This window comes from Amycolatopsis sp. NPDC003676 (assembly GCF_053587275.1).
Genome location: NZ_JBSFNS010000013.1, coordinates 55,522 through 155,985, shown reverse-complemented (window position 1 = coordinate 155,985; position 100,464 = coordinate 55,522). Strand labels below are relative to the sequence as shown.

At 68.4% G+C, this 100,464-nt stretch carries 95 protein-coding genes (1 of these 95 only partly in view); 45 read left to right on the top strand and 50 right to left on the bottom strand.

Translation table 11 applies throughout. From position 1 onward, the window contains the following. Window positions 1–392: 392 nt before the first annotated feature. The gene (locus ACWDNU_RS11670) at window positions 393–1,028 is read right to left on the bottom strand and encodes an FMN-dependent NADH-azoreductase (RefSeq protein ID WP_449668744.1); all 636 of its coding nucleotides are present in this window, start codon (window positions 1,026–1,028) and stop codon (window positions 393–395) included. Between the two features lie 84 nt (window positions 1,029–1,112). Between ACWDNU_RS11670 and ACWDNU_RS11665 the strand changes: the two genes are divergently transcribed. Both ACWDNU_RS11665 and ligD read left to right on the top strand, forming a co-directional pair. Continuing rightward, window positions 1,113–1,589 (top strand): MarR family winged helix-turn-helix transcriptional regulator, encoded by a 477-nt coding sequence (locus tag ACWDNU_RS11665; protein WP_354748503.1) that lies wholly within the window; start codon window positions 1,113–1,115, stop codon window positions 1,587–1,589. A gap of 18 nt (window positions 1,590–1,607) precedes the next feature. Beyond that, window positions 1,608–3,197 (top strand): non-homologous end-joining DNA ligase LigD, encoded by a 1,590-nt coding sequence (gene ligD, locus ACWDNU_RS11660; RefSeq protein ID WP_449668743.1) that lies wholly within the window; start codon window positions 1,608–1,610, stop codon window positions 3,195–3,197. Here the strand turns inward: ligD and ACWDNU_RS11655 are convergent. Together ACWDNU_RS11655 and ACWDNU_RS11650 are read right to left on the bottom strand one after the other, a co-directional pair. Further along, window positions 3,088–4,488 (bottom strand): MFS transporter, encoded by a 1,401-nt coding sequence (locus ACWDNU_RS11655; RefSeq protein ID WP_449668742.1) that lies wholly within the window; start codon window positions 4,486–4,488, stop codon window positions 3,088–3,090. The genes ligD and ACWDNU_RS11655 overlap by 110 nt on opposite strands. A gap of 92 nt (window positions 4,489–4,580) precedes the next feature. Continuing rightward, entirely contained in the window at window positions 4,581–5,138 is a 558-nt protein-coding gene (locus ACWDNU_RS11650) for a helix-turn-helix domain-containing protein (RefSeq protein WP_449668741.1), read from the bottom strand. Between the two features lie 42 nt (window positions 5,139–5,180). On the opposite strand from ACWDNU_RS11650, the gene ACWDNU_RS11645 reads away from it, so the two are divergent. Then, a complete protein-coding gene (locus ACWDNU_RS11645; RefSeq protein ID WP_449668740.1) occupies window positions 5,181–5,702 on the top strand; it encodes an arsinothricin resistance N-acetyltransferase ArsN1 family B in 522 nt (173 codons plus the stop codon). Here the strand turns inward: ACWDNU_RS11645 and ACWDNU_RS11640 are convergent. The 4 genes from ACWDNU_RS11640 to ACWDNU_RS11625 form a co-directional block, all read right to left on the bottom strand. Next, window positions 5,699–6,688, bottom strand: coding sequence for a hypothetical protein (locus ACWDNU_RS11640; RefSeq protein ID WP_449668739.1), 990 nt, complete (start codon window positions 6,686–6,688; stop codon window positions 5,699–5,701). The genes ACWDNU_RS11645 and ACWDNU_RS11640 overlap by 4 nt on opposite strands. Next, on the bottom strand, window positions 6,685–7,248 hold the full coding sequence (locus ACWDNU_RS11635) for a hypothetical protein (RefSeq protein WP_370939980.1): 564 nt from the start codon (window positions 7,246–7,248) through the stop codon (window positions 6,685–6,687). Before ACWDNU_RS11635 ends, ACWDNU_RS11640 begins: the two co-directional genes overlap by 4 nt. Window positions 7,249–7,311: 63 nt before the next feature. Then, a complete protein-coding gene (locus ACWDNU_RS11630) occupies window positions 7,312–8,151 on the bottom strand; it encodes an MBL fold metallo-hydrolase (protein WP_449668738.1) in 840 nt (279 codons plus the stop codon). After that, on the bottom strand, window positions 8,148–9,518 hold the full coding sequence (locus ACWDNU_RS11625) for an APC family permease (protein ID WP_449668737.1): 1,371 nt from the start codon (window positions 9,516–9,518) through the stop codon (window positions 8,148–8,150). The genes ACWDNU_RS11630 and ACWDNU_RS11625 overlap by 4 nt, the downstream gene beginning before the upstream one ends. Window positions 9,519–9,694: 176 nt before the next feature. Between ACWDNU_RS11625 and kynU the strand changes: the two genes are divergently transcribed. After that, the gene (gene kynU / locus ACWDNU_RS11620) at window positions 9,695–10,981 is read left to right on the top strand and encodes a kynureninase (RefSeq protein WP_449668736.1); all 1,287 of its coding nucleotides are present in this window, start codon (window positions 9,695–9,697) and stop codon (window positions 10,979–10,981) included. On the opposite strand, the gene ACWDNU_RS11615 is transcribed toward kynU, so the two are convergent. Together ACWDNU_RS11615 and ACWDNU_RS11610 are read right to left on the bottom strand one after the other, a co-directional pair. Further along, a complete protein-coding gene (locus ACWDNU_RS11615) occupies window positions 10,956–11,252 on the bottom strand; it encodes a DUF6204 family protein (protein ID WP_449668735.1) in 297 nt (98 codons plus the stop codon). The genes kynU and ACWDNU_RS11615 overlap by 26 nt on opposite strands. A gap of 1 nt (window position 11,253) precedes the next feature. After that, a complete protein-coding gene (locus ACWDNU_RS11610) occupies window positions 11,254–11,889 on the bottom strand; it encodes a TetR/AcrR family transcriptional regulator (protein ID WP_449668734.1) in 636 nt (211 codons plus the stop codon). A gap of 118 nt (window positions 11,890–12,007) precedes the next feature. Here ACWDNU_RS11610 and ACWDNU_RS11605 point away from each other — a divergent pair, with 118 nt between their 5' ends. Next, a complete protein-coding gene (locus ACWDNU_RS11605) occupies window positions 12,008–15,070 on the top strand; it encodes a BTAD domain-containing putative transcriptional regulator (RefSeq protein WP_449668733.1) in 3,063 nt (1,020 codons plus the stop codon). Here the strand turns inward: ACWDNU_RS11605 and ACWDNU_RS11600 are convergent. Continuing rightward, complete coding sequence (locus ACWDNU_RS11600; protein ID WP_449668732.1) at window positions 15,020–16,450, bottom strand: MFS transporter; 1,431 nt, start codon at window positions 16,448–16,450, stop codon at window positions 15,020–15,022. The genes ACWDNU_RS11605 and ACWDNU_RS11600 overlap by 51 nt on opposite strands. Before the next feature lie 103 nt (window positions 16,451–16,553). Here ACWDNU_RS11600 and ACWDNU_RS11595 point away from each other — a divergent pair, with 103 nt between their 5' ends. The 3 genes from ACWDNU_RS11595 (at window position 16,554) to ACWDNU_RS11585 (ending at window position 20,438) form a co-directional block, all read left to right on the top strand. Further along, window positions 16,554–17,399, top strand: coding sequence for a helix-turn-helix domain-containing protein (locus tag ACWDNU_RS11595; RefSeq protein ID WP_449668731.1), 846 nt, complete (start codon window positions 16,554–16,556; stop codon window positions 17,397–17,399). Between the two features lie 39 nt (window positions 17,400–17,438). Continuing rightward, a complete protein-coding gene (locus ACWDNU_RS11590) occupies window positions 17,439–19,700 on the top strand; it encodes a hypothetical protein (RefSeq protein WP_449668730.1) in 2,262 nt (753 codons plus the stop codon). Window positions 19,701–19,769: 69 nt separating this feature from the next. Then, entirely contained in the window at window positions 19,770–20,438 is a 669-nt protein-coding gene (locus tag ACWDNU_RS11585; RefSeq protein WP_449668729.1) for an alpha/beta fold hydrolase, read from the top strand. 42 nt (window positions 20,439–20,480) lie between these two features. On the opposite strand, the gene ACWDNU_RS11580 is transcribed toward ACWDNU_RS11585, so the two are convergent. Then, a complete protein-coding gene (locus ACWDNU_RS11580) occupies window positions 20,481–21,470 on the bottom strand; it encodes a glutathione S-transferase family protein (RefSeq protein WP_449668728.1) in 990 nt (329 codons plus the stop codon). A gap of 25 nt (window positions 21,471–21,495) precedes the next feature. Further along, window positions 21,496–21,978: a MarR family winged helix-turn-helix transcriptional regulator gene (locus tag ACWDNU_RS11575; RefSeq protein WP_449668727.1), complete on the bottom strand. Its 483-nt coding sequence runs from the start codon at window positions 21,976–21,978 to the stop codon at window positions 21,496–21,498. Window positions 21,979–22,075: 97 nt separating this feature from the next. Here ACWDNU_RS11575 and ACWDNU_RS11570 point away from each other — a divergent pair, with 97 nt between their 5' ends. After that, complete coding sequence (locus tag ACWDNU_RS11570; protein ID WP_449668726.1) at window positions 22,076–22,633, top strand: YceI family protein; 558 nt, start codon at window positions 22,076–22,078, stop codon at window positions 22,631–22,633. A 57-nt stretch (window positions 22,634–22,690) separates the two neighbouring features. Here ACWDNU_RS11570 and ACWDNU_RS11565 read toward each other — a convergent pair whose 3' ends face one another. The 5 genes from ACWDNU_RS11565 to ACWDNU_RS11545 form a co-directional block, all read right to left on the bottom strand. Further along, window positions 22,691–23,143 carry a pyridoxamine 5'-phosphate oxidase family protein gene (locus tag ACWDNU_RS11565; RefSeq protein WP_449668725.1) on the bottom strand — a complete coding sequence of 151 codons (453 nt, stop codon included), beginning with the start codon at window positions 23,141–23,143 and terminating at the stop codon, window positions 22,691–22,693. A gap of 53 nt (window positions 23,144–23,196) precedes the next feature. Beyond that, window positions 23,197–23,781, bottom strand: coding sequence for a TetR/AcrR family transcriptional regulator (locus tag ACWDNU_RS11560; protein WP_370939994.1), 585 nt, complete (start codon window positions 23,779–23,781; stop codon window positions 23,197–23,199). A gap of 33 nt (window positions 23,782–23,814) precedes the next feature. Continuing rightward, complete coding sequence (locus tag ACWDNU_RS11555; RefSeq protein ID WP_449668724.1) at window positions 23,815–24,351, bottom strand: hypothetical protein; 537 nt, start codon at window positions 24,349–24,351, stop codon at window positions 23,815–23,817. A gap of 71 nt (window positions 24,352–24,422) precedes the next feature. Then, complete coding sequence (locus ACWDNU_RS11550) at window positions 24,423–25,922, bottom strand: alpha/beta hydrolase (RefSeq protein WP_449668723.1); 1,500 nt, start codon at window positions 25,920–25,922, stop codon at window positions 24,423–24,425. Further along, complete coding sequence (locus tag ACWDNU_RS11545) at window positions 25,919–26,212, bottom strand: hypothetical protein (protein WP_370939997.1); 294 nt, start codon at window positions 26,210–26,212, stop codon at window positions 25,919–25,921. Before ACWDNU_RS11545 ends, ACWDNU_RS11550 begins: the two co-directional genes overlap by 4 nt. Window positions 26,213–26,641: 429 nt before the next feature. Here ACWDNU_RS11545 and ACWDNU_RS11540 point away from each other — a divergent pair, with 429 nt between their 5' ends. Further along, window positions 26,642–28,033 carry a sugar porter family MFS transporter gene (locus tag ACWDNU_RS11540; RefSeq protein ID WP_449668722.1) on the top strand — a complete coding sequence of 464 codons (1,392 nt, stop codon included), beginning with the start codon at window positions 26,642–26,644 and terminating at the stop codon, window positions 28,031–28,033. 58 nt (window positions 28,034–28,091) lie between these two features. Here ACWDNU_RS11540 and ACWDNU_RS11535 read toward each other — a convergent pair whose 3' ends face one another. Beyond that, window positions 28,092–28,892, bottom strand: coding sequence for an ABC transporter permease (locus tag ACWDNU_RS11535; protein WP_449668721.1), 801 nt, complete (start codon window positions 28,890–28,892; stop codon window positions 28,092–28,094). After that, the gene (locus ACWDNU_RS11530; protein WP_449668720.1) at window positions 28,889–29,722 is read right to left on the bottom strand and encodes an ABC transporter ATP-binding protein; all 834 of its coding nucleotides are present in this window, start codon (window positions 29,720–29,722) and stop codon (window positions 28,889–28,891) included. The genes ACWDNU_RS11535 and ACWDNU_RS11530 overlap by 4 nt, the downstream gene beginning before the upstream one ends. A 61-nt stretch (window positions 29,723–29,783) precedes the next feature. On the opposite strand from ACWDNU_RS11530, the gene ACWDNU_RS11525 reads away from it, so the two are divergent. Next, window positions 29,784–30,554, top strand: a complete 771-nt coding sequence (locus ACWDNU_RS11525) for a TetR/AcrR family transcriptional regulator (protein WP_449668719.1) — start codon at window positions 29,784–29,786, stop codon at window positions 30,552–30,554. Here ACWDNU_RS11525 and ACWDNU_RS11520 read toward each other — a convergent pair. Further along, complete coding sequence (locus tag ACWDNU_RS11520) at window positions 30,535–31,386, bottom strand: EamA family transporter (RefSeq protein WP_449668718.1); 852 nt, start codon at window positions 31,384–31,386, stop codon at window positions 30,535–30,537. The two genes, ACWDNU_RS11525 and ACWDNU_RS11520, sit on opposite strands and share 20 nt — an antisense overlap. A gap of 74 nt (window positions 31,387–31,460) precedes the next feature. Between ACWDNU_RS11520 and ACWDNU_RS11515 the strand changes: the two genes are divergently transcribed. Together ACWDNU_RS11515 and ACWDNU_RS11510 are read left to right on the top strand one after the other, a co-directional pair. Then, on the top strand, window positions 31,461–32,357 hold the full coding sequence (locus tag ACWDNU_RS11515) for a LysR family transcriptional regulator (RefSeq protein WP_449668717.1): 897 nt from the start codon (window positions 31,461–31,463) through the stop codon (window positions 32,355–32,357). 45 nt (window positions 32,358–32,402) lie between these two features. Continuing rightward, window positions 32,403–33,035: a hypothetical protein gene (locus ACWDNU_RS11510; protein ID WP_449668716.1), complete on the top strand. Its 633-nt coding sequence runs from the start codon at window positions 32,403–32,405 to the stop codon at window positions 33,033–33,035. A gap of 808 nt (window positions 33,036–33,843) precedes the next feature. Here ACWDNU_RS11510 and dinB read toward each other — a convergent pair. Then, the gene (dinB, locus tag ACWDNU_RS11505; protein WP_449668715.1) at window positions 33,844–35,061 is read right to left on the bottom strand and encodes a DNA polymerase IV; all 1,218 of its coding nucleotides are present in this window, start codon (window positions 35,059–35,061) and stop codon (window positions 33,844–33,846) included. A gap of 87 nt (window positions 35,062–35,148) precedes the next feature. Here dinB and ACWDNU_RS11500 point away from each other — a divergent pair, with 87 nt between their 5' ends. Then, complete coding sequence (locus tag ACWDNU_RS11500; RefSeq protein WP_449668714.1) at window positions 35,149–35,739, top strand: HAD family hydrolase; 591 nt, start codon at window positions 35,149–35,151, stop codon at window positions 35,737–35,739. Here the strand turns inward: ACWDNU_RS11500 and ACWDNU_RS11495 are convergent. Further along, on the bottom strand, window positions 35,736–37,244 hold the full coding sequence (locus ACWDNU_RS11495; protein ID WP_449668713.1) for a serine/threonine-protein kinase: 1,509 nt from the start codon (window positions 37,242–37,244) through the stop codon (window positions 35,736–35,738). The genes ACWDNU_RS11500 and ACWDNU_RS11495 overlap by 4 nt on opposite strands. Before the next feature lie 136 nt (window positions 37,245–37,380). Between ACWDNU_RS11495 and ACWDNU_RS11490 the strand changes: the two genes are divergently transcribed. From ACWDNU_RS11490 to ACWDNU_RS11480, 3 genes are all read left to right on the top strand, one after another. Further along, the gene (locus tag ACWDNU_RS11490) at window positions 37,381–38,631 is read left to right on the top strand and encodes an MFS transporter (protein ID WP_449668712.1); all 1,251 of its coding nucleotides are present in this window, start codon (window positions 37,381–37,383) and stop codon (window positions 38,629–38,631) included. Window positions 38,632–40,081: 1,450 nt separating this feature from the next. Further along, the gene (locus tag ACWDNU_RS11485; protein ID WP_449668711.1) at window positions 40,082–41,368 is read left to right on the top strand and encodes a diguanylate cyclase; all 1,287 of its coding nucleotides are present in this window, start codon (window positions 40,082–40,084) and stop codon (window positions 41,366–41,368) included. Window positions 41,369–41,401: 33 nt separating this feature from the next. Next, window positions 41,402–41,818, top strand: coding sequence for a VOC family protein (locus ACWDNU_RS11480; protein WP_449668710.1), 417 nt, complete (start codon window positions 41,402–41,404; stop codon window positions 41,816–41,818). Window positions 41,819–42,007: 189 nt separating this feature from the next. Here ACWDNU_RS11480 and ACWDNU_RS11475 read toward each other — a convergent pair whose 3' ends face one another. From ACWDNU_RS11475 to ACWDNU_RS11455, 5 genes are all read right to left on the bottom strand, one after another. Further along, entirely contained in the window at window positions 42,008–42,763 is a 756-nt protein-coding gene (locus ACWDNU_RS11475) for an SDR family NAD(P)-dependent oxidoreductase (protein ID WP_449668709.1), read from the bottom strand. A 69-nt stretch (window positions 42,764–42,832) separates the two neighbouring features. Continuing rightward, window positions 42,833–43,675 (bottom strand): SCO6745 family protein, encoded by an 843-nt coding sequence (locus ACWDNU_RS11470; RefSeq protein WP_449668708.1) that lies wholly within the window; start codon window positions 43,673–43,675, stop codon window positions 42,833–42,835. A gap of 92 nt (window positions 43,676–43,767) precedes the next feature. After that, window positions 43,768–44,784 carry a S1 family peptidase gene (locus ACWDNU_RS11465; RefSeq protein WP_370940013.1) on the bottom strand — a complete coding sequence of 339 codons (1,017 nt, stop codon included), beginning with the start codon at window positions 44,782–44,784 and terminating at the stop codon, window positions 43,768–43,770. A gap of 335 nt (window positions 44,785–45,119) precedes the next feature. Further along, window positions 45,120–45,440, bottom strand: coding sequence for a GNAT family N-acetyltransferase (locus tag ACWDNU_RS11460; RefSeq protein WP_449668707.1), 321 nt, complete (start codon window positions 45,438–45,440; stop codon window positions 45,120–45,122). A 22-nt stretch (window positions 45,441–45,462) separates the two neighbouring features. Next, on the bottom strand, window positions 45,463–46,470 hold the full coding sequence (locus ACWDNU_RS11455; RefSeq protein ID WP_449668706.1) for a LacI family DNA-binding transcriptional regulator: 1,008 nt from the start codon (window positions 46,468–46,470) through the stop codon (window positions 45,463–45,465). Window positions 46,471–46,606: 136 nt separating this feature from the next. Here ACWDNU_RS11455 and ACWDNU_RS11450 point away from each other — a divergent pair, with 136 nt between their 5' ends. From ACWDNU_RS11450 to ACWDNU_RS11435, 4 genes are read left to right on the top strand one after another with little or no spacing between them, the layout of a single operon-like run. Next, on the top strand, window positions 46,607–47,992 hold the full coding sequence (locus ACWDNU_RS11450; protein WP_449668705.1) for an ABC transporter substrate-binding protein: 1,386 nt from the start codon (window positions 46,607–46,609) through the stop codon (window positions 47,990–47,992). Next, entirely contained in the window at window positions 47,989–48,939 is a 951-nt protein-coding gene (locus ACWDNU_RS11445; RefSeq protein WP_449668704.1) for a carbohydrate ABC transporter permease, read from the top strand. Before ACWDNU_RS11450 ends, ACWDNU_RS11445 begins: the two co-directional genes overlap by 4 nt. A gap of 1 nt (window position 48,940) precedes the next feature. Continuing rightward, window positions 48,941–49,810, top strand: a complete 870-nt coding sequence (locus ACWDNU_RS11440) for a carbohydrate ABC transporter permease (protein WP_449668703.1) — start codon at window positions 48,941–48,943, stop codon at window positions 49,808–49,810. A gap of 3 nt (window positions 49,811–49,813) precedes the next feature. Continuing rightward, on the top strand, window positions 49,814–51,868 hold the full coding sequence (locus tag ACWDNU_RS11435) for a glycoside hydrolase family 2 protein (protein WP_449668702.1): 2,055 nt from the start codon (window positions 49,814–49,816) through the stop codon (window positions 51,866–51,868). Window positions 51,869–51,907: 39 nt separating this feature from the next. On the opposite strand, the gene ACWDNU_RS11430 is transcribed toward ACWDNU_RS11435, so the two are convergent. Further along, entirely contained in the window at window positions 51,908–53,575 is a 1,668-nt protein-coding gene (locus ACWDNU_RS11430; protein ID WP_449668701.1) for a ricin-type beta-trefoil lectin domain protein, read from the bottom strand. Window positions 53,576–53,968: 393 nt separating this feature from the next. Here ACWDNU_RS11430 and ACWDNU_RS11425 point away from each other — a divergent pair, with 393 nt between their 5' ends. The 7 genes from ACWDNU_RS11425 to ACWDNU_RS11395 all read left to right on the top strand — a co-directional run bounded on the left by ACWDNU_RS11425 (window position 53,969) and on the right by ACWDNU_RS11395 (window position 61,452). Next, window positions 53,969–56,290 carry a terpene synthase family protein gene (locus tag ACWDNU_RS11425; RefSeq protein WP_449668748.1) on the top strand — a complete coding sequence of 774 codons (2,322 nt, stop codon included), beginning with the start codon at window positions 53,969–53,971 and terminating at the stop codon, window positions 56,288–56,290. A 443-nt stretch (window positions 56,291–56,733) separates the two neighbouring features. Beyond that, complete coding sequence (locus ACWDNU_RS11420; protein WP_449668700.1) at window positions 56,734–57,525, top strand: MBL fold metallo-hydrolase; 792 nt, start codon at window positions 56,734–56,736, stop codon at window positions 57,523–57,525. Next, window positions 57,522–58,109: a DedA family protein gene (locus ACWDNU_RS11415; RefSeq protein ID WP_449668699.1), complete on the top strand. Its 588-nt coding sequence runs from the start codon at window positions 57,522–57,524 to the stop codon at window positions 58,107–58,109. Before ACWDNU_RS11420 ends, ACWDNU_RS11415 begins: the two co-directional genes overlap by 4 nt. Next, a complete protein-coding gene (locus tag ACWDNU_RS11410) occupies window positions 58,106–60,226 on the top strand; it encodes a phage holin family protein (RefSeq protein ID WP_370940024.1) in 2,121 nt (706 codons plus the stop codon). The genes ACWDNU_RS11415 and ACWDNU_RS11410 overlap by 4 nt, the downstream gene beginning before the upstream one ends. Continuing rightward, window positions 60,223–60,462 (top strand): glutaredoxin family protein, encoded by a 240-nt coding sequence (locus ACWDNU_RS11405; protein WP_009073409.1) that lies wholly within the window; start codon window positions 60,223–60,225, stop codon window positions 60,460–60,462. Before ACWDNU_RS11410 ends, ACWDNU_RS11405 begins: the two co-directional genes overlap by 4 nt. Continuing rightward, a complete protein-coding gene (locus tag ACWDNU_RS11400) occupies window positions 60,459–60,689 on the top strand; it encodes a putative acetyltransferase (RefSeq protein ID WP_449668698.1) in 231 nt (76 codons plus the stop codon). Before ACWDNU_RS11405 ends, ACWDNU_RS11400 begins: the two co-directional genes overlap by 4 nt. A gap of 10 nt (window positions 60,690–60,699) precedes the next feature. Continuing rightward, window positions 60,700–61,452 carry a class I SAM-dependent methyltransferase gene (locus ACWDNU_RS11395; protein ID WP_449668697.1) on the top strand — a complete coding sequence of 251 codons (753 nt, stop codon included), beginning with the start codon at window positions 60,700–60,702 and terminating at the stop codon, window positions 61,450–61,452. Here ACWDNU_RS11395 and ACWDNU_RS11390 read toward each other — a convergent pair. From ACWDNU_RS11390 to ACWDNU_RS11375, 4 genes are all read right to left on the bottom strand, one after another. Then, window positions 61,418–62,218 (bottom strand): TetR/AcrR family transcriptional regulator, encoded by an 801-nt coding sequence (locus ACWDNU_RS11390; RefSeq protein WP_449668696.1) that lies wholly within the window; start codon window positions 62,216–62,218, stop codon window positions 61,418–61,420. The two genes, ACWDNU_RS11395 and ACWDNU_RS11390, sit on opposite strands and share 35 nt — an antisense overlap. Window positions 62,219–62,267: 49 nt before the next feature. Continuing rightward, window positions 62,268–62,462: a ferredoxin gene (locus tag ACWDNU_RS11385; protein WP_449668695.1), complete on the bottom strand. Its 195-nt coding sequence runs from the start codon at window positions 62,460–62,462 to the stop codon at window positions 62,268–62,270. A 13-nt stretch (window positions 62,463–62,475) separates the two neighbouring features. Beyond that, entirely contained in the window at window positions 62,476–63,684 is a 1,209-nt protein-coding gene (locus tag ACWDNU_RS11380; protein ID WP_449668694.1) for a cytochrome P450, read from the bottom strand. Window positions 63,685–63,838: 154 nt separating this feature from the next. Continuing rightward, window positions 63,839–64,456: a TetR/AcrR family transcriptional regulator gene (locus ACWDNU_RS11375; protein WP_449668693.1), complete on the bottom strand. Its 618-nt coding sequence runs from the start codon at window positions 64,454–64,456 to the stop codon at window positions 63,839–63,841. 125 nt (window positions 64,457–64,581) lie between these two features. Here ACWDNU_RS11375 and ACWDNU_RS11370 point away from each other — a divergent pair, with 125 nt between their 5' ends. The 3 genes from ACWDNU_RS11370 to ACWDNU_RS11360 all read left to right on the top strand — a co-directional run bounded on the left by ACWDNU_RS11370 (window position 64,582) and on the right by ACWDNU_RS11360 (window position 66,769). Then, a complete protein-coding gene (locus ACWDNU_RS11370) occupies window positions 64,582–65,196 on the top strand; it encodes a YbaB/EbfC family nucleoid-associated protein (protein ID WP_449668692.1) in 615 nt (204 codons plus the stop codon). Between the two features lie 144 nt (window positions 65,197–65,340). Continuing rightward, window positions 65,341–65,907: a snapalysin family zinc-dependent metalloprotease gene (locus tag ACWDNU_RS11365; RefSeq protein WP_370940032.1), complete on the top strand. Its 567-nt coding sequence runs from the start codon at window positions 65,341–65,343 to the stop codon at window positions 65,905–65,907. A 178-nt stretch (window positions 65,908–66,085) separates the two neighbouring features. After that, window positions 66,086–66,769: an alpha/beta fold hydrolase gene (locus ACWDNU_RS11360; RefSeq protein WP_449668691.1), complete on the top strand. Its 684-nt coding sequence runs from the start codon at window positions 66,086–66,088 to the stop codon at window positions 66,767–66,769. Between the two features lie 3 nt (window positions 66,770–66,772). Here ACWDNU_RS11360 and ACWDNU_RS11355 read toward each other — a convergent pair whose 3' ends face one another. Further along, window positions 66,773–67,102: a ParB N-terminal domain-containing protein gene (locus ACWDNU_RS11355; protein WP_370940034.1), complete on the bottom strand. Its 330-nt coding sequence runs from the start codon at window positions 67,100–67,102 to the stop codon at window positions 66,773–66,775. Window positions 67,103–67,263: 161 nt separating this feature from the next. On the opposite strand from ACWDNU_RS11355, the gene ACWDNU_RS11350 reads away from it, so the two are divergent. After that, window positions 67,264–67,860, top strand: coding sequence for a LysE family transporter (locus ACWDNU_RS11350; protein WP_449668690.1), 597 nt, complete (start codon window positions 67,264–67,266; stop codon window positions 67,858–67,860). Here ACWDNU_RS11350 and ACWDNU_RS11345 read toward each other — a convergent pair. Then, a complete protein-coding gene (locus ACWDNU_RS11345) occupies window positions 67,857–68,861 on the bottom strand; it encodes a LacI family DNA-binding transcriptional regulator (protein ID WP_449668689.1) in 1,005 nt (334 codons plus the stop codon). The two genes, ACWDNU_RS11350 and ACWDNU_RS11345, sit on opposite strands and share 4 nt — an antisense overlap. Before the next feature lie 203 nt (window positions 68,862–69,064). Between ACWDNU_RS11345 and ACWDNU_RS11340 the strand changes: the two genes are divergently transcribed. The 5 genes from ACWDNU_RS11340 to ACWDNU_RS11320 are packed head-to-tail and all read left to right on the top strand — an operon-like array spanning window position 69,065 to window position 76,170. Beyond that, window positions 69,065–70,141 (top strand): ABC transporter substrate-binding protein, encoded by a 1,077-nt coding sequence (locus ACWDNU_RS11340; RefSeq protein WP_449668688.1) that lies wholly within the window; start codon window positions 69,065–69,067, stop codon window positions 70,139–70,141. Continuing rightward, on the top strand, window positions 70,141–71,718 hold the full coding sequence (locus tag ACWDNU_RS11335; protein ID WP_449668687.1) for a sugar ABC transporter ATP-binding protein: 1,578 nt from the start codon (window positions 70,141–70,143) through the stop codon (window positions 71,716–71,718). The genes ACWDNU_RS11340 and ACWDNU_RS11335 overlap by 1 nt, the downstream gene beginning before the upstream one ends. Beyond that, a complete protein-coding gene (locus ACWDNU_RS11330; RefSeq protein ID WP_037712597.1) occupies window positions 71,690–72,649 on the top strand; it encodes an ABC transporter permease in 960 nt (319 codons plus the stop codon). Before ACWDNU_RS11335 ends, ACWDNU_RS11330 begins: the two co-directional genes overlap by 29 nt. Next, window positions 72,646–73,629, top strand: coding sequence for an ABC transporter permease (locus ACWDNU_RS11325; protein ID WP_370940039.1), 984 nt, complete (start codon window positions 72,646–72,648; stop codon window positions 73,627–73,629). The genes ACWDNU_RS11330 and ACWDNU_RS11325 overlap by 4 nt, the downstream gene beginning before the upstream one ends. Window positions 73,630–73,680: 51 nt before the next feature. Continuing rightward, window positions 73,681–76,170: a LamG-like jellyroll fold domain-containing protein gene (locus ACWDNU_RS11320; protein ID WP_449668686.1), complete on the top strand. Its 2,490-nt coding sequence runs from the start codon at window positions 73,681–73,683 to the stop codon at window positions 76,168–76,170. 98 nt (window positions 76,171–76,268) lie between these two features. Here ACWDNU_RS11320 and ACWDNU_RS11315 read toward each other — a convergent pair whose 3' ends face one another. Then, window positions 76,269–76,694, bottom strand: coding sequence for a PGPGW domain-containing protein (locus tag ACWDNU_RS11315; RefSeq protein ID WP_449668685.1), 426 nt, complete (start codon window positions 76,692–76,694; stop codon window positions 76,269–76,271). 136 nt (window positions 76,695–76,830) lie between these two features. Here ACWDNU_RS11315 and ACWDNU_RS11310 point away from each other — a divergent pair, with 136 nt between their 5' ends. Both ACWDNU_RS11310 and ACWDNU_RS11305 read left to right on the top strand, forming a co-directional pair. Next, complete coding sequence (locus ACWDNU_RS11310) at window positions 76,831–77,487, top strand: GNAT family N-acetyltransferase (protein ID WP_449668684.1); 657 nt, start codon at window positions 76,831–76,833, stop codon at window positions 77,485–77,487. Window position 77,488: 1 nt separating this feature from the next. Continuing rightward, entirely contained in the window at window positions 77,489–78,112 is a 624-nt protein-coding gene (locus ACWDNU_RS11305; protein WP_449668683.1) for a class I SAM-dependent methyltransferase, read from the top strand. Here the strand turns inward: ACWDNU_RS11305 and ACWDNU_RS11300 are convergent. Further along, complete coding sequence (locus ACWDNU_RS11300) at window positions 78,106–78,711, bottom strand: FMN reductase (RefSeq protein WP_116205165.1); 606 nt, start codon at window positions 78,709–78,711, stop codon at window positions 78,106–78,108. The two genes, ACWDNU_RS11305 and ACWDNU_RS11300, sit on opposite strands and share 7 nt — an antisense overlap. Before the next feature lie 30 nt (window positions 78,712–78,741). Beyond that, window positions 78,742–79,827, bottom strand: coding sequence for an LLM class flavin-dependent oxidoreductase (locus tag ACWDNU_RS11295; RefSeq protein WP_370940044.1), 1,086 nt, complete (start codon window positions 79,825–79,827; stop codon window positions 78,742–78,744). A gap of 241 nt (window positions 79,828–80,068) precedes the next feature. Between ACWDNU_RS11295 and ACWDNU_RS11290 the strand changes: the two genes are divergently transcribed. Together ACWDNU_RS11290 and ACWDNU_RS11285 are read left to right on the top strand one after the other, a co-directional pair. Beyond that, entirely contained in the window at window positions 80,069–82,120 is a 2,052-nt protein-coding gene (locus ACWDNU_RS11290) for a DNA gyrase/topoisomerase IV subunit B (RefSeq protein ID WP_449668682.1), read from the top strand. A 32-nt stretch (window positions 82,121–82,152) separates the two neighbouring features. Next, a complete protein-coding gene (locus ACWDNU_RS11285; RefSeq protein ID WP_370940046.1) occupies window positions 82,153–84,642 on the top strand; it encodes a DNA gyrase/topoisomerase IV subunit A in 2,490 nt (829 codons plus the stop codon). Window positions 84,643–85,564: 922 nt separating this feature from the next. Here ACWDNU_RS11285 and ACWDNU_RS11280 read toward each other — a convergent pair. From ACWDNU_RS11280 to nth, 5 genes are all read right to left on the bottom strand, one after another. Then, a protein-coding gene (locus tag ACWDNU_RS11280) for an IS3 family transposase (RefSeq protein WP_449668681.1) occupies window positions 85,565–86,730 on the bottom strand; the annotation gives its coding sequence in 2 pieces (ribosomal slippage) (window positions 85,565–86,461 and window positions 86,464–86,730; 1,164 coding nt in all). Between the two features lie 130 nt (window positions 86,731–86,860). Then, window positions 86,861–88,045, bottom strand: coding sequence for a MarP family serine protease (locus tag ACWDNU_RS11275; protein ID WP_370933490.1), 1,185 nt, complete (start codon window positions 88,043–88,045; stop codon window positions 86,861–86,863). A 7-nt stretch (window positions 88,046–88,052) separates the two neighbouring features. Further along, a complete protein-coding gene (locus ACWDNU_RS11270) occupies window positions 88,053–88,766 on the bottom strand; it encodes an NUDIX hydrolase (RefSeq protein ID WP_449668680.1) in 714 nt (237 codons plus the stop codon). Then, window positions 88,763–89,365, bottom strand: coding sequence for a TlpA family protein disulfide reductase (locus tag ACWDNU_RS11265; RefSeq protein ID WP_449668679.1), 603 nt, complete (start codon window positions 89,363–89,365; stop codon window positions 88,763–88,765). The genes ACWDNU_RS11270 and ACWDNU_RS11265 overlap by 4 nt, the downstream gene beginning before the upstream one ends. Then, on the bottom strand, window positions 89,362–90,045 hold the full coding sequence (gene nth, locus ACWDNU_RS11260) for an endonuclease III (protein WP_449668747.1): 684 nt from the start codon (window positions 90,043–90,045) through the stop codon (window positions 89,362–89,364). Before nth ends, ACWDNU_RS11265 begins: the two co-directional genes overlap by 4 nt. Window positions 90,046–90,282: 237 nt before the next feature. Between nth and ACWDNU_RS11255 the strand changes: the two genes are divergently transcribed. Beyond that, window positions 90,283–90,534, top strand: a complete 252-nt coding sequence (locus ACWDNU_RS11255) for a hypothetical protein (protein WP_037369289.1) — start codon at window positions 90,283–90,285, stop codon at window positions 90,532–90,534. 159 nt (window positions 90,535–90,693) lie between these two features. Then, window positions 90,694–91,368 (top strand): Crp/Fnr family transcriptional regulator, encoded by a 675-nt coding sequence (locus tag ACWDNU_RS11250; RefSeq protein WP_009084463.1) that lies wholly within the window; start codon window positions 90,694–90,696, stop codon window positions 91,366–91,368. Window positions 91,369–91,780: 412 nt separating this feature from the next. Here the strand turns inward: ACWDNU_RS11250 and ACWDNU_RS11245 are convergent, their stop codons facing one another. Beyond that, window positions 91,781–92,938: a glycosyltransferase gene (locus tag ACWDNU_RS11245; protein ID WP_449668678.1), complete on the bottom strand. Its 1,158-nt coding sequence runs from the start codon at window positions 92,936–92,938 to the stop codon at window positions 91,781–91,783. Window positions 92,939–93,030: 92 nt separating this feature from the next. On the opposite strand from ACWDNU_RS11245, the gene ACWDNU_RS11240 reads away from it, so the two are divergent. Both ACWDNU_RS11240 and dnaN read left to right on the top strand, forming a co-directional pair. Beyond that, the gene (locus ACWDNU_RS11240) at window positions 93,031–94,290 is read left to right on the top strand and encodes an MFS transporter (protein ID WP_449668677.1); all 1,260 of its coding nucleotides are present in this window, start codon (window positions 93,031–93,033) and stop codon (window positions 94,288–94,290) included. 84 nt (window positions 94,291–94,374) lie between these two features. Then, window positions 94,375–95,448, top strand: a complete 1,074-nt coding sequence (gene dnaN, locus ACWDNU_RS11235; RefSeq protein ID WP_370933481.1) for a DNA polymerase III subunit beta — start codon at window positions 94,375–94,377, stop codon at window positions 95,446–95,448. A 586-nt stretch (window positions 95,449–96,034) separates the two neighbouring features. Here dnaN and ACWDNU_RS11230 read toward each other — a convergent pair. The 7 genes from ACWDNU_RS11230 to ACWDNU_RS11200 form a co-directional block, all read right to left on the bottom strand. Beyond that, the gene (locus ACWDNU_RS11230) at window positions 96,035–96,289 is read right to left on the bottom strand and encodes a glutaredoxin domain-containing protein (protein ID WP_043827085.1); all 255 of its coding nucleotides are present in this window, start codon (window positions 96,287–96,289) and stop codon (window positions 96,035–96,037) included. Then, a complete protein-coding gene (locus tag ACWDNU_RS11225; RefSeq protein ID WP_449668676.1) occupies window positions 96,286–97,062 on the bottom strand; it encodes an MBL fold metallo-hydrolase in 777 nt (258 codons plus the stop codon). Before ACWDNU_RS11225 ends, ACWDNU_RS11230 begins: the two co-directional genes overlap by 4 nt. After that, complete coding sequence (locus tag ACWDNU_RS11220) at window positions 97,063–97,887, bottom strand: NUDIX hydrolase (protein ID WP_370933477.1); 825 nt, start codon at window positions 97,885–97,887, stop codon at window positions 97,063–97,065. Window positions 97,888–98,062: 175 nt separating this feature from the next. Beyond that, window positions 98,063–99,250 (bottom strand): hypothetical protein, encoded by a 1,188-nt coding sequence (locus ACWDNU_RS11215; RefSeq protein ID WP_449668675.1) that lies wholly within the window; start codon window positions 99,248–99,250, stop codon window positions 98,063–98,065. Between the two features lie 38 nt (window positions 99,251–99,288). Then, window positions 99,289–99,918, bottom strand: coding sequence for a hypothetical protein (locus ACWDNU_RS11210; protein WP_037808399.1), 630 nt, complete (start codon window positions 99,916–99,918; stop codon window positions 99,289–99,291). Further along, the gene (locus tag ACWDNU_RS11205) at window positions 99,918–100,373 is read right to left on the bottom strand and encodes a RidA family protein (protein WP_116205785.1); all 456 of its coding nucleotides are present in this window, start codon (window positions 100,371–100,373) and stop codon (window positions 99,918–99,920) included. The genes ACWDNU_RS11210 and ACWDNU_RS11205 overlap by 1 nt, the downstream gene beginning before the upstream one ends. 10 nt (window positions 100,374–100,383) lie before the next feature. After that, on the bottom strand, window positions 100,384–100,464 hold the end of the coding sequence (locus ACWDNU_RS11200; protein ID WP_020664158.1) for a DUF4177 domain-containing protein. It continues 81 nt past the right edge of the window; the window shows 81 of its 162 coding nt (coding positions 82–162); the start codon falls outside the window, past its right edge; the stop codon is at window positions 100,384–100,386.

Below are 100,464 nucleotides of genomic sequence, written 5' to 3'. Positions count from 1 at the left end.
TTGTTGTCTGAGTCTCGGCTCGTCGCCTGGCGGCGACATTGCCGTCCTCGGGTGCGTGGGGCACCCCGAAGCTTGATTGTGATGACGGTCTGAGGGTGGTTGTCAAGGCTGGAAAGATGCCTTGACAACCACCCTCAGACCGCATTTTGGCTTCGTATCGGGGTGCGGGGGTGGTGTGGGTGCACCTCGAGTTGGGTGCATTGGCTGCGGTTCGTGACTGGGGCTGGCGCCCCAGCCCAGCGACGGCGAGCGGAGCGGTCCGGGAAGGGGTCCCTCACGGCGCGCGGAAGGTCGTGAGGGGAACCCTGAGGGAATCAGATTCCCTCAGGGTGGCCCTCACGTACAACTACCCGCCGACAGAAAGCCGTGAAGGGCTCATTGCATTCGGGCATTCAGCGGGTGGCGGTGGCGGGGGTCCAGAGGGCGTCGATTTCTCGTTCCGCCGCGGCCAGGCTTTCCTCGGCGTGCGGGCGGAAGTCGGCCAGGGCGGGGTTGACGTCCGCCATGGTGAATTCCGCGGTGATGAAGCGCGGTTCCAATCCGGTCAGGGAGAGGCCGTGCGGGAGCCAGCCTTCTGCGTGGTCCCAGCCGTACCGGGGCGTGCCTTCTCCGTAGCCGCCGCCTCGGCTGGCCAACACCAGGAGTTCCCGGCCGGTTCCCAGCACTGACGGGTCGTCGCCGGCGGAGGCGATGAGGCGGTCTACCCAGGCTTTCACCGAGCTGGGTGCGCCGTAGTTGTAGAGCGGCAGGCCCAGCAGGACGGTGTCCGCGGCCAGGACCTCAGCCGCCAATTCCGCGCCGATTCGGGCGGCTTCGCGGTGGGCTTCGGTGTGCTCGGACGACGGGGTGATGCGGGCTTCCCAGGCCAGCGGGTCCAGGTGCGGGACCGGGTTCGCGCCGAGATCTCGGTAGGTCACCGTCCCCTCCGGATGGGCTGCTCGCCAGGCCTGAGCAGCACGGGCGCTGAGTTTGCGGCTTACCGAGCGGTCGCCGTTGATGCTGGAGTCGAGGTGCAGCAGGTGTGCCATGTCGATGACCGTCCGTAGATAGTTTGTGTTGGACAAACCATTTATAGCACGGCAGCTACCCCGGCCGTCTCGTAGACTGGACACATGGCTCCGCTGCCGCTCGTCGCCCAGGCTCCGCGCAGGTCTGGTGCGTTGCTCGAGCACTTCGCGCGACGGATCCGGCTGCGCGCGGAAAGCGTGCTGGCTCCGTTCGGGCTGCGGCCTCGGCACTTGATCGCGCTGACTGTCCTGCAGACTCGCGGATCCAGCACCCAGCAGTCCCTCGCGCAGATCCTCGAGATGGACAGCACCAACGTCGTCGGCCTGCTCAACGACCTCGAAAACGACCAGTTGATCGAGCGGCGGCGGTCGCCGGAGGACCGCAGACGGCACGTTGTCGTGCTGACCGAGCGCGGGGCGAAGGAGTTGGCCCGGGCCGAGGCGGCGCTCGCGGCGGTCGAGGACGAGGTTTTCGCGGCGCTTGACCCTGACCAGCGCGAACAGCTCTACAACTTGCTGTTGCAGGCGGCTTCGGGAACGGTCGACAGCAGCTCTTGCACGGAGGAACCTCCGGCCTGCTGAACGGGGAGGGGCAGCGAAGTGGACGGTGCCGCCGAGCGGCTCGCGAAGTACCGCGCGATGCGCAACTTCGCGAAGACCGACGAGCCGTCTGGTGCGAACGCCCCCAAGGAACCTGGTTACCGGTTCGTCGTGCAGCGGCATCGGGCGCGGCGGAAGCATTACGATTTCCGGCTCGAACTCGGTGGCGTGCTGGTCAGCTGGGCGGTGCCGAAGGGGCCGACGCTTGATCCGAAGGCGCGGCGGATGGCTGTGCACGTGGAGGACCATCCGCTGGAGTACGCCGATTTCGAGGGCGTGATCCCGCACGGCGAGTACGGCGGCGGGGACGTGATCGTGTGGGATCGCGGGCGCTGGGAGCCGGTCGACACCGACGATCCCGAGCAGGCGCTCGCGGACGGGAACCTGCACTTCGATCTGTTCGGCGAGAAGCTGGCCGGGCGCTTCGTGTTGATTCATCCCAAGCGCGACGGCGACGGGAAGCAGTGGTTTCTGCTGCACAAGCAGGACGACCACGCCACGGCCGGCTGGGACGCGGAGGATCATCCGAAGTCGGTGAAGAGCGGGCTCACCAATGACGAGATCGCGGCCGCGCCACCGGCGTTGTGGCGCGGCGATCTGCCTGCCACCGAGGCGGAAGTTCCGCTACACCCGGTGTTCGAGCCTGCGTCGGAGGACGAACTCAAAGCGTTGCGAGACCTTGGCAAGCAAGGCACGTGGACGGTCGCCGGGCGGCAGCTGAAGGTCACCAATCTCGACAAGACGTTGATTCCCGGCCGCGACGACGAAGCGCCGATCACCAAACGCGAGCTGATCGAGTACTACACCCGGATCGCGCCGACGATGCTCCCCTACCTCGCCGGCCGCGCGCTCAACACCAACCGGTTTCCGGGCGGCGTCGGCAAACCCGGTTTCTGGCACAAGGAAGTGCCCGACCACGCGCCGGAGTGGCTGCATCGCTGGCATTACGAGGCAGCCGACCCCGGCGACGTGCAGCAGTACCTCGTGCCCTCCGGCGTCGCGGATCTGGCCTGGCTGGCCAATTTCGCCGCGCTGGAGCTGCACGCCTGGACGTCGCGCACGTCCGACGTCGAGCATCCGACCTGGCTGCTGTTCGACATCGACCCCGGTTCCGAGACGTCCTTCGACGACGTGCTCGCGCTCGCCCGGCTGCACCGCACCGCGCTCGACCACTTCGGGCTCGTCGGACGGCCGAAGACGACCGGGCAGCGCGGCATTCAGATCTGGGTGCCGGTCGAGCCGCGGTATACGTACGCCGAGACGCGAGCGTGGGCGGAAACCGTGTCGAAGTCGATCGGCAAGATCGTGCCGGACCTGGTGAGCTGGGCGTGGCACAAGGACCGCCGCGGCGGGCTGGCGCGGCTCGACTACACGCAGAACGTGCTGAACAAAACCCTCGTCGCGCCGTACAGCGTGCGGCCGAAGCCGGGGGCGCCGGTCTCCGTCCCGCTGGAGTGGGACGAACTCGACGACCCCGACCTCACTCCGGATCGGTGGACGATCCGGACGGTGCTCGATCGCGTGGCGAAGACGGGAGATCCGTTCGCTCAGTTACTCGACGTGCACCAACACCTGCCGCAGCTGTCGTGAAAATCCCCGCCGCGGCAACGACGGCGAAGCCGATCAGCAGGTAGCGCGCCGACGTCACCATCGACGGTGCGCCCACGTTCACCAGCAGCCCGGCGATCGACGCCCCGAACGCGGTCGCCATCGTGAGCACGGTCGCGATCGCGGCCGCCGCTTGCTGACCGCTGGCCATCGCGGCGACCGACAGGTGTGGCATGGCGATGCCGATCCCGGTGCCACCGGCCAGCAGCACGATCAGCCATGCCAAGACTGAAGCGTTTTCCTTCTGCAGCAAGGCAAGTACGACGAACGCGAGAGCCAGCAGTGTCGGTCCGGCCAGGCAGAGCAGCCGGACCCGGCGGGTTGACGAGCTGACTATCTGACTCGCCGACCAGCCGAACGACAGCGCGGCGGAGAAGAATCCCGCTGCGGCAGGCGGCAATCCGCCGAGGTGCTGGCCGAACAACGGCAGGAACGACTCCACCGACACTCCGGCCGCCAGGCACATGATGGTCAGGTAGATCCACCTCAGCGACGAGCCGGACTCGTACGTGGCAGCGGGCAGCACGCGGATCGCGGCGCGCTTCTCGACGAGCAGAAATGCCAGCACGAAGCCAAATCCCAGCACGATGAACGCGGCCATTGCGACGACGTTCGTCAAGATTCCGGCAACACTCACCGCCCCGACCGCACCCACGACGGCGACCAGCGCGAAGGTCGGCACCGGGGCCTCCTCGCCGCTTCGTTCGCTACGCGGAAGCGCCCGCGGAACCAACGCCGCGATCACGACCGCCGCAACCGCCAGCACGACGAACGCCACCCGCCACGAACCGAATTGCGCGAACAGTCCGCCGAGCGCCGGGCCGACGAGGTTGCCGACGCCGAACATCGCCGAGATCAACGCACTCCCCCGAGCCCACAACTGCTGCGGCAGCGCCGAATGAATCACCGCGAACCCAAGTCCGGTCAGCAATCCCGCGCCCAGTCCCTGCATCCCGCGACCGGCCAGCAGCACCGGCATCGCCGGGCTCACCGCGCACACCACCGAGCCCGCCGCGAAAACGCCGAACCCGAGGTAGTACGCCGCCGCGTTGCCGAGCCGGGCGAGCGCCCTGCTGACGAACATCGTCGCGACGACCTGCGCGACCAGGAATGCCGTCATGTTCCACGCGTAGAGCCGTTCCCCGCCGATGTCGGCGACTGCGGTCGGCAAAAGGCTTGCCGCCACATAGATGTTGACCGCGCCGACGAGCACGCCGCCGGCCAGCACGACCGCTGTGCTGAAGTGCGCTCCCAATTCGCGCCACGAACCCACTCGCTTCTCCTCCCGGATGCCTTATGCGGTCGCATCATCTCCGGGCGGGAGACCCCGGTAATCAGACAAAACAGGCGTGAACTGAGTCACATTCAGCGTTTGGTGAGCACCACCAGATAGCGGCACGGCTGGGTTCCGGGGTTCTCGTACGCGCAGTCGACCGGGCGGCCCAGCTGAAGGCAATCCCTCGCGGAGAGTTCGTGCACCACTTCGCCTTCGCGGAAGCGCAATTGGCCGGACAGCACCCAGACTTGGTGATCCGCGACGACATAGGAACTCGCCGGGAACCCGGCTATCGCGCCGGGCGGCAGGTCGATTTCCACCAGCTCGGTCGCGCCGTGCCCGGGCGGCGAGACCGCGCGGCGCACGTAGCCGGTGACCGGGTCTTGCCAGGTCGGCTGGTCCTCGCGCCGGACGAGGCGGCGGTCGTCCCCCTCCGCGCGGGCGATGAGTTCGGACAGCGTGAGCCCGAGCGCGGTGGCGAGCCTGCTCAGCAACACGGCCGTCGGCTGCGCCTCGCCGCGTTCGATTTTCCCGATCATGGCGCGGGAAACTCCGGAGCGTTCGGCGAGCACGCCAGCGGACAGCGCACGGTCCTGGCGGGCTTCGCGCACCGCCGCGGCGAGCGAAGCGGAGAGGGGATCGGTCACAGTGGTCGACTATAGCAGCGGCTTGTGTCTACTATCGTGCACATGCTGATCCGACCTGCCGAAGAACGGGACGCCGAAGCCTGCGCGGCGATCTACGCGCCGTACGTCCGGGAAACCGCGATCACCTTCGAGACCGAACCGCCGACGCCGACGGAAATGGCCGCACGGATCGCGAAAGCGACGAAGTCGTACGCATGGCTGGTGCTAGAAATCGACGGCGCGGTGGTCGGGTATGCGTATGGCAGCCCGTACAAGGAACGTGCTGCTTACCGTTGGTCGTGCGAAGTGAGCGTGTACCTAGCGCAGGACCGACGACGCGCAGGTGGAGGGAAAGCCTTGTACGAAGCCCTTTTCGCCCGCCTAGCCGAACGCGGCTTCCGGACCGCAGTCGCCGGGATGACGCAGCCGAACGAACCCAGCGTCGGGCTGCACAAAGCGATGGGCTTCGAACTCATCGGAACCTGGCGCAAGATCGGCTGGAAACACGGTGCCTGGCGCGACGTCACTTGGATGCAACGCGAACTCGCCCCCACGACCGACGCCGCACCAGAGGAACTGCGTTAGTCCACCCCGAGGTCGAGTTCCTCGATGTCGTGCTCCAACCGAGCCCGCCAGGACCACTTCGGTTCCGTCCAGTTGGTGTCCGACGGTGGTGGCTCCCCCAGCGGCAGCGCGGGATCGACCACGCCGTGCGTCACCCGGTAGGCCAGCGCTGACGTCGCCGCGCGGATCCACTTGTCGCCCGCGGCGCCGGACGGCGGCGCGACTCCGAACGCGTGCGTGAACCACACCGGCAACAACGCGCTCGACCCGATCGCCTCGGTGATCCGTTCGCGCAGCCGGGAATGCAGCTCTTCCCAATCCCGCTCGCACTTCTCGATCTGCGGCAGCACCCGGGTCCGCGTCACCTCGTCCGCGGCCAGAAGTTGTTGCGCCGCTTCGGCATCCTCCCGCGCGGCAGGAAGCTGACGGTCCAGCACACCGCGCCGGCGAGCGACCACTTCGGACAGTCGCGACTCCGCGTCGTCCCGTTCTGGCGTGCCGCGCTCGGCTGTCGCCAGCACCTCCAGCACACCGATCAACGCGACTTCGCACTCCGCCAACGCTTTCTGCGCCTGAGGCAGCCGCGCGAGGTCCTCTTCGTGCGGTCGGCGCTGGCTCGGCGTGAGCAGCTGCGCGGCGAGGCTGTGCCGCCGTTCCGCTTCGGCGGCGAGCTGTCGCAGCCGCGGGCCGACGTTGTCCAGGTCGACCACCGGAACCTTCTCCGACACTCGCACCGCGCGTTCGAGCACCAGCAGCCGCTGCCGGAGCCGTTCGAGCTGCCGGGCGGTGTGGTCGAGGCGGGTTTCGTGCCGGGAATGCGTTTCGGTGAACGACTCGACGGTCTCGCGCAGTTCGGAAAGGTCGCGGACGGTGCGGCTTTCCAGATCGTCGACGGTCTCTTGCATACCGCCGACAGTGTCGGTGAGAGCAACCAGTTCCGGATCGGCCTCCGTGCCTTCCTCGACCGGGTAGTACTCGGTGTCGCGGTAGTACTCGGAATAGGTCACCGCGCCTCCTGCACCAGAAACGCCACAGTCGCGACCGTGGCGAGCGCCGCCAGAATGACCATGATCGGCTGGGCAGTCGGCCCGGGCCCGATGAGCGCGACCGCGGTGAAGATCGCCGCCAGCGCTCCGCTGTACGCAGCCCGCTGCCGCCGGTTGACCATCAGCGGCGTCGGCCCGAGCGGCCCGAACGCGATCCGCAAGCCAGCGCCCAGCAACGGCAACGCGAGCAGCAACCAGACCGCGTTCAGTGCACCGAACAGCATCATCGCGCCGCTCACCATCCCGACCGCGACGGGCGCGACCGCCAGGTACAACGTCGTCCGCTGGACCTTGCCGCGCTTCGCCTCCAGCCGGGCGAGCCGCACCTGCTCGACGGCGGCGTCGACTTCCTTCTCGGTGCTCAGCAGGGCCTCCGCCCGCTCGACCAGGGTGTCGAGCGTCTGCGTGCGTTCGTCGTCCGCCTGGTCCGGCAGCTGCGCCAGACCCGCGCGAATCTCACGGCGGAGCGCGGACGCGCGCGCCATCACGTGGTCGCGCTGGTCCTCTGCGGGCGTAGTCACCTCGCCACTGTAGGTACCAAACGCACCGAAGCCGGGGAACGACGCGACTTCCGCCGGATCCAGTCAAAGCCGCAGAAGGTCCCGGCCGACGACGACCTCCCCGTCGAACCCGGCGGCGGCGTGCTTATGCCAGACCTCGTCGGGAATGTCCGCATCAGTCGGGACGAAATGCGACAGTACGAGCGTCCCGACGCCCGCTTCCTTGGCAAGCGCACCAACTCGGTCGACGCTCGTATGGCTCGCCAGCAGATGGTCCCGCAGCGTCGTGCCGTTGAACTGGCGCACCATTTCGTCGACCGCCGGGACGTACATGACCTCGTGCACCAGCACATCCGCGCCCGCAGCGAGCCGCACCAGGTTTTCGCACGGCGCGGTGTCGCCGGAAATCACGATGGACCGGTCCGCGGTGTCGACGCGGTAGGCGAAGGCGTCGACGATCGGCGGATGATCCACGCGGGCCGCGGTGATCCGCACGTTCTCGTCCTCGAAGACCACGCCGTCCGCCGCGATCTCACGCGGGTCGAGCAGCTGGTCCAGCGGACGCAGGCCCTCGTCGCCGACCCGGGTATCGATGTCGAAGCGGTTCAGCGCCAGGAAATGCCGGGTCATCTCCGCGAGCGGCGGCGGGCCGAACGCGGGGACCCGACGTTCCAGGTTCGCCGCCCAGGCCAGCAGGTAGAGGTTGCCGTAGTCGGCGTTGTGGTCGGAGTGGTGATGCGTGATGCCGACCGCGCGCAGCGAATCCAGATTGACTCCCGCGTGCACCAACTGCCGGGCGACGCCGTTGCCGCAGTCGATCACGTAGGTCGCGCCGTTGACGACGATCGCCTGCGCCGGAGCGCTCCGCGTGCGTTTCGGCGCGGGACCGCCCGCCGTGCCGAGGAGGATCAGTTGCGTGGTCATACGCGCTCGCTTTCGAGGTTGAAGGAATCAGTTCGCGACCGGCGCGCCAGCCACACGCCGAACCCCAGCACACTCCAGGCTGCAAGCGCGAGAAGCGCGGGCGGCGTGATCTGCTTGAGCAGCAACCAAGTCTGCCCGCCGAGGATCGCGACGCCGAGTACGGACAAAACGGCGTGCGACGTCCGGCGCATCCGGAACGGGGCCGCCGCGTGCAGTTCCGGTCGCAGCCGGCGCACCCGCCACGACGCGATGATCAGCAAGGTCAGCAACGGCCCGGTGACGATCGACGTCATGGCCGCGATGTTCGCGACGCTGAACCCGGCGAGCACCGGGACCACGCCGATCAGGTAGAGGATCGCCAGCAGCCAGTGCGGGGTGCCGAACCGGCGGTTCACCGCGCCGAGCCCGGCGGGCAGCCAGCCGTCGCCGGTCGCGGCGAGCACAGGTTTCGTGGCGGCCAGCAGCAGCGAATTGATGTGCCCGATCACCGATGCCATCGCCCCGCCGAGGATGAAGAAGGCGAACCCGCCCGGGGACAGGATGTGGCGGGCGACGTCGGACATCGGCTTGCCCGCGGACGCCTCCGCGCCGAGCACTCCGACCGACGGGATCGCCACGATCACGTAGATCACCGCCGCGACGAGGGTTCCGCCGACGACGGACAGCGGAATGTCGCGTCCCGGACGCTTCATCTCGCCGCCGATGTCGGCGATGAGGAACGCACCCGTGGTGGCGAAGGTGAGCATGGCCGCGGCGTTGAGCAAGCCGCCAATCCCGTGCGGGGTCAGGTTTCCGAACTCGCTCCACCGCACCTGTCCGGCTCCGGCGATCCCGTACAGCAGGAAGGCGGCGAGCATGACGACCGCGAGCACGAGGCCGACCCGGCTGGAGAACGTCGCGCCCGCCAGGTTCGTCAGGAAGAACACCGTGATCAGGGCGATCGCCAGCGGCCGGACCGGAACGCCCGGCACGAGCGCGCTGACGTAGTTCGCCCCGGCCAGCGCCATCAGGCTGAGCTGGATCACCGACACGGCGGACAGCCACATCGAAGCGAACCCGGCACCGGGCGAGACCAGCCGCGCGGCGTAGGTGTAACGGCCGCCGGTCACCGGCATCGCACTGCCGAGGGACGCGATCGGCAGCGAATAAACGATCACCGCGAGCGCCGCGAGGGCGAAGGCGATCGGTGCGCCGGCCCCGGTCAGCGCGATGGCGGTGCCCATCAAGGCGACGACCCCGCCGCCGACTACCTGGTGAAACGAGACTCCGACGGCTTGGAAGAGGGAGATGCTTCGCTTGAGGTTCGCGTCTACGGGTTCGGTCGGCATCGTGATCACTGCCTTCTGCTGGCCGTTGTCGATCGGCACAGCGTGACCCACTCCGCGCGGTCGCGGAAATACCGAATGTCCGCGGTGGCATAGCCGTTCGGGAATACCGGCGGGATAGCCGGGCGGGCATGGGAACGAGCGAATCAGGCATTGGACGGGCATGGCGTCCGGCAAGAACGATGAGGAGCCCGCGTTTTCCGATTTGGGGAGTTCCCATGACTGAGGCCGCTGCCCGCGATCTCGACGCCCAGGACCCGTTGCCGACGTCGCGGGCGCAGTTCCACGTCCCGCCCGCGACCGGCGGCGGCTACGCCGAAACGGCCTACTTCGCCGGGAACTCCCTTGGCCTGCAGCCCATCGCGACCCGCGCCGCGTTGGACGCAGAGCTGAGTGACTGGGCGCGGCTGGGCGTCGAAGGACACGTCGAGGCCGAGCGTCCGTGGGTCTCCTACCACCAGCAGTTGCGCGATCCGGCGGCGCGGCTCGTCGGTGCGCGGCCGGGCGAGGTCGTGATGATGAACTCGCTGACGGTCAATCTGCACCTGATGATGGTCAGCTTCTACCGGCCGACCCCGGAACGGCACGCGATCGTCATCGAGGACACCGCTTTCCCGTCCGACAGCTACGCGGTCCGCAGCCAGGTCGCGTTCCATGGCTACGACCCGGACGAAGCGGTCATCCGGCTTTCGCCGCGTCCTGGGGAATCGACGTTGCGCAGTGAGGACGTCGTCGGTTGGCTGGCCGAGCAGGGGCACCGGGTCGCACTCGTCCTGTTGGGCGGGGTCAACTACTACAGCGGGGAATTCCTCGACATCCCGGCGATCACCCGCGCCGGGCACGCCGCCGGAGCGGTCGTGGGCTGGGATCTCGCGCACGCGGCGGGCAATGTGCCGCTGCGGCTGCACGACTGGGGCGTCGATTGGGCCGCTTGGTGCACCTACAAATATCTCAACAGCGGGCCGGGGGCGATCGCCGGAGCGTTCGTGCACGAACGGCATCTCGCGGATCGGTCGCTGCCAAAGCTGGCGGGTTGGTGGAGCACTGACCCGGACGTGCGGTTCCGCATGCATCCGACGGTGACCCCGGTCGACACCGCCGACTCGTGGCAGCTGTCGAACCCGCCGATCCTCGCCATGGCCCCGGTGCGGGCTTCGCTGGAGATGTTCGCCGCCGTGGGCATGGATGCCTTGCGCGCCAAGAGCATCCGCCTCACCGGGTACCTAGAGACACTGCTCGACGAAGCCTGTGCGGGGCGTCCGATGGAGGTCCTCACGCCCCGCGATCCGGACCGTCGGGGAGCGCAGCTTTCCGTCCGGCTACGCGGTTTGGACGCCGACGTGATCAGCGCCGCGCTGCGCACCCGGCACGGAGTCATCGCCGACGCACGCCGTCCCGACGTCATCCGCCTCGCGCCCGTACCGATGTACTCCACCTTCCACGACTGCTGGCGCGCGGCGACCGCGCTGGCGAAGGTCGTCAGCGGTTCTTGCGCCGGATCTTGATCGCGCGCAAGTCGGTGACCGCGTAGTTCAGGTCCCGGTACGGCAATCCATGCGCGGCCAACGCGACGGTCGCGCCGTCTTTAGCCGCGCGTTCGTCGTCGTCCGGACCAGCTGGGACCTGGCAGCGGAAGGTGAACGCCGTCGCGTTGACGTCGTAGCTGAACGTGCCTTCCGCGGTGAAGGCGACGTCGGTCTTGGCTTCCAGCACCGCGCGGGCACTCTCGTCGAGAGCGCCGAATTTGCCGCGGATGATCACGCGGAACGCGTCCATGTCAGGCGTCCTTCCGGGTCGCATAAGTTAGTACTTGGTCGCTGAGCAGGCCTTCTACCGCGTCGAGAAGCGTCAACGCCGCCTCCGCGATGTCGTCCGGCCGCTCTCCGGCGACGGTGCGGTTGCCGATCTCGCCATACAGCAGGCTGTGCACCCACCCGATCTGCGCGGCGACCAGCCTGGGCACCGGATCGTCCTGTGCCGCACCGGTTTCCGCGACCAGCAGGTCGGCGAGTTCGGCGACCATCTGCTGACCGAGGTCCTGCAGCCGGGCGGCGAGCGTGGGCGCGGCCAGCATCATCGGCAGCACCCGGCCGAACCCCGGGCTGAGCCCGATCGTCCGCGAGCGCTGCCGGATCTCGTCGCGCAGGCGGTCCAGCACCGCGCGCGCCGCGGATACTCCGGGCCCACGTTCCCGCACGATCTCGGCCAGCCGTCCCGCCGATGCTTCCGACGGCGGCAGGACCAGGTCTTCCTTGACGCGGAAGTGGTTGTAGACCGTGTTGACCGCGACGTCGGAGGCCTCCGCGACCTCGGCGATCGTCACCGCGTCGAATCCGCGCTCAACGAACATCCGCAGCGCGGTTTCCGCGATGCGCCGCACTGTCTCCTGCTTCTTCCGCTCCCGAAGTCCCACGCCGAAGAGTGAAGCAGACTCCAAATTTGGTGTCGACTCCATTTTTATGCTCGAAGCTCCTGGATATCGGGGAGATCCCGGAGGACGGGACGGCCGCCGACCCGGCATCATCGACCAGGTGCGGATCGGCTTGCTGGGCCCGCTGGAGGTCCGGAACGACGACGGTGCCGCGGTCGAGATCACCGGCGCCCGATTGCGGACGCTGCTGAGCGCCCTCGCGCTGGAGCCCGGCCGGGTCGTCTCGGCCGGGCGGCTCGTCGACGCCGTCTGGGGGACGCGTCCGCCGGCCACGGCCAACGCGCTGCAGGCGCTGGTCTCGCGACTTCGCCGGGCCGGGACGCGGCTCGATTCCACGCCGTCCGGCTACCGGCTGCCCGAGGCGACCGTGGACGCGGCGCGGTTCGAGGAGCTGGTCACTGCGGCCAGGACGGCACCCGACGAGAAGCGAGTGGTGCTGCTGCGCGAGGCGCTCAACCTGTGGCGCGGCCCGGCACTCGGCGACGTCTCCGACGCGCAGTTCTTCCAGGGCCACATCGTGCGGCTGAACGAGCTGCGGCTTTCCGCCACCGAGGAGTACGCCGAAGCCGTGCTCCGCTTGGGGCACGGCGCGGATCTCGCCGAGGAGCTGTCGAAACAACTGGCCGAACATCCGCTGCGCGAACGGCTGGCCGCGGCATTGATGCTCTCGCTGCAAGCCGCCGGACGACCAGCCGAAGCGCTGCAGGTGTTCGCACGGATCCGAATGGCGCTGGCAGATGAACTCGGCGCTGACCCGGCACCCGAATTGTCCGCCGCGCACACCAAGATCCTCCGCGAAACAGCGGCCGACGAGGACGAAGCGCGCACGAACCTACGGGCCGGGCTGACGAGTTTCGTCGGCCGGAACACCGAGGTCGCGCGCGTGGCCAAGCTGGTCGGCGAGTACCGGCTGACCACGCTGACCGGGCCCGGCGGGGCCGGAAAGACCCGATTGGCCACGGAAACCGGACGGCATCTGCTGTCCGAACGCAATGGCGTGTGGTTCGTCGAACTGGCTCCGCTCACCGATGGCGCGGACGTCCCGCAGGCCGTGCTCGACGCGCTGGGCCTGCGCGAACAGATGTACCCCGGGACGCTCGCCATCGGCACCCCACGCGAGCGGGCGACGAGAGCGCTGCGCGATCGGGACGCGGTGCTGGTGCTCGACAATTGCGAGCACGTCATCGAAGCCGCCGCGGAACTGGCCGACCATCTGCTCGGCGAATGCCCCCGGCTGCGCATTCTCGCGACCAGCCGGGAACCGTTGGCAGTGCCCGGCGAAGCGCTCTGGCCAGTCGAACCGCTGACGCTGCCAGCGGAAAACGCGACGTCCGTCGAAGCGATGTCGTGCGCCTCGGTGCGGCTGCTGGCCGACCGCGCCGCTGCCGTCCGGCCGGGATTCACCGTCGACGAGTCCACTGTGGACGACGTGGTGCGGATTTGCCGGGCGCTCGACGGAATGCCGCTCGCAGTCGAACTCGCCGCGGCCCGGTTGCGGTCTCTGACCGTGTCACAGCTGGCCGCCCGGCTCGATGACCGGTTCCGCCTGCTCACCGCGGGCAGCCGGACCGCGCTGCCGCGGCATCGCACGCTGCGCGCGGTGGTCGACTGGAGCTGGGACCTGCTGGAACCGAACGAACGGCAATTGCTGCGCCGGTTGTCGGTGTTCTCCGGCGGCACGACCGCCGAGGCAGCGGAAGCGGTCTGCGGCGGTACACCGGAGCTGCTCAGCGCGTTAGTCGACAAATCGCTAATCACCGTTTCCGGGGACGCCGAGCCGCGCTACCGGATGCTCGAGACGATCAAGGCGTACGGCCTGGAACAGCTGACAGTGGCCGACGAACGCGAGGAACTGCGCCGGGCGCACGCCGAGTGGTTCGCCCGCTTCGCCGAAACCGGCGACAAGTACCTGCGCCGCGCCGAACAGATCGAATGGCTGGCCCGCTTCGCCGCCGAACACGGCAACCTGATCTCCGCGGCGCGCGGCGCGATTGCCGCTGGCGAGGCCACGACGGCGCTTCGGCTGGCGACGTCGTGCGCGTGGTTCTGGATGCTGACCGGCCACAAAACCGAGGCGCAGGAACTGATCGAGGCGGCCTTGGCGTTGCCCGGCGAGGTGGATCGCGAACTGCGCGCGATGGGGTACGCGATGGCCGCGTTGCTGCTGACCATCGGCATGACCTCCGAAACCTCCGCCGACGCCTTGGGCCGCAAAGCGCTCGAACTCAGCCGCGACAGCAAGAATTCCTTGCTGCGATCGATCATCCCGGTGTTCACGCAGACCGCGGACAGCAGCACGCTTAAGTCCACTTTGGACGAATTGCTGGCCGACGATGACCCCTGGCTGCGCGCGCATGCCCGGCTGCACCGGGCGCGGACGCAGCTGAACCTCTGGCACGACCCGGCCGCGCAGGAAGCCGACATCCGCGAGGCCGTCCGGCTGTTCCGGCTGTGCGGGGAACGCTGGGGAATGTCGCTGGCGCTGAACAGCCTCGCCGATGTCGTCGGCCGTCGCGGCGAACTGGAGGAAGCCGTTTCGTGCTATGAGGAATCGATCCAAGTCGTCTCGGAAATCGGTTCGGCGGAGGATGTTCTCTTCGCCCGCGGACGGCAAGCACACCTCTTCTGGCAACTAGGCGACAAGGCAGCGGCAGCGGCCGCGGTAACCGCCGCCGAACGCGACGCGCGGAGTGTGCCGTTCCCTGATGCGCTCGCGTTCCTGGCCCAGACGAAAGCGGACCTGGCCCGCTGGCGCGGCGATCTGGCGGAAGCGCGGCTGGAACTGAACCGCGCCGAAGCGCTGTTGAGCGAATCCGAGCCGCATCCGTTGTTCCGCGCGATGATCCAGCATTCGCACGCCTACCTGGACGCCCAAACCGGCGACCTGCCCACGGCCCGGGATCGCCGCCGCGAAGCACTCGCCTTGGCCGCGGAAGCCGGTGAGGTGTTGTATCTGGCGATCATCCTCCTGGGCGTCGCCGACCACGCGCTGCGCGTCAACCGCCCGGTCGCCGCCGCCGACCTTTTGGCCGCCGCACACGACCTCCTCGGCGGCCCGCACCTGGCTCTACCGGACGCGACCGCCATCGAAGCCGCCGTTCATGCCGAACCCTCAGGCACAGTCGACGACCCGATCGCCCTCGCTTACGACGTCCTCAGCTGATTCGGGAAGCCACCGCAACGCGAGCGCTCCCAGCCCCACACAAAGCACCGCCGCCACCCCCATCGCGACATGCAACCCACTCACCACCGCCCCCTTCGCAGCGGCAGCCCCCTCCGGTGCCAGCAACCGAAAAACGAACGCCGCCGCCGACCCCAGCAACGCGATTCCCAGCGCATGACCGATCTCGTTGGCCGTCTCGCTGATCGCCCCCGCCGAACCGGCCCGATCCGCCGGAACCGCGCCGACCGCCGTGTCCGCGACTAGCGAGAACGAGATTCCGTAACCGAAACCGGCGACCACCGTCGAGGCGACGAACCACGCGGCCCCGCCGGTGACCGTGGTCGCCAGCAGCAAAGCCAGCCCGAGCGCGATCGCGAAATGGCAGGTCACCAAGGCCGCCCGGCTCCCGATCCGCGCCGCGAGCGCCGGAGTGAGAACGCACGTCGCGGTCAGGGCGACCGCGCCCGGCAGCGCCAGCAGCGCGGCGTGCAGCACGGACAACCCCAGCACCGACTGGAGGTAAACCCCGGTCAGATACGCCGCCGCCGACCACGCGAACAGGGACAGCACCCCCGTGATCACCGCGACGGTGAACACCTTCTCGCGGAACAAAGTCACATCGAGGAGCGGATACTCCAACGTCCGCTGCCGCAGCACGAACCACGTCAGCACCCCGGCCCCGGCAACGCCGGCGAACGCGCCCGGCCAAGAAGGACCGTAGGCGGCGAATTCCTTGACGGCGTAGACCGCCAGCAGCAAACCGCCCGCGGACAAGGCGATGCTGAGCAGATCGACCTTGCCCAGCCGGGTCGTCCTGGCTTCCCGGAGCACCACCGGCGCGGCCGCGAGAAAGACCGCGACGACCGGCAGATTGACCAGGAACACCGATCCCCAGCCGAATCGGCTCAGCAGCAGCCCGCCGAGAATCGGGCCGACCGCGAACCCCGCGGCGAACGTCGCGGCGAAAATCCCGATCGCCCTGGCCCGACGCCGCGGCTCGGGGAACAGTTCGCTGAGCACCGCGAGCCCGGAGGGCAACAGCGTCGCGCCGCCGAGCCCCATGAGCACGCGGCAGCCGATGAGCCATTCCGGCGTGGGCGCGAACGCGGCGCCGGCGGAACCCGCCCCGAAGACCGCGACCCCGATCATCAGCAGTTTCAGCCGCCCGTACCGGTCGCCGAGGTTGCCGAACGCGATGAGCAGCGAGCCGACCGCGAAGCCGTAGCTGTCGAGTATCCACAGGGCCTGGTCGGCGGTCGGGGCGAGGGCGCGGGTGATGGTCGGCATGGTCAGGAACAGGATCGAACCGTCCATCGAGACCAGCAGGACCGGTCCGAGCACCACGAGCAGACCCAGCCAGGCGCGGCGAGTTTCCGTCATGCTCCCGATCCTCGGAACCCGCGGCCGCGCTCGGCCAGCACCGGCGATGAGTACCCCTCGCAGGTGCAGGCACTGGTCCGCGAGCTTGCCTACGATCGGGATCATGCAGACCGAAACCCTCGGCGTGTTCCTCAAGACCCGCCGCGACCGCGTGACGCCGGACGCCGCCGGGATGCGGACGTACGGCACGCTCCGCCGGGTGCCGGGTCTGCGCCGGGAAGAACTAGCCCAGCTCGCGGGCGTCAGCGCCGGCTACTACACGCGGTTGGAGCAGGACCAGTCCGGCACCGCGTCGCCGCAGGTGCTCGACGCGCTCGCGCGGGTGCTCAACCTCGACGAAACCGAGTCGAGCCACCTGCACAATCTCGCCCAGCGCTGCGGAGTTCCCCGGCTGGTGCGCCCCGCGCCGGAAACGCTGGACCCGCACGTGGCGACCCTGCTGCACGCGCTGAGCGACAGCGTCCCCGCGATCGTCCTCGGCCGCCGCGGCGACGTACTCGGCTGGAATCGCACCGGCCACCTCCTGCACGCCGAACATCTCGACTACACCGCGCCGGACTCACCCGAAACCCGCCCGTCGATCCCGCGGATGTTCTTCCTCGACCCGCTGCACCGCGACCTGTACCGCAACTGGGCGGAGATGGCCCGCACCCACGTCGGCTACCTGCGCCTGATGTCCGGCAAACATCCGACCGACGCCCGGCTCGCGGAGCTGATCGGCGAACTCGCCATGGGCAGCCCGGAATTCGCCGCGCTCTGGGCGGCCGGCGACGTCGTGGACTGCACGAGCGGCCCGATGGACCTGCGCCACCCGACGCTCGGCCCCGTGAACATCGACTACCAGGTCTGGCTCCAGCCCGACAGCCCCGACCACCAGCTCGAGGCCTATACGCCGCGCGACGCCGCCTCCCGGGACGCGTTGCGACTGTTGGAGGTCGCTTCCCGCTAACCGGCCTGCTCAACGCCCTTCGTATGGCATCATCCGCCGGTGACTGGCGAGCGGAGCGACCCGCACTCCATCGGGGAGGAAGACCTCGAGGACTTCGACTCCTGGACCGCGCAAGCCGCACTCGCCTCTCTCATCGACGAAACGCTCGGTTCCCCCGCGGTCATCCAGCTCCTCGCCCGCGAATCGCTGCGCGCCGAAGTCGTGCGCGAAGAGCTCTTCGCGAACGAGACCCTCCTCGCGAAGATCCGGACGCTGCAGGACCAGGTCATGGCCGAGGGCGACCGAGGGTTCCGTCCGCGAAACCGCGCGGTGTCGCCGCGCGAGGTGGCCTGGCTGATCGTCGCGGTGCTGCTCGGGCTCGCCTACCTCAGCCTGATGAGCGCGGCGTGGAGCCAGCTCCCCCTGTTCCTCCGGGTCTTCGCCGGAGTGATGATGCCGTGCGTCCTGTTCGCCACCGGCGCGCTCGCGGTCCGCAAGGTCACCTCGTTGCGCGAATGGATCAACCCGGAAGCCATGCAGTTCCACGAGGAGCAATTCGGCCTGGGGCCGCGCCGCTCGTTCGCCGCGCGCGAGATCGTGCTGCCCGAGGTCCGCGACGTCATCTCCGCGCACCGCCGGCTGCACTTCGGGACCACACTGGTTTTCGACCAACAACACGACCTCGGCGAGGAGGACAGCAGCCGAATCGTGCCCACAGCGGCGGCGAAACGGCTGCGGCGCGTCCTCGAACGCGCGGGCTCCGGCGCGGTCGCACTCGGCGGGCAACGCGGGTCGGGCAAGACCACCGCGATCCGTTCCATGCAACGAGGTCTGTTGCACGGCAGCGAAAACCCGGCGCCACTGGTGGTGGTCGCCTCCGCGCCAGCCACCTACGACGCCCGCGATTTCGTGCTGCACCTGCACAAACTGCTGTGCCAAGCCGTCCTCGCCCGGGTCCGGCAGGTAATCGGCCCGGGAACCGGCTGGCGATGGTGGGCCCGCCGGGTCCTGCGCGGAACGGCCGACCTCGCCGTCTCGGCCGCGCTCGGCTGGGCGATCGGCGGCCTGCTGTGGAACGGGAAATTCACGCACTTTCCCGCTGAACTGTGGAAAACCGTTACCGGCGTGCAGTTCCCTGACCTGATTGATCCTTTGTGGACAGACCAGCCGGTGAGCAACCGGATCGCATTGGCCACAGTCGCCGTCCTCACGCTCCGCTGGGCAGCGAAACTCCTCACCGCAGCAGTCGGCGCGCTGGTAATCCTCCTGCGTCGAAAGTCGTCAGCCGGACCGCGCGCCCTGCAGGCCGAAGCTCGCCGACAGCTGCTCCGGATCCAGTACCTGCTGACCTACACCACCGGCTGGTCGGGAAAACTCGCCATCCCGGCGGGCGGCGAACTGGGCCGCACCCGCACCACGCAGCGGGCCGAACAGCAGCTGACCCATCCGGAAGTCGTCGACGAGTTCCGCGCGTTCGCCCAGCTGACCGCCGAGTCGTTGCGCGAGGAGGGGATCACCGACCGGGTCGTGGTCGCCATCGACGAGCTGGACAAGATCGGCGAGCAGGACAAGGCCCAGCAGCTGGTGAACGACATCAAGGGCATCTTCGGCGTGCCCGGCTGCCTGTATTTCGTGGCGGTGTCCGACGACGCGGTGCTCAGCTTCGAGCAACGCGGCCTGGCCGTGCGAGACGCCTTCGACAGCGCGTTTTCCGAAGTGGTGCGCCTGGAATCGTTCACGCTGGACGAAAGCAGGCTGTGGATCGCGCAACGGCTGCCCGGCGTACCCGAGCAGTTCTGCTACCTCGGCCACTGCCTGTCCGGCGGCCTGCCGCGCGACCTGCGCCGCACCACGATCGACATGGTGGACGTGACGACCGAACACTACGAACCGTCGCTGTCGACCGTCACGAGCATCCTGATCTGCACCGACCTGGCTGCCAAGTCGAGCGGCTTCATCGCGCAGGCTCGCGGACTCCCGCAAACACCGGAGCTGGCGGAACTGTGGCCGAAACTGCTCCGCATCCCCGACACCCGCGAAGCAGTGGAACTCGCCGAACTAGCTGCCTCGTTGCATGAAGGAGCAACACCCGACCTAGCCGACGCGGTCAACCGGCTGCGCCTGCACAGCAGCGCGTTCGTCCTCTTCTGCGCCACCGTCCTGGACATGTTCACCGACGCGCTCACCCAGTCCCGCCTCACGCCGAGCCTGCACGAACTGGCCATCGCCCGCCGACGGCTCGCTCTAGACCCGCACCTCGCCTGGGCCGCCCTGAACGACTTCCGCAAGTCGCACGACCTGCCCTTGCCCAGCCGGGCATAACCACAGCTTCTGGATCACGGAAGAACCAGCTCTTGGACTTCTCGCCGCGCGGCTTCTAGCGTTGCGTCCATGACCACCTACGTCCTCGTCCCCGGCGCCTGCCACGGCGGCTGGTGCTTCGACCGGCTCACCGGCCAGCTGCGCGACCGCGGCCATCGCGTGCTCCCGCTGACGCTCACCGGCCTCAGCGAACGGCAGCACCTGCTGAACGGCGGGGTCAACCTCGAGACCCACATCGAGGACGTCGTCCGCGCGATGCAGGCCGAGCAGGTCGAACGCGCCGTGCTGGTCGGCCACAGCTACGGCGGGATGGTCATCACCGGTGCCGCCGACCGGGTGCCGGAACTGGTCGATTCACTCGTGTACCTCGACGCGTTCGTCCCGGAAAACGGCGACTCCTGCTGGAGTTTGACCGATGACCGGCAGCGCGAGTGGTACCTGAGCGTCGGCGAGACCGGATACGCCGTGCCGCCGCTGCCGTTCTTCGACCCGCGCGCGTCGGCTCATCCGCTGGCGTCACTGCTGCAGTCGATCCGGCTGGACGCTGACCTGAGCCGCTTCCGCCGCCGGGACTACGTGTACGCGACGATCTGGGACGGCGGGTCACCGTTCGAGCCGACTTATCGGCGGCTCGTGGAGGATCCACAGTGGAATGTGCACGCGCTGGACAGCAAGCACGACGTGATGCGTGACGCGCCGGAAGAGCTGCTGCGAATCCTTCTCGACGTTGCGGTCTAGAGACTCGTGAGTGTTTATGCCGGTTCTAACCGGCATAAACACTCACGAGCCCAACTCAGGCACCCGCTCCCCCACCGGCGGCTCCCCAGGCGGCGTCCCGTCCCCGAACGGCCTCCCGCCCAGCTCCTCTCGCCCATGCGGCGTAAGCCACCCCGCGAGCTCCGGCCCCAGCGGCACCACCCCGGTCGGGTTCACATTCCGGTGCACCACGTAGTAATGCTCCTTGATCTGCCCGAAATCGATCGTGTCCCCGAACCCGGGCGTCTGGAACAGATCCCGCGCGTACGCCCACAGCACCGGCATCTCCGTGAGCTTCTGCCGGTTGCACTTGAAATGCCCGTGGTACACCGCGTCGAACCGGACCAGCGTCGTGAACAGCCGCACGTCCGCCTCGGTGATCGTGTCCCCCACCAGATACCGCTGCCCCGCCAAGCGCGAGGAAAGCCAGTCCAGCCGGGAAAACAGCGCACGGTACGCCTCTTCGTAAGCCTCCTGCGAAGTGGCGAAGCCCGCTTTGTACACGCCATTGTTCACATCCCGGAACACCTTCTCCGCGACGTCCTCAATTTCGTCACGCAGCCGCTGCGGGTACAGCTCCGGCGCGCCGTCCCGGTGGTAGGCGCCCCATTCCAGCGACAGGTCCACGGTCATCTGCTTGAAGTCGTTCGTCACGATCTGTCCACTGGGGACATCCACAATGGACGGAACGGTGATCCCGCGCGGATAGTCCGGGTACCGCGCGAAAAACGCCTCCTGCAGCCGTTCGATGCCGAGCACCGGGTCGCGGCCGCCGGGGTCCAGGTCGAAGGTCCAGCTGCGTTCGTCGTGCGTCGGGCCGCACAGGCCCATCGACAGCACCTCTTCGAGACCCAGCAGCCTGCGCACGATCGACGCGCGGTTCGCCCACGGGCACGCTCGCGCGATCACCAGGCGGTAGCGGCCCGGCTCCACCGGCCAGCCGTCGCGGCCGTCGGCGGTGATGCGGTCGGAGATGTAGTTCGTGTCGCGCTTGAACTCACCCTGGTCGGGCATCGGCAGCCTTTCGTCGGGGGCGGGTCTAGTCGTCCGGGCAGGCCGAACAGTCCGACGGCTCCAGCGCGGCAGCCAGCCGGGCGAGGATCGGGCCCGCGGCGCGGACCTCCTCGGGCGAGAGGTGGTCGAACAGGAACGACCGTACGCGCTGAAGATGCCCGGGGTACGCGGCGGCGAGCTTGGCCTGCCCGAGTTCGGTGAGCGTCGCGTGCGCGGCCCGGCGGTCCTGCGGGCACTTCACCTTCCGCACCAGGCCGCGGCGCACCATCGCCTCCACGACCCGGCTGATCCGGCTCAGCGACAGCGCCGCGGCCTCCGCCAAGTCGGTGAGCCGCAGCCTGCCTTCGGGCGCTTCCGAGAGCGACACGAGCACGGTGTAATCGGTCAGCGAGACGCCGTTGTCGTGCGCGAACTGGTCCTCGAGAGCCCTCGGCAGGATTGTGACGACGCGCATCAACGGACGCCACACTGCTTCTTCTTCACTGGTCAGCGGGGTTCTGTTCACCACAGAGGGGGAGTATATCCGACACTTGCTCGCGCAATCAGTTATTGTGGGCTACAGTGCTAGTTGAACACTCAACCAAGGACCCGAAGGAACGGAACACATGACCAGCGCGACCACCTACGCCCACCTGACCGGCACCTACACGATCGACGGCTCGCACAGCCGGATCGGCTTCGTCGCCCGCCACGCCATGGTCACCAAGGTCCGCGGCTCCTTCAACGAGTTCGAAGGCTCGTTCACCCTGGACGGCGAGAACCCGGCGAACTCCAGCGCCAGCATCACCATCCAGAGCAAGAGCGTCGACACCCGCAACGCGGACCGCGACGCCCACCTGCGCAACAACGATTTCCTGTCCTGCGACGAGTTCCCGACCATCTCCTTCACCTCCACCGGGATCACCCAGACCGGCGAGGACACCTTCGACGTGACCGGCGACCTGACCATCAAGGACGTCACCAAGTCGGTCACCGTCCCGTTCGAGTTCGGCGGCTCCGCGAAGGACCCGTTCGGCAACGACCGCGTCGGCTTCGAGGGCTCGACCTCGATCAACCGCAGCGACTACAACGTGAAGTTCAACGCCGCGCTCGAGACCGGCGGCGTGCTGGTCTCGGACAAGATCACCCTCGAGTTCGAGATCTCCGCGATCAAGAACGCCTGAACGAACAGCCGGTGAAGGGTTCCGGAACACCGGGACCCTTCACCGTGTCGCGGCACCTCAGACGTCGAGCGCGGTGCCGTAGAGCCGCTCGACCGCGAGCCGGATCACGACTCGCCGCTCGTCCACCTGCTGCTTCAGGAACTCCGCCGGGTCCTCGGGCCGCGCGGCCTCCGGAAGCATCGCGAGCAACTCCTGCCCCACCGCGTCGCCGGGAACCTCGGTGACCCCGGAAACCTCCGCCTGCCCCTCGGCAACGGCGAACGACCACACGTCGCCGCCCTGAACGTGCACCGTCGCCCGCGGATTGCGACGCAGGTGGCTGACCTTGCTGCGGTCGGCAGTCGTGGAGAAACGCACCGTGCGGGTGCCGGGATCCCAGCTGTACAGCATGGTCGTCAGATGCGGCTGACCATTGCGTTTGATCGTCGCGAGCGTGCCGAACCGCTGCTGGCCGAGCAGGGCCGAGAGAGCTTCGTCAGACAGTTGCCGGGGTGCGGGTCCTTGACTCATGCCAGGCCCAACTCGCCGCCAATCCAGCACATTTCCCGCGGCTACCCCTATTTTCAGGCGCGCAACCCAGCGATCCCCACCTCAAGCGCCGCCTCCAGATGCTGCGGTTCGCCGGTAGTCAGCAGCATCAGCACCCCGCCCTGCACCCCCGCCAGCAGCGCCGACGCCGCCTGCTTCGGATCCAGTCCAGGCCGAACTTCCCCCGCCGCGCGCAGGTTCTCGATCCCCGCGGTCAGCTCGCAGAGCCACCGCTGCATCAGCTGCGTCACCACCGCCTGCGCGCCCGGCGTGTTGCGGCCGATCTGCGACATCACGACATTCAACGGACAGTGCCGGCCCTGCTCGGTGTAGTGCCCCAGCACCACCTGCTGCCAGGTCCGGAAGTCGTCCCAGGTGCGCAGCGAGCCGAGCGACGGCTGCTGCACCTCCAGCACCCGGTCGGCCTCCCAGCGCGCGACGGCCAGCAGCAGTTCTTCCTTGCCGTCCGGGAAGTAGTGGAACAGCTGGCTTTTGCTGGTCTTGGTCTGCGCGCGGACGTCGTCCAGCGTCGTCGCGAGCACGCCGCGCTCGCGGATCACGTCGGCCGCGCCCTCCACGATCCGTTGCCGCGTGGCTTCGCCCTTGCGCGTGAGCGTCATCTCCTGCCTCCTGATTGGACCTGCTGGTCCACTCTAGAACGCAGTGCCTCCGTCGGACCAGGACGTCTGGCCGAAGTCCTCGTCGTCCACCGGCGCGCGACGCGGCCGGGGCCGTTCCGGTTCCGAAGCCTCCACAACCTCAGGCTCCTCGACGGCGGCCGCGGCTTCAGGAGTCCCCTTCGGCCAGACGCAAGGCGACGTCGCACCCAAGTAGAGCTTGCCGAGCTCATTGGCCTGCAACGACATGTCGAAGCCGTCCCGCTCATTGCGCGCGAAGACGTACTGGTCGGTGGGCCGCCGGTCGGTCAGGACGGTGAAGCCGTGTCCCTGCCACCACTTCACGACGGCCTCGAACTGCGCCTCGAAGGTGTCCGGTCCAAGGCCGGTCACCTCGTAGGTGGCGGAGATCTCGAACCGCCCCTCCGGACCGTTGTCGGTCGGGTCGGTGCATTCGGAACGGTTGCGGGAGAACAGTTCCCGCCCGGCGGGCGCGGGCAGCGCGGAGAACGCGCCGCGCACGTAGTCCTCGACCTGGTCGCGGGCTTCGTTTTCGGTGATCGTGGGGTTCATGGCTGCACCTCCTGGGGAGCAGGCTACGAGAGGAACGGCGGCGAGGCAGGCCAGCGCGGTGCGGCGCGCCGTCACGCCGGCAACCCGGCGATGATCCGGCCGAAACTGCGCAGCGACGGGTTGTTGTCCTCCCAGTATTGGCTGTGCGCGGCCCCGGACAGGCCGCCCTCGTACCACGGGCCCTTGTCGCCCGGAGCCGATTCGAAGACCTGGCCGCCGAAGCCGTCGCCGGCCGGGCTCGGGCCGAGCGGATCGTGGCCGGGGAGACCGATGTTGGTGATCTTGATGAGGTCGTGCTGCGCGACCGTCGAGTGGACGTGCTGGGCGACCTGGTCCTGCGGCACACCGTCGAGATGCAACTGGTTCGCGTGCTCGACGCCGACGCCGGGGCTGCCGACGAAGATCAGGTCGTCGGCATTGAGCCCGCCGTCGCGAGCCGCGTGGCCGATCACCGTCGTCCCGTAGCTGTGGCCGAGCACGGTGTTGTGCGACGGTGCGCCCTCGTGCGACGCGCGCAGGCCGTCCTCGAATTTCGACAACTGTTCCTTGCCGCCGTCGGCGTATTTCTCGCTGGCGGCGTCCACAAGCTCATTCGGCGCGTCATAACCGACCCAGGTGATCACCGAGGTCGACGGCGAGCCCGCCATCGTCGCCGACTGCCACATCTTGTCCGACCGGCCGAGGTCGCCGCCGATCTTGGCCAGCTCGCTGCCGGTTCCGGGCACGTACGTCGCGACATTCGCCGCAGTATCCGGATTTCCGGCGGCGACCACCGCGGTGCCGTCGCCGCTCACGTCGAGCGAGATCAGGAAAGCAGGAGGTTTGCCGTCGCCGGTGGCCGCGAGCCGGTCGCGGATCGCGGTGAGGCCGCGCAATTGAGCGTCGTCGCCCTTCCGCTTGTCGATTTCCTGTTGCAGCACAACACGATTCGCCGCGTCACGATCGACAACCGGGATGCCGTCGAGATTGCGGATCAGGTCCGGGTTGTCGCGCAGGATCGAAGACTGCGCAGAGTCGGAGAGGCTGTCCCACCACGCACGGTTCTCCGCCGGGGTGCCGTTCGGCTTCGGCTGGCTGCTGGTCGCCATCGCCAGCGCGACGACCCCGGAGCCGCCGCTTTCCCCGTTGGCCGCGCGGTCGAGCACGACGGTCAGATCCGCGTCGACCCCGGTGGCCTCCCGGAGAATCTGGCCGACCCGGTCGGCGACCTCAGCCTGTCGTTCGGGTTCGCCGCTGACTCCGCCGCCGTCGTCGATCCGCATTCCGTTGCGTGCGGCGAAATCGTCGACCTCGCGCACCGCGGAGCTGATCCGCTCGACCGCCAACTGCGCGTCGTGCACCCCGCGCCGGACCGCCGACACGTCAGTGGTCAGTTGCCGCAATTCCGTTGTCAGCGCAGTACCTTTGGCCGTTGCCGCGTCCGCCGAGTCGCCTTGCCAGGAGCCGAACTTCGTCATGGCGTCGGCGTCGTCGTTCGCGCCGGTGAGCCGCGCGGCCCGGGTGCCGAGCGCGTCGACCGCCGAAGCGAGGTCGGCGGGATTCCAGCGCCGGACGTCTCCCCAAGTGATCATCGGCCCGCCGCCGCGATCTCGCCGGTGGCGTTGTGGTCGCTGTCGCGGTAGCCCGCCGCGGCCTGGTCCAGGTTCCCCGCGTAGGACTCGGTGTCGGCCGTCCACTTCGGAACGGCCCGCCCCCAGGTGCCGGACAGCCGATCCGCCGCGGCCACGCTCGTGCCGCCGGAAAGCCCGACGCCGGCAAGCGCGCCCGCGAGGTCGGCCGCCCGCACGGTCGCCGCCGCCTGCCGCGCCCGTCCGGCCGCGGTCGCGACCTCCGCCGGAGCGACCTCGAAACCCGTTCCCATGCGCATCTCCCCCACCGCGGCGACCGGACGACCCGTACGACGGAAGTCCGCGGCACCCGGTTCCGCACAGTTCGACCTTCGCGAAAACTCCTGCCATGATTCCCCCGCCAAGGCTCTGACCTGCGCAAACCCTCGCCTAGCTTGTCCACATATGTGAACGCTAGTCACGTGACTGAATAGTTATCAGCCCGCGTCTTGCCCGCCGCTGACCAGCGTGTGACTGTGTACGGCGAAGTTCGTACCGGAGCGGGACAAGCCGGCACGCGACGAGGAAAGGCGTTGCGCGGCGGCGGGTTCGGCCGTTCCGCAGTGCCGGACCAGTCCGGCAGTCCTTGTCCCTCGACCCCCACTCGTCCGGCCCGGACGGCGCTGGCCTCCCGGTCAGCGGACCAGGACCGGCCGGCCATCCCGGAAAGAGACGGCTCGGCAATGACACAGACAGCCGCGGCGCGGCGGCCCATCGGCAGAACGACGCTGTACTTCTTCGGTGCCCTCGGCGGCATCCTGTTCGGTTACGACCTCGGCGTGATTTCCGGGGTATTGCCGTTCATCGGGAAACTCTGGGGCCTGTCCGGTTGGGACAAGGGCGTCATCACCGCGAGCATTTCGATCGGCGCGATCGTCGGCGCGAGTTTCTCCTCGCGGCTCAACGAGCGGCTCGGCCGCCGCCGGACGATCATGGTCGCCGCGGTCGTCGTCATCATCGGCACGCTCGCGGCCACTTTCTCGCCGACATTCGCCTTGCTGATCATTTCCCGGCTCGTGATCGGCGTCGGCATCGGCCTGTCGTCCTCGACGGTCCCGACGTACCTGTCGGAACTCGCTCCGGCGCGGCTGCGCGGGGCGATGGGCGCGCTGAACCAGATCTTCATCGTGCTCGGCATCCTGATCGCGTTCCTGGTCAGCTACGGGCTCGGCACGTCGGGCAACTGGCGGCTGATGTTCGCCGGAGCGATCGTGCCCGCGGTGATCCTGCTGGCGGGCTTGGTGTTCCTGCCCGAAACGCCGCGCTGGCTCGTCGCGAACGGCCAGGAGGAACAGGCCCGCGCGGTCCTGCTCAGCTCGCACGGCGGCGGCGTGAACGTCGACGAGGAAATCGGCACGATCCGCGAAGTCATCCGGCTCGACTCGGAATCGGCGAAGACCCGCTTCCGCGACCTGCTGACGCCGACCGTGCGGCCGATGCTCGTGGTCGCTCTGCTGCTCGCGATGGGCCAGCAGTTCAGCGGCGTGAACGCGGTGAACGCGTACTTCCCGACGATGCTGATCGGCCTCGGCTTCGCGACCCAGGCGGCGTTGCTGTCCGGCGTGCTGCTGGGCGTCACCAAGTTCCTGTTCACCGCGTGGGTCGTGTTCGTGGTCGACCGGTGGGGCCGCAAGCCCCTGCTGCTGATCGGCAACGTGCTGATGGTCATCACCCTGGTCGCGGCCGGGTTCATCGTGCTGGAGGTCCACGACACGGCGACCAAGGGCATCCTGATGCTGGTCGCGATGGTGCTCTACCTGGTCGGCTACGAACTGGGCTGGGGCGCGGTCGTCTGGGTGATGATGGCCGAGGTGTTCCCGCTGAAGGTCCGCGCGGCGGGCATGGGCGTGAGCAGCGTCGTGCTGTGGGCCGCGACCGGCATCATCAGCGCCGTGTTCCCGATCATCTCCGACCCCGGCGCGCTCGGCCTAGGCGGGTCGATGTTCCTGTTCGCGGGCATCAACGTGGTCCTGTTCTTCCTCACGAAGTGGCTCGTCCCGGAAACCAAGGGCCGCACGCTGGAGGAAATCGAACTCGACCTGCGCGGGCGGACGCATTCCAAGGCACGCGCCTGAACTTCTCCTCGGGGTACGGCCGGGCGGCAGGGGATTTCCCTTGCCGCCCGGCTGTTTTTCAGCGCCCGAGCATCCGGTACCGCCGGGTGGCGAGCGGCAGGAAGATCAGCGTCAGCACCGCGGGCCACGCCGTCGCGAGCAGCACGGAATGCTCCGCCGCCCAGCCATTCGCGGCCCACGCCGGGTTACCCGCCAGCTCACGCACCGCGGAAGCCGTTGCGGTGAGCGGATTCCAGGTCGCGACCGCGCTCAGCCAGGCAGGCATGGTGTCCGGGGAAACGAAAACTCCGGACAGGAATCCGACCGGCCACACCAGTACCTGCACCGAAACCGCCGATTCCGGGGTTTTCAGCAGCAGCCCGAGGTAAATCCCGACCCAGACAAAGGCGAAGCGCAACCACAACAGCAGACCGACCGCACCCAGCACCGACATCTGCTGCGGACGCCACCCCAGCGCCAGCCCGGCCCCCATCATCACGACGAGCCCGGCGACCGCGCTGATCAGGTCGGCGAGACAACGTCCGGTCAGCACGGCGAGCCCGCTGACCGGCATCGCGCGGATCCGTTCGGTGACGCCCTTCGCCGCGTCGGAAGTCACTGCGAGGACAGTGGATTCGAGCCCGAACAGCATGGTCATCGCGAGCATGCCGGGGATGAGGAAATCGATGTACGCGCCGTCCCGGATGGCCATCGCGCCACCGAAAAGCTGGCCGAACATCACCACGATCAGGACCGGGAACAGCAGCGTGACCGCGATCGAGAACGGACGTTGCTTCCAGTGCACCAGGATGCGGCGAGTCAGGACGGCGGTATGCGTCGGCCAGGACACGCGCGCGGGTGCTGCTGTGGCGGTGGTCATCGAACCTCCTCGGGGACGGCGGGCGAGGTTGTCCGGGAAGCCGACTGCGTCTCCTCCTCGGGCGGGCGAGCGTGGCCGGTCAGGTGCAGGAAAACCTCGTCGAGCGTCGGCTTGCGGACGACCGTCTCGACCCGGTCCGGCCCGACCTTCGCCTTCAGCTCGTCCGGCGTGCCCGCGGCGACGACCCGTCCCGCGTCGAGCACCGCGATCCGGTCGGCGAGCTGATCGGCCTCCTCCAGGTACTGCGTGGTCAGCAGCACCGTCGTGCCAGTACCGGCAAGCGCGCGAACATCCGCCCAGACGTCGATGCGAGCGGCCGGATCGAGTCCGGTCGTGGGCTCGTCGAGGAAGAGCACCTGCGGGTTCAGCAGAAGCCCAGCGGCGAGATCCAGCTTGCGCCGCATACCGCCGGAGTAACCGGAGACAGACCGCCCCGCCGCTTCGCTGAGCCCGAACCGCTCCAGCAGTTCCGTCGCCCGCGCCCGAGCCGCCCGCGACGGCAACCCGCCGAGGCGGGCGAACAGTTCGAGGTTCTGTCTGCCGGTCAGAATCTCGTCCACCGAAGCGTTCTGCCCGACCAGCCCGATCCGCCGCCGCACCTCGTCCGGATCGGCAACCGCGTCGAACCCCGCGACCCGCACTTCGCCAGCGTCCGGCCGCAGCAACGTCGTCAGAATGCGGACCGCCGTCGTCTTGCCCGCACCGTTGGGACCGAGCAGGCCGCACACCGTGCCCGGCTCCACCCGCAGGTCAAACCCGTCCAACGCCGCCCTCTCGCCGTACCGCTTCTGCACCCCGCGCGCCAGCAGCCCGCCTTCTCCGTATGCCATACGAAGAAGGCTAGCACACAACTCCGTATTGCCTACGGAGTAAAGCTCCTATGCTGGTCCCGTGACGACTGACGGCACCAACGGCGACCCCGCCGCGACGATCGCGCTGCTGTGGGGCACCCGCCAGCTGCCGAAGCGCGGCCCGAAACACGGCCTGACCCCCGCGCGAATCGTCGACGCGGCGGTCGAGGTCGCCGACACCGAACAGGATCTGGCGACGCTGTCGATGCGCCGGGTGGCTGAATCGCTGGGCGTCGGGACGATGTCGCTGTACACCTACGTCGCGTCGCGCGCGGAACTGGTCGAAGCGATGGTCGACGCGGTCTACGGCGAAGCGGTAGCTGAACTGTCCGAAATAGACGCCGACGACTGGCGCGACGGTCTCCGCCGCGTCGCCGCCGTCAACTGGGCGATGTACCTGCGGCATCCGTGGCTGCTGCAGGTCTTCTCCGGCCGTCCGACGCTGGGCCCCAACGCGATCGCGAAGTACGACTTGGAACTGGCTGTCGTCGACGGCATCGGCTTGGCGGACGTCGAAATGGACTCGACGATCACCCTGGTCACCACGCACGTCGAAGGTTTGGCGCGCCGCAAGGTCGAGGCCGCACGGGTCGTGCGGCAAACCGGAATGACCGACCAGCAATGGTGGGCCGCGACCGCACCCGCCCTTGCCGAGGTATACGAACCGCGACGCTTCCCAGTCGCGGACCGGGTCGGCACCGCTGCCGGGCAGACCCATCAGGCTCCTTACAGCGTCGACCACGAATACGCGTTCGGCCTGGACCGCTTGATCGAAGGCATTGCCGCGCTGGTCAACCGATCTGCTGGATAACTGGCTTTTCCTTCCGCCCGACCACCGCTCCCGCGCTAGCGAGGCCCACGCACACCAGCGCCACCCACTGCACCGCGCGCAAATGCTCGCCGAGCACCAGCACCCCAGCCAGCCCCGCACTGGCCGGCTCAAGGCTGGCGAGCACCCCGACCGTCCGGGCAGGCAGCCGTCGCAACGCCGCCAGCTCCAGCGAATACGGCACCACCGCCGATAACGCGGCCACCGCCAGTCCGACGAGCAACACCCTCGGCGTCACCAGCCGGGCACCTTGGTCAATTACCCCGAGCGGCACCGAAAGAACGGCAGCCCAAGCCAACGCCAGCGCCAGCGGACCCCCGCCCGCGCTCCTGGCCCCGGCGCGTTTGCTGAGCAGGAAGTAGGCAGCCATGCAAGCTCCCGACGCCAACGCGAGCGCCACACCCGCGAGCGGAAAACCGACGTCGCGCGGGGCGTAAAACAACCACACTCCGGCTCCGGCCAAGACCGCGCAAGCAACGTCACGCAGCCGCCTCGAAGTGAGCAACGCCAAGGAAATCGGGCCCAACAACTGCAGCGCACTCGCCAGCCCCAGTGGCAGGAGTGTCAACGCGGGGTAGATCAAATTCATCCCGGCGATAGCCGTACCGAAGCCGAGAATCACCCCTCTTTCCGTCCAGCCGCGCGGCACCGACGGCCGATACAGAGCCAGCAAAACCACCGCAGCCAGCCCCAGCCTCAAGGCGACAACACCAGACGCGCCAACCTCTTCGGAGAGACGCTTCCCCACCGCCTGTCCAAATTGGACGCTCAGCACGCTCCCCAGCATCAGCGCCGGAGCAGGTAAATCCCTCATGCTCTCTAGATTTGGGCCTGGAAGCTTCCACGTCCAACGAATCTTTCCGCACAAAACCGTTTAGCCTGGACTACATGATCGACCACAGGTTGGACGTCCTGCGCACCCTCGCCGAGTACGGAACAGTGACCGCGACCGCTTCCGCGCTGCACCTGACGCCGTCTGCGGTATCTCAGCAATTGCGTTTGCTGGCCCGGGATCTGGACGTGGAACTGCTCGTTCCGCACGGCCGTCGGGTGCAATTGACCCCAGCCGCCCGCATCGTGCTCCGCCACGCCGACGCGCTGAAACTCCAATGGGAGGCCGCCCGCGCAGAACTCGCCGCAGAGGATGCGGAACTCCGCGGCACGCTGCGCCTGTGCGGCGTTTCCTCAGCGCTGGCAACCCTCGCCGCTCCCGCCGTCGCCACTCTGCGGACGACGCATCCACTGGTAGAACCGCAGATCACCGAGGAAGAAAGCACCGACTGCTACCGCCTCCTGCTCGCCGACGAAGCAGACATCGCCCTGGTCCTCCCCAGCCCGGAAGCACCGCCGGTCACCGATTCCCGCTTCGAACAGTCCGCGCTGACGACCGACCGCCAAGACCTGCTCGTCGCAGCAACCCACCCCCTCGCCCGACGCCGCAAGGGAATCGAACTCGCCGAGGCGGCCGATCAACCGTGGATCGTCAAGAAGCACAACAACGACACCTATCCGTTGGTGACCGCCGCTTGCGCCGCGGCCGGTTTCACGCCTCGGATCGTCCATGAGGTCAAGGAGTGGTACGCAGTATCCGCGCTGGTCGCGGAAGGGCTCGGAGTGTGCCTGATGCCGCGGATTGTGCCGTTGCCCTCGCATGCGGTTAAGCGGATTCCACTGCTGGGAACGTCAATTCCCACGCGCCGATTGCTGACCGCTGTTCGGCGAGGAAGCCGCAGTCACCCACTGATCCGAGTCGGCCTAGACGCACTGCGCGCGGTCGCCGGTTGATCCGGTATAAGTAATGACATTTCCCGGAGCGCAAGGAAATCACCCGTGACCGCAGGACCAACCCGGAAGAAGAGCCACCGAATCGCACTGTGGACGGGAATCGGCGCCGCGACCGCAGTGACCGCGCTACTGGTCACGTGGGCAACAGTAGGCGTCGGCTCACTCCTTTGGGGCGCAGCGCATGACCATGGAGCAGACCCGACGCCAGACAAGTACCACGAGACCAACTTCGCCACCTGCGCCGGTTTTACCGCCCGGACGCCGGAAATTCCGCAGGCCGCTTTCGAAGTGGTCCGCAGCTGGCACCCCGAAGTCAGCAAAAACGGTTCACTCCTCTGCAGCTTCACGCCCGCGGACCAGCGACTGCCAGAGCTGCGGCTCGAAGCGAACTGGTACGCGAAGAGCGACCAGCAATCAGGCCGGGAAAGCGCGCAGCTCGAGTTCACCGGCGCTTCCGCCTTGAGCAAGGATGACAGTCCCGTCAGCCTTTCCTTCGGAGAGAAGACGCATTGGCTCCCGGGAACTCATCCGCGGGACTGCGAGCTGATCGTCCTGGACCACAACGCCACTTTCCACGTCGGCTACACACCCGCTACTACGGACACTGGCCTCGAGTCCTGCCGCAGTCAGCTGCGCAAACTGGCCGAAGCGCTGTACACGACAGCTCAGCCGCGCTGACCACCTCGCCGAGCATCCGGCGCCACGGCACCGCCGCGCCACCGTGCTCGCATCTCGGCGAGCAAGCGCCAACCTTCGCCCAGCACACCGCCCTGCCGGACACCGCCCTGCCGGACACCCGCCCTGCCGGACACCCGCCCTGCCGGGCTCAACCGGACTCGGTCACGCTCGACCGGACCTGGCCAGCCTCGGTCGAGCCCGACGCGCTCGGCCGGGCACGGCCATGCTCCGTCGGACACAGCCAAGCTCGTTCGGACTCGACCGGACTCAGTCGGGCTCGACCCGACACCACCGGGCCCGCCGGGCTCGGTCAGTCTCCGCCGTCCTCAGTCGGACTCAGCCAGGCTCCATCGGACTCGACCCGGCTCAGCTGAGCCCGGCCGGGCTCAGCCAGGCTCCATCGTGCTCGGTCGGACTCAACCAGGCTCCGCCGGGCCCGGTCGGGCTCCGCCATGCTCAGCCACCCCGCCCATCGGGCCCGATCGGACTCAGCCAGGCTCGGCCGGACTCAGCCAAGGTCGGTCGGGCTCAGCCAGGCTCCGTCGGGCTCAATCAGACTCAGCCAAGCTCGGCCAGGCCTCATCGGGCTCGGCCGGACTCAACCAAGCTCAGCCGGACTCAGCCAGGCTCCGTCGGACTCAGCCAGGCTCCGTCGGGCTCGATCAGACTCAGCCAAGCTCGGCCAGGCCCCGTCGGGCCCGATCCGAATCAGCCAAGCTCAGCCGGACTCGGCCAGACCCCATCGGGCTAGGTCGGGCTCAGCCGGGAAACAGCCCTCGCGGGATTACCGCGGGACCACCGCACTCGATCAATCCGGCAGCATAGGCATCTCCACCCCAGCGTCATGGCTCAGCAGCGCCGCCCGCGTCAATGCGGCCGCACCAAAACGGTTTCGCAGGGCGTCCACCGCGGAGTCCAGGGCGGTGGCCTCGGCGGACATCGCTGGGCGGGAAGGTTGGTCCAGCGGCAACGCCAACTGCACCGCACCATGGCTGTCGAGATTCGAGAACGACAGGCCCAGCAACGTCAACCCCCGGTCGTACACCAGTGGTTGCGCCGCGGACAGGAGGCCGCGGGCAGCGCACAGCAGCGTTTCCGTGTGGTCAGTGCTGTCGGCTAGCGTGTGCGACCTCGTGGCGCGGGTGAAGTCCGCGAAACGCATTCGCAGCACCACCGTTCGGCAGACCCTCGACGCGCCGCGCAGGCGACGCGCTAATCGGTCCACAATGGACACTACGATCTCGTCCAGTTCGGCCGGCGAGCGCGGGCGGCGGCCCAGTGCGCGTTGGGACCCGATTGAGCGGCGGCGTTTTCCTGGTTGGACCGCGCGTGGGTCGCGGCCGTGGGCCAGGGCGTGCAGGTGGCGGCCGGTGCCTGGGCCCAGCATCGAGATCAGCGCGGCTTCAGGGAGTTCCGCGACTTGGCGAACGGTGCGGACGCCTCGTTCCCGCAGCTTCGCCGACGTCACCTTTCCCACTCCCCACAATCGCTCCACCGGCAGTGGGTGCAGGAATTCCAGCTCAGCGTCAGGCGGCACCACCACCAGGCCGTCCGGTTTCGCGACGCCGCTCGCTACCTTCGCGAGGAACTTCGTGCGCGCCACCCCTACCGTGATCGGCAGCCCGACTTGCGCCAGCACCTCCGCGCGCAGGCGCACCGCGATCTCGGACGGACGCCCGGCGATCCGCCGCAGGCCGCCGACATCCAGAAAAGCTTCGTCGATCGACACTCCTTCCACCGCCGGCGTCGTCTGCCGGAACACCTCGAATACCGCCTTGCTCGCCGCGCTGTAGACCGACATCCGCGGCGGCACCACCACGGCATGCGGGCACAACCGCCTCGCCTGCGCACCGCCCATCGCGGTGCGCACGCCCAGCGCCTTCGCCTCATAGCTCGCGGCCAGCACCACGCCACCGCCCACGATCACCGGCCTGCCGCGCAGCCGGGGATCGTCGCGCTGCTCGACCGAGGCGTAGAACGCGTCGAGATCGGCGTGGAGGATCGGTCCTTCGCTTGTCACGAACATATGTTCGCATCGAACACCGACAAAAACCGCGATCCGTTCACTCGAACGGAGTAGAAAAATCTCCCGAAGCCCCAGTGGAACGCGCTAATGTCTCTCCCCGTGCGGCTCGTCCTGTTCGACCTCGACACCACGCTCGTCGATCGCGCGGAGGGATTCCGCCGCTGGGTGTGGGAGTTCTGCGCGGAACACCGGCTCACCGAAGCGGACGCCGCGTGGCTCGTCGCCGCCGACGATCGCGGGCGCGCCGACCGGACGACGTTCTTCAAGAACCTCCGCGAACGCTTCGACCTGCACGAAACTGACCTCGAAGACGCCTACCGCGAACGCCATCCCGCGCTCGTCCCGGTGGCACCCGGCGTGCTGACCGGCTTGCCCCGGCTGCGCGCGGCGGGCTGGCGGATCGGCGTCCTCGGCGAGGGCGAACCGCAGCTGTCCACGCTGCTGTGCACCGGAATCGCCCGGCTCGTGGACGGCTGGGCGCTAGCCGGGCCGGACGGACTGTCCACATCGGACCCGAAGCTGTTCGTGCTCGCCGCCGAACGCTGCGAAACCACCCTTGACGGAGCCTGGCTGGTCGGCGCGGATGTCGAAGCCGGGCGGTCCGCTGGCTTGCGCACCATGCGGATCGGCCCGGATCGCGACACTGCCGCCGCGATCGCACTGCTGCTCGAGAGCTAGCTCTCCACGTCGATCTGCCAGGTGCCGTTGTGCTGCGACATCTTGTAGTGGTGTACCTGGCTCGACGTGCCGCCGTTGGCACGGTGATAGGTGATCTTCGCACTGAGCGCGTTGTCGCCAGTGACCTGGACATCGCTCGCGACCACTGAACTGAACTGGGTCCACCATGACTTGTACCGGTCGAAAGTCTGGCCCCGCGACGAGCGGAACTCCTCGCTGAGCATCGCCCAGCCGCTCTCCAGGTTGCTCGGCAGGTACGAGAAGTAAGTACGCAGAGCGGAAGCCATCGCGTCCGGCGAGTTCGCCGCCGAGCTGGAAGACGGAGGAGCGCTCGACGAAGGCGCAGTTGACGGCTGAGTCGACGGCGAAGGCTGCGACGCGGACGAAGGCACCGGAGCACTCGAAGGCGCGGAAGTCCCAGCAGGCGGCGGGTTCGCGGCCGGGCTCTCTTCACCGTGGTTGCGAGTGAGGACGACGGTGACGATCACGGCGATCACGACAAGCAGCGCGCCCGCCCCGGCGAAGATCATCCCGCGGCGTCTTCGGTCCGAACCCGCGGGCGGCGCGGCGGCAGCACCCGCGGGTGGCGCGTCCGCGGCCGGAACCGCGACCGTGGTGGGCACGACCGGAGGTTTGGCTTCGGGCAGCGTCGGCGGTTCCGGAATCGTCGCGAGCGGGGTGACGCCGCCGTCGAGCTTGCGCAGTTCCGCGACGACCTCGGTCATCGACGGCCGGTCCTCCGGCTTGAGCTCCAGCAGCTTCAGCAGCAGCGGCTCCAGCTTCCCGGCCTGTTTCGGCGGGTTGATCGAACCGCTGGAAACCCGGTACAGCAAGGCGATCGCGTTGTCCGCGGTGCCGAACGGCGGATCGCCCTCCACCGCCATGTAGAGCGTCGCGCCGAGGGCGAACACGTCGGAGGCGAAGGTCGCGTCCTCGCCGCGGGCGACCTCCGGGGCCAGGAACGCGGGCGTGCCGGAGATTTCGCCGGTCGCGGTGAGCGTGACGTCGCCGACCGCGCGGGAGATGCCGAAGTCGGTCACCTTGACCGTGGTGCCGTCGTCGCCGAGCAGGACGTTGCCCGGCTTGACGTCGCGGTGCACGATGCCCGCCCGGTGCGCGGCGGCGAGCACGCCCGCGAGCTGCACCGCGAACGGGATCGCCTCGTCGACGGTCAGCGGGCCGTCCTCGCGCAGTTTCACCGCGAGGCTGCGCGAAGGCAGGTACTCCATGATCAGCCACGGCCGGTCCTCGTGCTCGACCACGTTGAACACGGAGATGGCGTTCGGATGCTGCAGCCGGGCGGCGATGCGGGCCTCGCGCATGGCGCGGTTGCGGGCTTCCTCGACCTTGTCCTCGCCCTGGTTCACGGGCATGAGGAGTTCCTTGACCGCGACGACGCGGCCGAGGATCTTGTCCTCCCCGCGCCAGACCATCCCCATCGCGCCGCTGCCGATCAGTTCGACGAGCTCGTAGCGACCGGCGACCTGCCGGCTCTCCTCGGTCAACGGAAAACCCTTCGGTGCGACATCATCCACGGACGGCGATCACCCAGTTTTCCACGGACGGCCGGAGCCGGATCCGCGACCCACCCGCGTCCGGCCGGGGTTGCTCCGGGTGGCCGAGTCACGACAGGGTGAGCACATGACCACGACGGCGCCGTCTTTCCGGAGCGTGTTCCGGATGGGCGAATTTCGTGCGCTCTGGCTCGCGCACGTGCTGTCGGTGGCAGGTGATCAATTAGCACGAGTCGCGCTGACCGTGTTGGTGTTCAACCGAACGGCGTCCGCGGGATGGGCCGCTGGGACGTATGCGCTCACCTATTTGCCGGACCTCCTCGGCGGTGCGCTCGGCGGGCTCGCCGACCGGTTCCCGCGCCGCACCGTACTCGTGGTGGCGGATGTCGTGCGCGCACTGCTGGTCGCAGTGATGGCGATTCCGGGAATGCCTTGGCCGGTCGCCGCGGGACTGCTCGTGGTCGTGCAACTCGCCGCCGGGCCGTTTCAGGCCGCGCGGCAAGCTGTCCTGCCGGACATGCTGGGCGAGGAGAAACTGGCGACCGGACAAGCGATCCTCTCCTCGACGTACCAGGCAGCACTGGTGATCGGCTTCGGCGCGGGCGCGGCGGTGGTCGCGTGGCTCGGGGTTTCGGGCGCGTTGTGGGCGGACGCGGTGACCTTCGCGGTGTCGGCAGCCGCGCTGCGCTGGGGTTTGCGGCTGTACCCGGTCTCGAAGGTGGCCGAGCACGCGCCGCAATGGGCTTCGTTGAAGGCGGGCTGCAAGCTGGTCGCGCGGGACCGGAAACTGCGGTCGCTGCTCGCGATCGCGTGCTGCTGCGGGTTCTACGTCGTGCCGGAGGGACTGGCGGTGCCGGTGGCCGCGCAACTCGGCGGTACCGGAGTGCTCGGCTGGCTGCTGGTGGCGAACCCGGTCGGGACGCTGCTCGGGGCGTTGCTGATCAGCCGGTTGCCGCGGGCGCGGCAGGTGCGGTGGCTGGGCCCGCTCGCGGTGGCGAGCAGTCTCGTGCTGCTGCCGACCGGCTGGACGCCCGCGTTGCCGGTGGTCGTAGCGGTCTGGACGGTGTCCGGGATGTTTTCCGCGCACGACTTGATCACCCAGGTGCAGTACAGCCTCGCCGCGCCGCCGGAACAGCGCGGCCAGGTGATCGGAGTCGCGATCGCGGCGTTGCGGGCGGCGCAGGGCCTGACGATCGCTGCCGCGGGCGCGCTGGCGCTGGCCTTCGCGCCGACGACGGTGGTCGCGATCGCCGCCGTGGCCGGAGCCGGGTGCGCCGGCCTGGCCGGGATCGCGTGGGCGCGGACGGTGCGAGCGGACCGCGCGGTGCGGCCCCGCCGAACTCCCCTCGACGGGGCCACCCCACCTCCCGCGCCGTAATCCGCGGGACGGGTGTGCCGCGGGACTGGTTCGGATCACGTCCAGTTGTTGTCACGCATGCCCTCTCACCTCCTCGTGGGGCGGGCTGGGGGCGGTTCAGCGGGTCCAGTTGTTGTCGCGCATGGCGGCGGTTCCTTTCGGTGGCTCGGCGGGTGGTGGTTGGCAGGTTCAGCGGGTCCAGTTGTTGTCACGCACGGTTGCGGCTCCCTTCGCGGCTCGACGGGCGGTGATCGGCGGGACTCAGCGAGCCCAGTTGTTGTCACGCACGACGGCGGCTCCCTTCGCGGCTCAGCGGGTGGTGGTTGGCGGGGCTCAGCGGGTCCAGTTGTTGTCACGCACGGCGGCGGCTCCCTTCGCGGCTCGACGGGCGGTAGTCGACGGAACTCAGCGAGTCCAGTTGTTGTCACGCATCGCGGCAGCTCCCTTCGCGAATCGCTGGGCGGTGATCGGCGACGTTCAGCGGGTCCAGTTGTTGTCACGCACGGCGGCAGCTCCCTTCGCGGCTCGACGGGCGGTAGTCGACGGAACTCAGCGAGTCCAGTTGTTGTCACGCACGGCAGCGCTCCCTTCGCAGTTCGGCGGTCGGTGGTCAACGAGGCTCAGCGGGTCCAGTTGTTGTCGCGCATCGCAGCGGTTCCTTTCGCGAATCGACGGTCAGTAATCGGGCGAATTCAGCGAGTCCAGTTGTTGTCGCGCACAGCGATCTCCTTCCTCGTCGCCGATCGGCAAAACAGCGGGTTTCACCGGTTCCAGTTGTTGTCGCGCATCGCAGCGGCTCCTTTCGCGAATCGACGGTCAGTAACCAGGCAGGTTCAGCGAGTCCAGTTGTTGTCGCGCATGGCGGTCGCTCACCTCCTTCCCCAGCACTTCGCCCAGCGGTTTCAGCCGTTTCACCGGTTCCAGTTGTTGTCGCGCACCGCACACCTCCTTTCCGGTCGCTGGGCCGTCCTCAGCGGGTCCAGTTGTTGTCGCGCGTCACGTCGCCTCCTTTCCGTTTTCCTTCCGCATCCCGGATTCCCGGTTCAGCCGCGTTCACCAGTTGTTGTCCCGCACTGTGGGCATCTCCTTTCCTCAGCGAGGGCCGAAAGTCTCGACCTCGAGTCGAGACCGCGAGGGCGACCTAGGTCACCGACGAACCGTCCAGTTGTTGTCGCGCACGGTTGTCACCTCCGTTTCAGAGTCGCGCCTTCGGCGGTTTTCGCACGTCAGCACCGGTAGGCCGGTCACCGAAAGTGGCCATGGAGGCCCAAAGGGGACCCTCGTGGATCCCCTGGTCCGGCCCGGATTCGGAGCAGCTGGCCACTACTCACAGTGGCCACCTCCCCTCGCCGGCCGTCTGACGCTGGGCTGTCCGGGCGAAATCGCCCCGGGGCTTCCCAGAGTCCGGACGACAGGCAGCACACAACGCGCCTCGTCGTTTACCGTAGAAGCCAATCGGGTGAGGTGAAGAGTGCGCGGACGAGTTGCCGGGTGGTTCACAGGCTGGCGCCTATGGCGGTTGCCCTCTCACGTCCGCATGTATGTGCTGCTGGTGAACGTCGTGGCAGTCGGCACCACCCTCGCCACCGCGTGGCTCGCCCCGGTGCACCAGATCGATCTAGTCCGCTTCGGCGTCCTCGCCGTGTGCGCGGCGCTGGCGATCGAGGCGACCCGGCACATCGAGCGGCAGCGCGAGTACAGCCGCGCGCCCACCGTCGCGTACGTCGACACCAAGGCTGTCTGGAGCATCGCCGCCGTGGTGGCGTTGCCCGCGATCCTCGCGTCGGCGATGGTCGTGCTCACCTACGCCGTCGCCTGGTGGCGGGTCTGGCCGCACGAACGGCCGGTTCTGCCGCACCGCTGGATTTTCTCCTGCGCGACCGTCCTGTGCGGCACGCAGGCCGCGGTCGCGGTGCTCGCGCTCGGCATGCACGAGTACCCGGGCGTCCTCGCGGGCGGCTTCGGTCCGGGTCTGCTCGACCTCGTCGTCTTCGTGCTCGCCGCCGGGCTGCGCTGGGCGATCAACACCGCGCTCGTCATGGTCGCGATCGCACTCTCCAGCCCGCCGCGGTCGTTCGCGGACCTGTTCTCCGGGTTCGGCGACCAGCTGCTCGAAGCGGGCGCGATCGGGCTCGGCCTGGTCACCGCGGCGCTCCTGCTGCTGGCCAACCCGCTGCTCCTGGCCGGCGTCGTGATCGCGCTCGTGGCACTGCACCGCGGGCTGCTGCTCACCCAGTTCCAGCGCGACGCGCGCACCGACGTCACCACCGGTCTGGCCACCAAACGCTGGTGGCGCACGGTCGCCGAGCGCTACCTCGAACGCGCGCGGGCGAACCAGGACAGCGTCGGCGTGCTGCTGCTTGACCTCGACCACTTCAAAGCGATCAACGACACCTACGGTCACCCCACCGGCGACCTGGTGCTGCGCGAGATCGCGCTGTCGCTGCGGGACGAGGTCCGCGAGCAGGACGTGTGCGGCCGCTGGGGCGGCGAGGAGTTCGCGATCGCGCTGCCGGACATCCCGAGCGCCGAGCACCTCGGCCACATCGCCGACCGCATCCGGCGGCGGGTCCCGCAGGTGGTCGTCGCGCTGCCGGACCAGGATTCGGTGATCAGCGACCTGACCGTCTCGATCGGCTGCGCGCTGTATCCGGCCGAGCATCTCGCCAGCGTCGACGACGTGCTGGTGGCCGCCGACGCCGCGCTGTACCGGGCCAAGCAGGCCGGCCGGAACCGGGTGGAGCTGGCGAGCGCTTGACCGCCCGTTCGGGCCACCGCTAGAACTCCTCGCATGGACTGGACTCTCGAGGTCGTCGTCGTTCCCGTCACCGATATCGACCGGGCGAAAGCGTTCTACGTCGACCAGGTCGGCTTCCACCTCGACCACGACATCAACCCCGGGCCGGGACAGCGCCTGGTGCAGCTGACGCCGCCGGGATCGGGCTGCTCGATCGTCCTGGGCAAGGGCATGGTTCCGGACATGCCGCCGGGGTCTTTGAAAGGTCTGCAGCTGGTCGTCGCCGATGTGCGGAAAGCCCGCGAGGAGCTGGTGGAACGCGGGGTCGAGGTCGGCGAACTTCAGGTTTACGGCCCGGATCCGGGCACCGGCGCGCTCGAAGACCTGGACAACATCGGGTTCATCCACTTCTCCGACCCGGACGGCAACAGCTGGTCGGTGCAGCAGATTTCCTCCCGCGCCAAGGGTTAACCCACGGCGGCCAGTCGAGTGCACAGCACCCGGGCCGTGCGGCAGCACGAAGTCGACGCGGCGTTCGGCGCCCTCCTCCCGGACTGGGTTCTCTCTCGATGTTCTTCGTGGTGGCCTACCTCGAGACGGCTCCACCGCGACGATCCGCGTGGTGAGCGTGGTGCTCGCGATCGCTGGTGTCGCGACGGGCTAGTCCACCAGCGCGCCGCAGCTGACGTTCACCGTGGCGGCAGTCATCGTGCGGGCTCGGTCGGACGCGACGAAAGCCGCTACCGCACCAACGTCAGCCAACGTCGCGGTGCGGCCGAGCATGGTCGGTTCGGCGAGTTCCGCGGTGAGTTCCTCGGCGCCAGGGAAATCCGCCGGGATCGTTTCCGGGACGCCGCCGGTCCGGAGAGTCACCGTGCGCACGCCGTGTCGGCCCAGTTCGGCGGCGAGTTGTCGGCGCATTGCTTCCAGCGCGGCGAATCCGACTTGCAGGCCGCCGACCGCGTGGTTGCGCACGGGATCGCCATCGCCGCCGAAGAGGAGGACTACGCCGCTGCCTTGGCGTTTCATGTGCCGACCGGCCGCGCGCATGGTGAGGAAGGTGGTGCGGACGCCGTTGACCACCGGTTGTTCGTAGTCGGCCAGCGACATCTCGACCATGGGAGTTCCCTGGACGTCGCCGTGGCTGATCACGTTCACCGAGATGTCGAGGCTGCCCGCGGCTTCGACCACGGCGTCGGCGTGGGCGTCTACGGACTTCTCGTCGAGCGCGTCGACTACAGCGACATCGGCGGTGCCGCCAGCCGTGCGGATGTCGCGAGCTACGCGGTCCAGCTTTTCGCGGGTCCGTCCGGCCAGGAAGACTCGCGCGCCTTCCTCGGCGAAGGCTCGGGCGAACGCGCCGCCGATTCCTCCGCCAGCGCCGTACACAACCGCGTTTTTGCCTTCCAGCAGCATCTCCAGGGCTCCCTTCTAGTGGCTGTCACTAGTGCGTCGGACGGGGAGCCGGAGAATCGACATCGTTCGTTAAGGACGTTGTGCCCCCATCGGGTTGGGGATGGGGACGCCGCCGCGGTCGATGACCCGTCGGCTCAACGGGGTGGCCAGTTCCAGTACTCGGTCGACTCCTTCTGGGCCTAGCGCTTCGAGCGGGGCGGCGGCTAGGCGGTCGGTGGTTTCTTCGATGGTGCGGCGGATTTCCGCGCCCGCTGGGGTCAGGCCGCCCGCGTCGATCAGACCGCGATCGACCAGACTTGCTGTCGCGGCGGACCATTCCTCGTCGGTCCAGCCCCGGGCGCGCTGGACTTGCTCGCGGGTCGTGGCTCCGGTGGCGATGTGGGTGAGGGTCGTTTCCAGGCCGGTGAGGCCGGAGGCGACCGCGGCCAGGACGTGGCCGTCGCCTCGGTGTTCGCGCAGGACCGCGGTCGCCAGCCACAATCGGGCCAGCGGCCGATCCGGGCGAGGCACAGCGGACCAAGCCGCGGCGAGTGGTCGGGCATCGAATTGGCAGGCGGCGGCTGCCTGTTCCAACAACCCGACTAGCTCGTCCACAGCGTCCGGCCCGAGCAACCGTGTCAAAGCCGCTTCAACTGCTTCCACCCGGGTGCGCACCACGTCTGCAGGAGAGGCGAACGTCCACGCGTCGGGCAGTGCTCGCGCGACCATCCGTGGTGCGAAACCGAAAAACATCGACGTGACCGGTTCCGGGCCGATCGGACCGAGTGGTGCCGCCCGGCCCGCGAAGTAGCCCATCCACCAACCGCGCAGGCCGACGTCCTTCGCCGCGGCGGCGGGTTCCGGGGCGAAGTAGACGACTGCGTGGAGAGGTTCTGTTGCTGTCCATAGGTTTCGGGCCGGGTTCGGCTTCATGCGGGCAACTCTAAGCCCCGGGTACGACACAAAAACCCAAGAAAAAGCCCGCCGCCCCGAAAGAGGGACGGCGGGCTGTGAAGCAACAAACCTCAGGCGAGCTCGAGGCCGTAGGACTGCAGTTCCAGAGTCAGCGGGTAGAAGTAGCTGGTCTGGGTGTCGCCGCCGGAGAGGGTGCCGAGGCCCTTGTCTCCGTCGTACGCCGGGCCGCCCGAGTCGCCGTGGTCGGTGTGGGCGGTGGTGCCGAATTCGTGGTTCAGGACGCCGACGTCGAAGTTGACCGACTCGTCGACCGAGGTGACCTGGCCGCTGCCGCCGCCGGTGGTCTGGCCCATCTTCTCGATCTGCTCGCCGACGGTCGGGGTGCCCGCGCTCGAGATCTTCTGGCCGGTGTTGATCGCGCCGTCGCCGGTGCCGTTCGGGCGGGTCAGCAGGCCGGAGTCGGCTCCGGGGCAGTCGCTCTGGACGACCTGGGCGCCGGAGACGTCGCCGCCGGACCAGGTGCCGCCCTCGTTGGTGCAGTGGCCCGCGGTCAGCATGTACGGCTGGCCGCCCTTGGTCACGTTGAAGCCGAGCGAGCAGGTGAACTGCCCGTTGTTGATCGAGTCGCCGTCCGCGATGTAGGTGGACAGCTTGCCCGAGCGCTGCTCGACGCGCGCCGCGTCGCCCAGCTTCGCGGCCGCCGCGGCGACCTTGTCCTTCGTGGCCTGCGACGCCGAGTCGTAGATCTTCACCACGACCTGGTTGGTCTTGGTGTCGATGCCCCACGACGTCTGCGGCACGTTCTTGACCGTGTCCATCTGGTTCTTCGCGCCGGTGAGGGCGGTGAAGCTGTGCTTGACGAGCTTGGTCGCGAAGCCCGCGGCCTTGGCCTTCTCCTGCGCCGCGGCGTCGGTGACGTTCAGGACCGCCTTGCCGCGTTCGAGGTAGATGCCGCCGTTTCCGGCGCCGAGCGTGTCGGCGACCTGCGTCGCCTGGGTGATCGCCTGTGCCTGCATCTGGGCGAACGCCATCGGGCTTGCCGAGGCGGCGTTCACGCACATGCCCGCGGTCAAAGCCGCGGCCGACAGTGCGGTGAATCCCGCGACGAGCGTCTTCCGGGAAGTCATGGATCTTCCTCCAGGTGGGCTGAAACCGACCGGTGGGACGCCACACACTTTTGTTGCCCGGCAACCAACGCGAAACCGACGAAGGTTGGTTAATAACCAAAAAATGCGGACTAATCGGGCACTGCTGCGCCGTTCAGACCACCTGGAATACCCCGAACGGCGCTGCTGACCTGCGTCAGTGAGGTTTCTCAGCAGTGCGGTGTGCGACGGGTTCGGCACGAAAGTACGTGAGGGGAACCCAAGCTGATTCCCTCAGGGTTCCCCTCACGTACCTCGGCATCGCGCGCCAGGCCAGCCGCCGCGGCGCGAGAACCCCGCGCGCTGCCGAGAAAACGTCAGTGCTGTCCGGGCCACCGGACGTGCTCGGCGTAGCCCTCGTTCTTGCGCAGATACCCGGCGATGAACGGGCACACCGGAACGATCACGCCGCCGCGCGCCACGACGTCGTCCAGCGCGGCCTTCGCCAGCACCTTGCCGAGGCCGCGGCCGCCGAACTCGTCGCCGATTTCCGTGTGGGTGAAGACGGTTTCGGTGTCCTTCGGGGTGTATTCGGCGAAGCCGGCGAGCTTGCCGTCCGCATACACTTCGTAGCGGTTTTCGCTGTCGTTGCGGGATACCCGGGGTTCTTCTTCGCTCATTCCCGCATCCTCACACACCGCCGGAGACCTCGCGTCGCGCTCAGCCCGTGCTCTCCCGAACGAGCAGCTTGTGCGGTGCGACGAATTCCTCGGCGGCGAGCCCCGGGTTCTCGATGCGCGCGGCGAGACGGGACACCGCGGTCCGCGCGATGAACGGAGTGTCGAGCGAAACGGTGCTCAACGACGGTCGCGAATAGCGGCCTTCCTCGATGTCGTCGATGCCGATGATCGCCACGTCCTCCGGGACGCGCAGCCCGGCGTCGAACACCGCGCGGATCGCGCCCATCGCCAGCAGGTCGGAGTAGCAGAAAATGGCGTCCGGGCGCGGAGATTCGCGAAGCAGCGACGCGGTGGCCGCATAGCCGTCCGCCCGGCCGTAGTGGGCGGCCGTGGCCTGCAGCGCGTTCACCGGTTCCAGGCCGTGCTCGTCGAGCGCCTTGCGGAATCCCTCGGTTCGCTGCAGCGGCGTCGCGTACATCTCCTTCGGCTGAGCGCCGATCGCCGCGATGCGAGTACGGCCGCGGTCGAGCAGATGCGTCGTCGCGTCGTGGGCCGCGACGACGTTGTCGATCGCCACGTGGTCGAACCGGCGGTCGAAGACGTGCTCGCCGAGCAGGATCAGCGGCGACGAACGCGCCGGGTCCACGTCGCGCAGTTCGTCGCCCGTCGCGAGCGGCGCGAACAGCATGCCGTCGAACAGATTGCGCCTGCCTCCGCCGCGCAGCAGCTGGCGTTCCCGCTCGTGGTCGTGTCCGGTCTGGTCGATCATCACCTGGAAACCGAGATCCGCGGCGGCGTCGATGACCTCGCGGGCGAGCTGGCTGAAGTACGGCACGTCGATCTCCGGCACCACCAGCGAAAGCAGCCCCGTTTTGCCGGTGCGCAGCGTGCGGGCGACCGGGTTCGGGATGTAGCCGAGTTCCTCGATGGCCCGCAGCACGCGCTGCCGCATCTTCTCGCTGACGTGCTCGTATCCGCTGACGACGTTCGACACCGTGCGCACCGAAACCTGCGCCCGATCCGCCACGTCCCGCAACGTCGCCGCCATGGAGCCCCCTTCGCCGGAAGTCATCCTACCTTTTGCAACGTGTGCAAGCATGTCGTACAGTTTGCCTACGTTGGCAAATCCACGGCGAGCCCCTCTCCGCACGCCGAGTTGCCACCGTCCCGCACAAAGGAGTGCCATGAACCCCACTCTCCGACGGAGCGGACGGACAGCCCGCCTCCTCCCCCGCCGCGGCACCGCCGTCGTCGCCGCGGCGCTGCTCGTCACCGGGCTGAGCGCCTGCGGCCCGGACATCAGCTCCGACGCTCCGGCCTCGGGCAACGCCGTGCTGCAAGCCTCGTCCGACGAGGCGCCCAAGGGCGAGATCACCGTCTGGGACCGCTCCGGCGACCTGTACAAGGTCTTCGACGCGGCGATCAAGAAGTTCACCGCGAAGTACCCCGGCGTCACGGTCAAGCACGAGGCCGTCGACATCGACTCCAAGCTCCAGAACACGCTGATCACTGGCACCGACGTGCCCGACGGCGTCTTCCTCGACGACGCCAAGGTCGGCGGCTACGTCAGCCACCTATGGAATCTCAAGGACGTGCTCGCGCCCTACACCAAGGACATCGCCAAGCAGAAGGTCGACGTCAACACCGTCAACGGCGGCATCTACGGCGTGCCGTTCGACCTCGACCCCGGGCTGCTGTTCTACAACACGAAGGCGCTGAGCGCGGCCGGGATCGACCCGAACGGCATCAAGACCTACGACGATTTGCTCGCCGCGGCGAAGAAGTACCAGCAGTTCAAGCCCAGTGCGAAGCCGATCCACCTGGAGCAGAACGCCTTCAACAGCCAGCTCCAGCTCGAGATGTTCGCCAGCCAGCTGGGCACCGGCCTGGCCGGTCCGGACGGCAAGCTGCGGCTGGATTCCCCGCAGTACCACCAGATCCTGACCTGGCTGGACACCGTGCGCAAAGAAGGGCTCGGCACCCGCGCGGAGTACCTCAAGCCCAGCGACGTCAGTGCGCTGGACTCGGCTGACGAGGTCTTCTACCCGTGGGCGATCTGGTTCGATTTCGCCCCGCAGCAGCAGCTGACCGCGACGAAGGGCGACTGGCGGGCGATGCCGTTGCCGGCGTGGACCGCGGGCGGCGCGCGCAGCGGCGCGATGGGCGGCTCGTCGTTCGTCATCCCCAAGGACGCCAAGAACCCCAAGCTGTCGTGGCTGTTCTACCGCTTCCTGATGTTCGACCAGGCCGGCTACACCGGCGTCTACGGTCCGAACGCGGTCTATCCGGGCGGGTTGAACACGTCGATCCCGGCTTACCAGCCCGCCGCCGATCCGGCGAAACCGCTGTTCCGGCCGATCGACGCGATGGGCGGCCAGGACGTCTGGAAGACCGCCGTCGAGGCGGGCCGGGAAATCCCCGGCGGGGCCCCGATCCCGGCCTGGTGGTCCGGCGCGGTCGACTACCTCGGCACCGACCTGCAGAAAATGCTGGACGGCGCGCTCACCCCGCAGCAGGTGATCGACAAGGCGGGCAAGGACATCCAGACCAACCTGATCGACCGCAAATGACCACTCGTTCCGTTTCCCCCGCGACGAAGGTGTTCCGGGAGCCGGCCGTCGAGCCGCGCACCCGGGCACCGCGTCGGCGGCGGCGCACGCTTCCGTTGCGCCGCCTCCTCGCGCCGTACGTGTTCGTGCTGCCGTTTGTCTTGGTGTTCTTGGCTTTCAGCGTCTACCCGTTGTTCTTCACGCTGCGCCTGAGTTTCACCGACTGGCACGGATCCGGTGCCGCGCACTGGATCGGCCTCGATAACTACCGTTATCTGCTGACCAGCAGCGGGTTCTGGTCGTCGCTCGGCAACTCCGGCGTGCTGTGGCTCCTGATCGTCCCGGCCCAGATGGTGCTCGCCGTGCTCGTGGCGGTGCTGCTCAACGCGATCAAGCGGCTGCGCGGGTTCTACCGGGTGGCGTTCGTCGTGCCGTTCGTGACGCCGCTGGTCGCGGTCGCGCAGATCTGGATCGTGCTGTTCGACCAGGACAACGGCGCGGTGAACGCGATGCTCGGCGCGGTCGGCCTTCCGCCGGTCGGCTGGCTCGTCACGAGCGGATGGGCGAAACCGACGCTCGCGTTGCTGTTCCTCTGGAAGACCACCGGGTTCGTGGTGCTGATCGTCCTTTCCGGACTCCAGCAGATCGACCGCGGCCTGTACGAGGCGGCCTCGCTCGACGGAGCGGGCCGGATGCGGCAGCTGTGGTCGATCACCGTTCCGCTGCTGCGCCGTTCGCTGATGTTCAGCCTCGTTTTGCAGACGCTGGCGGTGTTCCAGATGTTCGCCGAGCCGTACGTGGTGACGAAAGGCGGGCCGTACACCTCGACCACCACGGCCGGGCTCTACCTCTACAACCACATCACGCGCGCGGATCTCGGCACCGGGGCGGCGAACTCGTTCCTGCTGGTGATCGTCGTGATGGCGGTGTCGCTGCTTTTCGTCCGGCTGCTTCGAGCGGAGGACTGACATGACCGCACTCGGCGTCCGTCAACGGAAGCCCCGGCCGTTGCTCGGCTCGCACGCGTTCCTGCTCGTGCTGACCGTCGCCCTGCTCGCGCCAGTCGTGTGGGCGATCCTGTCGTCGTTCAAACCGGCGGGCGAGATCATCCGGAACCCGCTCGGGTTCGACCCGGCGACCTTCACCCTCGCCAATTTCCGCGGGATGTTCCAGGACGTCCCGATCGGCAGCGGGTTCCTCAACACCGGCATCGTGCTCGTGGCGAAGGGCGCGATCACGATGTTCTGCGCGCCGCTCGCGGCCTACGCGTTCGCGAAATACCGGTTCGCGGGCCGTAACCTGATCTTCGGCACCGTGCTGCTCACCCTGATGCTGCCGACGATCGTGCTCGTCATCCCGCTGCTGCTGGAGATGAAGGAACTCGGCTGGGTCAACACGTACCAGGCGCTGATCCTGCCTGGTTCGGTCGACGCGTTCGCGATCTTCTGGATGCGCCAGGTGATCGCGGCGGTGCCGGACGAACTGCTCGACGCCGCCCGCGTCGACGGCTGCGGCGAGTTCGGCATCTTCTGGCGCGTCGTGGTCCCGGCGATCCGGCCGGGTCTCGCCGGGCTCGGCGTGCTGACGATCATGAACATCTACAACGATTTCGTCTGGCCGGTCGTCGCGGCCAGCTCCAGCCGGATGGCGACCCTCCAAGTCGTCCTCTCGACCCTCGCCCAGAACATCTCGGGCAACCGGGTGGACGCCGATTACGCGACCGTGACCGGCGAACTGCTCGCCGCCGCGTCGATCGCGCTCGTCCCGCTGCTGATCCTGTTCATCGTGCTGCAGAAGCACTTCATCAACGGCATCCTCGCCGGAAGCGTAAAGGGCTGACACATGACGATTGCCGAGAACGCCGCCGACCCGACCGCCGCGGAGGCGGTCCCGCGGCCGGGGTATCCGCGTCCCGACCGGGACCGATCCGAGAGATGGCTGAGCCTCAACGGCCGCTGGCGATTCGCCGCGGCCGACGGTGCACCCGAGTCGATCACTGTCCCGTTCGCTTGGGAGACAGCGGCTTCTGGCGTGCACCGGACCTGGCTAGAACACGCCGTCTACTCGCGCACGGTCACGGTTCCGCCGGAATGGACCGGACGCCGGGTCGTGCTGTGCTTCGGCGCGGTGCATCACCGCGCGGTCGTCTCGATCGACGGGACGTCCATCGGTTCGCACGTCGGCGGACACAGTTCGTTCGAGTTCGACGTCACCGACGTGCTGAAGCCGGGCCGGGTCGCTGAGTTGACCGTCGAGGTCGAGGCACCTGCGGACAAACGCGAAATCCCGCACGGCAAACAGCGTTCGATCCCGCGAGACGACTACGACGGCGTCTCGTTCACGCCGACGTCCGGGATCTGGCAGAGCGTCTGGCTCGAGGCCCGCGGGCGCACCTACGCCGCCGAGGTTTCCGTGCGCGGGGATTCGCTGACCGGCTTTGACGTCGCGGGCGAACTCGCTGGGGATGCTCCGGACAATGCCGCCGTGGTCGCGCTCCTGGAGGGTCGCGAGGTCGTCCTTTCGGTGCGGGACGGGCGGTTTTCCGGACGGCTGGAGGTTCCGTCACCGCAATTGTGGAGCCCGGAATCGCCGCACCTGTACTCCATCGCGCTGACTGTCGGCGAAGGCGACTACGCCGACCAGCTGACCGTGACCGGCGGGCTTCGTCGGATCGAAACGCGCGGCGAAGCGATGTATCTCAACGGAGAACGGCTGTACGTGCGCGGCGTGCTCGACCAGGGCTACTGGCCGGAGTCGGGGCTCACCGCGCCCGATGACGAAGCTCTGGTCCGCGACCTCGAACTGGCGCGGGAACTCGGCTTTTCACTGGTACGCAAGCATCTCAAGGCCGAGGAACCGCGATGGCTCGACCACGCCGACCGGACCGGGATGCTGATCTGGGCCGAACCGCCAGCGCCGAGCCGGTTCAGCCCGGCCGCCGCGGCGGCGTTCGAGGCACAGCTGCCTGACTTCGTCCGGCGCGACGGCAACCATCCGTCGATCGTGATCTGGGGGCTGTACAACGAAGAATGGGGCCTGGACTGGGACATCCCGGGCAGCCCGGAGCGCGCCGCCGCGGCCGTGCGCGCCTACGACCTCATGCGCTCGCTCGACGACACCCGGCCGATCGTGGAGAACTCCGGCTGGGCGCACGTGAAGACCGACCTGGTCGATTGGCATTACTACGACGAGAACCCGCGCAACTGGGCGGAAAACCTCGCCGCGCTCGCGTCCGGTGAGCGGGAGTCGTTCGAGGTCAAACTCCGCCCGGACTTCCTGGTCGACAAATCGTTCTACGGTTCTGCCGACTTCCCGCGCTCCGGCGTGCCGGTGCTGAACAGCGAGTACGGCGCGGGGTTCACCAGCCTGGAGCGGGCGTGGCACGTGCGCTGGCAGACCCAGGAAATCCGCAGGCACGACCGGTTTTCCGGCTACATCTACACGGAACTGACCGACGTAGAACACGAAATGGCGGGCCTGCTGGACACGCACCGGCGACCCAAGGACTGGGGCGGGCTCAACCCGGCCGACGCCTTCGCGGCGACCACCCTGGTCGTCGACCTCGTGCCCGCGCACGCCGGCGCCGACCTGCCGGTGCCGACGGAACCGCTGACCCTCGACGTGCACGTCTCGCACACCGGCCAGGAGCCGATCGCGGGAACTCTGCACGCCGGGTGGGGCGCGTCAGGTTCGCGCACTCTGCCTCTCGCGGTGACTTCCCTTGCCGCGCAGGCGAAACCGTTCCGGCTCAGCGACGCGTTCCCGCTGACCGTCCCGGCACCGAGCAGTCCGGCACGACTGCACCTGTGGCTGGAAACGGACGGCAAGGTGATCGCGCGGACCTTTGTGGACGCTGCGGTCGTGGAGGAATTGAACCGACGGGGTGCGCGTAGCTGATCAAAGGGGCGGCCAGCTGAACTGGCCGCCCCTTCCTGATCAAGCTGGAACGTGCCAAACCTGCGTGAACAAACCATTGCAGTCATAGATCTGCAACTGCGTGCCGTCCGCGGTCTGAGCCTGCGGATCGTCGAGGCACCGACCGGACTGCGGGTTGTAGATCGACCCGTCCGCCCGCGCTTGCCACTGCTGCGCAGGCGTACCGAGACAGTCGCGAAGCTCCACTTTGGACGAATTCGCGGTGCCGCCGCCGACGATGTTCAGGCATTTGTCGAAAGCCCGGATCGTGCCGTCAGTTTCTAGCGACCACTGCTGACCGGTCGCGATCCCGCAGGTGTACAGCTGCACCGCATTGCCGTTGACCGACGTGTTGGTGTTCACGTCGACGCACTTGCCGGTGGTGCCGGGTCCGGTGATCTGGCCCTGCGCGTTCGGCAGCGTCGCCGTGCCGAAGTCCGTTTCGCATTTGCCGGTGGACAAATGCGTGCCCGCGAGCATCAGGAAGGTGTTGCCCGAAGGCGCGCCCAGCAACGGCGAGCTGTACCCGGCACAGGCCGTCTCGCCCGCGTCGTAGCCGCCGGTCGGCGCGGTGGTCACTGGCGTGGTGATCTCTTGCCATGGCCCGGATCCGAGGTTCCGGTTCACGAACAGCACGTGCCCGTCCTCCGGCTGGATCGCCAGCGAGCCGTCCGTGCCCGCGACGACCCGCTGTCCGGACGCGACGAGGGTCCCGTTCGCGCCGCCCGCCGGCGACCAGGTCAGGTACGGCGTGTGCAGCAGGAACCGGTGGTCGGCGGTCTCGATCCGGGTGCCGAGGCTGCCGGGGTTCCACGATTCGGCGTCCGGGGAGGTCTTGAAGTAGACGTCGCAAGCCTGGTCTGGATCGAAGCCGGCTTTGCAGTCCTCGTAGGTCATCGCGTAGGTGCCGTTGGGCAACGGGACGACGGTGGCCATCCCGGGCCGCTCGACGCCGTTCTGCACCGCGACGTCGTAGACCTCGTTGCCCCAGGTCAGGCCGCCGTCGGTGGAGACCGTGTGGGCGAGGACCTGGGCGTAGTTGTTGGCCGACGGGCGTTCGTCGGAGAAGTAGCAGATGAGCCCGTGATCGGTGGTGGCGAACTCCGGCTCCCAAATGCCGTGGCCGATCGTGTTGGCCATCCCGGACTCGGCCGCGCACGAACTGCGGTAAGTCCAGCTCGCACCCTGGTTGGTGGACACGAAAACCTCGACCGCCTGCTGCGTGTAGTCGCCGTGGTTCCAGGCGGTGCCCGCGGCGAGCAGAGTGCCGGCCGGCAGCGACCCTTCGGCGCGCGGCAGTTCGTAGAGCGTCGGGCCGTCGAGATCCCAGCCGTGCTGGGTGTCGGTGACCGTGCTGATCGGCGAGGACGTCCAGGTGACGCCGTTGTCGGTCGAGCGGTAGACCGGGAAGTTCGCCTTTCCGACGCCGGTGCCGGAGTGCGAGAACGTGGCCAGCAGGGTGCCGTTCGCGCTGCCGTTGTGCGCGAGGCGGATGACGCGCGGGTAGCTGGCGTCCTCAGTGGAGCCGCTGGCGGTGCTGGGCCGGTAAAGCACCCCGCCGGAGGTGGTGGCCGCGGTGGCGGTGCCCGCCGGAAACGCTGCTGTGAGGGCGGCGCCGAGCACGACAGCGGCGACCAGCGCGCCGCGCCGTCTCGGACGAGATCGGGAAGTGTGGGGACCAGGCGACATGAGCGTCACTCCTAGGACGGGACGGCGCCACAACCTCCTTGGCTGCTCCCCTTCCCGGGCACAACGGCCCGCGCGCGGCAACTGTCCGCCGTCGCTTCTCGAAGAGGTGGCCGCCGGGGGACCCAGGCCGCTTTGCCATCGTGTGAAAACCTGAGCGTACTCCGATTTGCACACGTTGCAAGAAACTGTCCGGCGGACACCCGCCCACACTCGGATGTCCGCGCGCCGTCCACCGACGAGCGACGCGAGAGCACGCAGCGAAGACCACTCGACGGACCGCGCTGGTCCGCACGGGCGATCCGTGAAATCGGCGGAGTGGCAGGACTTCCGCCGCGCCGGTCGGGTCTGTTTGCCTCGTGGAGTCGGCACCCACGGAACGCGAGGGGAGCACGCGTGCAGCCGTTCGTCCTGCCCGAGTTCTATCTGTCGTACCCCGCCCGGCTGAACCCGCACCTGGACGGCGCGCGGAAGCACAGCAAGGCGTGGGCGTACTCGATGGACATGATCGACGTGCCCCAGCACGGCACCGTCATCTGGAACGAGCACGACCTCGACTCCCACGACTACGCCCTGCTGTGCTCCTACACCCACCCCGACGCCGCCCCGCGGGAACTCGACCTCGTCACCGACTGGTACGTCTGGGTCTTCTACTTCGACGACCATTTCCTGGAACTCTTCAAACGCACCGGCGACATCGAACACGCACGCGATTACCTGGACCGCATCGCCCGCTTCATGCCCGCCGAAGGCGCCATCACCGACACTCCGGAAAACCCCGTCGAACGCGGCCTGACCGATTTGTGGAACCGCACTGTCCCCCACCGATCCGCGGGCTGGCGCCGCCGCTTCCGCGAAAGCACGCGCAATCTTCTGGACGAATCGCTGTGGGAACTCGCCAACATGAACGAGGGCCGTATCGCGAACCCCATCGAATACGTCGCGATGCGCCGCAAAGTCGGCGGTGCCCCCTGGTCCGCGAATCTGATCGAACATTCCCTGAACGCCGAAGTCCCCGACGAAATCGCGGCTAAACGCCCGATGGAAGTCCTGCGCGACTGCTTCGCCGACGCCGTGCACCTGCGCAACGACCTCTTCTCCTACCAGCGCGAAGTCGAAGACGAGGGCGAACTTTCCAACAGCGTCCTGGTCTTCGAAAAGTTCCTAGGCTGCACCACTCAGCAGGCTGCAGACGCAGTAAACGACCTCCTGACCTCACGCCTGCACCAATTCGAACACACCGCGCTCACCGAAGTCCCGGCTCTCTTCGAGGAACACGGCGTACACCCCGCCGGACGAGCCGAAACCTTCGCCTACGTCAAGGGCTTGCAAGACTGGCAATCCGGCGGACACGAATGGCACCTGCGCTCAAGCCGTTACATGAACGAAGGGGCCCTAGACGCCCACGGCGGCCCAGAATTACTAGGCGGCCCGTCCGGACTGGGCACCTCCGCAGCCCGAATCTTCCGCTCTATCGCCACCACCGCACCACAACGCGCACGAGCCTTCTCCCACCAGCCCTATGAAAAACTAGGCCCAGTCACCCTGCCCGCCCTACCCCTGCCGTTCCCTTTGCACCTAAACCCACACCTAGCCGCGGAACGCAGGAAAATCACCGCTTGGCCGCAGCGGATAGGAATGCTGTCCGAATCGGTGTGGGACTCCACCCGGCTACGCTTATCCGACATCCCGCTAGCCTCCGCGGGAATCAGCCCCGCCGCTCCCCCGGAGCAATTGTCCCTCATCAACGACTGGCTGACCTGGGGCACCTATGCCGACGACTACTACACAGAAGTCTTCGCCCACGACCTGCCCGCCGCCCGGCTGGCCACCGAACGCCTAAAACTCTTCATGCCCACCGACGGTTCCCCGCCGCCCGCGCCCCTGACCGCCCTGGAAACCGGCCTGGCAGACCTGTGGCAACGCACCACAGGCCCGTTGAGCCCCGCAGAACGCGAAACCTTCCGCGGCACTGTCGAGGACATGATCGACGCCTGGGTGTGGGAACTGGCCAACCAAGCCCAAAACCGCATCGCGGACCCCATCGACTACGTCGAAATGCGCCGCCGCACCTTCGGCTCCGACCTGGTCACGAGCATCAGCCGACTCACCAACAGCCGCACCGTGCCCCAGGAAATCCACCGAAACCGAGTGATCGAGGCATTGGAAGATTCAGCCGCCGACTACTCCTGGCTGATCAACGATCTGTTCTCCTACCGCAAGGAAATAGAATACGAAGGCGGCCTGCACAATGCGGTGCTGGTAGTCCGATCCTTCCTGGACGTGGAGCAAGATCAAGCCCTGCGGATCGTCGCGAACCTGGCAGAAGCAAGACTGGCAGAATTCCGACACGCGGTTGATGTCGGCTTGCCGGGCCTGTTCGCCGATTACGGCCTGGACGCGGAAGCGCAGGCGACGCTCACCGACTACGCGGACCTGCTGAAGAACCTGATGACCGGAATCGCGAACTGGCACCGCGAATGCGCCCGGTACACCGACGAGGAACTGGACCGAGTCCGGGCTTCGCGAGTCCCCACCGACGAGCCGAGCGACGCGGCGGAACCACCCGACACGTCCAAGGCACTCCTGCACCCAGGCTGCACCGGCACCGAGCCCGTCCCGATCGGCACCAAACCCAGCCCCCACCCCAGCGGCCCGACCGGCCTGGGCACCCAATCCCTGCACATCCCCACCCCAGCCAGCTCGGCCGCGCCCTAACGCCGTGAGGGGAACCCTCACAGACTCTGATTCCCTCAAGGAGCCCTTCACGGACCGCCCACCACCCGCCAGAACGCGCCCCAATGCCGCATTGGGTGCATCCCACGCACCCAATGCGGCGTTCGGTGCATCTGACGCACCCAACGCCACATTGGGGCGCTAGCCCCCGCCACCAACAAACCGCACCGGTGCACCCAAGGTTCGAGGCACCCAGCCCCTCCCCCGCACCCCGATATAAGCCGTCCCTGCGGTCTGGGGATGCTTGTCAAGGCATCTTTCCCGCCTTGACAAGCACCCCCAGACCGTCAGCACAATCAAGCTTCGGGGTGCCCCACGCAACCCAGGTGCGCAAGGTCGCCGCCAGGCGACGAGCAGCCCCCGAACAGGGTGCCCCCCACCACTCCACCGAGCATCTCCCGGCACATCCAGCAATACTCGAACCCGTGACCAGCCCGAACCTCCACTTCCTAGGCCACGCGACCACCCGCGTGGAACTAGCCGGGCAGGTAGCCCTGACCGACCCAGTCCTCACCCGCTGGATCGGCCCCCTAACCCGAGTAGTCCCCAAACCAGACGTCACAGCCTGGTCAGCAGTAGACATCGTCCTCATCTCCCACCTCCACGGCGACCACCTCCACCTCCCCTCCCTGAACCTCCTAGGCAAAGCCACAAGAATCGTCGTCCCCAGAGGCGCAGGCTCCTGGCTGACCAAACAAGGCTTCACCGAGGTAGAAGAACTCGCCCCAGGCCAATCCACCACCTCCGGCCCCCTGAAAATCACCGCCACCGAAGCGGTCCACTCAGGCCACCGCTGGGGTCCCCGCCTGACCCACGGCCCGCAAAGCCCAGCCCTAGGCCACCTCCTGGAAGCCGACACCACGCGGATCTACTCAGCAGGCGACACCGACCTCTTCCCCGGCATGGCCGACCTGGGCCCAGTAGACGTAGCCCTGCTCCCAGTCTGGGGCTGGGGCCCCAACCTGGGCCCAGGCCACCTCACCCCAGAACGCGCAGCCGAAGCCGCCGCCCTCCTCCAGGCCCGCACGGCAGTCCCCGTCCACTGGGGCACCCTCGCTCTCCCCGGCATCCACCGCACGGCCAAGATGCGCAGGCTCCTCGTGGAACCACCACGCACCTTCGCGCACCATGTCCGCTGTCTGGGCCTGGACACCGAGGTCCTGCACACCCGCCCCGGCTCCGACGTCCTGTTCCCGGCCCGCAAGGAGCGCGGGTGAACTGGACAGACCCGTCAGCGATCGGCTATCCGGCGCTGTTCGGCGGAGTACTGCTCGGCTCCGTCATCCCGATCGTCCCGACCGGCGCGGTTGTCGGCGCGGCAGCCGCGGTCGCGATGACCACCGACCACCTCTCGCTCCCGCTGGTGATCCTGCTGGCCGTGGCAGGCGCATACCTGGGCGACGTGATCACCTTCGCCATCCCGAAACTCGGCAGCGAACCGCTACTGCGTTTCGTAGAACGACGCCAGCAAGCCGAACGCCTCGCGAAGGGCCGCGAGCAATTCGCGAGACGAGGCTGGCAGCTCGTGGTGATCGGCCGCCTAGTACCCGCCGGACGCATCCCAGTGCTGCTAGCCGCGGGCACGCTTGGCTACCCGTGGCGCAAGTTCCTGCCGTCCGGCCTCTTGGCCTGCGTGCTGTGGGCGGTGGCGTACTCGCTGCTCGGCATTCTCAGCGGCGGCATCTTCGACTCGCCGCTCGTCGCGACGCTGCTCGCCACCGTCCTGGTGCTGCTGGTGACCGTGCTGACCACGCTGATCTCCAAGAAACGGGCGGCCAACCAGACGGGAGGACCTCGATGACGACACCTGCTCCGGCGAAGGGCCGGTTGCTGCGCGGCGGCCGGGTCGTCGCGCGGGTCCTGCTGGTCTGGGTGGCGGTCACCGGCGCGCTGCGGCTGCTCGACGCGTGGCTCGACGGGTTCACGATGCAGTCCTGGTGGCAGCCGACGGTGTGCGCGCTGATCCTCGGACTGCTCGTCTCCGTGGTGTGGCCGCTCGTGGTGCGGGTGGCGTGGCCGATCGCGTACTTCACCCTCGGCGTCGGCACGTACATCCTGCTCAGTGCCGCGGCGTTGGCGATCCTGCAGGCCGTACCCGGTGTCGAGCTGCACGGTTTCTCGACGGCGGTCGTCATCACCGTCGCGATGTCCGCGGTGGGCGCGGTGATCTCCAGCGTGCTGGCCGTCGACGAGGACGAAATCTTCTTCCGTCGCGCCGCGCGCCGCCGGCGGAAAGCGAAGCACCGCACCGATTTCGCCGATCAACCGCCCGGTGTGGTCTTCCTGCAGATCGACGGGCTCGGTTACGACACCGTTCGCCGCGCTGTCCGGGACGGTGACATGCCGACCTTCGCCAAGTGGCTGTCCGAGGGCACGCATTCGCTCACCCGCTGGCACACCGACTGGAGTTCGCAGACCGGCGCGAGCGTCTGCGGGATCCTGCACGGTTCGAACCACGACATCCTCGGTTTCCGCTGGTACGAAAAGGATCGCGACCACGTCATGGCGTGCGCGCATCCGTCCGACGCGGCCGAGATCGAGCGGCGGCACAGCGACGGGCACGGGCTGCTGTCGATCGGCGGCGCGAGCCACGGCAACCTCTTTTCCGGCGACGCCCCGCACGTCAGCCTGACCATGAGTTCAGTGCCGGTCCTCACGCCGCGCAAGCGTCGCCGGGACCGCGTTGGCGCTGGATATCGCGCCTACTTCGCCAACCCCGTCAACGTGTTGCGGACCTTCGGCGTCGCGCTCGCCGACGTCGTCCGTGAGCTGTCCGCAGCGGCCAAACAACGGCGCGCCGGCGTGCTGCCACGGATCCCGCGCGGCGGTGTCTACCCGCTCGCCCGGCCGGGCACGACGGTGATCGCACGCGACGTCGTGGTGTCCGCGATCATCGGCGACCTGCTCGCCGGGCGGCCGGTGGTGTACGCCGATTTCCTCGGCTACGACGAGGTCGCGCACCACTCCGGCATCGAACGATTCGACACGCTGGAGGTGCTGCGGTCGATCGACCAGCAGTTCGCGCGGCTGCTGCGGGCCGCTCGGCTCTCGCCGCGGAAGTACCACATCGTCGGGCTGTCGGACCACGGACAGACCCAAGGCCAAGCGTTCGTCGACCGGTTCGGCGAGACCATCGAAGCGCTCGTCGGACGGCTCTGTGGCGGGGAACCTGTTGCCGAGCAAGGAAAGCGTCGACAGGCGGAAAGCTGGCAGGTCAACGCCGCGCTGGCCGAGGCGACCGCGAGCGGCGGCCTGATCGCGCGACGGCTGCGGGCCCGGGTCGAAGGCGCGGAAGGAGCCGAAGACCGCCCACGCACCGCGACTGGCTCGCCGGGCCAGGTCACCCGCGTAGCTCCCGGGGTGGTCGCCGTGGTGTCCGGGCACGTCGCGATGGTGTCGTTCACCGAGCACGAGGGCCGGGTCGAACTGGAGACGATCGAACGCGAGTACCCGGACCTGCTGCCGACGCTGGTCGACCACGACGGCGTCGGATTCCTGTTGGTCCGCAGCCGCGAGTTCGGCCCAGTAGTGCTGGGCCGCGACGGCTTGAAGCGGCTGGCGACCGGCGTCGTGATCGGCGAAGACCCGCTGGCCGACTACGGTCCCTACGCCGCTGAGCTGGTCCAGCGCGTCGACAGCTTCCCGCATTGCGCGGACATCATGATCAACAGCCGGTACGACGCGGACTCCGACCAGTCCTCGCCGTTCGAACGGCACGTCGGCTCGCACGGCGGGCTCGGCGGACCGCAGCAGCGGGGCTTCCTGCTGCATCCGCGAGAATTCCCCGCACCCGGCGAACCCGTCGGCGCGGAAGCCGTGCACCGCGTGTTCCGCGACTGGCTCACGTTCCTCGGCCACCCGGAACCCGGTGCGGCCGAAGGCAAAACCGCTGTCGTCCCCTCGGAGGTAGTGTCATGAGCAACCCGATCGTCTACGGCGCGAGTTGGTGCCCGGACGTCAAACGCAGCCGCGCGCTGCTCGACGCGAAGGGCGTCGAGTACGACTACGTGGACGTCGAGGCCGACCCCGCCGCCGAAGCCCGCGTACGCCAGCTTCAGGACGGCGCTCGCCGCATCCCGACCATCGTCTTCGCGGACGGCAGTCACCTCGTCGAGCCGAGCGACGACGAACTGAACGCCCACCTCGCGCGGTGACCCCGCTGACGGAACTTCCCCTGGGCACGCGGGTTGTCGTGCGGTATCGGATCGAGGGCGGATTCACTGACGCCCTCGGTCCGTTGCGCGCTCGCGACGCTGAGACCTGCACTGTCGAGACCAAACGCGGACTGGTCGTCGTGCCGTTGGCCGAGGTGGTCGCCGCTAAGCAGGTGCCGCCAGCGCCGCAGCGGAAATCGAGTGGCCCGCCAGAGCCGAATTTGTGACGATCACCGGATGCGCACCTTCGACGAACTGGTGGACGAGGCCTCAACGGTATCCGTGGACGGCTGGGATTTCTCGTGGCTCGACGGACGGGCCAGCGAGCAGCGACCGTCGTGGGGGTATCAGCGGCTGATCGGCGAGCGGATGCGGGACGTCCAGTCCGTTGTGGACATCCAGACCGGCGGCGGAGAAGTGCTGGCAGGCGTGCCAGTGCTGCCACCGCTCACAGTCGCCACCGAATCGTGGCCGCCGAATCTCGAGAAGGCCGCCGCGTTGCTCGAACCTCGAGGCGCGACCGTCGTCGCGGACACCGACGAGCCGCCACTTCCGTTTCAGGACAACACGTTCGAGCTGGTCGTCAGCAGGCATCCGGTGACGGTCTGGTGGGACGAGATCGTGCGGGTCCTCAAGCCCGGCGGCAGCTATCTGTCGCAGCACGTGGGGCCGTGGAGCGTGTTCGAGCTGGTCGAGTACTTCCTCGGGCCGCAGCCGCCGGAGGTCCGCAACAGCAGGCATCCGGACCGCGCGAAAGCCGAAGCGGAGAAGGCCGGGCTGGAAGTGGTGGACCTGCGCTTCGAAGAGTTGCGCACTGAGTTCCACGACATCGGCGCGGTGATTTACTTCCTGCGCAAGGTGATCTGGATGGTCCCGGGGTTCACTGTGGACGAATACCTGCCGCGCCTACGCGAGCTGCACGAGGAGCTGCAGAAGGGGCCGTTCGTGGCGACGACTACTCGGTACCTGATCGAGGCGCGCAAGCGATAGCCGCCTCGATGCCGTCCGCCAGCACCGTCACGCCAGCGTCGAAACTGAGCCGCGCTTCGTGCTCCAAATAGGACACTCCGGCGGGCGGTGGCGGCGAACTCTCCTCGCCTAGCCGCGCGACATGCGGATACCGCTCGGCCAGATCGGGAGCCAGCTCGCCGAGTGCGGACGTCCGCACCCGCCACCAGTCCTCATCGGACAGTCCGGTTTCCTTCAGCGCCAACCGTGATTCCGCAGCGATCTGCACCGCGCCGCGCACGACGTTGAGCAGCGCGCCCACCAGCCGCCGCACCTGACCGGCGGGCAGGCCGGTCGCGAACAGCACCCGCAGCACCGTTTCCTGCATCCGGAACTCCCCCGGCCCCAGCACCGGACGCGCGTAGGACACCTGCAGCAGCCACGGGTGGCGCAGATGGAAGTCCCACAGGTCACCGGCCAACGACACCAGCGCCGGACGCCAGCCGCCGGACAGGTCGTGGTCGTCGCGCAGGTCGCCGAACACCTGGTCGCACATCAAATCGATGAGCTCGGTCTTGCTCGGCACGTACGTGTACAGCGCCATCGCGGTGCGCCCGAGCCGATCCCCGACCGCGCGCATCGACAACGCCGACATGCCCTCGGCGTCGGCGAGTTCGATCGCCGCGCCCACGATGAGGTCGACGCTCAGCGCGGGTTTCGGCCCCGGCGCGCTGCGCGATTCGACGCCCGCGCGCCACAGCAGCTCCATCGAACGGCGGGCGTCGCCCTGCCCCGCGAACACGACCACCGGCGACCCCTTTCCCCATACAGGATAAAGGACCGCCGGGGCCGTCGGCTCAGCCGTCCACCTCGATCGCGAGCGCCGGGCAGAGCTGCGCCGCCTCCTTCGCCTGCGCGTGCAGGTCCTCGGCCGGGTTTTCCCGCAGCAGCACCACGATCCCGTCCTCGTCGCGCTGATCGAACACCTCGGGCGCGACGAGCACGCACTGCCCGGCCCCGACGCAACGGGACTGGTCGACGACCACCTTCATCTCGCGACTCCTTTCACCAGGTCACGGGGAGTTCGTGCACCCCGTAGACGACCATGTCGTGCTTGAACTTCAGCTCGTCCACCGGCGCGGCCAGCCGGAGCGTCGGGATCCGCCGGTAGAGCGTCCGGTACACCACCTGCAGCTCGACCCGCGCGAGCGGCTGGCCGAGGCATTGGTGCACGCCGTAGCCGAACGCGACGTGGTGGCGCGCCTTGCGGGTGACGTCGAGCTTGTCCGGCTCCGGGAACTGCGTCTCGTCGCGGTTGGCGATGTCCGTGGCCGCGACCAGGCCCTCGCCCTTGCGGAGGGTCTGCCCGCCGATCTCCAGGTCTTCGAGCGCGACGCGGCGGCGTCCGGAGTGGACGATCGTCAGGTACCGCAGCAGTTCCTCGACCGCGTTGGCCAGCAAGGCGTCGTCGCCGTCGCGAACCGCGGCGAGCTGATCCGGGTTCTCCAGCAACGCGACCGTGCCGAGCGCGATCATGTTCGCCGTGGTCTCGTGTCCGGCCACGAGCAGCAGCTGTCCCATCGCGGCCGCTTCCTCGACGGTCATCGCTCCGGTGGCGACCGGTCCGGTCGCGAGCCTGCTGAACACGTCGTCGGCCGGGTCGTCGATCTTCTTCTCGACCAGCCGCCCGAGATAGCCCTGCAATTCCTCCGCCGCCGCGAGCGACTCTTCGGCGGTCGCCTCTCGCGAGACCAGGACCTTGCTGCAGCGATGGAAGAAATCGCGATCGTCGTACGGCACGCCGAGCAGCTCGCAGATCACCAAGGACGGCACCGGCAGCGCGAACGCCTGCACGAGGTCGGCGGGTTTCGGACCGGCCAGCATCTCGTCGAGCAGTTCGTCGACGATCTGCTGGATCCGCGGCCGCATCGCCTGGATCTTCTTCACCATGAAATCGCCGGTGAGCAGCCGTCGCTGGGCCGAGTGCTCCGGCTCGTCCATCCCGATGAACGACTTGAACCGGCTGCGCCGCGCCTTGACCCCAGGCGTCTGCGACGGATAGCCGGCGCGGTCCGGATCGGCGCTCACCCGCGGGTCAGTGAGCAGCGCGCGAACGTCTTCGTAGCGGGTGAACAGCCACGGTTCGCTGCCGTCCCAGATCCGCACGCGAGACACCGGCTCGTCGCGCAGCTTGCGATCGAGTTCGGGCGGCGGATCGAACGGGCAGCGTCCGCGGCTCATCGGGAAGTGCTCTACGGGCCGGGCCTCCGGCATCACAGCCTCCTGGAGGAGAAGTCACCAAACGAGTGTTCGGATACTTACTGAACACATGTTAGGCGTTGTGGTGAACGATTGCCCAGGAGCGCGGCTCAAGATCACCGGGATGGCCGTGGACGAGCGTGGCAAACGGGGAGAAAACGCCCGTGGCTCAAGCGAAAATGAGCGCCAGCAGTTCGTCGGCGAAGCTCACGACTTCGTCCCCGCTCGGCTGCCTTCCCGTCGAGTGGAACAGCGCGACGCGGCCGTGCGCGCCGACGAACGCGATCACTCCGGCCCGTTCGGCGGGCACCCGGAGCGCGGAGCCGGACTCGGCGCAGCGGGCGAACGCGGCGGTGATCCGGTCGACGAGATCGATCGCCGGACCGTGCGGCCGGACATCCGGCGAAGTGCGGCTCGACCCGTTGGCCGTCATCAGGCGGTAATGGCCGGGGTTGGCCATCGCGAACCGGCAGTACGTGTGCAGCAGCGCCCGCACCCGGCCCACCGCGTCGCGGGCGGGAACCCGGGCCTCGGCCGCGTCCATCTCGAGGCGCAGCCTGCCGAACTCGTACTCGGCGAGCCCGGTGACGAGCGCGGCCCGGTCGCTGAAGTGCTGGTAAATGCTGGCCGGGGCGATGCCGACGGCGCGGGCGACCCCGCGGATGGTGAGCGCGTCCTCGCCGTCGAGTTCCGACAGGAGCTTGCTGGCCGCGGCGAGGATTTCCCCGCGCAGCCGTTCGCCCTCGCCCCAGCGGTTGCGCGTGCGGGCCTGGACTTCTTCGGACACTTGCCCATTGTTACCGCTCGCGTTGCCCTAGGCCGCCCCGCCCCGCCGCGGATGTCGATCGTTTCGTCGCCCGGCAGCCATCCGAGGTTCACCAACTGGGCGGGGGCGGCCGATAGCGTTCGCCGGTGGACGATCAGGGGTGGCTGGACGACTTCCAGCGGCGGATTGACGAGATGCAGGCCAAAAGCGCTGCGCTGCAGGAGACGCTGAGCACCGCGGAGGGCCGCGCCAAATCGGGCGACGGGCTGGTGTCGGTTTCGGTCGCCCCGAACGGCGCGCTCAAGAACCTCGAGATCGACGACCGCGCCCTGCGGCACGGCGGCGCCCGGCTCACCGCCTCGATCATGGACGCCTACGGCAAAGCGCAGCGCCAGGTGTCGCGCGACGTCATCGACGCGTTCGAGCCGATCGCCGGCGACAGCGAGATGATGAACGTGGTCAAGTCGTATCTGCCAGAGCCGGAGGAAGAGCCGGAGCCTCAGCCTCCCGCCGAGCCGCCGCGACCCGAACCGCCCGCGCGGTATCCAGGACCTCAGCCGGGCAGCACCACTCCGCCGGGCAGCGCGGCTTTCGGCCGCCCGATGCCCCCGCCGGCCGGCGCGACCCACAGCCGTCCGCCGATGCCGCCGCCTGGCACCACCCCGCCGCCCCCGGCCGCGCCCGAACCGCCCCGGCCGACGTCCGGTCCGCACCGCAGGCGCGCCGCCGGTGAGGACGACGACGAGATGCAGCCCTGGTGACGGCTTGTCAACCCGTCGTTAGTGGTGGGAAATCACCATTTACCGGACCGTACGAATGGGGGGTCACATTCCGGGAGCTTCTGCCTACTTTGGGTTGAGCGCGCGCAAACCCGGCAAACTCCCCAATCCCCCAGGAGCTTTCTTATGTCCAGGAAGTTCGTGCTGTCCGGCGCGGTCGCACTTGCCGTCGCCGCCACGCCGCTCGCCGGCGCCGCAGCAGTCGCTGCTCCGGCTCCCGCCCCGTCCGTCGCCGCGACGACCACGGTCTACTACTCGACGGCAGGCGCGCCGTCGTTCCGGGCCGCGATCAACGCGGGCGCGGCGAACTGGAACCGCGCGGTGACCAACGTGAAGCTGGTCGAGCGCTCGTCCGGGGCCTCGCTGCGGTACGTCGAGGGCAACGACCCGCGCGGGTCGTACGCGCAGACCGACGGACACGGCTACGGCACCATCTTCATCGACTACACCCAGGCCCGCCAGTACGACAACACGCGGATCACCGCGCACGAGACCGGCCACGCGCTCGGTCTGCCGGACCACTACTCGGGCCCGTGCTCGGAGCTGATGTCGGGCGGCGGCCCCGGCCCGTCCTGCCACAACGCCAACCCGAACTCGCAGGAAGCGTCCCGGGTGCAGCGGCTGTGGGTCAACGGAATCCGCGCGGCGGCCGGACCGCAGCAACGGATCTACGAGCAGATGCCGGTCGGCTGAGACGGATAAGCGAGCGGCGGCCGGGTGCGTTCCGGCCGCCGCTTCGCTGTCAAGGCTTCCTTGTCGGATAGCGCCGTTCGGGCCCGGGTCGAGGTCGGAATCCTCCTTTTCGGCCGCGACCGGGACTACCCGGACGCCGCCGGTGGTTGGCTTGCCTTCAGACGAAGGGGAGGCATTCATGGCGGAAATCGTTCTGGTCCACGGCGCTTGGAGCGACGGGTCGGCGTGGCTGGAGGTGATCCCCGCGCTGCATCGGCAAGGACACCGGGTCCGTACGGCGCACCTGCCGATGACCTCGCTCGCGGACGACATCGCCGAGGTCCGCCGGGAAGCCGCCTCCTTCAGCGGCCCGGTCGTCCTGGCCGGCCATTCCTACGGCGGCGCGGTCATTTCCGGTGCGGCGAAAGACAATCCGCAGGTCAACGCCCTGGCTTACTTCGCGGCGTATGTTCCGGACGAAAGCGAGACCGTCACGTCGCTGAACGACCAGTTCCCGGACTCCCCCGGCAACGACGCGATGGTGTTCCACGAGGACGGCTGGTCGTCGGTAGACCCGGACCGCTTCCACTACGCCTTCGCCGCCGATGTCGCGCACGAACGAGCCGCGGCGCTGGCCTCGGTGCAGCGACGCGCCCGTACCGGGTGTTTCATCGCTCCCGCCGGGCCTGGAGCTTGGCGTGACCTGCCGACCGCTTACGCTGTGTCCACAGAGGACCGAATCCTGAACCCGGACCTGCAGCGCTGGCTCGCCGAGCGGGCTGAGGCGGATTGTGTCGAACTGGCTGCCAGTCACTATTCGCTGCTCTCGCAACCGGAGGCGGTGGCTACGGTGATCGACAAGCTCGCTACTCGCGGCGGGTAGCAGCTACTTCCCCGCAGCGGCTTTGAGGACCGCGAAATCCGCCGCCAGCATCGGTCGCGCGTGCCCGGGGCGCGGAGTCCGCGGCTCCCAGACGACGGTGACCGGCACCGTCGTCAGCCCGAGCCGCAGCGCGACGGCGATCCGGTGGTTGCCGTCCAGCGTGCCGAAATCCTCGCAGAACCCGAGCCGCAACGGCGTGCGGATTCCGTGCCGCGCGATGTCCTCGGCAAGAGCGTCGAGATGCTGCGGGGTGTCCACCAGCGCGGAGCCCACCGCTTCCCGGTCCACCGCCCGGTACCGGACCACGAGCGGGACAGGCAGTTCAACCGGCATCCGTCCATCCTGGCACGGCGGAAATTCAGTTGCCCAGTCCCGATCGGAGCGCCGAGTATTCCCGCCATGGCCACCGAACCCGCCCGTCGTCATCCGTCCCGCTGCCTCGCCGCGCGCGGCAAGCAGCAGACGGCGCAGGAAGGGACCAGCCAGGCAGTCCGATGAGCGCCGCGCTGGTCGCGGGGCTCATCGCCGGCTACGGGATCGCCATGCCGGTCGGCGCGATCGGCGTCTACCTGGTCGAACTCACCGCGCGCACGTCGTGGCGGGTCGGGGCGGCCGCGGCGATGGGCGTGGCCACCGCGGACGGTGTTTACGCCGTTCTCGCCACCACCGGCGGTGCCGCGCTGGCCCCGCTGCTCGCCCCGATCACCACTCCCCTGCGCCTGACCTCCGCCGCCGCTCTGTTCCTGCTCGCCGCGTGGACCGCGGTCCGGGCGATCCGGCGTTATCGATCCGCCGATACTCCTTTGCCGGCAACGGAACCACACCCGCTGCGGGCATACGCGACGCTGCTCGGCCTGACCCTGCTCAACCCGTCCACCATCATCTACTTCACCGCGCTCGTCCTCGGCGAACGACCGGCGAACGGCACCGTGTTCGCCGCCGCCGCGTTCGCCGCTTCCGCGAGCTGGCAACTGTTGCTGGCCATCGGCGGCGCGTTGCTCGGACGCGGCCTCACCGGTCCGCGCGGACGGCTCGGTACCGCCCTTCTGTCCAGCGCGGTGATCCTCGTGCTGGCGGTGCGGCTCCTCTAGGAAACGACCGTGCTTTCCCTTACCTCCAGGGAAAACGGCGGCTGCACCGAACGCGGCGCGGCACTCTCGGTACCGGCTAGGCGGCTGTGGATCAGGTCGATCGCGGCCTCGGCGATGGCCGCCTTGTCCGGCGAGATCGTGGTGAGCGCGGGCAGGCTGAACGCGCTCTCCTCGGTGTTGTCGAAGCCGACGATCGCGATGTCGTCCGGCACCCGCAGCCCGTGCTCGGCCGCCGAGCGCAGCGCGCCGACGGCCAGCAGGTCGTTGAAGCAGAACACCGCGTCCGGCGGTTCTTCCTGTGCCAGCAAGCGTTTCATCGCTGCCGCACCCTCGGCGCGGTGGTACTTCGCCACCGGCTCCACCAAGGAATCCGCAGACGGCAAGCCCGCATCCGCCAGCGCGGCCCGATAACCGGCGAGCCGCAGCGACGACGTGCCGCGCTTGGGGTTCGCGCCGATCGCGGCGATCCGGCGACGGCCGAGCGAAACCAGGTGCGACACCGCCACGTGCGCGGCCTGTACGTTGTCGATCGCCACCCGGTCCAGTGCGACGTCCACCGCGTGTTCGCCGAGCAGTACCAGCGGGATTTTCCCTTCCGCATCAGGGAAATCGTCCGCTTCGAGCGCTTCGGGATGCACCAGAGCGCCGTCGACCAGATGCGGGCCTAATGAGTCCACAGTGGCCCGTTCCCGGTCGCGAGTCCCTTGCGTCTGCTCGATCAGCACGCTCCAGCCGCGGCGCTGCGCGGCGGTGATCACCAGCCCGGCCATTTCGCCGAAGTACGGAATGCTCAGCTCCGGCACCATCAACGCCAGGAACCCGGTCCGCCCGCGCCGCAGGTTGCGCGCGCCGACGTTTGGCCGGTACCCGGTCGCGGCCAGCGCCTCTTCGACGCGCCGCCGGTTCTCCGGCTTCACGAACGCGTAGCCGTTCACCACGTTGGACACGGTTTTCACCGAAACGCCCGCCAGCGTAGCGACGTCCTTCAGGGTCACGGCCACGCTGACTCCTCATCTCGTCCGCCCAGAGCCCATCACGAGCCCGCGAGGCTTCCGGCACCAGCCCCGACGACCACGTAGTGTAGCGACGTTTTGCCTGTTTACAACGTTGTTCCAACGATGTAAAAATAGCCGGAGCTCAGCGGGGTGACGGGCGTCACGCCGCCGAGCGGGTTGCCCCAGTCGTCGGCTGCGAGGAGTCCGCCGTGTCCCCGTCCGTCCCTGCCCGCTTCGCTCTGGTCGCCGGCGCCGCCACGGCACTCGTGCTCGCCGGCTGCACCAGCCGCGAGGAAACCCCGGCCGCGCAAAGCAATGGCTCCGGCCCGGCCGCCTCGGCCGCGTCCGCCGCGCCGAGCGCCGACGGCTGCACCATCGACAAGACCGGCTACCCCAAACTCGACCCGAAGACGGCGATCGTCGGCTTCTCCCAGTCGGAGAAGGAGGCGAACCCGTTCCGGATCGCCGAGACGCAATCCATCCGCAGCGAGGCGGGCAAGCTCGGCATCCCGGCCGACCACCTGCTCACCACGAACGCGCAGAGTGACCTCAACAAGCAGATCTCGGACATCAAATCGCTGCTGGACCGGGGCGCGCAGCTGCTCATCGTGGCCCCGCTGAACTCCGACGGCCTGCAGCCCGCGCTCGACGCGGCGAAGGCGAAGAAGGTCCCGGTGGTCACCATCGACCGGCAGGTGACCTCGAAGGCGTGCACCGATTACCTGACCTTCATCGGGTCCAACTTCATCGAACAGGGCCACCGCGCGGCCGCCGCGCTGGCGAAGTCCACCGGCGGCAACGGCAAGGTCGCGATCCTGCTCGGCTCCTCGGGCAACAACGTGACCACCGACCGCACCAAGGGCTTCAAGGACGAACTCGCGAAGACGCCCGGCCTCACCGTGGTCGCCGAGCAGACCGGCGAGTTCGACCGGTCCAAGGGCCAATCGGTGATGGAACAGCTGATCCAGAGCCACCCGGACCTCACCGCGGTGTACGCGGAGAACGACGAGATGGGCATCGGTGCGGTGAACGCGCTCAAGACAGCGGGCAAGAACCCCGGCAAGGACGTGAAGGTCGTGTCCGTCGACGGCACGCGCAACGCGGTGCAGCTGATCGTGGACGGCAGCTACAACGCGGTCATCGAGTCGAACCCGCGGTTCGGGCAGCTGGCGTTCCAGACGCTGCAGCAGTTCGAGGACGGCAAGCCGATCCCGCCGAGCATCGTCATCACCGACGACTCGTACGACGAATCGAACGCGGCCCAGAAGGTCGGGAACGCGTACTGATGACGAGCGCGGCCGACACCCAGGTGGCGACCATGACCGCACCGGTGCTCGAGGTGTCCGGGGTGACCAAGCGGTTCCCTGGCACCGTGGCCCTCGACGACGTCTCCTTCACCCTGCGCCGCGGCGAAGTCCACGCGCTGGTCGGGGAAAACGGCGCGGGCAAGTCCACTTTGATCAAGGTGCTCACCGGCGTGTACCGGCCGGACGAGGGCGAGGTCCGGCATCTCGGCGAGCCGGTCGAGTTCCGCAGGCCGATCGACGCGCAGCGCGCCGGGATCTCCACCATCTACCAGGAGGTCAACCTCGTCCCGCTGATGAGCGTGGCGAGCAACGTCTTCCTCGGCCGGGAACCGCGCACGCGCACCGGATTGGTGGACTGGTCGGCGATGAACGAACAGGCGCGCGAACTGCTCAGCGGGTACGGGATCGACACCGATGTACGGCGTCCGCTGCACACGCTCGCGGTCGGTGCGCAGCAGATGGTCGCGCTGGCCCGGGCGGTGTCCACAAAGGCCGGTGTGGTCGTGATGGACGAGCCGACCTCGTCGCTCGAACCGCGTGAAGTGGACACTTTGTTCGAGGTGCTGGCTCGGTTGCACGCCGACGACATTTCAGTGCTCTATGTGAGCCACCGGATGGACGAACTGTATCGGGTGTGCGACAGCGTCACGGTGTTGCGCGACGGCCGCGTGGTCCACAGTGGACCGCTGAAGCCGTTGCCGCGCATCGAATTGGTGTCGATGATGCTCGGCCGGGAGATCCGGCAGATCCGCGCTGAGGGCGTCACGGCGTTCGGCGAGGAGCATCATGCGGAGAAGGAACCGTTGCTGCAGGCCTCTCATCTATCCGGAGGGAACAAGCTGCACGATGTTTCGGTGAGCGTGCGGCCGGGTGAGGTCGTCGGATTGGCGGGACTGCTCGGGTCTGGCCGAAGCGAGACTGCGCGGGCTGTCGTCGGGGCTTTCCCGCTCGACGGCGGCACCGTGCTGCTGGCCGGGAAGCCGTTGAAGCGCGGGAAGATCTCCGCCGCGATGCGGGCCGGGATCGCGTTGCTAGCCGAAGATCGCAAGGCGGACGGGATCATTCCCAACCTGTCCGTACGCGAGAACATCGTGCTCGCCGCGCTGCCGCGACTGTCCACTTTCGGCTTCGTCAGCAGGTCCAAACAGGACCGAGTGGTGAAGACGTTCATGGAACGGTTGCGGATCAAGGCTTCCAGCCCGGAGCAGAAAGTGTCCGAGCTGTCCGGCGGCAACCAGCAGAAGGTGCTGCTGGCGCGTTGGCTCGCCACCGGGCCGAAAGTGCTGCTGCTGGACGAGCCAACGCGTGGCATCGACGTCGGAGCCAAGGCCGAGGTGCAGGCGCTCATCGATGAACTGGCCCAGGACGGCCTCGGTGTGTTGCTGATTTCGTCCGAGCTGGAGGAGATTCTCGACGGCGCCGACCGGGTGGTCGTGCTGCGCGACGGCAGCGTCGCCACCGAACTGGCCGGGGACGCGGTCACCGAGGACAACGTGCTGGCGGCGATTGCTGCAGGGGGTGACAACGATGTCGACCGCGACACTGACGAGACCTGACCGCGCCCGCGTCACGAGCTGGCTGCAGAACTACGGCGTGTACCTGGCCGTGGTCGTGCTGCTGCTGTTCAACATCGCGTTCACGAAGAACTTCCTCTCCGCGGCCAACTTCCGCACGCAGCTGGTGCAGGCCGCGCCGGTGTGCATCGTCGCGCTCGGCATGGCGCTGGTGATCGGCACCGAGGGCATCGACCTGTCCGTCGGCTCGGTGATGTCGGTTGCCGCCGCGCTCGTCCCGCTGTACCTCGGGGCCGGGCCGGTGATGGTGATCGTGGTCGCGTTGATCGCCGGGGTCGCTTCCGGACTGTTCAGCGGGTTTCTGGTGGCGCAGCTCGGCATTCAGCCGATCATCGCCACGCTGGCCCTACTGGTCGGCGGTCGGGGGCTGGCGCTCGTGATCGCCCACGGACAGCTGGTGCAGCTGCACAACCCGGACTTCCTCGCGCTCGGCACCGGCGACGTCCTCGGCGTGCCGATCATGGTCCTGGTGGCCGCAGTTCTCTCCGTGCTGGCCGGATTGTTGGTGCGGCGCACCACGTTCGGCCGACACTTGGTCGCAGTCGGCGGCAACCGTCCTGCTGCGACACTCGCCGGCCTGCCGGTGAAACGCGTCCTGATCGGCGTGTACGCCATGTCCGGTGCGCTGGCGGCGATCGCTGGCGTGCTGTCCACCGCACGACTCGCGGCGAGCGATCCCAACGATCTCGGCCTGCTGATGGAACTTTCCGCGATCACCGCGGTGGTGGTCGGCGGAACTCCGCTCACCGGCGGCCGGGTACGCGTACTCGGCACGGTGTTCGGCGCACTGCTCATGCAATTGGTGCACGCCACGCTGATCAAGCACAACCTGCCCGATTCCGCCGCGCAAATGGTGCAGGCCGCCATCATCGTCGCCGCGGTGTACGTCGCCCGGGAACGGAGCACGCGATGATCGCGACCACCGCCGCCCCGCCGTCGGAACGGGGTGCCGCGTTCGCCGCAGTCCTGCAACGCCAAGGCGCGGCCGTGGTGCTCGTACTGGGCGTGGCTGCCGCGTGGTTTGCCTTCCCGCGCTTCGGATCGGCGGACAACCTGCGCGATCTCGCGTTGCAAAGTTCTTTCCTGGCAGTGATCGCGCTCGGCATGACGTTCGTGATCATTTCCGGCGGGATCGATCTGTCCGTCGGCTCGGTGTACGCGCTCGGCGGGGTGCTGGCCGCATACGGCTCCCGCTACGGTCTGGTCGTCGCGATCCTGCTGCCGTTAGTCGTTTGTGGACTGATCGGGTTCGTCAACGGTCTTCTCATCGCCCGCACGAAGATGGCACCGTTCATCGTCACGCTCGCGTCGTTGTTGTTTGCTCGCGGGCTCTTGCTGGCCTTGACCAACGAGGGAGCGACAACGTACAAAGTGGAGCCGGGATCGGCGTTGCTCTGGCTGGGGCAAGGCAAGATCTTCGGCATCGGCGTACCGGTGTATCTCGCTTTGGTCCTTTTCGGACTCGGCGGGCTGCTGCTGCGCCGGACCCGGTTCGGCCAGTCGGTGTTCGCTCTCGGCGGCGCGGAACAGTCCGCGTTGCTGATGGGCCTTCCGGTGGCCCGCACCAAAATCACCCTCTACACGCTCAGCGGCACGCTCGCCGGATTCGCCGGCGTGCTCACCGCGGCGTATCTGCAATCGGGCGTCACCGTGCTCGGCGTCGGCACGGAATTGGACGCGATTTCCGTCGTGGTCATCGGCGGAACGCTGCTCACCGGCGGCGCGGGAACCGTCATCGGCACGCTCGTCGGCGTGCTGCTGAAGACGCTGATTCAGAACGTCATCAACCAGGTCGGCACTCTCGATTCCAACTACCAGACGGTGGTCAGCGGCGCGTTCCTGCTGGTCGTCGTCGTGATCCAACGGCTGCTGGCCCGCTCCCGCCGGTCTTGACCCCGTGCCGCTCCATCCGCGCTGATCCACCTTTCACCAGGAGGTTCGACGATGGTCCGTCCTGCCCGCAGACCCGGCCGTTTGGCCACGGTGGCCGCCGCGCTCGCCGTGGCCGTGTCCGGGTTGTCGAGTGTCCCCGCCGCTGCGGCAGATCCGCCGGGGTGGCAACGCCTCACCCCTCCCCTGACCACCCCGTGGACCAACCAAGTTTCGCCGAGCAACGCCCTTCCCGAATACCCGCGCCCGCAGCTGACCCGCGACAACTGGCAAAACCTCAACGGCGTCTGGGAATTCTCCGCCGCCAAACCGGGCGATTCGCCGCCGATCAACCGCGGTCTCGACGAACGCATTCTCGTTCCTTATCCGGTCGAATCGGCGTTGTCGGGCATCATGCGGCACGAAACGTCGATGTGGTACCGGCGGACGTTCCAGGTGCCGAAGAACTGGCACGTCGGCGGTCGCGACCAGCGGCTGATCCTGCACTTCCAGGCGGTCGACTACGACACCACGGTGTGGGTCAACGGCCATCAGGTCGCGCGCCACACCGGCGGTTACGACGCGTTTTCCGCGGACGTCACCAATGCGCTGACCGCGGGGAAAGACCAGGAAGTCGTCGTCGGTGTCACGGATCCGAATGACGCGGGCGGGCAACCGCTTGGCAAGCAACGCAAACCCGGCGACGGAATCTTCTACACCCCGTCGTCCGGAATCTGGCAAACCGTCTGGATGGAACCGGTGACCCCGGCTTACATCTCCAAAGTGGACACTACGCCAGACGTCGCCAACGGTTCGGTCACCGTCAACACCGTCGTGGGCGGACCGGTGAAGCAACGCGTGGAAGCCGTCGCCTACGACCACGGCCGCGTCGTCGGCCATGTGTCCGGACCGGCGAACACTCCGTTGAAGCTCAAGGTGAACCGGCCGCATCTGTGGACTCCGGACGATCCGTTCCTGTACGACCTGCGCGTCTCACTGTCCTCTGGGGACAGTGTCGGCTCGTACTTCGGCCTGCGGTCGGTCTCCATCGGAAAGACCGCGGACGGCAAGCAGCGGATGATGCTCAACGGCAAGTTCGTGATGCAACTCGGCCCGCTGGACCAGGGTTTCTGGCCGGACGGCATCTACACCGCGCCCACCGACGCGGCGTTGAAGTTCGACCTGGAGCAGGAGAAGGCGCTCGGGTTCAACATGGTGCGCAAGCACATCAAGGTCGAACCTGACCGCTGGTACTACTACGCGGACAAACTCGGGCTCATGGTGTGGCAGGACATGCCCGCGATGAAGGACGACATCGAGGCGACACCCGCGTCGCAGGCGAACTTCGAATCCGAACTGCACCGGATGATCGACCAGCACCGCAGTTTCCCGTCGATCGTCACGTGGGTCCCGTTCAACGAGGGCTGGGGCGACTACGCGGTCGGCCGGATCGCCGACCAGGTCAAGGCCTGGGACCCGACGCGGCTCGTGGACGCCGAGTCGGGCGTGAACTGCTGCCGGTCCGAGCCGGACAGCGGGCGCGGCGATCTCTACGACGACCACACCTACACCGGCCCCGGAACCCCGGTGCCGGACGCGACACGCGCCGCGGTCGACGGCGAGTACGGCGGCCTGGGCCTGAAGGTCGACGGACACCAGTTCGACCCGGCCGGCAGCTTCGCCTACGAGATGGAACCGGACAGCGCCACGCTCACCCGGCGCTACGCCGAACTCCAGCAACGCCTCCTGCTCGCCGGACGGCAATGCGGAGTGTCGGCAGGCGTCTACACACAGACCACCGACGTGGAGAAGGAGGTCAACGGCTTCTTCACCTACGACCGTCAGGTGAAGAAGATGGACTTCGCCGCCGTCCGCGCCGCGAACCAGTCGGTGATCAAGGGCGTTGACGGCTCGCCGCAACAAGGGCCGGTGATCCCGCCAGGCACTCCCGGTATCGACGGAATCGCCGCGTACCCGTTCGACGAGAACAGCGGCACCACAGCGGCCGACACCGTGGGCCACCACGACGCGACGCTCGTCGGCGGCGCTTCCTGGACCGCCGGACACAGCGGTTCGGCCCTCGCGGTGAACGGCTCCGGCCAGTACGCAGACACCGGTGCCGCGCTCGCGAAGACGGACCTGAGCTACAGCGTCGCGGCTTGGGTGAAGTTCAACGCTGTCGGAGACGGGTTCCAGACCGTGGTGAGCCAGGACGGCAACGACCACAGCGCGTTCTTCCTGCAGTACTCCGGCGCGGACCACAAGCTGGCGTTCAGCTTCATCGGCACGCGAGCCCTCGCGCCGGTCACGCCGGAGGCCGGGCGCTGGTACCACCTGGTCGGTGTCCGCGACGCCGCTACCGGGCAGCTCGCGCTGTACGTGGACGGTCAGTTGGCCGCGTCGAAGAGCGTCTGTCTCGGCGAGGCGTCCACCGGACACACGGTGATCGGACGCGGGAAGTACGGCGGGAACCCCGTCGACTTCCTGAACGGGGCAGTTGACCAGGTGCATGTGTACGACCGGGCGTTGTCTGCTGCGGAGGTGGCCAAGCTCTACGCTTCCTGACGCTTGATGAACGGAGCGCCTGGACCTGTTTCGCAGGTCCAGGCGCTTTTCTTTCTCCGCACTGTCGCGCAAGCGACCATCGGTGCGGCGGCGGCTATCTAGGACTTGCCGCCTTGCTCGCCTGAGACTCGCTTCGCCCGCACCCGCCGGTAACTCCAGATCAGCAACGCGAACAAGATCAAGCTCGACAGAATCAGGCTAGTCCCCGTACTCCACCCGCTCAGCGGCAGCGACCGGACCGTCCCCCACACGATGCCCGCGGCCAGCAGCGCGAGCCCGGCCAGCACGGAACCGGCGATCCGCCACGGCGAAGACACACTGTCCTCGGCGGCTTGCATCGCCCGCGTCCGCACTGGGTCGACAAATCGCTGCAGCGCCGGGAACTCCGCGGCCAGCACCAGCAATCCGGCGAGCACCAGCAGCAGTCCCGGCCCCGGCAGCACGAGCAGCACGACCCCGACGATCACCAGCACTCCGCCGACGACCGAGAAGAGCGCCCGGCGCACTGGCTTGCCCAATCCCATCGGGTTAGTGTGCCGTGCGACTCGCAGTGCTGCCAGGCGAAACCTTGCCGCACTGTCCATACTGGACTCACCCGGGCGCCCGGTCCCGCGGCGGAGCACGCGTTTTTTGTCGGTGCTGAATGCTTAGCTGCTCAGCGTGGTCGAATCACTGCCTGACCTCATCCTCCGCTGGCAGGCGGGATGGGGCGCATCCCGAGGCTTCCGCCCTGCCGAACAAGCCCGAGGCGGGCTGCATGTCCTCCTCGAGCAACCGGACCGGCATCGCGAGATCGTCGCGCTGTCCGCCGAACCCGACGTCCTGCGCGGTCTCGCCGACGAGGTGGCCGCAGCTTCGCTCCCGTCCTGGCTGACGGTGCCGACCAACCGGCCCGAGTCAGTCGAGGCGATCGTGCGCGAGGCTGGCCTGAAGCTGCGCGACGAACGCGAAGCGCTCATGACCATTCCCCTGCGTCGGCACCCATCGCGCCCAGCTCCGCCGCCCTACACGTGCGCGACCGCCATGAACGGAACAGTGTTCGAAACCGTGCTGCGACATCCCGATTCCGGCGTAGCAGCACGCGGAACCATGGCCGTGGTCGGCACCGACGCGATCGCGGACCGAATCGCCACCGAGCCCGAACACCGCCGCCGCGGCCTAGGCAGCGTGGTGATGAGCGCGCTCGCGGAAAGCGCCCTGGCGTGTGGCGCGACCACGGGGATTCTCGTCGCGACCGCGGATGGTCAACAGCTGTACTCAGCGCTGGGCTGGTCCACGCGCGCCACCGTCCTCATCGCCCAGACCCCGGCAGGCTGACATGGAATGGCTCACCGACACCCGGACTTCGTACGACACCGTCGCGGAGGACTACGCCGCGTTCGTACGCGACGCTTTCGCCGAACAGCCGTATCTGCTTGCCGCACTGGTGTTATTCGCCGCGCAAGTCAGCGACGGCCCAGTCGCCGACATCGGCTGCGGCCCCGGCCAAGTGACCGCCCGCCTCAACGAACTCGGCGTGGCCGCGTACGGCGTCGACCTGTCGCCCGGCATGATCGAGGTCGCCCGGCGCGACTATCCCACGCTGCGCTTCGAGGTCGGCTCGATGACCGACCCGCTGCCCACCGCTTCACTGGCCGGAATCGTGGCGTGGCAGTCGATCATCCACTTGCCGGACGTGCTGGTCCCGGGCGTCTTCGCGAACTTCCGCCAAGCCCTGCGTCCCGGCGGATTGCTGCAACTGCTGTTCCATGTCGGCAACGAAACCCGGCTCAAAACCGAAGGCTACGGCGGCCACCCGATGAAGCTCCAGGTGCACCGCCGCCCACGAGAACGTATGACGACATGGCTGCGCGACGCCGGGTTCACCGTCGAGGCCGAACTGCTCCTCGACCCGCAAACCCCGGCGCCGCAAGCCATCCTGACCGCCAGGAGCCGTCAGTGACCAGCCAGCAACTGCTCGAACGACACCGACGCATACTCGTCGTCCGGCTTAGCCTCAGGCGCTGCCGCGACCAACTGCGCCAGCTCGCGGCCAGCCCGTTCCACGCGCTGCTGCAACGCACCGGTCGCCTCCACGCTGCCCCAGTCCGACGACGCCGCGTACACGCCCGTCGCAACCACTGTCGCGCGAAGGTAAGCGAAGAGCGGCCGCAGCGCGAAGTCGAGCGCGAGCGAATGTCGTTCCGTGCCGCCCGTCGCGGCGAGCAGCACCGGCTTGCCGTCGAGCGCTTCCTTGTCCAGCACGTCGAAGAACGATTTGAACAGCCCGCTGTAGGAAGCGGTGAACACCGGCGTCACGGCGATCAGGCCGTCCGCGCGCGTCACGGTGTCGATCACTTCCCGCAGCTGCGGGCTGGGGAACCCGGTGAGCATGTTGTTGGTGACGTCCACCGCGATGTCGCGGAGTTCGAACACCTTCACCGTCACGTCGTCGTCGACCAAGGCGGCGCGGGCGGCCTCGGCCAGCCGGTCGGCCAGCAGCCGCGTCGACGACGGCTGGCTCAACCCCGCGGTGACCACGGCGATAGTGCGTGCAGTCATGACCTCTCCACTCAGTCCGGAGTACCCGGGTCAGGCGTTGACCGCCTGAGCCGCCTTCAGCGATTCGTGCGTGGGCGCGTCCGGCACGTGCGCCGGGCGCTTCGCTTCCAGTTCCTTGCGCAGCACCGGCACGACCTCCTCGCCGAGCAGGTCGAGCTGCTCCAGCACGGTCTTCAGCGGAAGGCCGGCGTGGTCCATCAGGAACAGCTGGCGCTGGTAGTCGCCGAAGTGCTCGCGGAAGGTCAGCGTCTTGTCGATGACCTGCTGCGGGCTGCCGACGGTCAGCGGCGTCTGCTCGGTGAAGTCCTCCAGCGACGGGCCGTGCCCGTACACCGGCGCGTTGTCGAAGTAGGGCCGGAACTCGTTCCACGCGTCCTGCGACTTCGGCCGGATGAACGCCTGCCCGCCGAGCCCGACGATGGCCTGGTCGGCCTTGCCGTGCCCGTAGTGCTCGAAGCGCTGCCGGTAGAACGCGATCAGCTGCTGGAAGTGCGAGGTCGGCCAGAAGATGTGGTTCGCGAAGAACCCGTCGCCGTAGTAGGCGGCCTGTTCGGCGATCTCCGGGCTGCGGATCGAACCGTGCCAGACGAACGGCGGAACGCCGTCGAGCGGGCGCGGGGTCGAGGTGAAGCCCTGCAGCGGGGTGCGGAACTTGCCCTGCCAGTCGACGACCTCCTCGCGCCAGAGCTGGTGCAGCAGCGCGTAGTTCTCGACGGCCAGCGGGATGCCCTCGCGGATGTCCTTGCCGAACCACGGGTAGACCGGGCCGGTGTTGCCGCGGCCCATCATCAGGTCGAGCCGCCCGTCGGCCAGGTGCTGCAGCATCGCGTAGTCCTCGGCGAGGCGCACCGGGTCGTTGGTGGTGATGAGGGTGGTCGACGTCGAGAGGACGATCTTCTCCGTCCGCGCCGCGATGTTCGAGAGCAGCACCGTGGGGTTCGCCGGCGCGGCGAACGGCGGGTTGTGGTGCTCTCCGACGGCGAAGACGTCGAGGCCGACCTCTTCGGCCTTGAGCGCGATCTTGACCATCGCCTTGATGCGCTCGTGCTCCGTGGGCGTGACGCCCGTGGTGGGGTCGGTCGTGACGTCGCCCACCGAGAAGATTCCGAACTGCATGACCGCTCCCTAGCCGGTTGCTTCTTACCTTGCTTGTCGACACAACTACTCGCGTGGAAGATGTATTCCGACGGGACTATACCGGTGACCTGGGACACGCTGCGGGACGCCGCCGGGGGCGCAGCGGCCAGTTCCTGTCAGGGGGTGCGGATATCCTGCAGTACGGTGACGGCCCGGGGCCCCTGCTCCGGCCGCCTGTTTGCCCACCGAACAGCTCGCCTCGATCCGGGAGAACGACCTCGTGACCGCTGAGACTCTGTACGGGGCCGATGACCTGACCCACCTCGAGGGACTCGAGGCGGTTCGCAAGCGCCCCGGGATGTACATCGGCTCCACCGACAGCCGGGGCATCAACCACCTCTTCTCCGAGGTCGTCGACAACTCCACCGACGAGGGCGTGGCCGGCCACGCCTCGCGCATCGTCGTCACGCTGCACGGCGACGGCAGCGTCCAGGTGGACGACGACGGCCGCGGCATTCCCACCGGCGTGCACGCCAAATCCGGCCTCTCCGGCGTCGAACTGGTGCTGACCCGGCTGCACGCCGGCGGCAAGTTCGGCGGCTCCGGGTACAAGACGTCGGGCGGCCTGCACGGCGTCGGAGCCTCGGCGGTGAACGCGCTGTCGCACCGCTTCGACGTCACGGTGAAGCAGGACGGCAAGATCCACCAGATGTCGTTCGCGCACGGCGTGCCCGGCGTGTTCGACGGCCCCGGCGCGAAGGCGAAGTTCACCCGCCGCTCCGGGCTCAACCTCGTCGGCAAGATGAAGCGCGGCGAGCGCAGCGGAACGTCGATCCGCTACTGGTACGACGCGCGGTACTTCGAGACCGGCGCGGTGCTCGACGTCGAAGGCGTGCGCGCGAAGCTGCGCAACACCGCGTTCCTCGTGCCAGGCGTCACGTACGTGCTGCGCACCACGTTCGAGGACACCATCAACGAGGAGACCTTCCACTTCCCGAACGGGCTGTCGGACATGGTCGACTTCCTCGCCCCGGACAGCGAAAAGCCCGTCTGCGGCACGCTGATGATCACCGGCGAGGGCACGTACAAGGAGAACGCGGCGGACGCCAACGGCGTCATGCAGTCCAATGTGGAGCGACACGCCGAGGTCGAGGTCGCGCTCCGCTGGGGCACCGGCTACGAGCGCACCGTGGAGTGCTTCACCAACACGATCCGCAACGTGCACGGCGGCACGCACCGGCGCGGGTTCGACCGCGCGGTCACCCGCGCGCTGCAAGACGTGATCGGCAAGACGCGCGGGCTGCTCAAGGCGAAGGAGGACCCGCCGACCACCGAGGACGTGCTGGAAGGCATGACCGCGGTGATCCACGTCCGGCTGCCGGAGCCGCAGTTCACCTCGCAGACCAAGGACGAACTGTCCACGGCGGGCATCACGCGCGTCATCCAGGGCATCGTCGACAAGCAGGTGCGCGCCTGGACCGAGGACCGGAAAACCAAGTCCGAGGCCAAGATCGTGCTGCAGAAGGTGGTCGACGCGGCGCGCGTGCGGCTCACCCAGAAACAGCAGAAGGACGCCGCCCGGCGCAAGACCGCGCTCGAAGGCGCGGCCATGCCGCCGAAGCTGGTCGACTGCCGCACCACCGGCGTCTCGCGCAGCGAGCTGTTCCTGGTGGAGGGCGACAGCGCGCTCGGCTCGGCGCGGATGGCTCGGGTGTCGGAGTACCAGGCGCTGCTGCCGTTGCGCGGCAAGATCCTCAACGTGCAGAAGGCGTCGCTGGGCGACACGCTGAAGAACGCCGAGATCGCGTCGATCGTCCAGGTGCTCGGCGCGGGCACCGGCCGCACGTTCGACCTGTCGACGATGCGCTACGGCCGGGTGATCCTGATGGCGGACGCGGATGTCGACGGTTCGCACATCCGCACGCTGCTGATCACGCTGTTCGCGAAGTACATGCGCCCGGCGATCGAGGACGGCAGGCTGTACGCGGCCATGCCGCCGCTGCACAAGATCACCACGAAGGGCCGCGGTTCGGAGACCATCTTCACCTTCACCCAGCGCGAGATGGAGCAGAAGGTCGCCGAACTCGAAGCGGCGGGCAAGACAGTCGTCACGCCGGTGCCGCGGTTCAAGGGCCTCGGCGAGATGGACGCCGACGAACTGTGGGAAACCACGATGAACCCGGCGACGCGCTCGGTCCGGCGGATCACGCTGGAGGACGTCGAGGCCGCGGAGCTGGCGCTGGAACTGCTGATGGGCGAGAAGGTCGAGCCGCGGCGCAACTGGCTGGTCGAATCGTCCGACCGCGTCGACCGCGACGCCATCGACGTCTGAGTTTTCCGTTCGTTCCCAAGGAGTTGTGAGCCATGGCTCGCCGTAGCAAGACCCCGGTGACCCGGGTCGACCCGAGCGCGTTCGACTCGCCGGGCGCGCAGGTCTTCGACAACCCGCTGAAGACGGAGATCGAAGACTCGTACCTGGAGTACGCGTACTCGGTGATCCACTCGCGCGCCCTCCCGGACGCGCGCGACGGCCTGAAGCCGGTGCACCGCCGGATCCTGTTCTCGATGAACGAGAACGGCTACCGCCCGACGCACGCGTACGTGAAGTCGTCACGCGTGGTCGGCGACGTCATGGGCAAGTACCACCCGCACGGCGACGTGGCGATCTACGACGCGATGGTCCGGCTGGCGCAGGACTTCTCGATGAACGCCCCGCTGATCGACGGGCACGGAAACTTCGGTTCCCCAGACGATGGACCGGCCGCCTCGCGATACACCGAAGCCCGGATGTCGAACGAAGCGATGCTGCTCGTCGGCGAACTCGGCGAAGACACCGTCGACTTCCGCCCGAACTACGACGGTTCGCTCGAAGAGCCTTCGGTGCTCCCCGCCGCATACCCGAACCTGCTGGTCAACGGCACGTCCGGGATCGCGGTCGGCATGGCGACCAACATGATCCCGCACAACCTCGGCGAGGTGATCGGCGCCGCGCGGTGGCTGATCAACCATCCGAACGCCACGCTCGACAAGCTGATGGAGTACGTCCCCGGCCCCGACCTGCCCACCGGCGGCAGCCTGCTGGGCCTGGACGAGGTCCGCAAGGCCTACGAAACCGGCCGCGGCGTGGTCCGGATGCGCGCGAACGTCGAAACCGGCCCGCTGGAAGGCAGCCGCGGACGGCAGGCCATCACGGTCACCGAGCTGCCGTACGGCGTCGGCCCGGAGAAGGTGATCGAAAAGATCACCGACGAGGTCAACAAGTCCAAGCGGCTCACCGGAATCGCGGACGTCAAGGACCTCACCGACCGCGAAAACGGCACGCGGCTCGTCATCGAGTGCAAGGTGGGCGTCAACCCGCAGGCGCTGCTGGCGGACTTGTATCGCCTCACGCCGCTGGAGCAGTCGTTCGGCATCAACAACCTGGTGCTCGTCGACGGACAGCCGCAGACGCTCGGGCTGAAGGCGCTGCTGGAGGTCTTCCTGCGGCACCGCTACGAGGTCGTCACGCGGCGCACGCGCTACCGCCGCCGCAAGCGCGAAGAGCGCCTGCACCTGGTCGACGGTCTCTTGGTCGCGCTGCTGAACATCGACAAGGTCATCCGACTGATCCGCGAAAGCGAAAACGCGGCCGCCGCGAAGGACGGCCTGATGACGAAGTTCAAGCTGTCCGAGATCCAGGCGACCTACATCCTCGACACTCCCCTGCGCCGCCTGACGAAGTACGACCGGCTGGAACTGGAAAACGAGCAGGAAAAGCTGCGCGCGGAGATCGCCGAGCTGACCACGATCCTCGAGGACGAGTCGGTGCTGAAGAAGCTCGTCTCGACGGAACTGGCGAAGATCGCCAAGGACTTCCCCACCGAACGCCGCACCCGCCTCATCGACGGCGACCTGAAGGAAGTCCTGGCCGCCTCGAAGCCGTCCGGCCCGCTGGAGGTCGCCGACGACCCGTGCCAGGTGATCCTGTCGGCCACCGGCCTAGTCGCCCGCACCGCAGCGGAATCCGAAGAGGCGTCGGAAGTCCGCCGCCGCAACGGCCGCGTAAAACACGATGCCGTATCGGCCGTCGTACACACCACCGCGCGCGGCCAAGTGCTGCTGGTGACAAGCCGAGGCCGCGCCTTCAAGACCGATGTCCTGCCGCTCCCCGTGCTCCCAGAGCAAGCAGGCACGGTGTCTTTGCGCGGCGGTATGGCAGCAAAAGAACTGGTACCGCTCGAAAAGGGCGAACGGGTCGTAGGCATCGCCCCTCTCGGCGAACAAGCAGGAGACTCGCCGGGCTTGGCCATTGGCACCCGCGCCGGCGTGGTGAAGGTCTGCGCGCCAGACTGGCCAGTCCGGTCGGACGAATTCGAGATCATCACCCTCAAGGCAGGCGATGAGGTCGTAGGCGCGACCTGGCTGACGGACGGAAACGAAACCCTGGCCTTCGTCTCGTCGGACTCGTCACTGCTGCGCTTCGCCGCCAGCCTGATCCGCCCGCAAGGCACCAAGAGCGGCGGCATGGCAGGAGTGAAACTGTCCGCGAACGCGAACGCGGTCTTCTTCGGAGCAATCCGCACCGACGACGAAGAACACGGCGAACCGATGGTGGTGACGGCAACGGGCCAGAGCGTGAAGGTCACGCCGTTCAGCGAATACCCGGCAAAGGGCCGAGCCACCGGCGGCGTGCGAACCCACCGGTTCCTCAAGGGAGAAACCCAAGTCCAGGTCGCATGGATCGGCCCCCGCCCAGCAGGCGCGAGCCGCACCGGAGACCCGGTAGAACTCCCCGAGATCGACCTCCGCCGCGACGGCTCAGGCCACGCCCACCCCGGCCCGGAAGTGGTGGGCCACCTCATCGAACGCGGCTAAGCCCACGGCTGTGGCGGTCCGGGTGGATCGCCACAGCCGTGTGTGCTGATTTCCCGGCCAGGCGACGGAAACACCCAGCCCCGCCCCGCCGAACGCGGCCAGCACGACGGCGGCGTGTGGGCGATCAGGCATGGATCGCCCGCACACCACAACCGCGACCCGTGCACCCCCGAACACGTCTCACGGCAGCGGGATGCCGCCGATCCAGCATGGATCGCCACACCGCGACCTGCCGCTTTTCCGCCCAGACAAAGGAAACACCCAGCCCCCGCACCCTCGAACGCCGCCGGCGGTGTGCGCGAACCAGCACCGACCGGGGAAGGCACGGGGAGATGGCAGTTTGTGATGCGCGGGCAGCGGAACAACAAGGCGCGGCGATCCCGCATCAGTCCGGAAGCGCGCGGCGACACGGCGGTTCGCAGCGCGCGGGCAGCGGAACAACCAGGCGCGGTATCCCCACAGCGATTCGGGAGCGCGCGGCGACACGGCGGTCCGCAACGTGCGGGCAACAGAACAACCAGGCGAGGTATCCCACATCGGTCCGGGAGCACGCGGCGACACGGCGGTTCGCAACGTGCGGGCAGCGGAACAACGAGATGTGGTGATCCAGCATGGATCACCACAAACCGTGCCGGGAGTGGCTGCGGGCCCATTGACTGAGCGGGGCCTTGCGCCACACCACAACCCACCGCCGCCCCGCACCCCCGGCTAACAACAACGGGGCGCGGCGATCCAGCATGAATCGCACACCACAAACCGCCGCCTCCCCACCCAACGCTCGGAAATACCCAGCCCCCTCCCTGCACCCCGATACGAAGCCAAAACACGGCGCGGAGGTGCTTGTCAAGGCATCTTTCCCGCCTTGACAAGCACCCCCGAACCGTCAGCACTGAGGTTTCCCCCGGGGGTCGGACACCGGGTTTCATGCCGCGTGGGCGTGGTGGTGATGGTAGTTCAGGCGGGTTTCGTGGGGTGTGCGGTAGTCGAGTGTGGAGTGCAGGCGGTGGTGGTTGTAGTAGGCGAGGTAGGCGAAAACCGCTTGCCGGGCTTGGTGGCGGGTGGTCCAGGAGCGGGCGCCGATTTCGGTTTTGAGGGTGGCGAAGAAGGATTCGGCGGCGGCGTTGTCGTAGCAGGACCCGGTCCGGCCCATCGACGGGCGGATGCCGTGCGCGGCCAGGGCGGCGCGGAATTCCGTTGAGGCGTATTGGGTGCCGCGGTCGGAGTGGAACACCGCGCCCGGGCCGGCCAGGCCGCGGTCCGCGGCGAGCGCGATCGCGTCGCGGACGAGGTCGGCGCGCATGTGCTCGGCGAGGGCGTGTCCGACGATTTCGCGGGTGTGCAGGTCGAGCACGGTCGCGAGGTAGAGCCAGCCTTCCTGCGTGGGCAGGTAGGTGATGTCCCCGACCAGCCGCTGCCCCGGCGCGTCGGCGGTAAAGTCGCGGCCGATCAAATCCGGCGCGGCCGAGGTCTTGTCCCGTCGGGTCAACGACCGGGGTTTGCGCCGGGTGATCCCCGTGATGCCGCGTTCGCGCATCACCCGCTCGACCCGCTTGTGGTTGACCGTCTCGCCGCGGCGGCGCAGTTCCGCGGTGATTCTCGGGCTGCCGTAAGCACCCCGGTGGGCTGCGTGGATCCCGGCGATCTCCCCGGCCAGCCGGTCCTCGGCCGCAGCCCGCTGCTCGCGGGCCGGGCCGGCGGCGAGCCATTCGTAGAACCCGGGACGGCGCACGCCCAGGACACGGCACAGCCGGGCGACGCCGTAGGCGGCGCGGTGGGCGGAGATGAACCGGTAGCTGCGGGTCAACGATCCATCTCCTGCGCGAAATAGGCGGCCGCTTTGCGCAGGATCTCCTTCTCTTTCTCCAGCTCCGCCACCCGCGCACGCAACGCGCGCAGTTCGCGTTCCGCGACGTCCCCGCCGGTCGCGGCGGCCTGCTCGGCGCGGTCGGCGGCCCGCACCCACGTCCGCAGCGTCTCGTGATTCACCCCCAGCTCACGAGCCACCTGCGCCAACGGACGAGACGACGACCGCGCCAACGCGACCGCATCCCGCCGGAACTCCTCCGAATACCTCGACGAACCAGACACAACAACATCCTTCCCCAGGCCAAAAGCCAAGGATCAGAGTGTCCGGCACACCGGGGGAACCTCACACAATCAAGCTTCGGGGTGCCCCACCGCAACCCGAGACGCGATGTCGCCGCCAGGCGACGAGCCGTCAATTAGCACAAGCCCCAGTAGCAACCCGAGCAGTCTGCGACGGAGCAGCATCAACCTCACTACGCACCTGATCCGCGGTCAACGTAAACCCAGTATCCGGATCCTCAACCGCAGCCCCGAAAACCACCCCGATGACATCCCCGTCAGGAGTAATCATCGGCCCCCCAGAGTTCCCGCTCCGCACAGTCCCGCGAACGGTGAACACATCCCGCTGCACAGTATTAGCGTCGTAAATATCCGGCCCACGCAAGTTAATCCGCGTCCGAACCCGAGCAGGCGTAGCGGTATAAGGCCCATCCAACGGATACCCCAACACCACCGCATTATCCCCAGCCTTCGCGGTCTGCGACGCGAACGGCAACACCGGAGCCTTCAACCCAGGCACCGCCAACACGGCAACATCAACCTCAGGATTGAAATAAACAACCCGAGCCCGATAATCCCCCGAAGTCGACTCAATCCCGACCTCATCAGTCCCCGCCACCACATGCGCGTTAGTCATAACCCGCTGCGGCGCAACCACAAACCCACTGCCTTCAAGCGCCCGCGAACAAGACGGCGCATTCCCCCGAATCTTCACCACACTGGGATGCACCCGCTTAGCCACCGCGGACACATTCAACGAAGTATCAGGCGGCGGCGTATCCGCGGAAGGAGCCTTCTCAAACGGCGACAACGCGGACGGAAACCCAGAAGCATCCAGCAACTTCCGCAAATCACTGGGAAGCCCCTGCGCCTCAGCAGGCATCAAATCATTGACCTCGCCGAGCACCACCGACGAATTGATCGACTTAGCCAACCCAGGAATCGCCGACACGGTCGTCAGCGGATTCGCCACCAACCAAGCAACCACGAACACCGCAGCGGCCTGCAAGATCGCGCCAAGAGTCTTGTCGATACCGGAAAGCTTGTCCGGTTTGATCTTCTGCCGCAGCTTCCGCCCAACCCACACCCCGAGCGTCTCGCCAAGCACGATCAGAAACACAACCACCGCGAACGCGAACGCCACCTTCGCCACGGGACTGTCGAAGAGGCTGATCACGAACGGTGCCAGCTTCACCCCGGCCACCGCGCCCAGCGCGACGCCTACGAGCGCGGGCAGCGCGACGATCACGCCCTGGAACGCGCCGGAAACCGCCGCCATGACCGCGAGCAGCAGGACGACGACATCGACCCAGTTCACCGCGCCGTCACTCCTCGATACTGCCGTCCCGGACCGCCGACCGGCCCTGATGTTCGGCCCACGCTACGTCAAGCTCGCGCACATCGCCGGTGTCCCACGCCCGCTCCCAGCCGCCGAGCGACAACAGCACGGACAGCAGACCGGCGGTGAAACCCCACACGAACAGGCCGTCGACGGTGAACGCCGGCCCTCGCCACGACGCGTCGCCGCGGCGCACGGTGAACCGATTCGCCGGGTCCGCGAGGTCGGCCAGCGAAACCCGAGCGACCGCCGCGGTCTCGGCCGGATCGACCGCGCGCACCGGCGACGGGGTGTGCCAGTGCGCCAGCACCGGCGTGACCGCGAACTTCGACACCGGCACGAACAGCTCCGGCAGCACCGCGACCGGCAGGATCCCCGACGGGTCGACGCCGGTCTCCTCCTCGGCCTCGCGCAGGGCCGTGCCGACCGGGCCGTCGTCGCCGTCCTCCGCGCCGCCACCGGGGAACGAAACCTGCCCGGCGTGCGAGCCCAGAGTGTCCGCGCGGCGCTGCAGCAGAACGTCCGGACCGTCCCCGCCAGGCCGTTCGCCGAACAGGATCAGCACCGCGGCGGCGCGGGTGAGCAGGTCTTCCGGCGGACTGAACCGGGTGAACGTGCGGCTGTCGACCTCGGCGGACACCTTGACCAGCGGCCGCAGCCATTCCGGCACGGCTTCGGGTTCGACGAGCGGTCCGGTCATGAGTTGTCCTTCACAGCAGCGCGCACCTGGTCAGTGTTGTCGAACAACCGCGGGTTCGCGATGAACCGGACCTGGCCGTCCGCGGTGACCAGGTACGACGCGGGCAACGACGAGGGCGCCTTGAGCGCGGTGCGGATGGGACCGGTCTGGCCGTCGCCGTCATAGAGCGACGGAAGATGCACACCGAGTCGCGTGAACAAGCCCAGCCCGTCGGCGGCCGGGCTCGCGACCTGCACGCCGACCACGCGCACCGCGCCCGGCTCGGCGGCGTACCGCTGCAGCACCGGCAATTCCGTGCGGCACGGCTGGCACCAGGACGCCCACACGTTGACCAGCACCGGACCGCCGCCGAGGACCTTGCCGACGTCCACCCGGGAACCGTCGCCGAGGCAGTCCGCCTCGATCCCGGACAGCTGGCCGACCTCCTTCGCCGCGGCGGGCGGGCAAGCCTGGAGCTTCGCCGCCCCGCGCGCGGCAGTGAGGTCGCCGGAAGCGGGTGGCGCGGAAGTCGCGTCGCCGCCGCGAAGCGTCAGGACCGCGACCAGCGCGGCCACCGCCAGCACCGCGACCCCGAGCGCCCATTTGGTGACTCCAGTCACCCGCGCGCCGCCAGCTCGAGGATGTGGTCCTTCTCCGGGCCTTTGACGAGCTTCGCGGCCACTTCGAACTCAGGGGGCCCAGCGCCGAACGAGGGGCAGTCCTTGCGCAGCGGACACGCGCCGCAGGCCGGTTTCCGCGCGTGGCACACGCGGCGGCCGTGGAAAATCACGCGGTGGGACAGCATCGTCCACTCTTTCCGCGGGATCAGCTCGCCGACCGCGTGCTCGACCTTGACCGGATCCTCTTCAGCGGTCCAGCCCCAGCGCCGCACGAGGCGGCCGAAGTGAGTGTCCACTGTGATTCCAGGCACGTCGAAAGCGTTGCCGAGCACGACATTCGCGGTCTTGCGGCCGACGCCGGGCAGCGTGACGAGGTCGTCCAGTTTCTTCGGCACCTCGCCGTCGTAGCGCTCCACGAGCGCCGCGCCGAGACCCATCAGCGAATTCGCTTTCGCCCGGAAAAACCCGGTCGTGCGCAGGTATTCCTCGAGTTCGGAACGCTCGGCTCCGGCGTAATCGGCCGCGGTGCGGTACTTCGCGAACAACGCGGGCGTGACCAGGTTCACCCGCACGTCCGTGGTCTGCGCCGACAACACCACCGCGACCAGCAGTTCCAGCGGATTCGTGAAGTCCAGCTCGGCCTTCGCGTCCGGATAAACCTCGTCGAGGCAACGTTTCATCCGCCGGGCGCGTCTCACGAGGGCGAGCCGGCTTTCTTCGCGGTCCGCGCGGGGCCCGTTCGGGACAACAGGGGGCACCCCGATAGCCTACGGGCGAGTCGGACGAGCCGGTCGGGAGCATCCGCCGGTGGACGGCCGAACCGCCAGAGCACCACCTCTGCGGGCCGCGCGTCCGCCCTGAGCGAGGATCTGGAGATCCATGACCGAGTGCGTCACCGACAACAGCGGAGCTGTGGCATGACCGTGTGGTTCGTGATCTTGGTCCCGCTGGTGATCATGTTCTTCGCGTTGTTCATGGAGCGGGTCGAGAGCAGGCTCAAGCACGTCGCGGTCCAGGAGAACGAGGTCGAGGAGTTCCTGGAGCAGGCTCAGCCCAACGAGGTCAGGGCCCTTTACGGGCACGGGATCGGCCGCGCGCTCGAGCTGTTCCGGCTTCGCCGGCTCGGCGGACGGGCAGCCAGGCTACGCGCGCGCAAGGTGCGGAGTTAGGCTGCTCAGTCGGACGTGATCGTTCCAGGCAGCCGCGCCCGGCGCGGCGAGCCGACGAGCGATCTGCCCGACACGCCCTAGACTGACGCGAAAGTGATCGGCGACACTGCCTTCGGCCTGCGAAGGAAGTGATCGTTTCTCGACGAGGAGGCACCCGAGGTGGACGAAACCCTGGCCCGTGCGGGCATTTTCCAGGGTGTGGAGCCGGCAGCGGCGGAGGCGCTGGCCCAGACCTTGGAATCCGTGGAGTTCCCCCGCGGCCATGTCATCTTCAACGAGGGCGAGCCGGGCGACCGGCTGTACATCATCCAGTCCGGCAAGGTGAAGATCGGCCGCAAGTCCCCGGACGGCCGCGAGAACCTGCTGTGGATCGCCGGTCCGTCCGACATGTTCGGCGAACTGTCCATCTTCGACCCCGGCCCGCGCACGTCCGGCGCCACGACGGTCACCGAGGTCCGCGCGGTCACCATGGACCGCCCGGCGCTGCGGCAGTGGATCGCCACCCGCCCGGAGATCGCCGAGCAGCTGCTGCGCGTGGTCGCGCGCCGGCTGCGCCGCACGAACAACATGGTCGCGGAACTGATCTTCACCGACGTCCCCGGCCGCGTGGCGCGTGCGCTGCTGCAGCTGGCGCAGCGCTTCGGCAGCCAGGAGGCGGGCCTGCTGCGGGTCACGCACGACCTGACGCAGGAAGAGATCGCCCAGTACGTCGGCGCGTCCCGCGAGACCGTCAACAAGGCGCTGGCCGACTTCGCCCACCGCGGCTGGCTGCGGCTCGAGGGCAAGAGCGTCCTGATCCTGGACCCGGAGCGGCTCGCTCGCCGCGCCCGCTGATCTTCCCCCGAGTGGGTTAATCCGCACGGGTTTTTCGAAGGCCACCTCCTACTGGGGGTGGCCTTCGTGCAGCTATCCCCCACACGAGCGGCATTCCGCTCGCGCCCCGTGTCGCCGCCGGTTTCCGCGCGTCCGGCCAGGAAAATGACAAGGAGCCGGGCGCCACCCCCGACGTGGCGCACCGGCTCCTCGCCTGCGCACGGATCATCCCCCGACGACCCGCGCTCCCCGCCCTCCGGACCAGGCCCCGACCCATATGCCGGAGGGAGCTGGGTGCTGCAGTGCTGTCCAGCCCGCAGGCGGGCTGTCGTTCAACCATCACGGCCAAAACTCACGAATTCAAGGCCATTCACCCTCAAGGACGCCAAGACCGCGTCTTCGTTGCACTAGTTCACGAAGAATCCAGCTGCTGTTACCGGATCGAGACCTCTAGTTCGCGCAACCGCGCCACCACCGTCGCCGGAGCGGGTTGCCCGGCGATCTGGTCAGCGAGGGACTCGGCGGACGCCCGGTACTTCCGGTCGGCGAGCACCGCCTGGACCGCGTCGAGGATCCCGTCGCCGGAGTCGGCCACGATTCCGGCTTCCGCCGCCCGCACCTGCGCGGCGACTTCGAAATGATCAGACGCCAGCGGCGAAACCACCAGCGGCACCCCGTGCGCGAGCGCGCCGAGAACGGTCGCCGAACCGCCGTGGCAGACCACCGCGTCGACCGCGGGCAGCAGCTGGGTCTGCGGCACGAACTGCTCGATCCGCACGTGGTCCGGCGGCTCGCCGAAGCGGCTGGCATCACCGTCCCGGCCGATCGTCACCACGACGTTCACCGGCTCGTCGCGCAGGGCGGCGACCATTCCTTCCAGCACGCCTGGTCGCGCGTTGTGGGTGGTGCCGAGGGTGACGTAGACGGTCCGGTCGTACGGCAACTCGTCGAGCACCGACGGACGCGGACCCGGCGTCGGGACCACGTCGGCGGGCAGGAGCGGCCAGCGCGTCGAGTACTCCCACAGGACGTCGGCCGGGATCAGTCCCTCGGGCCAGAAGTCCAGGTACGGCACGGTGTCGCGGGGCGGCAGCCCGTCGAGGCCTCGCTGGCGGACCAGGCCGTTCGCGACTTCCCAGGCTCGCTCCATCGTCGCGGCGGACTTCGGCGGACCGATCGCGTGCATCGCGTACGGGACGCCGACCAGGCACGCAGCCATCACAGCCGCGCGTTCAGCGAGGTTCGCGATGATGAAATCGGGCCGCCAGTCGCGGACGAACTCGACCATGTCGTCGAGCCGTGCGGCCGCGCCGAGGCCGACCATGTACTCGGCGACCAGGTGGGAGAGCCGCTCGTCGGCGGTCATCCCGGCCATCTCTTCGCGAGCCCGTTGCCACATCGCGGACGCGGCGGCAGGATCGCTCGGCCGTCCTACGGAGACGGCCTGCAGCCCGGTGTTTTCCAGATACCGCACGGCTTCCGGACCGGTCACGAACGCGACCTCGTCCCCGGCTTTCCGTGCTGCTTGGGCGAACGGCAGCATCGGCGCGATATGGCTGTACCCAGCTCCGGAGGAGAACATCAGCCGCATCGCGCGAGCGTAGCGACTGACCCGATCGGGCGTGACCAAGACGACCAGAAAATAACTGGTACCTCCGTACCAATTTCGCCATACTAGTACGCGTGTCCCAGTCTGCCCATTCCGAAGGCCGCACCACGCTCGCCGACTACCGTGCCGCGCTGACCGCCCCTGGCTCTCGCGGCCCGGTGATCGCGTCGATCCTCGCCCGGCTCCCGATCGCGATGATCGGCATTTCCGCGCTGCTGTACGTGCAGCGCGAAACCGGTTCGTTCGCCGCGGCCGGGCTGGTCTCGGCGAGTTCGCTCGCCGGGGTCTCGGTGGGCGCGGTCGTGCAGGGCAGGCTGATCGACCGATTCGGGCCGAGCCGCCCGCTGCTGATCGTCGCCGCCGTGTTCGCGCTGTCGATGGCGTCGCTGGCGGTCGCGATCGAGGCGCATCTGCCGACGTTCGCGCTGATCCCGCTGGCCGCCGCGACCGGGCTTTCGGAACCGATGGTCGGCTCGGCGTCGCGGGCGCTGTGGACGAAAATCCTGCCGGAAGGGCCTGCCCGCAACGCCGCGCTGTCGTACGAAGCGATCAGCATGGAGGTCTTCTTCATTCTCGGCCCCGGCATCGCGGGCCTGCTGATCACCGCGCCGTGGGCGGGCACCGGCATGGTCGTCGGCTCGATCACCATGGTCACCGGCGCGGTGCTGTTCGCGCTGAACCCGACCGTGCGCGCGTGGGGACCGGCCCCGAAGGCCAAGACGCCGCTGCTCGGCGCGCTGGCCAGCCCCGGGATGCGGACGCTTGCCTTGGCAGCGCTCGGTTTCGGCATGGTGATCGGGTTCGTGGAGGTCGCCGTTCCGGCCGCCGCAACGGAATCCGGCCACCCTTCGCTGAGCGGTTTGCTGCTGTCGGCGTGGTCGCTGAGCTCGGTGGCGTTCGGGGTGGCCTACAGCCTGCACCCGTGGCCGCGCCGCCTCGGCCTGCGCCTGCCGGTTCTGCTGGGCGGTTTCGGTGCTTTCGTTGCGCTGCTTGCCCTTCCGTCGAGCCTCTGGGCCCTTGCGCTGCTGATGCTGCTGGCCGGCGCGATGATCACGCCCCAATCGACGACCCACTCCGCAGCGATCGAGGTCGTCGCCCCGCGCGGCACTGCGGCCGAGGCGTTCGGGTGGGTCCTCACGGCGGTCACGCTGGGTCTCGCGGCCGGGCAGTCGGTGAGTGGCTACCTGGTCGAGCATTCCGGGACCGCTTCGGCATTCTTGGCCGCCGGTGTTGCTGGCGTCGCGTTGGCCGGCGTCGTGTGGCTGCTGCGCGGGACCGTGCGGGCTGCCTCGCCCGCGGTTGCTGACCCCGCTCTAGTTGGGGCTGCAGGCTAGGCGTCTCGCACCCACGCTGACCTTTCCGCAGCTCAACTGCCTTGGCTCGCGTTTTTGTCGGTGGTCGCCGTTACGTTGCGTGGCATGGATCTCACTTCTTTCGTACGGCCGCTAGCGGCGGTCGTAACTGCCGCCAGCCGACTCCTCTCAAGACAAGCCCGTCTGCGCTTGCGGGCGAACGCTGCCGGTCTCGTCGTGTCCGGCAACGACCGCGACCTGGCCGTCCAGCTGTCCTGCCCAGCGACGACGCATCTCGACGGCGAAGTCGTAGTGCCAGCCGCACCGTTCGCCGAAACGGTCCGCATGCTGGACGTCGACCAAGTCCGGCTGTGTGTCGAAGGGACCCGCCTCGCGATCCGAACAGACAATGCCCGCTTCGCCCTGCCCCTGCTGGACCGCGACCTGCTGCACGATCCGGCACCGCCCCCTCTGCTGTCCAAAGTGGACGGCACTGCTCTCGCCGCGGCTTTACGCACCGTCGCAGGCACCGCCGCAAAAGACGACCCGCTCCCGGTCTTCACCGGTGTACGCGTGCAGTCGGTTGGCGACGAGTTATGCCTGACAGCTTCAGACCGCTACCGAATGGCTGTAGCCCGCCTGCCACTTCGGGAGGTCCTGGAGCCCATCGACGTGTTGGTCCCAGCCACTCTGTTGACCGAAGCGGCCCGCCACAGCTCCGGCGCGATGGGACTGCACGCCGACACCGGCCACTTCGCCCTGAGCTGGCCCGGCGGCACCGTGACGACGGCAGTCCTGGACGCAGGCTTCCTGTCCGCAGACGCAATCCCATCGGACGCGGTCGACACGGAAGTCGAGGTGGGTGCCGACGAACTAGCCGCCGCCATCCGCCGAGTCGGCGTCTACTCCGAAGACCGCCGCGTCCTGACCCTGGAAGTCGGCGACGCACACCTCCGCCTGGCCAGCACGCGCCAAGACACCGGCGAAGCAGAAGAACACCTAAAGGCAAACGTTTGCGGCGGCCGGACGTCACCGTCCTTCCAAGCCCGCTACCTCCTGGACGCACTAGCCCCGTTCACCGGAGAACGAATACGACTGGCGATCCAACCGGGAATGCGAGCCTGCGTCCTGACCCCGGCTGATGAGGACGGACGGGAGGTGAGATTGAAGTACTACCTGATGCCATTGCTGCCTCGGTGACCTGCGCTCGCTGAGGCTGGTTCGGGTAGACGGGCGAGATGCGATCCAGGGTCGCCGCGGTCCGGCCGCACGGTGAAGGGCCCGCTGCGGGGCACTGCCGGAGCGAGCGGGAGCCAAGCCGGATTGGGCTGGGATGCGCTTGTGCCGGGAGCGAGGCTGAGCCGAATCGGCCTGAGTTGGCTGCGCCGCGCGGAGCGGGACCGGGCTGGGCGAAGTCACGCCGGTACCGGTTTGCGGCAGCCTCTCCTGCGGCCGACGGCACCGCGAGGACGGGTGCGCGGCGAAGAGCTTGCTGCTCCCGCCTGCGGAGGCACCCAGGCCGGTGCAGGCTGCAGCAAACCCCGACGAGCCGCGCCTGCGCCGCAGCGCGCCCGAGCAAGCCGGGCATGTGCCACGCCATCCCGAGCAAGCCAGACCTGCGCCACGCCATCCCGAGCAAGCCAGACCTGCGCCACGGCATCCCAAGCAAGCCAGGAGCAACCCGGCCTTCCCGGTGCGCCCGAGGCAAGCCCACGAGAGCCCCACGAGCCAGCCCCGCTCGCCCGCGGAGCGCAAGGAAGCCGCCCCAGCGCGCCTGGAACCGCCCTCAGGCAGCCGTTTCCGCGGCCACCGCGGCCTTGACCTCGTCGAAAGTCGGGTTCACCAACGCAGTCGACCCGACAATGACCGTGGGCACCGTCTCGTTCCCGTTCGCCACCTCGCGCACTCGCTCGGCCGCACCAGGCTCTTCCCAGATGTTGATTTCCCGCACCGGCAGGCCGCTCTCCAGCAGGGGGCGGCGCAGGGCCGAGCAGAAGCCGCAGCCTGGGCGCCAGTAGAACTCGACCTCGACGTTGCTCATTGTCCGTCCTCCGAAGAAGCCCGTAGGTAGTCCAGTTGTGCGCGCACGCTCGCCTCGGCCGGAGCCCACAGCGCGCGGTCGACGTCGGCGTAGACGACCTCGACCACTTGCCGCGGCGTCGCGTCTTCGCCGAGCGTTCGCAAGGCGGAACGCACCTGATCCAGGCGCTGTTCCCGGTGCGCCAAATACTCCCGTGCGGTCTCGGGCAGATCCGGCAGCTCCGGACCGTGGCCGGGCAGGCCTGGCGTGCCGGCGGGCAGGGCGATCAGTTTGCGCAGCGAGCGCAGGTAGTCGCCAAGGTCGTGCAGGACCGTCGTGCCTCGGCCGAGGATGGTGTCTCCGGTCAGGATTTGGCCTGCTACCAGCAGCGACACCGAATCGTCGGTGTGGCCGGGGGTGTGCAGGACGGTGAAGTCCAGGCCGCCCGCCGTGATGACATCACCGTCGGCGAAGGGGGGTGCGTCGATGCAGAGGGAAGGGTCGAAGGCTCGGACGGGCGCGCCCGTTTTCGAGGCGAACCACGGTGCGCCTTCGGCGTGGTCCGGGTGGTGGTGCGTCAGCAGGATCAGCTCGACGGGGCCAACCCCCGCGAGTTTTTCCAGATGGTCCAGGTCGTGGTAGCCGGGGTCGACGACTACGGAAGCGGCAGCGTCGCCACCGCGCAGGACCCAGGTGTTGGTTCCCTCCAACGTCATCGTCGACGGGTTGTTCTCCAACAGCACCGACGCGGTCTCGGAAACACGGCGCAGCACGCCATAAGCAGGAGCGGTCACTCAGGACTCCGAAGTATCGAGGACAACGCGGATGTTCTCGCCGTCCCGGACAAGGGTCGGCACGGTCTTCACGATCTCGCGCGGCTCGGCGAGCACCGCGTCGGCCTCGGAAAACTCGGCGAGTTCGACAAGGGTCAGCCAGGTCGGCGGCATGAGTGTGCGACGGCCTTCGCGTGCGTCCGCGACTGCCTCCGCGGGCGGTTGCCAACCGGCGGCAGCGGCTTCGGAGGTCGCACCGTCCGCGCGCTGACCTTCAGGCAGCTTCGCGACAAAGAAGCGGGTGTCGTATCGACGCTGCTCCTGCGGCGGCGTGACCCAGTGGGCGTATGGGTGCAGCAGGTCCGCGCGCAAGGTGAGCCCGGCGTCGGCGAGGAATCCGGCGAGCGAGATTTCCCGTGATTCCAAGGCTTTTCGCGCTTCGTGATACGGCGCGACGTCGGCGACCACCGCGTCCTCGGTCCCGGCCAGCAGCACGCCGGACTCCTCGAACGTCTCGCGCACCGCGGCGCACACGAGCGCGCGGGCAAGGCTTTCGTCGCAGGTGAACTGCTCGGCCCACCACGACGGCGGCGGCCCGGCCCACGCCACGGACGCGTCGGCGTCGCGCGGGTCCACGCCACCGCCCGGGAACACAGTCATCCCGCCGGCGAACGCCATGCCCATCACGCGGTGCTGGAGAAAAACCTCCACGCCGGGCGAAGTGTCCCGCAGCAGGATCACCGTGGCGGCGTCCTTCGGGGTCGCCGGCGGGCCATCCGCGTTGTCCCGGATCGCGATGCCGGGACGGGCGGGGATGTCGAAAACGAATTCACGCGGCCGTTCCACCCGGGCAACATACCTCGCAATCCGTACGCGTCGCGGATTACTTGTGTCACCTCACGACAGTCCCGAGCCAGCCCAAAGCCGCCGTCTCGCGTCCGGTCGCCGAAAGCCGTGAAAGACCGAAACAGCGAAGGGTCCCTCGCCGGAATCGCGAGGGACCCTTCACCGAACAAAACAGTCAGGACCAGTGCTGGTCCCCGCCGGAACGAGACGCGCCGTTGAGCCGCAACCGGGCGGCCTCGGCGCGTTCGCGCTCGGCCAGTTCCTCGTGCAGCTCGCGCAACAGGGCACGGTCGCGTTCGGACAGGCTGGGGTCGTCCAGATCCAGCGCGGGCAGCTCGACCACCTCGTGCATGCTCGGCTTGCCCGCGGCGATCTCGCGGCCCTTCTCCGGATCCTCGGCCAGCGCGCGCCGCAGCTGCGCCACCTCGGACGGCGTCAGGTCCGACGTGCGCTCGGCGCGCGTCTCCGACCCGGCAGTCCGCGGACGCTCCGAAGACGCGGCTGGCTCAGCCGACGGCTCCGGCATCGCGACCGGTTGTGCGGGCACGGCCTGCACGATCGGCACCACCGGCGCGACCGGTACCACCGGCTCCGCGGCGGCTACCGGCTCCGGCTCGGGCTGCCGGTGCCCGTGGCGGCTCGGGGCTTCCGAGACCGGTTCGGGAACCGGGGCCGAAGCGGGTGCCGGGGCACTGCGCTGCGGCGTCGGTTCCGGCCGGTAGTCCGGGGCCGAATGCGTGCTGCCGGTGACCCACACCGGGCTCGCGACAGCACCCGCGGCCTGGTGGTAATCCGACTGCGGGATCCCCGGGCCGCTCACCTCGACGACCGAGCGGATGCCCGCCCGGCGCAACGCGGTGTCGACGCGGAACGCGACCGCGGGCGGATTGCCCTCCGGACCCAGCTCGACCAGCACGACCCGCTGCGGCAACGCGCCCGGCACGCTGCCCGCCGGGGTGTTGCGCCACACCGCGTGCACGGAACGCACGTCGGGCAGCACCTGCAGGGTGCGGTCGAGCGCTTCGGCAAGACCGAACTCGGGCTGGTTGTCGCCCGTGAACCGGTGCGTGTGCATCGGCTCGTGGTCGGTGACCAGCAGGTCGTTCGCGAGCGTCGCGTCCGACCGGCTCATCTCGAGGACCAGCGCCAGCTCGCGCTGTTCGGCCTCGCTCACCCCGATCCGGCCCGCGATCAACGTGCCGGTGGTGAGTTCCACCGCCTCGTCGATGTGGGCCCGGGCGATCAGTTCCCGCGCTTCGGTAAGCGCGCTGTCGTCGATGCGGCCCGCCAGGGCCAGCAACAAGTTATGCAGGCGCAGGGGCACCGAGAACCCGTCCATCGGGCCGTCGTGAACCTCCACCATGGCTCTGCTCCTCCCAGCTCGCCTGGCGGCAACGAGCGTTAAGCGGCGACAAGTCGATGACCGGCGCCCGCGGCGCCTACGCAGACCAGCTCGGACTCGGCGAGCGCGGCCCGGTGGTACCCGGGAAGGTCGAAGCGCGGCGGGATGACCTCGACACTGGGTTCCTCGTCCCCCATGACCCGCAGCACCCGCTGCAGTTCACCGGTGAGCCGGGGCTGTCCCGCGGTCGCCGTCACCAGCAGGACACGCTTCGCCCCGCCCTCGCCGGAAGCGCCGAGGCGCCGCCAGCTCTGCCGTACTTCCCCCACATCCGCGCGTCCACGCAACGTCGCGTGGAGCAAGACGGACACAGAGTCGACGGAGTTCACCCATTCGGGCGCACTCTGCGTGAATGTGTACCTGGTCTCGGTGACGTCGTCTACCCCCAGGGTGGAACTCACCTGGTGCCAGTCGGCGCCGTGCGGGATCAGACCGGCCACGAGCAGGCGGTACTCCGCCTGGTCCAAATCGATCCTGTGCTTGAGCAAAGACCTCGGCAGGGTCCGCGCGAGCGTCCCCATCGCGCCTTCGCCGAGCCAGTCGCGGAACCGCCACAACAGCTGGTCCGGCGTGCGGCCGGCGAGCCGCAGCAGCAGTTCGTGCAGGGACTGCTCGATGTCGGGGTCCATCACTCCACCTCCACGATCAGTTCGACTTCCACCGGCGAAGCGATCGGAAGCTCCGCGACGCCGACGGCCGACCGGGCGTGCACCCCGGCGTCGCCGAAGATCTCGCCGAGCAGCTCGGACGCCCCGTTCACGACCGCGGGCTGGCCGGTGAAGCCCTCCGCGGAGGCGACGAAACCGACCACCTTGACAATCCGGACAACAGAGTCAATGCCGACGAGGGCGTGCACCGCGGCGAGCGCGTTCAGCGTCGCCGTGCGGGCGTGGCCCTTGGCTTCCTCCGGGCTGACCTCGCCGCCGACCTTGCCGGTCGCGGCGAGCGCGCCGTCAACGAAAGGCAGCTGGCCGGAGGTGTAGACGTGCGAGCCGGTGCGCACGGCCGGCACATACGCGGCCAGTGGTGCGGCGACTCCGGGCAGTTCGATTCCGAGTTCGGCGAGCCGGTCGCTCCAGGTCAACGCCGCCCCCTCAGCTCTTCGGCCGCTTCAGGTACGCGACGTGCTGCTCGCCGCTCGGGTTGGGCAGCACGGTCACCAGCTCCCAGCCGTC

Excerpts from the sequence above, each read along its gene's own strand:
- ACWDNU_RS11670 (WP_449668744.1), bottom strand. The coding sequence starts at position 1,028 with ATGGCACACCTGCTGCACCTCGACTCCAGCATCAACGGCGACCGCTCG.
- ACWDNU_RS11665 (WP_354748503.1), top strand. The coding sequence starts at position 1,113 with ATGGCTCCGCTGCCGCTCGTCGCCCAGGCTCCGCGCAGGTCTGGTGCG.
- ACWDNU_RS11645 (WP_449668740.1), top strand. The coding sequence starts at position 5,181 with ATGCTGATCCGACCTGCCGAAGAACGGGACGCCGAAGCCTGCGCGGCG.
- ACWDNU_RS11630 (WP_449668738.1), bottom strand. The coding sequence starts at position 8,151 with ATGACCACGCAACTGATCCTCCTCGGCACGGCGGGCGGTCCCGCGCCG.
- kynU (WP_449668736.1), top strand. The coding sequence starts at position 9,695 with ATGACTGAGGCCGCTGCCCGCGATCTCGACGCCCAGGACCCGTTGCCG.
- ACWDNU_RS11615 (WP_449668735.1), bottom strand. The coding sequence starts at position 11,252 with ATGGACGCGTTCCGCGTGATCATCCGCGGCAAATTCGGCGCTCTCGAC.
- ACWDNU_RS11600 (WP_449668732.1), bottom strand. The coding sequence starts at position 16,450 with ATGACGGAAACTCGCCGCGCCTGGCTGGGTCTGCTCGTGGTGCTCGGA.
- ACWDNU_RS11595 (WP_449668731.1), top strand. The coding sequence starts at position 16,554 with ATGCAGACCGAAACCCTCGGCGTGTTCCTCAAGACCCGCCGCGACCGC.
- ACWDNU_RS11585 (WP_449668729.1), top strand. The coding sequence starts at position 19,770 with ATGACCACCTACGTCCTCGTCCCCGGCGCCTGCCACGGCGGCTGGTGC.
- ACWDNU_RS11580 (WP_449668728.1), bottom strand. The coding sequence starts at position 21,470 with ATGCCCGACCAGGGTGAGTTCAAGCGCGACACGAACTACATCTCCGAC.
- ACWDNU_RS11570 (WP_449668726.1), top strand. The coding sequence starts at position 22,076 with ATGACCAGCGCGACCACCTACGCCCACCTGACCGGCACCTACACGATC.
- ACWDNU_RS11565 (WP_449668725.1), bottom strand. The coding sequence starts at position 23,143 with ATGAGTCAAGGACCCGCACCCCGGCAACTGTCTGACGAAGCTCTCTCG.
- ACWDNU_RS11560 (WP_370939994.1), bottom strand. The coding sequence starts at position 23,781 with ATGACGCTCACGCGCAAGGGCGAAGCCACGCGGCAACGGATCGTGGAG.
- ACWDNU_RS11555 (WP_449668724.1), bottom strand. The coding sequence starts at position 24,351 with ATGAACCCCACGATCACCGAAAACGAAGCCCGCGACCAGGTCGAGGAC.
- ACWDNU_RS11550 (WP_449668723.1), bottom strand. The coding sequence starts at position 25,922 with ATGATCACTTGGGGAGACGTCCGGCGCTGGAATCCCGCCGACCTCGCT.
- ACWDNU_RS11545 (WP_370939997.1), bottom strand. The coding sequence starts at position 26,212 with ATGGGAACGGGTTTCGAGGTCGCTCCGGCGGAGGTCGCGACCGCGGCC.
- ACWDNU_RS11540 (WP_449668722.1), top strand. The coding sequence starts at position 26,642 with ATGACACAGACAGCCGCGGCGCGGCGGCCCATCGGCAGAACGACGCTG.
- ACWDNU_RS11535 (WP_449668721.1), bottom strand. The coding sequence starts at position 28,892 with ATGACCACCGCCACAGCAGCACCCGCGCGCGTGTCCTGGCCGACGCAT.
- ACWDNU_RS11530 (WP_449668720.1), bottom strand. The coding sequence starts at position 29,722 with ATGGCATACGGAGAAGGCGGGCTGCTGGCGCGCGGGGTGCAGAAGCGG.
- ACWDNU_RS11520 (WP_449668718.1), bottom strand. The coding sequence starts at position 31,386 with ATGAGGGATTTACCTGCTCCGGCGCTGATGCTGGGGAGCGTGCTGAGC.
- ACWDNU_RS11515 (WP_449668717.1), top strand. The coding sequence starts at position 31,461 with ATGATCGACCACAGGTTGGACGTCCTGCGCACCCTCGCCGAGTACGGA.
- dinB (WP_449668715.1), bottom strand. The coding sequence starts at position 35,061 with ATGTTCGTGACAAGCGAAGGACCGATCCTCCACGCCGATCTCGACGCG.
- ACWDNU_RS11500 (WP_449668714.1), top strand. The coding sequence starts at position 35,149 with ATGTCTCTCCCCGTGCGGCTCGTCCTGTTCGACCTCGACACCACGCTC.
- ACWDNU_RS11490 (WP_449668712.1), top strand. The coding sequence starts at position 37,381 with ATGACCACGACGGCGCCGTCTTTCCGGAGCGTGTTCCGGATGGGCGAA.
- ACWDNU_RS11480 (WP_449668710.1), top strand. The coding sequence starts at position 41,402 with ATGGACTGGACTCTCGAGGTCGTCGTCGTTCCCGTCACCGATATCGAC.
- ACWDNU_RS11475 (WP_449668709.1), bottom strand. The coding sequence starts at position 42,763 with ATGCTGCTGGAAGGCAAAAACGCGGTTGTGTACGGCGCTGGCGGAGGA.
- ACWDNU_RS11470 (WP_449668708.1), bottom strand. The coding sequence starts at position 43,675 with ATGAAGCCGAACCCGGCCCGAAACCTATGGACAGCAACAGAACCTCTC.
- ACWDNU_RS11465 (WP_370940013.1), bottom strand. The coding sequence starts at position 44,784 with ATGACTTCCCGGAAGACGCTCGTCGCGGGATTCACCGCACTGTCGGCC.
- ACWDNU_RS11455 (WP_449668706.1), bottom strand. The coding sequence starts at position 46,470 with ATGGCGGCGACGTTGCGGGACGTGGCGGATCGGGCGCAGGTTTCGGTG.
- ACWDNU_RS11450 (WP_449668705.1), top strand. The coding sequence starts at position 46,607 with ATGAACCCCACTCTCCGACGGAGCGGACGGACAGCCCGCCTCCTCCCC.
- ACWDNU_RS11445 (WP_449668704.1), top strand. The coding sequence starts at position 47,989 with ATGACCACTCGTTCCGTTTCCCCCGCGACGAAGGTGTTCCGGGAGCCG.
- ACWDNU_RS11440 (WP_449668703.1), top strand. The coding sequence starts at position 48,941 with ATGACCGCACTCGGCGTCCGTCAACGGAAGCCCCGGCCGTTGCTCGGC.
- ACWDNU_RS11435 (WP_449668702.1), top strand. The coding sequence starts at position 49,814 with ATGACGATTGCCGAGAACGCCGCCGACCCGACCGCCGCGGAGGCGGTC.
- ACWDNU_RS11430 (WP_449668701.1), bottom strand. The coding sequence starts at position 53,575 with ATGTCGCCTGGTCCCCACACTTCCCGATCTCGTCCGAGACGGCGCGGC.
- ACWDNU_RS11410 (WP_370940024.1), top strand. The coding sequence starts at position 58,106 with ATGACGACACCTGCTCCGGCGAAGGGCCGGTTGCTGCGCGGCGGCCGG.
- ACWDNU_RS11405 (WP_009073409.1), top strand. The coding sequence starts at position 60,223 with ATGAGCAACCCGATCGTCTACGGCGCGAGTTGGTGCCCGGACGTCAAA.
- ACWDNU_RS11395 (WP_449668697.1), top strand. The coding sequence starts at position 60,700 with ATGCGCACCTTCGACGAACTGGTGGACGAGGCCTCAACGGTATCCGTG.
- ACWDNU_RS11385 (WP_449668695.1), bottom strand. The coding sequence starts at position 62,462 with ATGAAGGTGGTCGTCGACCAGTCCCGTTGCGTCGGGGCCGGGCAGTGC.
- ACWDNU_RS11380 (WP_449668694.1), bottom strand. The coding sequence starts at position 63,684 with ATGCCGGAGGCCCGGCCCGTAGAGCACTTCCCGATGAGCCGCGGACGC.
- ACWDNU_RS11365 (WP_370940032.1), top strand. The coding sequence starts at position 65,341 with ATGTCCAGGAAGTTCGTGCTGTCCGGCGCGGTCGCACTTGCCGTCGCC.
- ACWDNU_RS11360 (WP_449668691.1), top strand. The coding sequence starts at position 66,086 with ATGGCGGAAATCGTTCTGGTCCACGGCGCTTGGAGCGACGGGTCGGCG.
- ACWDNU_RS11355 (WP_370940034.1), bottom strand. The coding sequence starts at position 67,102 with ATGCCGGTTGAACTGCCTGTCCCGCTCGTGGTCCGGTACCGGGCGGTG.
- ACWDNU_RS11350 (WP_449668690.1), top strand. The coding sequence starts at position 67,264 with ATGAGCGCCGCGCTGGTCGCGGGGCTCATCGCCGGCTACGGGATCGCC.
- ACWDNU_RS11335 (WP_449668687.1), top strand. The coding sequence starts at position 70,141 with ATGACGAGCGCGGCCGACACCCAGGTGGCGACCATGACCGCACCGGTG.
- ACWDNU_RS11330 (WP_037712597.1), top strand. The coding sequence starts at position 71,690 with ATGTCGACCGCGACACTGACGAGACCTGACCGCGCCCGCGTCACGAGC.
- ACWDNU_RS11325 (WP_370940039.1), top strand. The coding sequence starts at position 72,646 with ATGATCGCGACCACCGCCGCCCCGCCGTCGGAACGGGGTGCCGCGTTC.
- ACWDNU_RS11320 (WP_449668686.1), top strand. The coding sequence starts at position 73,681 with ATGGTCCGTCCTGCCCGCAGACCCGGCCGTTTGGCCACGGTGGCCGCC.
- ACWDNU_RS11315 (WP_449668685.1), bottom strand. The coding sequence starts at position 76,694 with ATGGGATTGGGCAAGCCAGTGCGCCGGGCGCTCTTCTCGGTCGTCGGC.
- ACWDNU_RS11305 (WP_449668683.1), top strand. The coding sequence starts at position 77,489 with ATGGAATGGCTCACCGACACCCGGACTTCGTACGACACCGTCGCGGAG.
- ACWDNU_RS11300 (WP_116205165.1), bottom strand. The coding sequence starts at position 78,711 with ATGACTGCACGCACTATCGCCGTGGTCACCGCGGGGTTGAGCCAGCCG.
- ACWDNU_RS11295 (WP_370940044.1), bottom strand. The coding sequence starts at position 79,827 with ATGCAGTTCGGAATCTTCTCGGTGGGCGACGTCACGACCGACCCCACC.
- ACWDNU_RS11285 (WP_370940046.1), top strand. The coding sequence starts at position 82,153 with ATGGCTCGCCGTAGCAAGACCCCGGTGACCCGGGTCGACCCGAGCGCG.
- ACWDNU_RS11270 (WP_449668680.1), bottom strand. The coding sequence starts at position 88,766 with ATGACCGGACCGCTCGTCGAACCCGAAGCCGTGCCGGAATGGCTGCGG.
- nth (WP_449668747.1), bottom strand. The coding sequence starts at position 90,045 with ATGAAACGTTGCCTCGACGAGGTTTATCCGGACGCGAAGGCCGAGCTG.
- ACWDNU_RS11255 (WP_037369289.1), top strand. The coding sequence starts at position 90,283 with ATGACCGTGTGGTTCGTGATCTTGGTCCCGCTGGTGATCATGTTCTTC.
- ACWDNU_RS11245 (WP_449668678.1), bottom strand. The coding sequence starts at position 92,938 with ATGCGGCTGATGTTCTCCTCCGGAGCTGGGTACAGCCATATCGCGCCG.
- dnaN (WP_370933481.1), top strand. The coding sequence starts at position 94,375 with ATGGATCTCACTTCTTTCGTACGGCCGCTAGCGGCGGTCGTAACTGCC.
- ACWDNU_RS11230 (WP_043827085.1), bottom strand. The coding sequence starts at position 96,289 with ATGAGCAACGTCGAGGTCGAGTTCTACTGGCGCCCAGGCTGCGGCTTC.
- ACWDNU_RS11215 (WP_449668675.1), bottom strand. The coding sequence starts at position 99,250 with ATGGTGGAGGTTCACGACGGCCCGATGGACGGGTTCTCGGTGCCCCTG.
- ACWDNU_RS11210 (WP_037808399.1), bottom strand. The coding sequence starts at position 99,918 with ATGGACCCCGACATCGAGCAGTCCCTGCACGAACTGCTGCTGCGGCTC.